Below are 95,395 nucleotides of genomic sequence, written 5' to 3' on the forward strand. Positions count from 1 at the left end.
CCAGCCCTTCAGCGGCGTCCTAGAGCAGCCTGCGTTCACTTGAACGCGGATAAGCTGCTCTAGCTGCATGAAGTAGATCAAATTATCCGCGCTCAATTGATTCCAGTTGAGCGCAGTTTGATCTAGCCCTCAGACTTCTCCGCACCGGGGCCGCGCTCCAGGTAGCGGATCGCCATGTCGCGCAGGGTGACGATGCCGACCATGGTGCCCTTCTCGGTCACCAGGGCGCGGCTCAGGCGGAAACGGGTCAGGATGCGGATCGCGTACTTCACGTCCATCTCGACGTCGACGGTCATCACCGGCTTGGACATAACCTCGTAGACGCTGACCCGGTCCAGCGAGCGGTCCGGGCCGATGACCTGGCCGGCGATGTCGTGCACGGTGACCATGCCGTACTCGTCGCCGTCGTGGCGCCGGTCGATCACCAGCGAGCTGACGTCGTGCTCGCGCATGAGCTCGACCGCCTGGCGCGCCGTGGCCAGCCCCTCGATCGCCCGCGGCGCGGGGGTCATGACCTCCCGCACCCGGATGTAGTCCTGCGCCGTCCCGTTGGTCATATCTCGTCCTCGATCTCTCGCTGGATGGTCTCGATCTGGGAGCCCAGGCCGACCGCGTCTTCGATGTCGATCTGCACGGCCACGCCCGAGCCCGGCTCCCTCTCGAAGTCCCCGCGGTCCGCGATGCTTTCCAGTATATGCCGGCTCAGGTGGGCCTCGACCAGCAGCAGGATGACGTCGCGCTGGCCTTCCAGGGTCAGCCCCAGGAAGGTCTTGGGCGGGTCGAGCCCTTCGCCGCGGGCGCTGCCGATGACGGTACAGCCCGTGGCGCCGCCCTTGCGCGCCGCGTCGATGATGTCCGAGGTCTTCTCGTCGGTGACCATCACGACGATCAGCTTGAACTTCATTCTTCCCTCCTCGCTTCACTGGGGGGGTCCGTCGTCGTCTCCGGCCGGTCGGGCGGCAGGCGGCGGCTTTCCCGCCAGGCGCTGATCTGGGCGTAGCCCATCAGAGTCATCATCGGAAAGAGGCTGGCCAGGGCGATCAGGCCGAAGCCATCGAGCAGCGGGCTGCGCCCCGGCACCGTCGCGGCCAGGCCCAGCCCCAGGGCCGTGACCAGCGGCACGGTCACGGTCGAGGTCGTGACGCCGCCGGAGTCGTAGGCCAGCGGCACGATCATCTGCGGCGTGAACATGGTCTGGATCACCACGATGACGTAGCCCGCCATCATGTAGAGGTAGAGCGGCGTGCCGGTGACGATGCGGAAGGCGCCGACGGCGACGCTGGCCGCGACCCCGACGGCCACGGCGATCCTCAGGCCCCATTCGCCGATGCTGCCGCCGGAGACCTCCTTGGCCTTCCGGGCGACGGCGATCAGCGAGGGCTCGGCGATGGTGGTGGCGAAGCCGATCGCCGCGGCGAAGAGGTAGACCCAGTAATAGTCGGTCCAGTCCAGGACGTCGTCCGGCCCGTCGCTGAGAAAGGCCGGGTCGGTCAACTGCTGGGCCATGGTCCGGCCGAGCGGAAACAGCGCCTTCTCGAGTCCGACCAGGAACAGGGCCAGGCCGATCACCACGTAGACGAAGCCCAGCGCGACGCGCTTCAGATGGGGTATCGGCTGGCGCAGCACCAGAAGCTGGAAGACCAGCATGATGGTGACGATCGGCAGCACGTCGAGCAGCGTCCCGAAGAGCGCGCTCGCGAGGCCTGCGATCCAGCCGCCCGCCATGGCTCTAGACCACCATGCCGAAGATCAGCACGAAGATGATCGGAGTCAGGCTGGCGAAGGCAATCAGGCCGAAACCGTCGATCAGCGGGTTGCGGCCGCGGATCACCGTGGCCAGCCCGATGCCGAGGGCGGTGACCAGGGGAACCGTGATGGTCGAGGTGGTGACGCCGCCGGAGTCGTAGGCGATGCCGACGATCTCCTCCGGGGCGAAGCCGGTCAGGATCACGACCATCAGATAGCCGGAGATGATCAGCCAGTGGATCGGCCAGCCCTTGAGGATGCGCCAGACCCCGATCACCAGGGCGGTGCCGACCGAGACCGCGACGGTGTAGCGCAGCGCGACGGCGAAGCGTGCCTGCGTATCGGCGTCGTCAGCCGTGGCCCCGGCGGCGGCCATCACCCGCGCCGCCTCCTCGCTGACCGCGATCAAGGCCGGCTCGGCCACGGTGGTGCCGAAGCCGAGGCCGAAGGCGAAGGCCAGCAGCCAGAAGACGCTGCCCTTGCGGGCAAAGGCGCCGGCGAGCGCCTCGCCGAAGGGAAACAGCGCCAGGTCGAGGCCGCGGATGAAGAGCCCCAGGCCGAGCATGACCAGGAGCAGACCGACCAGCGTGTCGACCAGGTTGGGGAAGGGCTGGCGCAGGACCACGACCTGGAAAAAGGCGACGACCAGAACGATGGGCGCGAGGTCCCGGCTGGTCCCGGTGACCAGGCTCACGAGGGAGCGGAGCCCTGCGACCACCGTCACCGGCGCCTGCCCGCGCCGCGGGGCCCGATCCCCGAATGGCCGTCGTCGTCGCCTGTTCGCATCGAGATCCCCCCGCGGAGTCACGCTTCCCTTGGCGCGGCACTACCATAACCACAACGCTTAGGGACTCAATCGATAACCGCAATCCGGCGGCCGCTCCGCGGTCGGCCGGCGGGAATGGCGGGTGGCGGCACCGGAAAAGGCCGCGATTGCCTGCTTGGAGTCTTGCCGCTTGCGTGCTGCGGCGCTCTGACCGATTGTTGTGGTTGCGACGGAGATGGTCAGGGGCAGTCAGCGGTGGCTGTAGCGTTCTTCTGGGGCGGGCTGAGGCTTTGCCTGGGCAGTGTTTGCGGTGAAGTCCGAAGGTGGCAGTGCCCGGCCCTCGGAGTGGCGCTGGCTGCGCTGCTGTCCGCTTGCGGCATGACGCAGCAGGCCGAGCGGGCGGGGACCGAACGGCTGTACCGCACCGTCTACCAGGACATTGCCCAGGTCTACCTTGAGAAGATCGAGCTGCAGGACCTGGCGCTGGTCGGGCTTAGCACTCTGAAAAGCCACGACCCTGACCTTGAGGTCCGGCAGCAAGGCGAAGAGATCCTGGTTTCCGTCCCCGGCGCCAGTGCCGTCCGCTTCCAAGCGCCGGCGCGCGAGGACGCGGAAGCCTGGGGCAAGCTGATGAGCGAAGCCCTCGAAACCGGCCGGCAGGGATCCAAGAAGCTGCAGGCCGTCGCCTGGGCCGATATCAACGACGCGGTCCTGGAAAGCATGTTCGAAGAGCTGGACCGCTGGTCCTACTACCGCGGGCCGGAAGAGCTCCTGGAATGGCACGGCAAGAAGCCCGGCTTCAATGCCTCCATCGGGGTCGCCCTGAGGACGACTCATGACGGCGCGCGCATCATCGGCGTCACCGAAGAGGGGCCCGCGGAGGCCGCCGCGCTCAAAGATGGCGACCACATCTGGCGCATCGACGGGACGCCGGTCGCCGGTCTGGAACGCCGCGCCATCTACGACATGCTGCGCGGCCATCCGGGCACGCAGGTCAGGCTGATGGTCACGCGCTGGGGCCGGACGGACCTGGAGACGGTCACGATCACCCGCGCCATCGTCGAGCCGCGGCCCGTGCGATACCGCCTGTACGGCGAAATCGCCTATCTGCGCCTCATGAGCTTCGGCTCGGCGACGCTGGGCGCCTTGGAGGAGAAGCTCCGACAGGCCGAGCGCGATCTCGGGCAGCCGCTCAAGGGCGCCATTCTCGACCTGCGCAACAGCCCGGGCGGGCTGTTGGATATCGCGGTGCTGGTCGCCGACCTCTTCATAACCGAAGGGCTTCTGGTCTCCGTCGACGGGCGGCACCCCGACAGCCTGCAGTACTTTCCGGCGACCCCCAACGACCTGCTGGAGGGCCGGCCTCTGGTGGTCCTGATCAACGGCATGACCTCGGGCGGAGCGTCGATTGTCGCCGCTGCGCTCCAGGACGCCGGTCGCGCGGTCGTCCTCGGCAGCGCGTCCAACGGCCACGGCACGATCCAGACCGTCCTGCGTTTGCCGAACGGCGGTCAGATCGCTTTGACCTGGGCGCTGTACTACGCCTCGTCCGGTTATGCGATCGCCGGTCGAGGCGTCTTGCCGGATCTCTGCACCGCCGGTCATGGCGTCAACAGTGACGCGGTCCTCGGTCGCCTGCGCCGGGGTGACCTGCCGATCGACAAGTGGACGCAGCGCCGCTCCATAGACTACCGGGATGAGAAGGCGGTGACGGCCTTTCGCGCCGTCTGCCCGCCCAGCTACGACGTGCCCGACGTGGACCTCGACCTGGCCAAGCGCCTGCTGAAGGATCCGATGCTTTACCGTCTGGCCCTGGGCCTGTCGCAAACCGCCGGGCGGCGCAGCCGGTAGCGCCAGGCCGAACGCGTCGCGTCGCGGTGCTTGCCTGGCGCTATGCCTCGACCGCTTGACTCTCGAGGTGGGCGACCAGGTCGCCGGGCAGGGACAGTCGCGTGGCCAGGGCGTCCAGATAGGCCTGCTCGGCCGGATGGTCGGGGTCGATGGCCAGACGCGAGGCCAGGTAGAGCTCGGCCGCCTGTTCCGGACCCTCGGCCAGGCCGGCGATGTCCTGCAGGCTGGGCGGGCTGCTGAGCACGTCGAAGACGAAGGCCTTGTCCTCGGCGTCCAGGGGCAAGCGGCCGACGTGATCGAAGATCGTCCGTTGCTCGTCGGGCCCGATATGGCCGTCGGCGTTGGCGGCGGCGATCATCGCCATGACGAGGGCCAGCTCGAAGGGCTTGCCGTCCTTGGCCGGCGCCGCGGCCGGCAGGAACTTGGAGTCTGCCGGCGGCAGCTCCGCGGGTAGCGAGGGAGCCGGAGGTCCGGCCTGCGGTGCCTGCTTGCCCGCCTGCCAGTTCTGATAGGCGCGGTAGCCCAGGGCGCCGAGTGCCGCGGCGCCGCCATAGCCGACCAGGCCGCCGGCCAGCTTGCCAGCCTTCTTGCGCGCCTTCTTGTTGCCGATCAGCACCCCCAGCAGACCGCCCGCAGCCAACCCGCCGGCGACCCCGCCCAGGCCGCTGGAAGCGATCTTGCCCTTTGCGGCCTGCGCCGCTCCCGCGGCCTTCTGGCCCGCGTCGGGGCCGAGGAACTGTTCCAAAAGACGCTGTGGATCCATGCTCTACCTCCGTCAAACCACGAGGGTTACATGGGAGCGGGTCGGCCGGCCGGCAATACGATCCGGCACTGCGAACAACGGCGCCGGGCCGCGCCGACCTTGCCGTCTGCCCGACCCATCGGCCCGGAGCGCAAGGGAAGCCTTGAGATTTGGGGCGAGGCCGGTCAGGCGGCCGCGAAACCGAGGCGTCGCTGATAGATAAATCCAATCAAAACGGCGACTTGGCCCAGTCAAATCGCAGAACCCGGGACGGGAATCCTCGGCGCCGTTCCGGACCACGGCCAGAGCTCTGCGGGCAAAAAGGCCAGGGTCATGCGGGTCCTCGACCTCGCCCTGCGCAGATACAGGGCGCCTTTCGAGAGCACGCCGCGGCCTGGTGTGATGGTTTCGAAGTCCGACACCTTGAATGTGCCGGACTTTGGCAATCGGTCAGCCGACGTTGCCCTTGCCGATCGTCGTGCGGCGGCAGCGGATCTTGACGTATTCCCCGGGGCGGAGGTCGCGGCCGAGGGCGGTCTGGGCGAAGTAGGCCTGCGACTGCAGGGCGCAGGCGATCTCGTTTCGGGCCTCCGGGCCCTGGACGACCTCCAGCGCGTTGTTCGCATGGCAATCGCGCGGCGCCATGCCGGCGGCGCAGACGAGGATCAAGACCTTGAACATGAAGCGGCTCCTTGGCCGTGGTGAATTGCACCTTGGCTCGGATGTCCCGACGCTAGAGCGAGGAAATTAACGAATTCCGAATCTTTTAGCGTATGTCGAAGGTAATATATTTGCTCCCTGGCCGGGCAGCGACCGCACCGACTGCGGGTTCCGGCATGCCCGGCCCGAGACGGCGATCGGCATTGTCTCTCTTCCGTTCGCTGGCTAGGGTCGAACGAGAGCTTCCGGCTCGCCCTACCCGTGTGGCGGGCGGGCCGGAAAGGCCGCAAGCAGGGGAGGATCCATCATGCTCAGCCGTTTGGGCTTCGCCGTCGCCATGGTTCTGGTCGCCACCAGCGCCCGGGCGGACGGCAGGCTTTTCATCGTCGGCGGCAACGCCCAGAGCGACATTCTTTTCGACCGCTTCGTCGAGATCTCCGGCGGCAGCGACGCGAAGATCTGCATCTTCGGGACCAACAGCAGCGATCCCCAGGACTCACGCGACTTCTACGCCGGGCTCTTCGAGGACCGCGGGGCCCAGACCTTCCCGGTCGAGGTCACGATGCAGAACTCGGCCTGGAACACGGTGCCCTTCGAGGACGACTTCTTCACCTTCGATGATCCGGCGCAAGAAGTCCGCGAGACCGAAGAGCGGCTGACCGAGGATCCGGCCACCGTCGCCCTGGTCAAGGGCTGCAACGCGGTCTGGTTCGGCGGCGGCAATCAGAACCGCGGGACCTTCGCCCTCTTGAATCAGGACGGCTCGGACACCCCGGTCATGGCCGCAATCCGCAGGATCGTCGCCGGGGGCGGCGCCTTCGGCGGCACCTCGGCCGGTGCCGCGGTGCAGAGCGACCCCATGATCGTGAACGGCACCAGCATCGACAGCCTGAGCCTGCCGCCCGGGCCGCTGCGGGTCGGCACCTCGAACGGCTTTGGCCTGCTGCCGCCCGGCTTTCTGGCAGACCAGCACTTCCTCGTCTGGGGCCGCCTGGGTCGCCTGCTGGTCGCCATGGCCGACAACGGGATCCCGCAGGCCGTCGGCGTGAACGAGGACACCGCGGTCGAGGTCGACCTCGACAGCGGCATCTGGGAGGTCGTCGGCACCAGCCAGGCGCTGATCGTCGAGCTGGAGGATCCCGACGATCCCAAGGCGGCGATCGTTCACTTGCTCGGTCACGGCGACCGCTACGACACGAAGACCCGGCAGGTCACCTTCAACCGGGCGCTCAGCGACATCACCGACGATCCCTTTCTGCCGCAGGCGCCGATCTTCAAGCTCGGCGTCTTCAACGCCGACGTCATCCCCGAGATCATCACCCTGGCGGTCGACACCATCGGCGAGACCTCGGGCGTCGGCATCGACTTCCTCGGCAGCGACGATCCGAGCTACAGTGTCTACGGCGTGCAGCTGCGCTTCGCCCAGACCGAGACGACCGCGGCCTATCTCTGCTTCCGGAGCTGTCGCGGCGACAACCCGAACCGCAGCGGCAGCCTGGCCCGCTACAGCGTGAGCAACATGCGTGCGACCGTCGAGACCCTGGCCATCGCGGTGACCGAGGTCGACAAGCCGGAGACGGCGAGGGGCCGGATCCGCGCGATCAAGGACCTGATCAAGGCGGCGCTCGGTCTGCCGAAGCCCTGAGGGGGTTCGCGGGTCCGGGGTCCCTCACGGAGATCGGCGGCGCGACGGGCGGGTCGGAACCGGGCCTGAACCGGGGGACCGCGATATGATGAGAACTGCTTTTGCCGCAGCCGTGGTGGCCGTGGCCTTGCTCGGCTGCGCGACAGGCGCGGAGGAAACGCCTTCTTCGGAGCCCGACGGCGCGGCGACCTCGGTTGACGGCTTTTGCGAGTTCGGAGACTGCAGGCGGAGCCTGAGGGTGCGCCTCAAGCAAGCCGGGCAGGGCTACTTCGACCGAACCTATTGGAACCTGCCACCCGCGGTGCAACCGACCTTCATCAGCATCTATGCCGGAGAAACCCTCTACATCGAGGCGCAAGAGGGCGCGGAGCGGCCGGAGAAGCTCCGCCACGTCAAGGAGAAGCGGCATCCGGAACGAACAATCGAGATCGAGCTCACGCAGGAACCGGAAATCAGCGACGGGCTGGGCATGATTCTGGAGGTGCGCAATCCGTTTTCCCGGCCACTTCGCTACAACCTGAGCATCATGCCCTTGGATCGGGAAGAGATGTACCGGACCACCAGCTGTCCCTTGACCCCGGGCGGCTTCGGCATGGAGATCTGGCCGTTTCCGATCTTCGTGATCGCGATCGCGAACATGCGCTTCCTCGGTCCGGAGGGGCCGTTTCGCTGCGAATATTAGAGCCGGACTCTCCGGTCGAATCGAAGCGCGTCTGCGCGGGCTCTTCGCTTCCGGCGTCAGGTGAGGCTTCGCTCGGCACCGGTTTTGCGATCGGCGGCCGGCGGCCGGGCCAGTTTCGCGGTCTCCGGTGCGTTGCCGTAGCGGCGGTAGCGGAAGTCGGGCGGCGCCTCGGCGGTCTCCGCCGCCGCCAGCTCGGCCATGACGCCATGGTGCGGCGAGAGCTCGCAGGCCGGGTCTGTCTGGGCCGCGTCGCCGGTGATCGCGAAGGCCTGGCAACGGCAGCCGCCCCAGTCGACCTCGCGCCGCTCGCAAGACCGGCAGGGCTCCGGCATCCAGTCGACGCCGCGAAACCTCTGGAAGGCTTCCGAAGACTCCCAGATCTCGCGCAGGCTCTTGTCCCGCAGGTTGTCGAAGCTCAGCCCGGTGATGGTCTCGGCGGCGTGGCAGGGCAGCACCTGGCCCGAGGGCGTGATGTTGAAGAAGCGCTGGCCCCAGCCGCCCATGCAGGCCTTGGGACGGCGGGCGTAGTAGTCGGGGACGACGTAGTCGATCGCCAGGCCCGGATAGGTCTTGCCCGCTTCTTCGATGACGGCGAGGGACTCTGCGAGCTGCGCGGCGCTCGGCAGCAGGGCGGCGCGGTTCTCGTAGGCCCAGCCGTAGTATTGAACGTGGGCGATCTCGATCCGGTGGGCGTCGAGCGCCATGGCCAGCTCGAACATCTGCGGCAGGTGCTGCAGGTTTTGCCGATGCACCACCATGTTGAGGGTCAGCGGCAGGCCGGTCGCGCGGACCCAGCGCGCGGCTGCCAGCTTCTTCTTGTGGCCGCCGGCGTAGCCGCCGATGCGGTCGGCGTTGCCGGCCTCGCTGTCCTGAAAGCTGATCTGGACGTGGTCGAGGCCTGCGTCGGCCAGCGCTTCGACCCGCTCCTCGGTCAGGAGGACCGCCGAGGTGATCAGGTTGCTGTAGAGGCCGTTGCGCGCCGCGGTCTCGACCAGGGCCTCGAGGTCCTTGCGCACCGTCGGCTCGCCGCCGGAGAAATGGATCTGCAGGGCGCCGAGCCCGGCGATTTCCTCGAGCGCCCGCTGCCAGGTCTCGGTGTCGAGCTCGCCGGCCGCGCGTTCCAGCTCAAGCGGGTTGGAACAATAGGGGCATTGCAGCGGGCAGCGATGGGTCAGCTCGGCGAGGACGGCGATCGGCGGCTCGGGCTGGCTCATCCGGCCATGATTCCCTTGTCGGCCAGATCCTGCAGCAGGGCGGTCACGTCGCGCTCGATGACGTCGCGTTCTGCCTGGAACGTCGCGGCCAGGTCGTCGACGATCGCCTCGACCGTCGCCGCGCCGTCGCAGCGCTTGAGGATCTCGAGGGCGATCGGATCGGGATTAAAGATCCGCTCCGGCCCGAGCAGGACCCAGATGTCCCGCGCCTCATCGAAGCGCAGCTTGACCCCGCGCGGGAGGCTGGGCACCGAGGCGGCGGTGATGACGACACGCTCTTTCATGGCCGGGCGTCTCGGCGGCCGCGCCGCGGTGCCGAGCCTCTACTTGAGAGATCCTTGGGCAGAGACGGAAACGGCCCCGCCTGTGCGGGGCCGCTTACCAGAAATCGTCTGCGGTCTGTGCCTCGCCGGAACCTAAAGCTCGGCGCGGACGTAAGAATTGATCTCAAGACCGCAGGAAATCTCAACAACCTTCGGAGTCGTCCACAGCATCTGCTCTACCTCCCTCGGACAAGCCTCGGTTTATGCGACCACAGTTTGAACGCTGCCGGACCGGCCTTCGTCGCTCGACCGATCCTTGTTGGCTTGGCGGGGCGATGCGGCAAGCAGCCGCCCCAACGACCCTTCCGTGGCTCTTGACTCTATAGTGCATCGGGGAAACGCAGGCAAGCAGTTTGTAATCATTCTAATGATCGCCGCCACCTGATGCGACCTTGGGGATGGCGCCGCGGCTTTCTATTCCTGGCAGTCGATCCTAAAAAAGGACCGCCTGGTTCGGCGCAGCAAACGAGGCGACACCTCTTGCGCGACCAGCCAGCGATACTGGATCTCGTAGGCTTCGGCTTCCCGCTTCATCCAGGTTTCGCAGGTCCCGTCCTCGGTGAAGGTGCCCTCTTCCTGCTGCAGGTAGTGCACCAGCTCGTGAACCAGGATGCTTCTCTCCCAGGTGTCGTTCTGCGGGTCGAGACGATCGTCGAGATAGACGACCCGGCCCGGCGGAAACCAGCCCCGAATCTCGCAGGGCCGGTCGCAGGCCTGCGACTCGAGGTAGCTCTGCGATACGAAAACGACCTCGGGCGGACGCTCGGGCAGGGGCAGGCCGGCGATCGCGTTGATCGCCGTCAGAAGCTGGAGGACCAGGGCTTCGACGCTTGTCGTCATTGGGCGTCTCGACAATGATCGATTTCCCAAACACTCTAAGCACGGGGCTTGGCTTCGCGCAACGGCCGCTCAACGGCCCGTGGCCCTGGCCGATCGGGCGCCGGGCGGTGGGACTGTGCTAAGGTCGACGTGGGGAAGAGCCGCAGGGAGGACACCGGATGAGGCTGAAGAGCGTTCTTGCAAGTCTGTGCGCAGGTCTCGGAGCGATCGCCGCGCTGGTTCTGGTCGCCGCGCCGGCCGGCGCCAACGACTATCCGACGGCGGCACGCGCCGACTACGTCTTCGGCTGCATGGCCAGCAACGGCCAGACGCAGGAGATGCTGAATCGCTGCTCCTGCAGCATCGACGTCATCGCCTCGCTCCTGCCCTACGACCGCTACGTCGAGGCAGAGACCGTTGTGCGCATGCGCCAGGTCGGCGGCGAGAAGACGGTGATGTTCCGGGATTCGGCGATCGCCAAGGAAACCCTGGCCGAACTGAAGCGAGCGCAGGCCGAGGCGGAGATCCGCTGCTTCTGATGCCGGCTTAGGAGTCGCCGGCCGTGCCGATGGGCCAGCTTCGGGTGAAGACGGCGCCGTCGGTATCGCGCACCTCGACCGACAGCTCCTCCGACCCCTGTCTCGGCAGGAAGCTGAAGTGGATGCTCGGATCCTCGCTCAGGGAGATCGCGCCTTCCACCGTCATCAGGGTCTGCCCGGCGTAGGAGACCTTGATGTCCTGGACGAAGTGCGCCGGGATGTAGTGGCGGGTCAGCTGGTTCATCTGAAAGCCGGTGTAGTTGGGATGGCTGACCAGCAGCTGAACCTCCTGGGGCTGCTCGGGTTCTCCGGGCCGGCTCTGCTTCAGTTTCATCTTGCCGATCCTGGCCTCGGCCGCCGCCATGTCCTTCAACGCCGGCGCCGAGCAGCCGCCGGCCGCCTTGACGAACTTCTCGACCATGTGCAGGGCGCCGTCGCTGGTTTCCGCGATCACCCGCACGTTGGTGTACTCGTTGACCCGGATCCGGGTCGAGATCGTCGCCGTGCCCATCTCCGGGGTCAGGTTGAAGACCGCCGCGACCGGCGCCGGGTTCTTGTCGACGATCAGGGTCAGGGTCTTGATGTAGCGCTCGGCAGTCTGCGGGATCTCGGCGGCGATGGTGACCGGGACGATGGCCGCGTCGTAGGCCCTGTAGGGCGCCTCCAGGCCGACCACGCCGGCGCCCCCGGCGATCGGCCGCTCGCCGAAGAGAGTCTCGCGCAGGTCGGGCCAGGGATCGTCCTCTTCGCCGGCGGCCAGGGCCGGGGCGGCGGAGAGGGCGAGCGCGATAGCGGCGGCAGGGGCGAAACCGCGGGCCCAAACGGCGCTGCGGCGAGCTGGCGGCATGGCGTCTGACCTCTCGCTTCGGGTCGGGATACCCAGTTTTGTCAAGAAAGCTTAACAGAGCTCTTAGCCGGAGGCGAGCCGCTCACTCCCACTCCAGCTCGGTGAAGACGGTCACGATATTGCGAGGATGGTTGTCCTCGAAGAGCAGCCAGCCTCGGCGATCCTCGCGCCCGACCTGCTCGACCGCCTCCTCGATCCTGCCGCCCCTGGCGATGATCGCCCGGGTCTCGGTCAGCAGGCTCTCCAGATAGCGCTGCTGGGCCTCGAGGGCGGCGGGCCAGGGGGCCGAGGGGGGACCGTGGCCCGGCACGACCCGTTCGGCCTCGACCTGGCGCAGGGTTGCCAGCACGCCCAGCCAGCCCTTGAGGCTGCCGTCGACCACCGGCAGCCGCTCCATGAACACCAGGTCGCCGGCCCAGAGCGTCCCGGTCGCCTCGTCGAGGACCGTGAGGTCGTTATCCGTGTGCGCGGTCGGATGGGCGGTCAGCCGCAGCCGCCGGGCGCCGAGGTCGATGGTCAGCGACTCGACGACCGTTTCGTCGGGCGGCAGGATCCGGGTGCCGGCGGCCAGCTCGCCCAGCACCCGCTCCAGGTGCTGCAGGTAGAAGGGACCGCGGGCGGCCATGGCAGCGGGCAGCTTGGCGTGGCCCAAAACCTTGGGCCGCTCGGACTCGAAGGCGGCGGTGCCCAGCATGTGGTCCGGATGCCCGTGGGTGATGATGACGTAGGCGATGGGCAGCGCCGTCACCTCGCGGATCGCCTCGAGTAAGGCCTGGCCCTGGGCGGCGCTGCCGCCGCTGTCGATCACCGCGACCGCCATCCGGCCGACGACGAAGCCGATGTTTGCATAGCCGCCGAGGTTGCCGCGCGTCGCCTCCTCGTGTGCGCCCTTGTGGACGAAGACGCCCGGCGCCACCTCGGTCACCGGCAGCGGGTCGGCCGCCGCGGGGGCTGCGCCGGCGATCAGCGCCGCGACCAGAAGGCCGAGGCGACCGCAACGCCTAGTCGAAGCGGGCGGCGCGCAGGTTCTTGGCCGTGTCCAGGTCAATGATCTGGTCCCGTCCCGTGATTCCGGTGAAAAGCGCGCCGTTGATATCGGCCTTGCGCAGGTTGGCGCCGCTGAGGTCGGCGCCGGAGAAGTCGGCGCCGGCGGCCTCCGCCCGCATGAGGTTGGCGCCGCTCAGGTCGGCGTCGGTGAAGTCGGCGAACTCCAGGTAGCCACGGGCCAGGTCGGCGCCCTTGAGGTTGGCGCCCTTGAGCCTGGCCTTCTTGAGGGAGACCCGCATCAGGCCCATGGGCTGGTTCTTCATGTCGGCGGCCATCTTCGCGCCCTCGAGCCGGGCGCCCTCGAGGTTCGCGTAGTCGAGGTTGCAGATCAGCGCGGCCCCCGATAGGTCCGCCTTCTGCAGGTTGCTCTCCGCCAGCACCGCCGAAAAGGCACTGACCTCGCTGAGATCGGCGCCGGCGAGATCGGCGCCGCGCAGGATCGCGAGATCGAGGATCGCGCCCTTGAGCTTGGCGCCGGTCAGCTTTGCGCCTTTCAGCACCGCGCCCTGCAGGTTTGCGCCGGACAGGTCGGCGCCTGAGAGGTCGACGCCTGAAAGGTCAGCCTGCTTGAAGTCGAAGCCCGAAAGCTCGAGGCCGCTGAGGTCGCGCTCGGTCAGGTCCGCGGGTTCGGTCCCGGTGCTGGTTGCGACCAGCCGGGTCAATTCCTCGCGTGAGACGTCCGCGGCAAAGACTCCGGCGGCCGCAGCGGACAAGAGCAGCGCTGCGATTGCGGTCGAGATCAAAAGGCCGCCGCCGGCCGCCCAGCCGCGCGCGCCCGTCTCGCATATCTTGTCGTCTCGGTTTCTGCGCATCTTTCCCTCCCGCTGATCTGTTTTTGTCTCTTTGGCGCCAGACCCTTGGCGCCTTTGTCCGCGGCTCGAGACCCGGTGCCGCAGAAGCCCGGCGCCGTCTCGAGGCGGCCTTCGCGCAATCTTGCCCGCAAGCTTGCAACGGCGCCATCCCTCTGCGCTAGTGTTTAGACTTGCTCTAATTTTCTGCCTCCACTAGCATTAACCAAAACCACAAGACCAGCGGTCCTGAAGAAACCGCAGTTTGGGAGAGGCCGAAGACCAGACAGAACCCCAGGATCACAAGGCGAAAAGGTGCCGGTGGGGAGCGTCTCCCGTCTTCACCTTTTGAACTGAAACCGGTTCCGCATCGGGCCATCAGCAACGCTTGGCGCCGGACGAGAAGACCGGAGGCGAACCTGATAGAGACTTCCGCGGCTTGGGGAGCGATCAGGACGACGAAACGAAGGGTGACCAATTGGGAGGTTATACCATGAAGAAGGTCCTTAGCAGCGCGTGTCTCGCCGCGATGGCGGCTGCGCTCCTGCCGCAGGCCGCGACGGCGAACGACGAACTGCTGGTGATGCAGGACAATCCGGCGTGGTACGTGATGCCCACGCTGGACTACGCGAACACGCGCTACAGCAAGCTCTCTCAGATCAACGCGGACAACGTCGGCGACCTTCAGGTGGCCTGGACCTTCTCGACCGGCGTGCTGCGCGGTCACGAAGGGGCGCCCCTGGTGATCGGCAACACCATGTACGTCCACACGCCCTTCCCGAACAACGTCTATGCGCTCGACCTCAGCGCCGACGGCCGCGTCAAGTGGAAGTACGAGCCGAAGCAGGATCCGGACACGATTCCGGTGATGTGCTGCGATACGGTCAACCGCGGCGTCGCCTATGGCGACGGCAAGATCATCCTGCACCAGGCCGACACCAAGGTGGTGGCCCTGGACGCCAACACCGGCGAGGTGGTCTGGACCGCGACCAACGGCGATCCCAAGGTGGGCGAGACCGGCACCAGCGCGCCGATGGTGGTCAAGGACAAGGTCATCATCGGCATCTCGGGCGGCGAGTTCGGCGTGCGCGGCAGCGTCACGGCCTACAACCTTGCCGACGGCAAGCAGGCCTGGCGGGCCTATTCCATGGGGCCGGACTCCGACACCCTGATGGATCCCGAAAAGACGACCCACCTGGGCAAGCCGGTCGGCAAGGACTCCGGCATCGCCACCTGGGAAGGCGACCAGTGGAAGATCGGCGGCGGCACCACTTGGGGCTGGTACGCCTATGATCCGGAAGCCGACCTGATCTACTACGGCACCGGCAACCCAAGCACCTGGAACCCGTCCCAGCGTCCGGGCGACAATGCCTGGTCCATGACCATCATGGCCCGCGATCCGGACGACGGCATGGCCAAGTGGCTCTACCAGATGACCCCGCACGACGAGTGGGACTATGACGGCGTCAACGAGATGATCCTGGCCGATATCCCGGTCAAGGGTGAAACTCGCAAGACCCTGGTCCACTTCGACCGTAACGGCTTTGCCTACACCATGGACCGCATCACGGGCGAGTTGCTGGTGGCCGAGAAGTACGATCCGGCGGTCAACTGGGCGACCCACGTCGACATGAAGACCGGCCGGCCGCAGGTGGTCTCGAAGTACTCGACCTCGCAGAACGGCGAGGACGTGAATACCACCGGTATCTGTCCGGCGGCGCTCGGCACGAAGGACCAGCAGCCGGCGGCCTTCTCGCCGAAGACCGGCCTGTTCTACGTGCCGACCAACCACGTCTGCATGGACTACGAGCCCTTCCGGGTCTCCTACACTGCGGGCCAGCCCTACGTCGGCGCGACGCTCAGCATGTATCCGGCGCCGGGCGGCGACCATCTCGGCAACTTCATCGCCTGGGATGCGGACAAGGGCGAGATCGTCTGGTCGAACCCCGAGCCCTTCTCTGTGTGGAGCGGCGCGCTCGCCACGGCCGGCGATGTCGTCTTCTACGGCACCCTGGAAGGCTACCTGAAGGCGGTCGATGCCAACACGGGTCGGGAGCTCTATCGCTTCAAGACCCCCTCGGGCATCATCGGCAACGTCATGACCTACGTGCACGGCGGCAAGCAGTACGTCGCCGTGCTGTCGGGCATCGGCGGCTGGGCCGGCATCGGCCTCGCGGCGGGCCTGACCGAGGACACGGCGGGCCTGGGTGCGGTCGGCGCCTACAAGGCGCTGAGCAACTACACCCAGCTCGGCGGCCAGCTGACGGTCTTCACGCTGCCGAACTGACGACAGGCCGAAGGCTTGGAATGGCCCGGCATTTCGCGAGGCGGGATGCCGGGCCAGCTTTCCGCGGACCACGGAACTCCAGGCCCGGCCCGGGACCACTCCTTCGATCGGCTGGCTCGAACCCGGGACCCCGGTCGTCGGACTCTGAAAGGCGGGTGATAGGAAAGATGGATCTGTCGATGCGCCGCTTCGCAAAGCGCGTGACCCTGACGCTTTCGGCCGTCCTTGTGGCGGCCCTGGGGCTGGTCCTGCCATCGGGCGATGGCGGCTGGGCCCAGGACGACGAGAAGCCCTACCGGATCAATGACGGTGTGGTGGACTGGTACACCTTCAGCGGCTTCCGCCGCTACCACGCCGAATGCCACGTCTGCCACGGGCCCGACGGTCTCGGCAGCTCCTTTGCGCCGGCTCTGGCCGAGACCATGAAGACCATGAGCTACGAGGACTACCTGGAGGTCGTGGTCAACGGCCGCGAGAACGTCGGCACCACGGCGCAGAACAAGATGCCTGGCTTCGGCGAGAACCTGAACGTCATGTGCTTCATCGACGACATCTACGCCTATCTCATGGCCCGGGCCGACGGCGCGCTCGGGCGCGGCCGCCCGAAGAAGGAGGCCAAGCCCGAAGAGGCCAGGGAACGGGACAACGACTGTTTGAGCTGACCGTTGCTGTGGTCTCGCTGGGGCGTCGGACGACAAGGAGAGAAGCGATGACAAGTCGCCTGCTGAGGGCCGTTCTTCTGGGCCTCCTGCTGATCCCCGAAGGCGTGGCTCCCGCTGCCGCCCAGACCTCGGAGGCGGTGGACCGCTCGGCGCTCAGGGTTTGTGCCGACCCGGGCAACCTCCCGTTCTCCAACCAAGCCGGCGAGGGCTTCGAGAACAAGATCGCCGAACTGGTCGCCGAGGAGCTCTCGGTCCCGGTCGAGTACACCTGGTTCCCGCAGTCCACCGGCTTCGTGCGCAATACCCTCAAGGCGCGGCGCTGCGACGTCGTCATCGGGATCTCGCTCGGCTTCGAGCTGCTCCAGAACACGAACCCCTACTACCGCTCGGCCTATGTGATGCTGTTCCGGGACGACGGCGGCCCGCAGGTCGCCTCGCTTTCCGACCCGATGTTGAAGTCGGCGCGGATCGGCCTGGTTGCCGGCACGCCGCCGGCGACCATGGTTGCTCTGAACGGTCTGATGCGCCAGGTGCGTCCCTATCATCTGCAGGCCGATACCCGCTTCGACCATCCCGGCCGCAAGCTGGTCGAGGACCTCGCCAAGGGCGAGATCGACGTCGGCCTGCTCTGGGGGCCGATCGCCGGCTACTACGCCAAGCGGCAGGACGTGCCGCTCAAGATCGTGCCCCTGCTCACCGACGGCGGGCCGGTGCGCATGGACTACCGCATCACCATGGGCCTGCGCTTCAACGAGCCGGAGTGGAAGCGGCAACTGAACGACATCATCAAGCGCCGCAGGGCCGACATCGACGCCATCCTGAACGACTACGGCGTGCCCCTGCTCGACGAGCAGGGCAAGCTGATCGCGCAGTGAGGCAGAGCCTGCGCCGCCTCGCGCCTGGAGTCCTCCTGCTCGGTGCGGTCGTCTTTCTGTCCTCGCTTGCGGCGGAGGCCCAATCCGACGCCCCGGTCCCGGAGCCCGATGGCTACCGGATGGACAAGTTCCGTGCGCCGGTGCCGGCGACCCTGAAGGGTGCCACGGTGGTCTCCACCAAGGAGGTCGAGGCCCTGGCCGGCACGGCGATCCTGATCGACGTCCTGCCGCGGCCGCCCAAGCCCGAGGGCTTGAAGGAAGGGGCCATCTGGCGCCCGCGCCCGCGCAGCAACATTCCCGGCAGCGTCTGGCTGCCGAACACCGGCTTCGGCGTCCTGCCGATCAGCGTCGAAGCCTATTTCCGCGACAACCTGGGGCGGCTCACCGGGGGCGATGCGGCGCGCAAGCTGGTCTTCTACTGCCAGGCCGATTGCTGGATGTCCTGGAACGCCGCCAAGCGCGCGCTGACCTACGGCTATACCCAGGTCTATTGGTATCCCGAGGGAACCGATGGCTGGGGCGCCGCCGGATTGCCCGTGGCGCCGAGCGAGCCGGAACCCGGCGCCTATTGAGGCCTGGACCCATGAACGCCTCGCGTTAGCCCGATTGCGACCGGGCTGATGAATGCGAGGAAGTCGGCGGCCAGCTGGTCGTTGCTCGTCCCAAGGTCCGCTGCCGGAAGCGATGCGGCAGCGGCGCTTCGCGCACCAAGAAGGGACAGAACGACCGCTGGAGGCATTTCGCTAGGTGGCAACGCGCCAAATGTGATTGCCTTTTCAAGAGGTGTGGGGCATCAGTGCCATCTCTCCTGAAGGCAAGAGTGACGATGATCAAGACACGCTGAATCTCAAGGGCCGGTCGGCCCACTCTCTCTCAAAGAGACCGAGGCATGGCGCGCTGCGACCTTGCAGCCGCGGATCAGGAGATTTGGTGATGTCCGCGTTCAACAGAATGCCTTTCGTTCTGCGCGACTTCGAGAAGAACCGGAACGACTATTCGGGCGTGGCTCAGGTGGTGACCGCCGTCTGGCCTGACGAGTCCACGACTGCAGACGAGCTTGAGCTCGCGGACAACGACCGCCGACCGGGCCGGATATCTGGCCGGGTCGTTGCAGAGATCGACGGTCGGATCATCGGCTTTGGTGTCTACGGGCAGCCGGAGGCTTCGCTAAGGCCCGGAGAATTCTATCTCAATGTCCTGGTGCTGGACGAACACCGGCGCCAGGGTGTCGGCGAGGCAATCTACAGCCGTATCATCGGTAGGTTATCTCGACATCGGCTTGCGGTCCTGATGGCAGATACCCGCGAGAGTCAGAGCGACGCGCCCGGCTTTCTTGAAAGGCGCGGTTTCGAGGTCGTTCAGCGCCGACCGGTGCTGCGACTCGATGTCGAGTCCTTCGATAGGGCGCGTCGTCTGTCCGCCAGAGTGCAGCGTGAAGTACAGAACATCACGGTTTGCGCGCTGAGCGAGCTTATGAAGGAAGTGCCGGATTGGAAGCGCAGATGTTGGGACCTGGATTGGCAAATTCTGCAGGATATCCCATCTCTCGAAGCGCCCGCGCGCCCGACGCTTGAGAGCTATTCGCGGTGCTATGAGGATTCGGCCTTCGCACCGCAGTCCTGGTTCATCGCTCTTCAAGGCGATGAATGGGTCGGGATGAGCATCCTTCAAACCGATTCTTCGACGCCCGGTACCTTTCACACCGAGGTGACGGGTGTCCGGCGCGGCTTTCGGCGCAGGGGCATAGCAACCGCATTGAAGCTGCGCGGAATCGAATACGTCCGGGCCCTGGGCGGCCGGGTCATCGAAACAGACAACGAAGAGAGCAGCCCGATGCTCAGACTGAACCTGACTCTCGGTTTCGTGCCTGGGCCGGCAATTCTCGAGTTTCGAAAGCCCTTCTGATGTCCGGGCATGCCACAGCATTGGTTGTGAGGGCCCATGATCTCGCGGGCCAGGGCGAAGATCCGCTGTTCCAGAAGGATGGGCTGCTCGCAGATGTAGGTCAGGGATCGCTCGCGGTCCTCGTAGATCCGGATATCCCAGAGGCGCTGCCGCTCGAGCTCCTGCCGCTTCGCCGTCTCGCCGGCCGGCAGCGCCTTAAGCTCGCCCGCCAGGCGGCCGATCTTCTCGGCCAGCGCCCTTTGCTTTCGGCTATAGCGGCCGATGCCCGGGGGCACCGACGGCTGGGGCGCCGCAGGCCTGCCGCTGGAGCCGAGCGAGCCGGAACCGGGCGCGGAGTAGGCTCGGTACTGCGCCACCCAATGCGGCTTGCTCATTCGCGTGCGGGGCGTTCGCCCTGGGCGGGGTCCGGGGCAGGGAATGTGAGACGGGCGCGGTCAAATCGAAGCATGGATCAAGAAGCCAGAGTTGGCGAGGAAGACGGCCATCGTCGCAAGCATCGACAGTGGTCGGGTCGCCGCAAGGGGGCGCAGCGTCAGCGTGGCGTAGTGGGCTGTACGGGCAATCAGGAGGGTTGCGCCAACGGCATGCATGAAGGCCGCCGGAGCAGCGTTCAACTCGGCAAGTCCCATGAGAAGCAGTGCGAAGGGCACATACTCGAGAAAGTTCGCGTGTCCGCGAACCCGCCGCAAGAGCGTTTCGTCACCGCCGTCCAAGAAGGGAGTCGCTGTCTTGATTCGTCGGAGTCCGACGACAATCGTGATGGGGATCAGAAAAAGCCCGAACACCGCTGCATAGACGCTGGTGATTGGCAATGTCGTGATCATTGACAGACCTTTCCAAGAGTACTGGGCAGACGTTCCGGCTCATCACGCTTCCTCGAGATCTTTCACCGCAGTCGGACGCATTCAGCCACGAGTGGTGGAACCAAGCTGAACGGCGAGTGGCGGTGTTCGAAAGTCCGGCCGGCATCTGCGGGAATGCCGTAGCCCCTTCCCCTGGTGTTACTCCAGATGCCCCATGATTTCGCGGGCCAGGGCGAAGACCCGCTGTTCCAGAAGGACGGGCTGCTCGCAGATGTAGGTCAGGGAGCGCTCGCGGTCCTCGTAGATCCGGATATCCCAGAGGCGCTGCTGCTCGAGCTCCTGCCGCTTCGCCGTCTCGCCGGCCGGCAGCGCCTTGAGCTCGCCCGCCAGGCGGCCGATCTTCTCGGCCAGGGCCTGCTGCCTGCGGGTATAGCGGCCGATGCCCGAGATGATCGAGGCCCGCTCCTTGTTGACGATGTCCAGGGTCGCGGCGAAAAGCAGGGTCAGCCTCTCGTTCCTGTCGGTTCCGAGGCCAGCGGCGAAGTCGGCGACCGCGGCCTTCGCCGCCTCGATGTCGGTGCGCCGGGCGGCGAGGGTTCCGGCCAGCTGGCTCACCTCCGCGTCGCCCTTCCAGTCTCCCGCGAACTCCTCGACCGGCGGGCCGGCCCAGACCATGCCGGCGGAGATCTCCGGCACCTTGCGCTGCACACAGGGCCAGTCCGGCTCTCCCGAGCCGGCGGCGCGCGCGGGGCCGGCCAGGATCAGCAGGCTCGCGGCCAGCAGGGCCGGGCGATGCCAGCGGCGTCTTGCGCTATTGCCTCGGACCATCGCGGCACCTCCCTCGATCAGGCCGGCGCTCCGCGGCGCCGCGCCATCATGCCTCGCCCCGGATCATAGCCGTAGATGGCCAGGCCCATGAATAGGAAGGTGCAGCCGGCGACCACGGCCAGGGACAGCAGGTTCACCTGGCCGTAGAGCGCGAAGCGGATCAGCTCGACCGCGTGGGTGAAGGGGTTGGCGGCGCAGATCTGATAGAGCAGCAGGCTCGATTCCCGCATCCGCCACAACGGGTAAAGCGCCGAGGAGGCGAAGAACATCGGGAAGATCACGAAGTTCATGATCCCGGCGAAGTTCTCCAGCTGCTTGATGAAGGATGACAGCAACATGCCCAGGGCGCCGAGCATCAGTCCGGAGAGGATCAACGCCGGGAGCACGGTCAGGTAGCCGAAGAGCGGCGCGTCGATACCCCAGAGCCGGGCGATCAGAACGAAGACGTAGACCTGCGCCAGCGACACGCAGGTCCCGGCCAGCAGCTTGCAGCTCAAGAGGTACCAGCGGGGCAGGGGGCTGATCAGCAGGGTGCGCATATTGCCCATCTCGCGGTCGTAGACCATGGAGAGCGAGGACTGCATGCCGTTGAAGAGCTGAATCATCGCGATCAGCCCGGGGGTGATGTAGACCTCGTAGAGCACGTAGGTCTCGTAGGGCGGCGCGATGGAGAGCCCGAGCACCGCCCGGAAGCCGGCAGCGAAGATGAACAGCCAGACCAAGGGGCGCACCAGGGCGGCGACGAAGCGCTCCCGCTGGTGCAGGAAGCGCAGCGCTTCCCGCCAGACGATCCCCTTCATGCAGCGCAGGTACTGGGCCGCCGTCACGCTTCGCGCTCCTCGCCGCCGGCCCCGGTCAGCGCCGTGAAGGCGGCCTTGAGATCCGCGGCACCGCTTCGGCGGACCACGGCCTCGGCGCGGTCGTTGGCCAGGACCACGCCCTGATGCAGCAGGACCACCCGGTCGTCCTCGGCGACCTCGTCGATCAGGTGGGTCGCCCAGAGGATGCCCAAGTTCTGCTCGCGGACCAGGCCGCGGACGTGGTCGAGCAGGCTCTGTCGGCTGCCGATGTCGAGCCCGACGGTGGGCTCGTCGAGCAATAGCAGCTTCGGCTCGTGCAGCAGGGCCCGGGCGATCTCGACCCGGCGCAGCTGGCCGCCGGAGAGCTGCCGGACCTTGTCGCCGGCCCGCTCGGCGAGGTCGAGCCGGGCCAGCTCCGCGGCGCCGCGCGCCCGCGCCCGGGCCTTGGGCAGGCCGTGCAGGGCGGCGTGATAGGCGAGGTTCTGGGTGACGCTGAGGTCCAGGTCCAGCGTGCGTTGCTGGAAGACCACGCCGATCCGCGCCAGGGCCTCCGAAGGCCGCCGCCGAACGTCGTGGCCGAAGACCCGGATCGCGCCGCTGCGGTTGTCGTAGAGCCGGGTGATCAGCGAGAACAGCGTCGTCTTGCCGGCGCCGTTCTGGCCGAGCAGCACCGCGAACTCACCGGCCGCCACCGCGAAGCTGACGTCGTCGAGGGCGCGGCGCTTGCCGAAGCTGTGGCTGACCCCCTCGACCGCCAGGGCCGGCACGACCGCGGCGCCGTCCGGTGTCGTTCCGGCGATCGCTTCGGCCGTGCTCACGTTGAGCGGTCTCCCCGGTGTCTCAAGAAAAAGGGGTCAGAGTCATTTCTCGCCTCGGTCTATTCCGCTTCCGTGGCAATGAGCCCACAGCAAAAAAAGTCTCTGACCCCTTTTTCCGCCCCTCTGTCAGGAGCTATTTGACGTTGAACACCGCCTGTTGGGACTCGGCGGTGGTGCCAGGGATTCGTAGGATGAAGGTCCCGGGCCGGATCGTCACGAAGGAGATTTCCGCTGTTCCTTCGTCATCGAATTCGAGGCTGTCGACTCCGAGCGGTCGCACCTCGATGTCGTTGATCACGATCTCGTCGACCCAGACGTTGCGGAAGAAATCCGCGCCGGAGATCGCAAGTTCCGCGGAACCGTCGGCCTCGATTTCGATCTCGTAGTATTTGCCCGCTTCCAGCTGATAGGGGCCCTTGGTCAGGGGCTGACCGGACGACAGCTTGATGGGGTCGAGCTTCTGCGCGCCGCCGGTCAGGAGCCCGGCCTGAGCCGCGGCGTCCTTGCCGGCCAGCGGCGACAGGACCAGGGCCAGGACCAGGGCGAAAAACACATTCCTTGTAAGCATGATGCCTCCTTCTCGTCTTCTTGTGCTTCGGTTCAAGAATTGTCCGTGAGGGGTCTTGGGCGGGACGCGCGATCAATCCTTGACCACCACGCCCCAGGGGAAGCGGCCGACGGTGATCGACTTGATGACCTTGCGTTTCTCGACGTCGATCACCGAGATGTCGTTGGACACGCCGTTGGTCGAGAAGATCCGCTTCTCCTCGCCGTCGAAGGCGAGCTGCCAGACCCGCTGGCCGACCAGCAGGTAGTCCTCGACCTCGAAGCTCTCGGCGTTGACCACCGCGACCCGGTTGGCCGGGCCTAGCGCGACGAAGGCCAGCTTGCCGTCGCTGGTGACCCGGGCGCCGACCGGCTGGATCGCCTCCGGACGCACGCCGGGAATCTCGAAGCTGACCTTGTGGACGATCTCCTTGGTCTGGGTGTCGATGACGCTGACCGTGCCGCCGATCTCGGAGGTCACCCAGACGTGCTTGTTGTTCTTGGTGAACTCGGCGAAGCGGGGACGGCTGTCGACCAGGACGTTGTCGGTGATCTCGTAGGTCGAGGTGTCGATGAAGTGGGCCATGTTGGTGGTCTCGGAGGTGTTGACCATTACCTTGCCGTCGGGGCTGATGCCCATGCCCTCGGGCTCGACGCCGACCGGGATCTCGGCCAGGACGTTGCCCTTCTCGACGTCGACCACGGTCACAAGGTTGTCGTCCTCGTTGGCCACGAAGAGCGGGTTGCCGCTGGGGTGCAGGATGAAGAGCTCCGGATCGGGGCCGCTCGGCAAGGTGCGCACGACCTTCAGGGTCTCCAGGTCCAGGACCTCGACGTGGTTGTCGTCACTGGCGCAGATGTAGAGGTACTTCTGGTCCTTGCTGAGCGCGATGCCGCGCGGCCGCTGGCCGACCTCGACCGTATCCGTGACCTCGAGAGTCTTGCCGTCGATCACGGTGATCGAGTTGCCCTTCTCGTTGGACACGTAGATGGTCTGCGCCGCGCCCGGCAGCGCCCAGAGCAGGACAAGTCCCGCGATTGCCCAGTGGTACTTCACGTCCTTCGCCTCCCTCTGTAGCCGCGTCTTTCCGCGCGTCTCCTAGTCGTCATTGCAGCTTGCAGCCGGATTCCGGCTCGTCGTAGCCCAGGGTGTCCAGCGGCGTGCGCTGGTGCAGGAATTCCTTCTGCGGCGAGACCGAGACCAGGCTGCGCGGCGCCGCCAGCAGGACCGGCTGGCGCAGTTGCTGGTTCCAGCGCCGGAAGGTCAGCGGCGTGCCCTTGAAGGCGGCCAGCTTGAACTTGTCGCCGAGCAGGTGGTCACGGATCGTTCCCGGCGCGGCCGCGTTGGTACGGGTCACCGCCTCGCCGATGGCCCGCATCGCCGCCCAGTTGGCGTAGTCGCGGACGGTCATGTCGCGACCGGCAATTTTGCGCAGGCGGCGCTGGATCTGGGTGCCGCCCCACTGCTCGTGGCTGCGGTGCCAAGCGGTCGGGATCAGGCCCTGGGTGCCGGCCACCGGCCGCGCGTCCCAGGTCCGGTAGGGCAGGTACTCGCCGAAGGCGTCGCCCTCGTCGGCCACGACCACGACGTCGTGGTCCGGGGCGCCCTGGGACAGGACCGGGATCTGCTTCTGGATCTGGGCGTGGCCGCTGTCGGTGCGGGCCGAGGGCGCGTCCTCCTCGACTAGCCGTTCCTCGACGACCTTGGCGTTGAACTTCTTCGCCGAGCGCTGCAGCGCTGCGAAGAAGGCACGGTCGCCGTCGGTCTTGCCGTAGAGCACCAGCCACTTGTTCCATTTCTTCCAGATCAGGTACTGGGCCAGGGCGTCGGTGCGCATCGAGCGGCTGGGTATGATGTGGAAGACGTTGGCGCGGCAGCCCTCGTTGCGCAGGGCGTCGTCGGGCGACCGGACGTTGAAGATCAGGGCCTCGGCCGCCTCGGGCAGCGCCGCGACGGATGCCAGGTCCGCGGCCCGCAGGTCGGCCAGGAACAGCCGCGCGCCCGTCGCCGCCTGGCTGCGGAAGGCCTCGGCCGGATCGCCGTCCTCGGGGACCACGACCTCGATCAGCCGGTAGTCGTGCTTGAGGAAGCGGCCGGTGGTCTGGTTGTCCTGCAGCCCGAGCCGGGCGCCCCAGACCCCGTCGTCCTCGAGAATCGGATCGAGCAGGGACAGTGGCAGCTTCTGCTTCTCCTGCTTGGTCAGATAGACGACCGCGACGTCCAGGCCGGCCGCCAACGCCGCAGCGGGCCCCAGCACCAGGGCGCAAACGACGACCACGGTGGCCGGCATGGCCGGCCAACTGCGCCGACACCCGGGCCCCCGGCCGCCGGCCAGAAGCCTCTTCAACTGTCGCGTCGTTTGCCGCCAGAACTGCCTGTTGCCACCCGCCGCGCGGGGGTACCTCCCCAAAGTGCCCGGCATTTCCTCCCCATATGCCTGCTTTTTGAACAGATTTAATGTATCCTAAGGCCAAGAAGAAAAGCAAACGGCCACTAGGGGAGGAGAGATGAGCAAGCCCCTCGCGCCGCGGGTCCTGCGGTGCCTGTCCGCCTTGGCGCTCGGCCTGGCGCTCCTGCCGGGTCCCGCCGCGCCGGCCGTGGGGGCCGAAGCGCTACCCCTGGCGGTCTTCGACTTCGAGCTGATCGACACCAGCCTTGAGGGCGAGACCCGCGGCCCGCGCGCCGACGAGCAGGCCCGCCTCGGGATGATCAGCGCGCAACTGCGCCGGATGCTGGCGGACAGCGGCCGCTACCGGATCCTCGACCTGACGCCGGTCGAGGCCGAGATTGCCGCGGTTGGCTACCTGCACGGCTGCAACGGCTGCGACACCAAGATCGCCGGCGGGCTGGGCGCCGAGCGGGCTGTGACCGGTACAGTTCAGAAGGTCAGCAACCTGATCCTCAACATCAACCTCTATGAGCGCGAGGTCGCTTCCGGCAAACTGCTTCGCGCGATGAGCGTCGACATCCGCGGCAACACCGACAAGTCCTGGTCGCGCGGCGTCTCCTACTTGGTTCGCAACCGTTTCCTGAAGGGAGCCAAATGATGCTGCGCCTCGGCATCCGATCCTGCCGGGCGATCCGCCTGGCCCTTGTGGCAGCCGCCTTGGCGATCGCCCTGGCGCCGGCCGTGGCGTCGGCGGGCCAGCTCAAGGTCGCCGTCATCAAGTTCGGCACCGTCAGCTGGGAAATGGACGTGATCCGCCACCACGGCCTGGCCGCCGACCAGAAGCTCGAGCTCGAGGTCCTCACGCTGGCCAACACCAACGCCTCCAAGGTCGCCCTCCAGGCCGGCGAGGCCGACGTGATCGTCACCGACTGGATCTGGGTCTCGCGCCAGCGCGCCGAGGGCGCCGACTACACCTTCGTGCCCTACTCGACGGCCCTGGGCTCGCTGATGGTCCCAGGGGACTCGCCGATTCAGGAGCTTGCCGACCTCAAGGGCCGCCGCCTGGGCATCGCCGGCGGTCCGCTCGACAAGAGCTGGCTGCTGCTGCGCGGCTACGGGTTGGAGAAGCTGGGCGCGGACCTCGACGGTGAGGTCGAGAAGGTCTTTGCCGCCGCGCCCCTGCTCAACGAACAGATTCAGGCCGGGCGCCTCGACGCGGTGATCAACTACTGGCCCTTCGCGGCCCGGCTCCAGGCCCGCGGCTACCGACCGCTGCTCGGGGTCAACGAGATGGCCGAGAGCTTCGGCCTGGCCTCGCGGGTGCCCCTGCTCGGCTACGTCTTCCGCGAAAGCCAGGGCGAGACCCAGCGGGACGACATCATGGCTTTCCTCAACGCCACCCGGGAGGCGAAGCGCATCATGAGCCTCTCCGACGCCGAATGGGAGCGGTTGCGGCCCCTGATGCGGGCCAAGGACGATGCCACTTTCATCGCCCTGCGTGCCGGCTTCCGCCACGGAATCCCCTTCCACTGGCGGGCCCAGCAGAGGGAGGAGGCCGCCAAGCTCTTCGCGATCCTCGCCCAATACGGCGGCGAGAAGCTGGTCGGCCCCTCGGGCGAGCTGGCGCCGGGAACCTTCTGGCCGCACGTTACCTATTGACGTTTCATGCTCGCCCGCGCCGGCTTCGGCCTCTATGGCCTTTCCTTGCTGGCCCTGGTCCTGCTCTGGCAGCTGGCGGCGGGGCTGGCCGAGAGCCGCGTCCTGCCGCCGCCGCTGGCGGTCCTGGCCGTGCTGGGCGAGGGCCTGGCGAGCGGCGAGCTGCTCTATCACCTCGCGGTCACCCTGGCCCGGGTCGCGGCGAGCTTCCTGCTCGCCATGGCCATCGGCGTGGCGCTCGGCATCGCCCTGGGCCGCTCGCGGCTCCTGGACCGGATCTTCGACGGCTGGCTGATCCTGTTCCTGAACCTGCCGGCGCTGGTCACCATCATCCTCTGCTACGTCTGGTTCGGGCTGGTCGAGGCGGCGGCGATCGCAGCGGTGGCGATCAACAAGATTCCCAACGTCGTGGTGACCGTGCGCGAGGGCGCCCGGGCGCTCGATCCGAGCTACCTCGAGATGGCGCGCAGCTTCCGGCTGGGCCGGGGTCGGGTCCTGCGCTACGTGATCCTGCCGCAACTCGTGCCCTTTGTGGTGGCGGCGGCGCGCTCGGGGCTGGCGCTGATCTGGAAGATCGTCCTGGTGGTCGAGCTGCTCGGGCGCAGCAACGGGGTCGGCTTTCAGCTCTCGGTCTTCTTCCAGCTCTTCGACGTTGCCGCCATCCTGGCCTACACCCTGGCCTTCGTGGCGGTGGTCCAGGTGATCGAGCTCGCCGGTCTGCAACCCCTGGAGCGCCGTGTGAACCGATGGCGCCGCTAGGCAGGCTCGAAATCGAAATCGCCGAGAAGCGCTACCCTGCCTGCGACGACTCCGGGCCCCGGCGGGTGCTGGAGAACCTGCGGCTGGAGGTGCCGCGGGGCCAGTTTCTCTGCCTGCTCGGTCCCTCGGGCTGCGGCAAGACGACCCTGCTCAACCTCGTCGCCGGCCTCGACCGGGACTTCGAGGGCCGGATCGGCTGGTCCGAAGCGGCGGCGCCCCGGATCGGCTACGTCTTCCAGGAGCCCCGGCTGCTGCCCTGGCTGACGGTGATACAGAACATCGAGCTGGTCCGGGCCGAGGTTGGCGAAGGGGACCCGGCCTTTGTCGAACACCTTCTGGAGGTTGCGGGGCTGACCGAGTTCCGCGACGCCTACCCGCAGCGCCTGTCGCTTGGCCTGGCGCGCCGCGTCGCCCTGGTCCGGGCCTTCGCGGTCAAGCCCGACCTGCTGCTGATGGACGAGCCCTTCGTCTCCCTGGACCGGCCCACGGCGGAGCGGCTGCGCCGCCTGCTAGTCCAGATCTGGGGGGAGCGGCCGACCACGGTGCTCTTCGTCACCCACAGCCTCGGCGAAGCCCTGCAGCTGGCCGACCGGGTGGTCCGGCTTTCGCCGTCGCCGGCTTCGGTCGTCGCCGATCTGCAGGTCCCGCTGGCGCGCGAGGCGCGCGGCGACCGGGCGGCGATGACGCGGCTGCGCGAAGAGCTCCTCCGCGAGCAGCCCCTGCTCGCCGGCGAAGCCGAGTGACGGCCCGTGGACCGGGGAAAGCAAGCGGGCCGGCCCTCGGATTTCGCGATCCGGTCCGGCGTCAGGCTCTCTTGAAGAGCCGGCCGAGCGCCAGGAAGGGCAGCAGGAGGAGGTACCAGAACTTCTTCAGGAGAACCAGGGCGCCAGCGAGGATTCCGGCTCCCCAGGCCTTCTTGTTGCCGGTCATCATGCCGACCGCCAGCGCGCCCAGGCCGACCGCGGCCACCGCGTCGCCGGCCCGGAAGTCGGCGTAGCGCGCGCCCTCCTGATAGTCGTAGCTGGTCAAGGCCGGCCCGAGGGCCATCTTGGCGTTTTGGAACTGCTCGGGATCGCCGGTCCAGGTCAGCCGCGAATAGCCGTGGCGCCCCAGCTTCAGGGCGATTGCGTTGATCGCTTCGATTCCCTCGCTGTCGCGCAGCCGGGTCGCCCAGTAGACGGTGTTGTTGCGCGCGTTGTAGTGAGGCTCCTCCGCCCAGCCCAGGACCTCAAGGGTCGGATAGCCGTTCTCCGCGCGGATCGGGTTGGAGTCCCGGGTGCCGTCGATGATCTCCTGCAGCAGGGAGTCCGGCGCGACGTCCTTCCAGTCCTCGTCCTCGAGGAAGCCGATCTCATGGTACTCGATATCGATAAAGCTGCCGGCGGCCGGGCCGCCGGTCGACTCGATCAGGGCGACGACGTCGGGCCAGCCGTCGATCCCCTGGGTCAGCTCCAGGAACCTGCGCGCTTGCGCCCCGACGACGATCCGCTCGTTCGGGCCGAGGTCATAGCTGCTCTTCGAGCCGGGAATCTCGTAGACCAGCCGCTGGCTTTGCCAGTGCAGGTCCTCGACCGGATCCGACTGCGCCGTGGCCGGCGAGGCCGCGGCGGCGGCGAGGAAAAGGATCAGGGCAGGGCGCTGGAACATGTCGACCTCCAAGGATGAGCCTCAGAAGGCGCCCTCGGGGTTAACTTTCGGTTGTTGACCCGAAATTCTTTTTCCCGCTGATTTGTCTCAAATGCGGGCAACCGGTCTCGCGCCGGAAGCACCGGTCCTGGGGTGGCCGGGGCCGCCGATCCGCGCCGTCACGCACCGCGGCCCGGGCGGCGGAAGTCGGGCCGCCCGGGCCGCAGCTTGGTCATCTTGGCAATCGATCAGGAAAGGGGTGCTGGCGCCTGAAAGACACCGGCGAAGTAAGCCGCGACGACCGCGATCACCAGCAATGCGGTCGCGCCCGCCGTCCAGATCAGCACCTTCTTGTTTTCTTGGGTCATCATCCTACCTCCGGTCACTGTTTCCGGTGATTCAGGAATGAAGACCGACATTATCTCCCGTTGCATAATGGATAGAGATTTGCAATTTTCGAATGTCTTTGCGCCGAGATATGACGCCGACGCATAGCTCTTGGCGGGCTTCGCGGCGGGTTCAGTCCCCGGCGTAGGCCGTCTCGGCGGCGAAATACTCCGGAAACCCGGCGACCGCCTGCAGTTCGGCGAAGCTCGCCAGGCGCTCGGGCCGCGCCCCGGCCGTCATGGCGTCCAGCGCCTCGGTCATGGCCTGCAGGGCGGCGAGCTGCAAGGTGAGGGGATAGGCCGCCAGCTTGTAGCCGATCGCCTCCAGCTCGGCCGGCGGCAGCAGCGGCGTGTCGCCCTGCTCGACCAGGTTGGCCATCTTGGGGCCCTCGACCTCGGCGCAGTAGCGGCGCATCTCCGTTTCGCTCTGCGGCGCCTCAAGGAAGGTGATGTCGGCGCCCAGCGCCCGGAAGGCCTGGGCCCGGGCGAGGGCTTCCTCGAAGCCCTCGGTGGCGCGGGCGTCGGTGCGCGCCATGACCAGGATCTCCGCGCCCTCGTCTCGGGCATCCAGGGCGGCGCGCAGGCGGATCAGGGCCTCCTCGCGCGGCACCGTCTGCTTGCCCCGGGTGTGGCCGCAGCGCTTGGGCGCGACCTGGTCCTCGATCATGATGCAGGCGAAGCCGGCCCTGGCGTAGCCCTGGACGGTGCGCTTGACGTTGAGCGGGTTGCCGTAGCCGGTGTCGCCATCGCCGATCACCGGGATCCCGACCGTATCGCAGATGTTGCGGCCCTGGTCGGCCATCTCGGCGTAGGAGATCAGGCCGGTGTCGGGCAGGCCGAGACGCGCGACCGAGACCGCGAAGCCGCTCATGAAGGTGACGGGAAAGCCGGCGCGCTCGATAAGCTTGGCCGAGAGCGCGTCGAAGCAGCAGGGCATGACCTGCAGCCCGGGCTGCGCCAGGAGGTCGCGGAGCTGCTGGACCCGGTTCATGGGAGCCTCCTCAAAGCTTGAAGGGGATGTAGAGGGCGATGTCCGGCAGCAGGAAGATGCAGAGGACGGCCACCAGCATCAAGGCCAGGAACGGCCAGACCCCGGCCGCGACCTCGCCCATGGAGGCGCGGCCGACGGCCTGGATGACGTAGAGGTTGAGGCCGACCGGCGGGGTGATCAGGGCGCATTCGACCATGATCACGAAGAAGATCCCGAACCAGATCGGGTCGATCCCGAGGGCGCCGAGCGAGGGCGCCAGCACCGGCACCATGATCAACATCATCGAGAGCGCCTCGAGGAACAGCCCCATCAGCACCAGCACGGCGGCCACCACCAGGACGAAGAGCCAGGCCTCGTTGAAGTTCTGCGTGATCGCCAGGGAGATGTCCTGGGGGATGCGGTAGAGGGTGATCGCCTTGCCGAAGACCTTGGCGCCGGCGACGATCAGGAGGATCGTCACCGTGGTCTTCATGGCCTCCAGGGTCGCCTCCTTCAACATGGTCCAGGTCAGGGTGCGCAGGATCACGCCGGTGATGACCAGGGCGGCGGCGAAGCCGACGGCGGCGGCCTCGGTCGGGGTGAAGGCGCCGGCGTAGATGCCCCAGATGATCAGAGCGGCCAGGCCGAAGGTCGGCAGGGCGCGGACCGCCGTGGTCCGGCGCTCGGCCCAGCCGGCCTTGGGCTGCGGCTCATAGCTGGCGCTGAAGCGCGCGTAGAGCATCGAGAAGCCGATGAAGAGCGCGATCAGCAGCAGGCCGGGCCCGATCCCGGCGAGGAAGAGCGCGATCACCGATTCCTCGGTGATGAAGCCGAAGACGATCATCGGGATCGAGGGCGGGATCAGGATCCCCAGGGTGCCGCCGGCGGCCAGCAGGCCGAGGACGAAGGGCCGCGGATAGCCGCGCCGGATCATCTCGGGGATCGCCACGGTGCCGATGGTCGCCGCGGTCGCGACCGAGGAGCCGGAGATCGCGGCGAAGATGCCGCAGGACACCACCGTGGCGACCGCCAGGCCGCCGGGCCAATGGCCGACCCAGGCCTGGACCGCGGCGAAGAGGTCGCGCCCGACCCCGCCCTTCAGCAGCACGTTGGACATCAGCAGGAAGAGCGGCACCGCCAGCAGGATGAAGTTGTCGAGGGTGCTGAGCAGGCCCTGCGGCACCATGAGCGGCGAGAAGCCGCCCAGTTCCAGCATCAGGTAGCCCAGGCCGCCCAGGGCGAAGGCGACCGGGATCCCGACCAGCAGCAGGACGAAGAGGGCGAGCAGGACCAGGGCGGCGGTCATGGCCTCAGGCCTCGCCCGAACCCTCGGTCTCGGCCGGGGCGCCGTGGCGCAGCACGCGCTGGAGCTCGGCCAGGCACTGCAGCAGGAGCACCAGGAAGCCGAGGGGGATCACCACCTCGCTCCACCAGTTCGGGATGTTGAGCATGGTGCCGGTCGAGCGGCCGCGCTCGAAGGAATCGTAGGCGATGAACCAGCCGTGCCAGGCGGCGACCGCCGAGAAGCCGGCGATGAAGACCAGGGTGAAGGCCTCGCAGGCCTGGCGGCCGCGGTTGCCCAGGCGGGCGGTCAGCAGGGTGATCCGGATGTGCGCGCGTTGGCGCAGCAGGGTCGCCATGGCGATGAAGCTGCCCCAGAGCAGCAGGAGCTGCGAGAGCTCGGCGGCCCAGATCGTCGGCGCGTTGAAGAGATAGCGGGCCAGCACCTCGTAGGTGATCATGGCGCCGGTCAGGAAGAACAGCCAGGCGGCGAGGTGGCCGAGGAAGTCGGCCGCGCGGTCAATGAGACGCAGCAAGCCCTTGGTCCCTTGGGCGTGGCGGGGCTGGCCGCTCGGCCAGCCCCGCAGGTATCTGAGGGTCCTCAGTTGGTGCCGCGCAGTTCTTCGGCCGCCTTCAGGAGCTGCTCGCCCAGGGCGCCGGCCGAGGCCTTGTACTGCTGGACCACCGGGTCTGCGCCCTTGCGCCAGGCGGCGACCTCGGCGGCCGAGAGCTCGACCACCGTCATGCCTTCTTTCCTGGCCGCTTCGTAGGCCTCCGCCTCGATCCGGGCGATGTCGTCGCGTACCGCGACGTCGGACTTTTCGGCGGCGGCAGTGATGATGTCCTTGTGGTTCTGGGGCAGGCCGGTCCAGAAGGCTTCGTTGACCAGGACGACGAATTCGATGTCGGCGTGGTTGGTCACGGTGATGGTGTCCATGACCTCCCAGAGCTTGCGCGACCTGACCCCGGAGACGCCGGTCATGCCGACGTCGACCGTGCCGCGCTGGTAGGCGAGGTACTGCTCGGAGCCGGAGATCAAGGTAGGCGCCGCGCCGACGGCCTCCATGAAGGTGCCCAGGGTCTTGCCGAAGACCCGGACCTTCTTGTTCTTGATCTCGTCCGGGGTGCGCACCGGCGCGCCCTTGGACAGCATGATCGCGCCGCCATAGGCCTGCCACCAAAGCACCCGGCTGCCGGTGCCAAGGATGGCCTCGTCGATCGGCCCGCGGATCGGGCTGCCCTTGACGGTCGCCGCGCGGACCAAGGATTCGGAGTTGAACATGAAGGGCAGGTAGAAGATGTCGACCGCCGGGATGTCGCCGACGAAGCGGGTCAGCGAGGCCACGCCCATTTCGATGGCCCCGGAGCCGACCGCCTGCGGGACCTCCTTGTCCTTGTAAAGCTGAGCGGAGTCGTAGATCTGCACCTCGATCTCGCCGCCCGAGGCCTTCTCCGCCTCCTCTTTGAACAGCAGCAGGTTTTGGCCCAGGTGGCTCTTCAAGGGCAGCTGCAGCGAGATGCGCAGCGTTGTCTCGGCGGCCTCCGGGCTGCCGCTCGCCAGGAGTGCCGCGGTGACACCCAGGCAGGCGATGGTCTTGCGAATCATGTCTTTGCCTCCCCTCGCATGGTCCGTTTCTTGGTTTCTGGCCTGTGGCGGCAATAATCTAGCACCCTTGGCGGGCAAAGCGATTGCGAATACAGACCATGAAGTACCGTGTCGATAGGATGATATCCTGAATTCTAGGGAGTCTCTCGGATGGATGACCTAGACTTCGGGATTCTCTGCGTGCTTCAGGACAGGCCGGAAGCGTCGATGGGGGATCTCGGCGAAAGGGTCGGGCTCAGCCACAGGCTTTGCCGGCGCCGGGTGAAGCGCCGAGCCGAGCCGGATAGGCCGGCACAGGTCCGCACGGACGGGATACGCGCGGTCGGCGCAGCCGGCGACGGGTCTTGTGAGGGGAAAGCGTGATCCGGGGCTATTTTCTGCCCGGGCAGGGCCGTGGGGCGCCCTTGCGGGCGCCCGCAGCTGCGTCTCAGGCAGCGAGACTGGAATCGTTCCAGGCGGCGGTCTGCTTGCAGTCCTTGCAAACCCGTTCACCGGCCCAAGCGCTGGTGAAGTCCTTGCGGCACATCAGACACTTGCGGCTCTTGGCAACGTATTCCTTATCCGGCTCTGGCTTCTTGTTCTTGCTTGAGTCACTCATTTCGATCGCTTCTGGTCTAGATATCAATCAGCCCCGATTGCTGCTTAGACATAGGGTCGCCCCCTTGGGAGACAACCCTTCGTAATGCAATGCAGCAATGTTGTGTTTGTATCTCGAGGTTACGGCGGAGTTAATACCAGAAATTGGATCGATTCCAAAGGCTTTTCTGATCCCCGGGAAAATTTTTTGCAACTAGGTTACAGCCCCATGACGCAACCGCTTGAGGTTCGGCGGCCCGCAATCCGCCAGATATTGTAACGCTGTGAAGTCGGTAAGCCGACGGACACCCGGGATTCCACAAGCACCGCGCAAGATATGCTGCGCTGCAACATCGCGGCCCTTTCGTAACAAGTCGGAGCCAAGTGCTTGAAACTCTGCGGGTCGTTAGCAACACGTTAATCATCGGCATTCTATGATCTGGCCAGCTCTCGCGGGCGCTGCCTGACGGTCTAGGCCATCGGTTCCTGTGCGGCGAGACCTCGTTCATCGGTGAGGCGGGGCGTCGGATTCCGGCGTCCGATTCAAAGGAATTCGGAATGGGTCTGTTCAACAGGTTTCAGGGCCTCCTTTCGCAAGACATGGCGATCGACCTGGGCACGGCGAACACGCTGGTCTACGTCAAGGGCAAGGGGATCGTGCTGAACGAGCCCTCGATGGTCGCGATCGTGGAAGGCAAGGGCCGCAAGCAGGTCCTCGCGGTCGGCGACGACGCCAAGCTGATGCTCGGCCGCACCCCCGGCGGCATGCAGGCCATCCGGCCGCTCCGCGACGGGGTCATCGCCGATTTCGAGGTCGCGGAGGAGATGATCAAGCACTTCATCCGCAAGGTTCAGCACAATCGCAGCTTCGCCAGCCCCCAGATCATCGTCTGCGTGCCCTCCTCGGCGACCGCGGTGGAGCGCCGGGCGATCCAGGAATCGGCCGAGGCCGCCGGGGCCCGCCGGGTCTTTCTCATCGAGGAGCCCATGGCCGCGGCGATCGGTGCCAATCTGCCGGTGACCGAGCCGACCGGCTCCATCGTCGTCGACATCGGCGGCGGCACCACCGAGGTCGCGGTCTTGTCCATGGGCGGCATCGTCTATGCCAACTCCGTGCGGGTGGGCGGCGACAAGATGGACGAAGCGATCATCTCCTACATCCGGCGCAACCATAACCTGCTGGTCGGCGAATCCTCGGCCGAGCGGATCAAGAAGGAAATCGGCAGCGCCTGCGTGCCGATGAATGGCGACGGCGAGACCATGGAGATCAAGGGCCGCGACACGGTGACCGGCGTGCCCAAGGGCCTGACCCTGAGCCAGCGGCAGATCGCCGAGGCCCTGGCCGAGCCGGTCAGCGCCATCGTCGAGGCGGTCAAGACGGCGCTGGAGCACACCGCGCCGGAGCTGGCGGCCGATATCGTCGACAAGGGCATCGTCATGACCGGCGGTGGCGCCAATCTGAGGAACCTCAATACCGTGCTCCGCAACGCGACCGGTCTCCCGGTAACGATCGCAGACGACCCCCTGAACTGCGTGGCCCTGGGATCGGGCCGCTGCCTGGAGGAGATGGGGGCCATGCACAACGTGCTGATGTCGTTCTGAACCCAGTCGGCAGACGACCCCCAGGGCGAGGGCGGTCCGCGGGGCCGCCCTTTCGTGTCGCGCGCTTCCGGAATCCGCCGAAGGCCGGCCTCTGCGCCGCTCTGCGGTCAGGGTCACGGAAAACGCACAGCCCCAGCCTAGACATTCGTTAACCATAACCCCTTATGTTGCGGCGCAGCACGTTTGAGCGCCGGACTCCCGGCCCGATCGAAGATTGCGGAGAGGGTTCCACGCATGGCAGCAAAGAGCACCGCTCGACGGCAGCCCGCTAAACCTGACGCGAAGCCCAAGACCGCGCGCAAGGGCCGCGCCGAAACCCCGCCTGCCCGCAGGCCGCGGGTCGAGGCCGCCCGCCGCCCGGGCGTGGTCAAGCCGATCAACCTCGCCCTGCAGGGCGGCGGGGCGCACGGCGCCTTCACTTGGGGCGTGCTGGACCGGCTGCTGGAAGACGGCCGAACCTTCTTCGATGGGGTGAGCGGGACCAGCGCCGGTGCCTTCAATGCCGTGGCCCTCGCGGCCGGCCTGCAGACGGGCGGCGCGGAGGGCGCCCGGGAGAAGCTCGAGGCCCTGTGGCGGGCGGCCTCCGATGCCGCTCGGCTCTTGCCGCTGCGCGGCTCGCGCTCGAGCCATTTCGCATTCGACCTCATGACCCGCGTTATCTCGCCCTACCAGTTCAATCCCATGGATCTCAATCCGCTTCGGGGGCTCCTGGAGGACGCGGTCGACTTCGCCGCCCTGCGCCGGGCCGCGACCGTCAAGCTCTTCGTCGCCGCGACCGAGGTCGCCAGCGGCCGGGCGCGGATCTTCGAGACCCGGGAGATCTCGGTCGACGTTGTCCTGGCCTCAGCCTGCCTGCCGCAGCTGCACCACGCGGTGAAGATCGGCCGGCACCACTACTGGGACGGCGGCTTTTCGGCCAATCCGGCGATCCTGCCGGTGATCGAAGCCTGCGAGACACCGGATACCCTGATCGTCCAGCTCAACCCGGACAGCGACGCCGAGCTGCCGACCCGGGCCGGCGAGATCACCGCGCGGATGATGCGCATGACCTTCAACCAGCCCTTCCGCCGCGAGATCGAGACCATAGAGCTCTGCCGCCGGGTGGCGCGCGAGGGCATTGCGATCGGCGGCCGCCTGCGCCGCCGGGTCAAGCGGCATCGCTTCCACCTCATCGAGGCGGCGCCCTACACCAAGGACCTGGAGGAGCACAGCCGCCTGACCCCGGATTGGGACCTGCTGTGCCACCTGCGCGACTGCGGCCGCCGTGCCGCCGAGGCCTGGCTGAAGAAGCAGCACCGCCAGGTCGGCTACAACGCGACCGTCGACCTGGCCCAGAAGTTCCTTTAGGCCGGCAGGCGGCTCAGGCGCCCAGCCGTGCCTCGGCGTAGCCCTTGATGGCGGCGGCCAGGGTATCGAGGTCGGCGCGCAGGCGGCCAAAGCCCGGACCCCGGGCGAAGCTGACCTCGTCCATGTAGAGCCGACGGTTGATCTCGATCTGCAGACTGTGGCGGCCCTTGGACGGCTCGGCGTAGCGCTGGACCAGCTCGACCCCCTTGTAGGGGTCGTTCAGCTTGACCCGATAGCCGAGAGCCGTCAGCTCAGCGGCGACGAAGCGGGTGAAGGCCGGGTCGCAGGAGCTGCCGTCCCGGTCGCCAAGGACGAAGTCGGCGCGAGCCGCCGGGCCGTCGGGGGTGGTCTCGTCGCCCATGGCCGGCATGGAATGGCAGTTGAGGTGCCAGACCTGCCCGAAGCGGCCGTGCGCCGCGTCCAGGAGCTCCTGCAGGGCGGCGTGATAGGGTTGCCAGCAGGTCTCGATCCGGCGCTGCACCTCGGCGACGGTCAGCTTGCGGTCGTAGATCTCGCCCAGGCCGCGCAGCCGGCGCCAGATCAGGCCGACGCCGCGCTCGGTCTTGTCGCCCGGCCACGTGGTGCCGGGCCAGGGTCCGTCGATCATGTCGCGGTCCAGGTCCTCCAGCGCCCGATTGGGATCGATGTAGCTGCGCGGGAAGAGCGCGTGCAGCAGGGGCGCGCCCAACCGCACCACGCCGGCAAAGAGTGCTTCGACGTGGCTGTCCTCGGCCTGGCGCAGGATCTGGCGGTCGATCCGGTGGTCGAAGTCCGGCGGATAGTCGCGGCCGCTGTGCGGGCTGTCGAAGACCAACGGGGTGTCGATCTCGGCGGGGCGCTCGACCCGGATCATGACGAGATCCCGGGGGCGGGCGTCGGTGCTGCCATGCCGGGCCCAGCTGCCGGCATTGGCTTGGTGACGTCCCTGCCGCTCTGGCCCCTGTGCATGGCGCTCCGCCGTCACCCGAAAAACGGATCCCCGCCATCCCGGTTCGATGGTGGCGGGCCCCCGGTCCAGGGTCATGTTAGCCAGGCTTTGACAGGGCTCTCAAGCGGGGCGGGCGCCGCGCTCGCACTCGTTGTGGGCTAGGCTTGGGGCTGCTCCGAGAAGCTGTCGACCGAGAGCTCGGCGGCAGGATCCTTGACCACGAGCTCGGCGACCACCTCGCAGGTCTCGGCGAAGGCGGCCATATCGGCCTGCCCGTCGTCTTGCTGCGGACCGACGGCCCGGAAGAAGCGAGCGCATTCGCGCAGCAGCTGGGCGGCGAGTTCTGCGTGCGTTGCCATGGCGCCACTGTCGACGGTTAAGGTAAAGAAAGCGTCAAGGCCGCGGGGATCGAGAGGGCCGGGCTTGCAACGGGCATTTCGGCTGTCCTGGCGAAATCAAACTGCGCTCAATCGGGATCGACCGAACGCAGACAACTCGACCCACTTCATAGATACGGAGCCGCCTGTGTTCGATAGAACGCAGGCGGCTCCTGGGTCCGCCGCTCAGCTTGGTCCCGGCTTCGCGGCTCGCGAACCGGATCAGACGATGCGCGAGCCGCGAGCGGCGGGGTTAGAGCCTTGCGTACAAGCCGACGACTGCGTCCAGCTCGGACATGAGCGTCGTGTCGAGGCTGGCGAGGTCGGCGATATCCTCCGGATCGATGTTGCGCGACGCCAGGGCGGTTTGCAGGATCGGTTTCAGCTCTCGCCAGAGACTGTTGACCGACTTGAGCTGGGCCAGGATCTGCTGGTTCGGCGGCGGCATGAGGCGCTGCTCGTAGTCGCCGACCATTAGCCCCTGCAGGGTGGCCTCAAAGAGCTGCATGGAACGGGAAAGCTCCCGCCTTTGTTTCTGGGGGCTCTCGTTGTAGGCGATCAGCAGGAAGTCCTTGGACATCTTCTCGATTAGCATGCGCTGACGGTCGGCCTGATCGATGGCGATCTCCAGCATCGTGAAGACGCCGCCGCGTTTCGCGGCATTCTTGTAGGCCGACACCGTATCCGTCATGGCGGCGAGCAGCGGCAGGCTGATGTCCGACACGAGGCCGACCGAATCGCCGGCGGCCTCGGCAGAACTCGTGGCCTCCTGTAGCGCCTCGTGGAACAACGGCCACAGTTGCTCCACACGGGCGAGGCTTGCGAGAACCTCGGCATCTTCCGTGCCCTGAAGCGCAAGCTCCGGGTCGCCGTAGCGCAATCCCTTGAGAATCCGGTCAAATTTCTTGGAGTTGTAGCGCAGGTTTCTCTGGTTTTCGCGCTGGTTGTGCCCCAGGGCAAGAAGCAGCAGTTCCTTGCTCATGCGCTGGGTGATCATCCGCTGCCGGCCGGCGACATTGATCGTATGCTTGTAGTCGAACTTCTCTTGCGCAAAGGCCGGTTCCACAAGCGGGATCTTGGGGACCGCGCTTAGCAGCTCCGCCGACGACAGGGCGGCGGCGAGCGCGACGGAAACTAATAGGGGTTTCTTGTTCATGGCTCTTTTATACCTTTGTCTTGCGGTTTTGGGGCCTACCCCGGGGGACGGTGGGCATTGACTGCCGGCTCACTCCACCGAGGGCCTGCCTAGAGGCCCTTGGCGACGGCGCGAATGGCGGCGACCACCTTGGCGACGCTCTCTTTCGTCTCGCCGCGGGTGACCAGGAACAAGGGCTGCTTGATCGCTCTATCGGTCTCGATGATACGGACCGAGTCGTTCGCTTGATGGCGCGCGACGATCCCGAGCCCGCCGGGCGAGCGCTTCACCCTGCGCACGACGACGGCGGTGGTGATCGCGTCGTTCGCGTTCACCAGTTCGGTGCCGTCCTTCTTGAGCTCTTTTTCGACCATCGTGCGAACGCCGCCGCCCGAGCTTTCGGCAAAGATCTCTATGGCAAGGTCCGCGCCGCCAACCTGCTTCCAGTTCGTGATCTTGCCGGCCATGATGTCGACAAGCTGCTGGAAGCTGAGTTTCTTGACGGGGTTCTTCTTGCTGACCACGAAGGCAACCTGGGCGTTGCCGAGCTCGTGCACCGTGAACTGGCTTCCATCGATCCTGCCGTTGCCCTTCTTCTCAAGCTTCTTGATCACGGCTTCCAAAGGGGCCGAAATCATGGCGATTTCGGCGGAACCTGAAACCAGGGCCAAGAGGCCCCGGCCACTGCCGACGGCGGAGATCCGGAGAAGCTGGCCTGACTGCTGCTCGATTGCCTCGGCATTCGGGTCGACCACGGCGCTGGATACGGTCGTCGATCCGGAGATGCTGACTTCGGCGGCCAGCGCTGGGGTGGTGGAGCCGGCGAGCAGCCCCGCCATAGCCAAGCCAAAGGCGATGACCTTTCTCAACATGTTGTTCCCCATTTCAGTGTGACTATTTCACCGGACCGAAGATCCGGTTGTATTAATGGCAATTATACTATGGATTTATTAAGTTGTTCTTAATTCCTGTAAATTTCGGTTCATGATCGTTGAGATCTGTGCCCAAAGTCTTCATCTTTCCGATGAGAAACAAGCCGGGTTTAAGGGCGCTGCTACTGGACCGAGATCGGCGGTCGGCTTTCCCGTTTCCTGGCTCGAGCGCGCGCTTTCGCCGCAGGCGGCTGCAGGCTACTGGCTGCGGCCTTCTGAGCTGCCTTGGTGACAATTTGGATCAAGAAGGCCGCCCACGGCGCCGAAATAGGCACCAGAGGGCGGCCAGGACAGTCCATCGACGCAGAGGGGGGTCCATCACCTTTGAGCCGGTGGACTCATCGCTCGAGGGTAGTGTCCGGATGGCTTTTCTTATTTTGGCTGAGGCTCTGCCGCAGCCCCTTATCTCTATACTGGGATAAGCAATTTGTCAACAAAACTCATCAAATTGTAAATATAACCCCAGGCCGAATATTGATTTTGTTAACCATAATTCATGGCGAGTTCCTTGGATTCCTGCGGGTTTTCGGGCTAGGAGGTGCGCCCGGCCGCTCAGGACTGTGACGGCAGGCGCTTTTTGGGGTCGAAGAACGGCAGTTCGACCACCTCGGCGGCTCGCCGTCCCAGCGGGGTCGACACCTCGACGGCGCTGCCCGGATTAATGGCCTCGGCTGCCAGCATCGCCAGGGCGATGTTCTTGCCGAGGCGCGGGGAGTGGGCCGCCGAGGTCACCTTGCCGATCCCCCGTTCCCCTGCGGCGACCGCCCAGGGCTCCTCGCTCGTCGGCAGCCGCGGGCCCTCGATCTCCAGACCGACGAGGCGGCGCGCGACGCCGTTCTGCGCGATCTCGGCCAGTGCCGCCTTGCCCATGAAATCCGCCTCCTGGTCCAGGTCGACCAGGCGGCCCAGGCCGAGCTCGTAGGGGTTCGTGTCGAGATCCATGTCGGCGCCGTAGGACAGCAATCCGCCCTCGATGCGGCGAATCGTCGAAGGGGCGCCGGGTCCGATGCCGTAGGGCTGGCCGGCTTCCATGATCGTCTCCCAGAGGCGGTCGCCGTGGCGGCCGTCGCGCAGAAAGACCTCGTAGCCGCGCTCGGCGCTCCAGCCGGTGCGGGAGACCACCAGGGGGATGCCGTCGAGCTCGGTCTCGCGGAACCAGAAGTAGCGGAGCTCCTCGATCCAGCCGCCGAAGAGGTCGCGCATCACCTCGAGCGACCTCGGGCCCTGGACCTGCAGCGGCGAGACGTCGGGCTCGCGCACCTCGACATCGTAGCCCAGAGCGTGCGCCAGGGCCCGGGCCCAGAGCAGGACGTCGCTGTCGGCCAGGGACAGCCAGAAGCGGTCCTCGGCCAGGCGCAGCAGCACGGGGTCGTTGACGATGCCGCCCCGCTCCGTGGTCAGCAGCACGTACTTGCACTGGCCGACGGCGCAGGTCGAGAGGTTGCGCGGGGTCAGGAACTGGGTGAAGCGGGCGGCGTCGGGCCCGGTGATCTCCACCTGCCGTTCGACCCCGACGTCCCAGAGGGTCACCGCCTCGATCAGGCGCCGGTAGTCCGCCTCCGGGCTCTCGTAGTAGACCGGCAGGTACATGTGGTTGTAGATGGTGAAGGCCTTGCAGCCTTGGCGACGGGTCGCGTCGTAGAAGGGCGATTTGCGGATCCGCGGCCCGATCGCGATGGCCGCCGCCGTCTCCTCTGCCATGGCCTCGACCTCCCAGCGGTTTGGCGCAGGTTGGCCGATGGCGGGGACGGCGTCCGGCGGATTTGCGTCACGAAATGCTATCCGCGCGTCCGCGAGGTGTAGAAGATGTGCTTGCCGATCTTGGGGCCCTCGACCTTGTTCTTGCGCCAGGCCGGCGAAACGTAGTCGGCGTGGTACCAGAGGGCGCCCCGGGTCGGGTCTTCGGTGGCCCGCCACAGGACCCGCCGGGCGTGGAAGAGGCTGTCCTCCCAGGCCGCGAGCTCGGTCGGGTCGTCCGAGCGGCCGTCGCACCACCAGGTGAACTGGCAGCGCCAGCGGCGCTTGTAGCCGCCTTGCTGGACCACGCCGCAGATGCTGTCGGGGAAGCGGGCGTCCTCGACCCGGTTCAGGACCACGTGGCCGACCGCGAGCTTGCCTTCGCCCGGCTCGCCGCGGGCCTCGTGATAGATGTTGAGGGCCAGGCAGGAGAGCTCCTGCTCGACGCGCACCGGGTTCGGCACCGGCAGGGAGGAGCGCAGGACCATCACCCAGCCGCCGCTGTAGACCAGGGTGATGAAGAGCGCCAGGACCATGGGCGAGCGCAGCCGGAGATCGGGCAGGGTGACCGGCCGGCGGGCGCGGACCCGCGGCAAACGCCGCCTCGCCAGCCAAGCCTGAAAGCCGTAGGTCCAGCCGAATGCCATGACCGCTGTTCCTCGATTCACCGGCCCCGACGGGCCGGGAGGGCAGGATAGGCGCCAGAGGCTAACAATAACTGTCTATGAACGTGGCGCATTTACGTGGCCAGAACATGGCAGCGCCACGCCCGTTCAAGTTGTTCGCCAATCCTGAGATTTCAAGTGAAGAGCAGGCTGCAGATGACCACTGCGGCGATGATTCCGGCAAAATCGGCCGTCAGGCCGGTCGCCAGGGCGTGGCGCACCCGGCGGATCTGGACCGCGCCGAAATACACGGCGAGGACGTAGAAGGTGGTCTCGGTCGAACCCTGAAGCGTGGAGACCAGGTAGCCGGTGTAGGTGTCTGGGCCGGTCGCCGGGTCGTTCATGATCCCGACCATGACGCCGTAGGCGCCGCTGCCGGACAGCGGCCTGAGGATCGCCATCGGCAGCGCCTCCGGCGGCATGCCGAACAGGGTGGTGACCGCCCCCAGCGGGCGGATCAGCAGGTCGAGCGCGCCGCTGGCCCGGAACATGGCGACCGCGACCAGGATCGCCACCAGGTAGGGGATGATCCGCAGGGCGACCTGGAAGCCGTCCTTGGCGCCCTCGACGAGGACCTCGTAGACCGGCACCCCGCGCAGCACGCCGAAGGTCAGCAGCCCGACCACGATGCCGGGCACCATCCAGGGCGCGATCTCGCGGCCGAAAATGATGGTGACCGGAACCAGGGCCAGGACGCAGGCCAGAACCAGGAAGGACACCCAGGCCGGGTAGGCGCCGCCGTCCTCGGAAGGCGCCGCGGCCTCGGGCTGGCCGTCCTCTGCCGCCGCCGGCGGATCTCCCCCGGCTGCCGCGTCCGGCGCGGGCGGCAGGGCGGAGAAGCGCTGATAGGTCTTGGCGGCGAGGATCGCCACCGTGGTCGAGCAGATGGTCGCCACCAAAGTGGTCGGGATGATCCCCGCCGGATCGTTCGAACCGAGCGAGGCGCGCAAGGCGACCACCCCGGTCGGCAGCAGGGTCACGCTGGAGGTGTTGATCGCCAGGAAGAGGGCCATGGAGTTGCTCGCCGTGCCCTTGTGGGGGTTGAGCTTGTCCAGCTCCTGCATGGCGCGGATGCCGAAGGGCGTCGCGGCGTTGCCCAGGCCCAGGACGTTGGCCGAAATGTTCAGGATCATCGCGCCCATGGCCGGGTGGTCGCCGGGCACCTCCGGAAACAGCCGGGTCATCAGCGGGCGCACGACCTTGGCGATGATCACCAGCAGGCCGCCGGCCTCGGCCACCTTCATCAGGCCGAGGAAGAGCGCCATCACCCCGACCAAGCCGATCGCCAGGGTCACCGAATCCTTGGCGGCGGCGATCATGGCCTCGGAGAGCGCGGCCATGGGCGTCGGATCGACCCCTGTATAGATCACCTGGCGGAAGGCCGCGACCGCGAAGGCGATGATGACGATGGCGAAGAAGACGGCGTTCAAGACGGCGCTACCGCGGAGTTCCCGGGAGGTCTGGACCTGGGCACCGGCTCCGCGCGCGGGCCGCGCGAATCGGCGGGTGAAGCGTCTATGGTGGCGGCTCCCGGCGGCGGAGAAAATACTCTTGCCGATCCCGGAACGCGTCCGCGCACCAAGTTCGCAGCGGATCCTCCGCTGTGAATGTGGAAAAACCACGGCAAACTTGCGCTGCCACTCAGGAAGGCCAAGTCTTGAGCAGGATCACCGGCCGGAGCCCCCGGCCACGGCGGGGAGATGGGAGGAAGGGGAGCTGCAGAAAAGCCTCCAGGCCGTCATCCTGGCGTTCTCGCTCACTGCCCCACCGCCCATTTTGGCGGCACCGGCCGACCTGGCCGGCTGGGATGCGGCGCGCTGGGGCATGACCACGGCCGAGATCGAGGCCGCCTTCGGGGCAAGGCTCACCACCTTGCCGGGGCGCTGGATCTACGGCGGCGCCTACGCCGAACGGGCGGTCCTGGAGACCCGAGTCGGCGGTCTCGCCTTCACCGCCTACTTCCAGATGAACGCGGAGAGCGGCCGCCTGCAGCAGGTGCTGCTGGAGCGGCGACAGCAGGACGCCGCCAATCCGGCCGTCCTTCAGGCCCTGAGGAAGGCCCTGGAGGCGCGCTTCGGCCCCGCCTCCCAGGCCTGCCTGCTGTCCGAGCGGAACCCCACCGGCCTCGAGCTGGTCTGGCGCTTTCCGACCACCACGCTCCACGCCACCTTCCTGGACTTCTTCTCGACCTCGGTCCTCTACGTGAATCCCAACGTCGACCGCGACCCGCTGCGGCCCGCCTTCAGGGATCGGGCCGTCAGGCGCCGGACCCTGCCGCGCCGCGCCACCCTGCGTTTTCACCCCAGCGAGCGCGACGATCTGCTGTCCAGGCGGGCCCGCTGCTTTCCGGACTTCGAGTCGCTGGAGGCGATAGTGACGCGGGAGTTCCTCGAAAGGACGGAGCCGCAGCCGTGAGCCAGATCCGATCCGTCGCCGCGCTGACCGAGCTTGGGCGCGAGCAGCTGTCCGAGCACTTTTTCATGCGCGACATGCTCTATAGCGAGGTCGCCAACTTCCACGGCCTGCAGAACCTCCCCGAGGACCCGGAACTGGCCGTCGCCGCGGGCCGGCGGCTCTGCGAGGCGGTGCTGGAGCCGCTGCACCGCGCCTTCGGCGGGGTCGCCGTGCGCAGCGCCTACCGCTCGCCGGCGGTCAACGACTTCTGCCACCGCCGGCGCGCGCCCGGCAAGACCGATTACTTCTGCTCGGACAACGAGTTCAACCGGGCCCGGCACATCTGGGACCGGCGCGACGCCGCAGGTTACCTAGGCGCGACCGCCAGCATCGTGATCCCCTGGTACCTGCCGCGCTTCGAGCAAAGCGGCGATTTCCAGCCGCTCGCCTGGTGGATCAGGGACAAGCTGCCGGGCTATGCCGAGGCCAGCTTCTATCCCTGGCTCTGCGCCTTCAACATCCGCTGGTACGAGGGGCCAAGCGAGCGGGCCATCGCCTTCCACGACGGCACGCGGAGCGGCCTGTTGACCAAGGCCGGCATGGCGAACTTCGAGGGCGACCACGGCGCCCTCTATCCCGGATTTCCCGCCGCGTCCTGAAGCCCGCGGCCGGGCGTGCGGAGTCAGGTCTCCCGCTCGTCCTTGGGCTTGTCGTCGTCGTCCGCCCGGACGGGGGCCTTGTTCTCGGCGGTCGTCTTATAGGCCGCCATGGCGCCCAGGACGACGCCAGCGAGGGTCCAGGCCATGACCTGTCCCAGTCCCGGAGCTGCTTTCATAGGCAAAGGTCCAATCCGCAGCGCGGCCGCTTCGCAGGGCCGCGAGAGTTACGGCAAGGTTAAGCGCGCCGCTGGGGCAAAGGTCTGTCCTGGCTGTGAGCAAGCTGGGTCCCGGTCGGCGGCTGCCGGCGCGTCTCTTGCTAGAGATCGACCCCGCGCCGGTCGATGGCCCGCCGCCAGATCGAGGCGATATCGGCATGGAAGACCAGGGCCGGGTCGGCCTCGACGTCCCACCAGGACCCGCGCGCGATCTCGGATTCGAGCTGGCCCGGCGCCCAGCCGGCATAGCCCAGGACGAAGCGGAAGTCCTTGGGGCCGCTGCCCTCCAGGATGCGGCGCAGCATCTCGGGATCCCCGGAGACGGCGAAGCCGCCGGGCAGCCTTTGGGAGCTCTCAAGCACGGCATCGTCGCTGTGCAGGAGGAAGCCGCGCCCGGGCTCGACCGGCCCGCCGTAGTGCGCGGCGATCTCGGCATCGGCCGCGTCGATCTCGACGCCCATCTCGTCCAGCAGCACCTGCAGCGGGACCTGGCCCAGGCGGCGATTGATGACCAGGCCCATGGCGCCGCGGCGATCGTGCCGCAGCATGAAGACCACCGTACGGTCGAAGTTGGGATCGCGCAGATCTTCGCGCGCGATCAGGAGCCGGCCCGCCAGGAAGGTTTCCGTTTCGCCTTCCGTGCCTTCGGTCCCCGCGGGATCGGCAGGTCCTGCGGAGGCGATCAGCAACACTGCCAGCAGGCCGAAGGCGTAAAGCCGAGGGCGCAAGCTCGTGAAGATGGTCGAGTTTCGTGTCACCACAGCCTCGCCGTCGGAGCCGTCCGGATTTCCCGGTATGGCCAGGATCGCCAGCTATGCTATCAGAGAACGCGCTCGCCGCGTGGCGCGAATTGCGTCCCACGGCGGACTGCGACTGCGGCAATCCGGGAGCCTGTCCGACAATGCCCCTTGGGGAGACTTTCAAGCGGCCGGTTCGCGGACGCTTTGGATTGCTCTGCGCCGGCCTGGCGTGGATCGGCCTGGCGGGATGCTCCGAGCCTTTCCCGACCGGATCTCCGGCCGCGGTTGATTCCGAGAGCGGGGAGCCGCTGGGCAACCTGATCTCCCTGTGCTACGGCACCGAGATGAACGACGAGGAAGAGATCAAGGCGAGGGCCCAGGAGCTCTGCAAGGGCCGTCTGGTCTTCGTCGGGCAGACCATGTTCTTCAACGATTGTCCGCTGTTGCAGAACACCCGCGTGACCTATCAGTGCCGGCCGCTCCCGCCTGGCGGGGCCGGCGGTCGGCGCAGCGTCCCGCCGTCCTGACCGGGTGTCGCGATGACTCCCAAGCTGCGCCGCTTCTTCGCCGCCTTGCCGCTCGCCCTCTGGGCGGCCCCGGCCCCGGCCTTCGAGGCCTTCGTCTCCGTCGACGACTATATGGCGGCCTCCCGGGAGGCGCGCCGGTCCTTTCTGACAGGGGTCTACGACAGCTTCGGCACGCTTCATGACGCCGGGCTGTTCTCCAGCGAAACCCTGTCGGAGACGGTCGCACGGATCTTGGATTGCACCTCGCCCATGAAGATCGAGGAAATCGAGACGCTCTTCACCGCGCGGTTGGAGCAGGACCGCGGCGACTGGGATTCGGCTGCGGCCTCGCGCTTCATCTTTGCCTTCGACGACTACTGCAAGTAGCCGGTCCGGGTCCATTCCGCGCGCACCTCGCCGTCCGCCTCTCGGGGCAGCCGGCCTTTACGCTCCGCATCGAAGGCGGCCGGGTCGGCGAGGCGGCCGAAGGCCCAGACCGCCATCGCCCGGACCAAGGGCGACGGGTCGTCGAGCAGCCCGCGGGCCGCGGCCGCGAGCTCCCGCGCGCCGCTGTTGCCGATCGCGATCAGGACGTTGCGGAGAAAGCGGTCGCGCCCGGTCCGCTTGATCGGGCTGCCGGCGAAGACCTTGCGGAAGCCGGCGTCGTCCAGCGCGGCCAGGTCGGCGAGCCGGGGCGCGGTCAACTCGGCGCGGGGCAGGAAGGCGGCCTCTGCGCTGCGCCGGGCGAACTTGTTCCAGGGGCAGACCGCCAGGCAGTCGTCGCAGCCGTAGATCCGGTTGCCCAGAGGGACACGGAATTCCTCAGGGATGTGGCCCTTGTGCTCGATGGTCAGGTAGGAGATGCAGCGCCGGGCGTCCAGACGGTAGGGCGCCGGGAAGGCGTCGGTCGGGCAGGCGTCCAGGCAGCGCCGGCAGGAGCCGCAATGGTCGGCCTCGGCCGAGTCTGGGGGCAGTTCGAGTGTCGTGAAGACCTCTCCGAGAAACAGCCAGGAGCCGAAGTCGCGGGACACCAGGTTGCTGTGCTTGCCCTGCCAGCCGACGCCGGCGTTTTCGGCCAGCGGCTTCTCCATCACCGGCGCGGTGTCGACGAAGACCTTGAGCTCGCAGCCCAGGGTCTCGGCCATCCAGCGGCCCAGGGCCTTGAGCCGGCGCTTGAGCAGGTCGTGGTAGTCGCGGCCCCGGGCGTAGACTGAGATGTTGCCGCGCTCTGGCGCGGCCAGCAGGGCGAGCGGGTCACCCGGGGGCGCGTAGTTCGCCGCCAGCACGATCACGCTGCGGGCCTCCGGCCAGAGGATTCGCGGATCGCCACGCCGCGCGGCCGTGTCCGCGAGCCAGCCCATGTCGCCGTGGCAGCCCGCCGCCAGGAAGCCGGCCAGGCCGTCCCGCGCAGCCTCCGAGAGGGCCGCGGGGGCGAAGCCGACCGCATCGAAGCCGAGCGCCAGGGCCTGGTCGCGGATCGCGGCCTTGGGGTCCGGCGGGCTCTTCTCGGTCATGGCGTCCCGCGTCTCCGGTGTCGGCGGCTCGGACTACAGCGGCGGCAGGTCGCCGGCGGCCTGCGCCGCCTCGAACTCGGCGGCGAAGGCCTCCAGGCGGCCCTCGGCGATGGCGGCCCGCAGCCCGGCCATCAGCTCCTGATAATAGGTCAGATTGTGCAGGGTCAGAAGGATCGGCCCCAGCATCTCGCCGGAGCGGATCAGGTGGTGCAAGTAGGCGCGGCTGTACTGGCGCAGCTCCCGGTTCGGGCTCTCCGGGTCCAGGGGCCGCGGGTCGTCTTTGTGCCGGGCGTTGCGCAGGTTGACCACGCCACGCCGGGTGAAGGCCTGGCCGGTCCGGCCGCTGCGGGTCGGCAGGACGCAGTCGAACATGTCGATGCCGCGCTGCACGGCGCGGACGATGTCGTCGGGCTTGCCGACTCCCATCAGGTAGCGCGGCCGGTCCTCGGGTAGGGCCGGGACGGTCTCCTCCAGGACCCTCAGCATGGTCGCCTGGCCTTCGCCGACCGCCAGGCCGCCGACCGCGTAGCCCTGGAAGCCGATCTCGATCAGACCGGCGGCCGATTCCCGGCGCAGCTCCGGATAGACGCTGCCCTGGACGATGCCGAATAGGCCGCGTCCGGGATGGCCGGGAAAGGCCTCCTTGCAGCGCGCCGCCCAGCGCAGCGAGAGGCGCATGGACTCCGCCGCCTCGGCCTCGCCGACCGGGAAGGGCGTGCATTCGTCCAGGACCATGGTGACGTCGACTCCCAGCAGGTCCTGGATCTCCACCGCCCGCTCCGGGGTCAGCTCGTGCGGCTGTCCGTCGACATGGGAGCGAAAGGTGACTCCGTCTTCGGTGATCTTGCGCAGCTCGGCCAGGGACATGACCTGGAAGCCGCCGGAATCGGTCAGGATCGGCCGCGGCCAATTCATGAACTTGTGCAGGCCGCCAAGGCGGGCGATGCGCTCGGCCCCGGGCCGCAGCATCAGGTGATAGGTGTTGGCCAGGACGATCTCGGCACCCGTCGCAGCGACCTCGCCGGGGCGCAGGCCCTTGACCGTGGCCGCGGTGCCGACCGGCATGAAGGCCGGTGTCTCGACAGTGCCGTGGGCGCAGGTCAGGCGGCCGCGCCGGGCCGCGCCGTCCCGGGCCTGGACCGCGTAGCCGAAGGGCGTCTCGGTCATGCCTCCTCCTGGCGGGTCAGCAGGCAGGCGTCGCCGTAGGAGAAGAAGCGGTAGCCTTCGGCCACGGCATGGGCGTAGGCCCGCTTCATGCGCGCGAGCCCGGCGAAGGCGGCGACCAGCATGAAGAGGGTCGAGCGGGGCAGGTGGAAGTTGGTCAAGAGCAGGTCCACAGCCTTGAAGCGGTAGCCGGGCAGGATGAAGAGATCCGTCTCGCCTGAAAAGGCCGGGATGCGGCCGTCCTCCTCCGCCGCGGCCTCCAGGACCCGCAGCGCCGTGGTGCCGGCCGCGACGATGCGGCCGCCCGCGGCCCTGGCTGCGTTGATCGCCTCGGCGGCCTCGGGAGTGATCTCGGCGACCTCGCTGTGCATGCGGTGGTCGCGGGGGTCCTCGGCCTTGACCGGCAGGAAGGTCCCGGCCCCGACGTGCAGGGTAACGGCGACCCGGCGCAGACCGCGCGCCTCCAGAGCCGCCAGCAAGGGTGGGGTGAAGTGCAGGCCGGCGGTCGGCGCCGCGACCGCGCCCTCCCGGGCCGCGAAGACGGTCTGGTAGTCTTCGCGGTCGCGGGCATCCGGGCCGGCCTCACGGTGGATGTAGGGCGGCAGCGGGGCAGCGCCATGGCGGGCGAGGGCCGCCATCAGCTCGGCGTCGGCTCGGTCGAAGGCCAGGGTGACCTCGCCGCCTTCGCCCTTGGCCGCGACCTCGGCGGTAAAGGCCTCCGCCTGCGCCGGCGCGAAGTCGATGCGGTCGCCGGGGCGCAGGCGCTTGGCCGGCCGGGCGAAAGCCCGCCAACGATCGGGCCCCTCGCGCTTGTGCAGGGTCACCTCGATCCGGGCCTCGCCGCGGCGGCCGGTCAGGCGGGCCGGGATCACCTTGGTGTCGTTGACCACCAGCAGGTCGCCAGGCGCCAGGAAGCCCGGCAGCTCGGCGATCCGGCTGTCGGTCAGGCCGTCCCGAACGACCAGGAGCCGCGCGGCCTCCCGCGGCTCGGCGGGGCGTTGCGCGATCAGTTCCTTGGGCAGGTCGAAGTCGAAGTCGTCGGTGCGCATGGCGGCGTCCCTGTCGCCGGAACAGCGGCCGGAGTCAAGCCGCGCGGTCTTTGAACGGCCAAGCGGCGTCGCTCGCAAGCGGACGCGCGGCGGGCGAGCGGGCGCAGGATGAGACTCGGAGGATCGCATCATGAGCCCGAACATCGTCTTCATCATGGCCGACCAGCTCGCCGCGCCGGCCTTGCCAGCCTACGGCCACAGGACCGTCAAGGCGCCCCACATCCAGGGCCTGGCGGAACGGGGCGTGGTCTTCGACGCCGCCTACTGCAACAGCCCGCTCTGCGCGCCTTCGCGCTTCTCGATGCTCTCGGGCCGTCTGCCTTCGGAGATTGGCGCCTTCGACAACGCGGCCGAGTTCCCGGCGACGGTGCCGACCTTCGCCCACATGCTCCGGCTCGGCGGCTACCGCACCGTCCTGTCCGGCAAGATGCACTTCGTCGGGCCGGACCAGCTGCACGGCTTCGAGGAGCGGCTGACCACCGACATCTATCCCGCCGACTTCGGCTGGACCGTCGACTGGGAGCAACCGGAGCGGCGGCTGGACTTCTACCACACCATGCTGAGCGTCGTGGAGGCCGAGGCCTGCCGGCGCAGCCAGCAGATCGATTTCGACGAGGAGGTCGCCTACCAGGCCGAGCGCAAGATCTTCGACCTGGCGCGCGACGGGGACGAGCGGCCCTTTTTCCTGCTGGTCTCCTTCACCCATCCCCACGATCCCTACACCATCGGCCAGGAGCACTGGGACCTCTACCGGCCCGAGGATATCGACCTCCCGTCGGTTCCCGCCCTGGCCCCGGAAGACATGGACCCGCACAGCCGCCGGCTCTATGAGGCCCTCGGCATGGCGGACTACGCCCTGACCGAGGAGCGGATCTTGAAGGCGCGGCGGGCCTACTACGGCGCGATCTCCTACGTCGACGCAAAAGTCGGCCGCCTTCTGGAGACCCTGGAGGCCGCGGGCCTGGCCGAGGACTGCGTCGTCGTCTTCACCGCCGACCACGGCGACATGCTCGGCGAGCGCGGTCTTTGGTACAAGATGTGCTTCTACGAATGGGCGGCGCGGGTCCCCCTGATCCTCGCAGCGCCGGAGCGCTTCGCCCCGCGGCGCGTCGCTCGCCCGGTCTCCCTGATCGATCTCTTTCCGACCTTCAGGGACCTTGGCGGCCTGGACGACCTCGAGCTGCCCGAAGACCTCCCCGGAAACAGCCTGCTGCCACTGCTCGACGGCGGCGCGGGCGGGCCGGCGGCGGTCCATGGCGAGTACCTGGGCGAGGCGGCGGCCGGGCCGCTGGTGATGATCCGGCGGGGCCGGCACAAGTACGTCGTCGGCACCGAAAGCCCGCCCCAGCTCTTCGACCTCGCCGAGGACCCGCAGGAGCTGAGCAACCTCGCCGGGCAGGCGGCCCTCGCCGAGGTCGAGGGCGCCCTCGCGGAGGAGGCGGCGCGGCGCTGGGATCTCGAGGCCCTGCGCGCCGAGGTGATCGCCAACCAGCGCCGGCGCCGCTTCGTGCAGCAGGCAAACCTGATTGGTAAGCACACGCCCTGGGATTTTCAGCCGATCTTCGACGCCAGCGAGAGCTACGCCCGCAACACCCGCGCGATTCTCGGCGAGCTGGAAAACCGGGCCCGCCTGCCCTACCGCGAGACGCCGGCGCCCGACGGGCCGGGGGCTGCCGCTCGCGAATCGTAGCGCAGTCCCAGGCTGAGGCGCGCTTCGGTGACCGCGCCCAGGAAATGGAAGGGGCGGGGCCGGTCCGGAAGGTAGCCCGGCGCGCGCATCAGCAGCAGGTGGCCCGGCGGGGCCGGGACCTCGCGGGCGCCGCTGCCCGCGCGATCGGCGCAGACGAAGAAGGGCGCCGCACCGCAGAGCGTGACCAAGGCGACCAGGCCCCGGTAGCCGAGGTGGTCGCGGTGCGGCGTGATTCCGAAGGAGCCCCGGCGATAGCGCTGGACGATCAGATCGTTGAGCCGGAAGCCCGCTGGATCGTCGAGGCAGGGTGCCGACGACAGGGCCTCGCGGAGCCGGGCCTCGAGCCCCGCGGCCAGGGCGCGAAACACGCTGTCCGGCGGAAAGCTCAGCGCGACGTCGAAGTCCTGCCGCACCGCCGCCTCGCCGCTGCCGACCACCGCCTGGCCGGGGCGGAAGGCGATGTCTTCGGCCGCGGCGCAGAGCCTCGCGCAGTCGGCCGGACCGAGCAGCGGCAGCGAGGCCGCGTCCTCTTCGCCCAGGCGCCGGATCGCCCTGGCCAGGTCGTCCGGCGCCGCCCGAAAGTCGAAGGCCGTCGCCGGGGGGCCGCCCGGCGGCTTCGCGTGCTGCGGATCCCGAGCGGTGCCGGTCACCGGCTTTCCTCCGGCAGCCGCCTGCCGCGGCGCCAGTCCCAGGGGGTGACGAAGCGGCCGCGCCAGAGGCCGTGGTTCTTCGCTTCGGCCTCGCGCTCGAAGGGCAGATAGCGGTCCGAAACTGCGCGGTCGGCCAGGGCCCAGCCGGTGTAGACCATGCCTTCCGAAAGGTCGTAGCCGGCGGCCTGGCAGCGCGCCACCTCCGGGCCCTCGGCCGGCAGCGGCGCGCAGGTCACCGGGATGCCGGCGGTCAGGTCGAGCAGGGCGCTGCGCGCGACCTCGCCGCAGTCGTAGAGCTTCTTCAGCAGGCAGTGCTGGCCGGGCTCGGGGGCGTCGATGGCGTAGAGCCGGAAACGGCGGCCTTCGACCTCGATCAGGTCGCCGGCCAAGACCTCCGGCCGGCCGGTGACCGCTTCCGGGTCCGGCTTCGCGTTCCCGGCGAGGGCCGGGGCGGCGGCCAGAGCCAGGAGCAGGCAAGTCCAGCGGCGCATGGCGGATCCTTTCCCGAGCCGAGTATGGGGCCTGGCCGCCGGGACGCTCAAGCGCGCGCCTTCCTGCTTGACCCCCGATGGCTGGCTTGGGCAGAACGGGGCGTCCCGAGGGAGGATGCTGCCGATGTCAAAAGTGCCCCGCGAGGCCGAGCGTATCGCCGTGATCGGCCTGGGCTACGTCGGCCTGCCGGTCGCGGTGGCCTTCGCCCGCGGTTTCACGGTCGTCGGCTACGACGTCGACGCCGCCCGGGTCGCGGCCCTCGGCCAGGGCGAGGACTGGACCGGCGAGGTCGCCGCGGCCGACCTCGGGGCCCTGACGTCGCTCACGCTGACGGACGATCCTTCAGCCCTCGCGGGCGCGACGGCCTTCATCGTCGCCGTGCCGACCCCGGTCGACGACGACCGGCGGCCGGACCTCGGCGCCCTGCTGCAGGCCTGTGACGACATCGGGCCGGTCCTCTCGCCCGGCAGCCTGGTGGTGATCGAATCGACGGTCTATCCGGGGGTGACCGAGGAGATCTGCGGCCCCCGTCTGGAGGCCGCCTCGGGCCTACGCGCCGGTCGCGACTTCACGCTGGGCTATTCGCCCGAGCGGATCAATCCCGGCGACCGGGAGCGCCGGCTCGAGACCGTCACCAAGGTGGTATCCGGCCAGGACGCGGCAACGCTGGACCGGGTCGCGGCGCTCTACGGCGCGGTGGTCGAGGCCGGCATCCACCGCGCGCCTTCGATCAAGGTGGCCGAGGCCGCCAAGGTGATCGAGAACACCCAGCGCGATCTCAACATCGCGCTGATGAACGAACTGGCGATCATCTTCCACCGCCTCGGCATCCCGACCCGCGACGTGCTCGCGGCCGCCAGAACCAAGTGGAACTTCCTGCCCTTCACGCCCGGCCTGGTCGGCGGCCACTGCATCGGCGTGGACCCCTACTACCTGACCGCCAAGGCCGAGGCCGTCGGCTACCATCCGGAGGTGGTCCTGGCCGGCCGGCGCATCAACGACGGCATGGGCCGCTTCATCGCCCAGGAGCTGCTGCGCCGCCTGGCCCAACGCCCGGGCTCGCTGAGCGACATGCGGGTCGCGATCCTGGGGCTCACCTTCAAGCCGGACGTCCCGGACCTGCGCAACAGCAAGGTGCCCGACATCGTCGCCGAGCTGGCGAGCTTCGGCGTTGCCGCCGCCGTGCAGGATCCCCTGGCGGCGGCGGAGCTCGCCAGGCAGATCTACAGCATCGACCTCCGACCCTGGGAGGCTTTGGCCGGGCTCGACGCCCTGGTCCTGGCGGTGCCGCACCGCGCCTATCTCGAGCGGCCCCCGGCCGAGCTGCTGGCCCCGCTCAAGCCGGACGGCATCGTCCTGGACGTGAAGAGCGCCCTGAACCCTGCGGAAATCCCCGAGGGCCTGTCCTACTGGAGCCTTTGACGGCGCTCCGCGTCAGGACCCGCCGAACCTGGGCAGGCGCTTCTCGCGGAAGGCGGCGACGCCCTCGCGGAAGTCGGCGCTGCCGGCCGCCTCGGCCTGGAGCGCGCGTTCGACGTCGAGCTGCGCGGAGAGGCCGTGGCTGGCACCGGAGTCCAAGGCTTCGCGGATCATCCTGTAGGCCCGGGTCGGGCCCTGGGCCAGGCGGGCGGCCAGGGCCTGGACTTCGTCGGCGAAGCTCTCGTCCGGCACCGCCTTGTAGATCAGGCCCCAGGCGACCGCCTCCTCGGCCGAGAGCGGCTCGGCGAGCAGCATCAGGGCGCGGGTGCGGGCCTCGCCGATCAGCCGGGGCAGGAGCCAGGTGCCGCCGCAGTCGGGGACCAGGCCGATGCGGGTGAAGGCTTCGACGAAGCTGGCCGACTGGGCCGCGACCACGAGGTCGCAGTGCAGGGCGATGTTGGCGCCGGCTCCGGCCGCGATGCCGTTGACCGCGGCGACCGTCGGGACCCGAAGGGCCCGCAGCGCGTCGATCATCGGGTGGTAGAAGGAGTCCAGGGATTCGGCGACGGTCTCGGCCGGGTTGCTGGTCTGGACCACGGCCTCGGTCAGGTCCTGGCCGGAGCAGAAGCCCCGTCCGGCACCGGTCAGAACCAGAACCCGGATCGTCTCGTCCTCGTCAATCTGGCCCAGGGCCACCCGGATCTCGCGCAGCATCGGCCGGGTGATGGGGTTGAGGCGCTCGGGGTCGTTGAGGGTGATGGTCGCGACGCCCTCGCGGGCCTCGAAGCGGATCATCTGGAACTCCATGGCGGGACCTTCCGGTTGGGCTGACCTTGGCAGGGAGCTTATCGCAGCTTTGGCCCCCAGGGCGCAAACCCGGGCGCAGAGGCGCGATCCCTTTGCCGTCCCGGACCGGCTGAACTAGGATCGCGGCGCCTTGCAAGGTGCCAGGGGACGAGCGCGGAGGAGCCGGAATCATGAGCGACGCCTTTCTCGACGCCAAGGGCCTCAAATGCCCGATCCCGGTGCTGCGGGCGCGTCGGGCGATGAAGCCCCTGGCCGCCGGGGATATCCTCGAGGTAGAAGCCACCGATCCAACCTCGGTCCAGGATTTCAAGGCCTTCTGCGAGACTACCGGCGACGAGCTCCTGGAAAGCCGCGAGGACGGCGGTGTCTATTTCTTCAGGATCCGGAAGTCTGGCTAGATCAAACTGCGCTCAATTGGACTCAATTGAGCGCAGATACTTTGATCTATTCCATATAGATAGACCAGCCTGCGTTCGAATGAACGCAGGCTGGTCTAGGACCCGTCGACGAGGCGGTCGCTGCCCCCGAAGCGACGTGCGGGCTGAAATCGAAGACAGTGGAACCGCATTCGCAGGCGGCCCTCGCCGCCTGCTGGCTCCCGGGCTCACGCCGCGTCCCTGTAGCCGACGCGGGCGGCCGGATCGGTGAAGCCGGCGGCCTCGATGTCGGCGAGGACGATGCCCAGGAGATCCTTGCGATCTAGCGTCTTGAGCGAGTCCGCCAGGATCAGGAAGAAGAGGTCGCGCTGGGCGTCGCTGCCGCCCATCTGCCAGAGCAGGCGGCGGCTGGGTAGCAGCAGCTCGACGACGCGCTGGTGCGCGCCCTTGCGGTGGGCGATGGCGGCCTCGGCGGCAGGGATCACCGCCGCCCGGTAGCGCGGCCCGAAGGTGCCCTCATCCTCGGCGGCGAAGACGCGCATGGAGGCGAGCAGGGTCTCGGCCTCGGCAAAACGGCCCGTGGCCGCCAGGATGATCGCGAAGTGGGCGCTGGTGAAGGGGCTGGTGTGGTCCTCCAGCCGGGCCAGGGTCAGCTCGGCCAGCTCATCCCAGCGGTTGCCGACATCGACGCTGCGTAGTTCGAGGCGCAGCAGCAACGAGGCGCCGTTCTGCAGGTCGATGTAGAGGTCGGGCAGGGCCTGGAGCAGCGGATGCTCGCGGTTGCGCACCCAGGCGTCGTAGATCTCCAGCACGGCGTCGTGCTCGCCGCGCTCCAGGTGGAAGAGGCAGCGGTGCCACCAGAGGTGGAGGCACATTTGGTTGGCCTCGGCCCAGTTGTCCTTAAGCCCCTCAAGCCAGGCGATGCCCTCCTCGTGGCGCCCTTGCATGATCATGACGTGGGCCACCGCGTGGGTGCCCCAGACGTCGGTCGGATCGAGCTCGACCGCCCGGCGGCCGAGGCGCTCGGCCGCCTCGTAGCGGTGAGTCTCCTCGAGGTCGAAGGCCCGGCAGGAGAGATAGTCGCCGTAGCCGGGCACCTCGGGGCTCCAGGCCTTCTCGACCCGGCCGGAGATGTCCGCCGACCAGGCCATTTCGCCGATCCAGAAGAGCTCCATCTGGGCCAGGCGCTGGGCGAAGAGGTCGGTCGGATGGCTCGCCAGGATGGTCTCGTAGTGGCTGACGGATTCTACGATCTCGCCGCGGTAGGCGGCGTCCAGGGCTGCCACATAGAGCCCCTCGCGCGGCGTCATGCCAGCCTCCTTCGCCCGGGCGGCAGCCAAGGAGTCGCCTATCATCGGGCGGTAGGCGATGTTGCGCGCGGCGTGCAGCACCAAGCCGTTGACCGCCTGGGCCAGGCCGAAGCCGGAATCGGCCTCCAGGGCGGCCTTGATCTCCGGCATGAGGGCCGACTTCCAGTGCAGGAAGTTGTAGATCGCGGTGTCGAGCGCCGTGGCGGCCGCCGGGCTCTCGGTGGTCATGGCGTGGCCGCGCTGGTCCTGGTGCATCTCTCCCCTCCGTATCGCTGCCGAGACGCTGTGTCTTAGCGGATCGAGGCGGGCCGGAGAAGGTCGGCGTTGTATCAACGCCCCTTGGTATTACTCGCCGGGCGCCGGCTGCGGCGGGCTCTCCTTGGTCAGCTCGCCCTCGGCACGGGTGCGGCGGCTCTCCAGGGGACCGACCAGCAGGGACAGCATCGGCGGCACGATCAGCAGGGTGAGCACGGCGGAGAGCGCCAGGCCGCCGACCACCACCGAGCCCAGACCGCGGTAGAGCTCCGAGCCGGCGCCGGGGAAGAGCACCAGGGGCAGCATGCCGAAGACCGAAGTCAGGGTCGACATGAAGATCGGCCGGATGCGGTCGCGGGTCGCCTCCAGGATGCCGTCCTGGGGCGCCAGGCCGCCCTGGCGGATGTGGAACAGGGTCTGGTGGACAAGCAGGATGGCGTTGTTGACCACAATGCCGATCAGGATGACGAAGCCCAGCAGGGTCAGCATGTCCAGCGGCTGGAAGTGCTGGAGGTTGAGGTAGGCCAGGCCGGCGACGCCGCCGGCGGCGGCCAGCGGCACCGAGAGCAGAATGATCAGCGGATAGACGAAGCTCTCGAAGAGCACCGCCATGACCAGGTAGACGATGGCCAGGGCGAGCAGCAACTGGATGAGCATGGCGTCCCAGGTCTGGGTCAGCTTGTCGGCGGTGCCCGAGAGCTGCATCTTGATGGCCGGCGGGAGGCCCTCCGCTTTGAGGGGTTGGATGACCTGGGCGTCGAGGATTTCCATGGCCGATTCCAGCGCCATGCCGGGCGCCGGGCGGATTTCCAGGGTCACGGTGCGGAAGCGCTCGACATGGCGGATCTCGGTCGGCCCGGCGGTGAACAGCACTTCGGAGAGCGACCGCACGGGGATGATCTGGCCGTCCGAGGTGACGACCGGCAGGTCGCCGATGCCCTGGGTCTCGGTGACGTGCTCGTCGGGTCCCTTGATCATGAGGTCGAGTCGGTCATTGCCGTAGGTCACCTCGGCGACCCGCAGACCGTCGTTGAAGGTGTCGATGGTGTTGGCCAGCTCCCGGGCCGTGACGCCGTTGTCGGCCAGGCGGATCCGGTCCGGCACGACCCGCACCTCGGGCGCGCCCAGCTCGAGCCCTGGACGGGGCCGCAGCTGGTTGCCCTCCTCCAGGGGCAGGGCCTGGACCAGCTTGCCGACGGCGCGGCCGGCCACCTGGAGGATCTGCTCGAGCTGCGGGCCCGAGATGTCCAGATCGATGCGACGGCCGCTGCCGAGGCCGCGGCCGAAGATCGAGGGCTGGTTGATGAATCCGAAGGTGCCGGGTTCGCTAAACACCGGGCCTTCCAGAACCGGGATCAGCTCGGCGGCGCGCTCCTGCTCGACCGCAACCGCGCCGAGGAAGGTGCTGGCACGGGTCGCGACGAAGAAGAAGCGGTCCATCTTGGGCGGCCCGCCGGGCTCGCTCTCCGGCCCCGTGACGTCGGCCCAGAGCGGCCGGATCTCGCCTTCGATCTCCTGGGCGATTTCGGTCATGGTGTCCAGGTTGTAGCCGGGCGGCGGGATCATGACGCCGAACACCAGGTTGCGGTTGCCCTCGGGCAGGTACTCGAGCTTGGGCAGGAAGCGCCAGGCCCCGGCGATCGCGACGCTGGACACGCTGGCGACCACCAGCACGCAGAGCGCGCGGTTCCGCACGACCTGCCGGGAGATGCCCATGACCAGGGCGACGAAGGCGCTCGCGAAGCCGTCGATGCCGGGCAGATGCAAGCGCTTGATCTTGGCATCGTCCCGGCGCCCGCCGAGGAGAAAGCGGGAGAGCGCTGGAATGACCGTGACCGAGACCAGCAGGGACAGCATCACCGCGACCGAGATCGCGACCGCGATGTCGCGGAACAGCTGGCCGACCTCGAGCTGCATGATCAGAATCGGAATGAAGACCATGACCGTGGTCAGGGCCGAGACCAGGACCGCGCCCCAGACCTGCTTGGCGCCCTGATAGGCGGCCTCGGCGATCGGCAGGCCGCGCTCGCGCAGGCGGTAGATGTTCTCCAGCACCACGATGGCGGCGTCGACCACCATGCCGACGGCGAAGGCCAGGCCGGCCAGGGAGATCACGTTGATCGAGCGGCCGAGGGCGGCCATCGCGACGAAGGCGCCGATCACCGAGACCGGGATCGCGATCGAGATCACCAGGGTGGCGCGCAGGGAGCGGAGAAACAGCAGCAGCAGAACCGCCGCCAGGGAGCCGCCGATCCAGATGTTCTGGCGCACCAGCTCGATGGCCGAGTTGATGTAGACGGTCTCCTTGTAGACCTGCTTGAGGGTCAGGCCGGCGTCGGGCACCACCTGGGCGTTGAGCTCCTCCACCGCAACGGCGACCCCCTCCATGATCTCGATGACATTGGCGCCGGTCTCGCGCAGGGCGTTGAAGGCGATGGCCGGCTCGCCGAGGAAGCGGATGTTCGAGGTCGGCTCCCGGAAGCCGAAGCTGACCTCGGCGATGTCGCCGACGGTGACCCGGGCGAGGCGGCCGCCGACCCGCGCGCCCTCGGCCCTGGCGTCGTCCGAGCGCACGACCACGTCGCGTATGGTCCCGACCGCGTTCAGCTCGCCCTCGACCCGGATCACGTAGCGCCGCTTGCCCTCGTCGACGTCGCCGGCCGAGACCGAGGTGTTGGCGCTGCGCAGCGCCTGGATGACGTCGGTCACGGTCAGCCGGTAGCGCGCCAGGAGCTGCGGCAGGACGGTGACCTGGATCTCGCGCTCGCTGCCGCCGAAGACGTTGACCCGGCTGACCCCCGGCACCCGCTCGATCCGGTCCTTGATCACGTCCTCGACGAAGTCGCCGAACTCGTGGATCGGCTGCTCGTTGCCCGGCGCCCGCCGAACGATGAACCAGGCGATCGCGTTGTCCTCGCTGCCGGCGGTGTCCAGGGTCGGCTCGTTGGCCTCGTCCGGATAGCCGTCGACCCGGTCCAGGCGGTTGGAGACCAGCAGCAGGGCGCGGTCCATGTTGGAGCCGACCGCGAACTCGAGGGTGATCCGGCTGCGCCCCTGTTCCGCCCTGGAGGTCAGCGAGACCAGGTTCTCGAGCCCGGCCATCTCCTCTTCCTGGCGGTTAACGATCTCGCGCTCGACCTCGGCCGGGGCGGCGCCGGGCCAGGTCGTGGTCACGGTGATCACCGGGCGGTTGACGTCGGGGGCCAGCTGGATCGGGATCTGCTCCAGCGCGACCATGCCGAACATCACGGTCATCAGGACCGCCGCGATGACCGCGATCGGCCGATGGATGGAGGTGCGGATCAGGTCCATCGCGGCCGCCTAGGAGCCTTGGTCGACGCGGACCTTCTGGCCGTCCCTGAGGCGTTCGTTGCCGCGGACCACAACGACGTCGCCCTGGTTCAAGCCGCCGACGATCTCGAAGCGGCTGCCGACCGGCTCGCCAAGGGTCACCGGCCGGATGCTGACTGCGCCGTTGCTGACCACGTGGACCAGGCTGGCCGGGCCGCGTTTGGTAATCGCATCCTTGTGCACGGTCAGCACCCTCCGCGGCTGGCCCATCGGGATCAGCAGGGTGACGCTCTGGTTGGCGGCCAGCGGCTTCCGGGTCTCGCCGAAGGCCGGAATGAAGCGGACCGCGCGGGTGCGGGTGAGGGGGTTCTCGTCGGGCACGATGGCGCGGACCCGGGCCTTGTGCTGCGTCCCGTCGTCGAGCTCGACGTCGATCTCGACCCCGGGTACCAGGCCCGCCAGCCTCTGGAAGGGCACGTCGGCCTCGAGTTCGAGCTCCTGATCGGCAACGATCCGGACAGCGTCGTCCCCGACCTGGACGTAGGCCCCGGCCTCGATCATGCGCTCGGTGATGACGCCGCCGTAGGGCGCCCGGATCTCGGCGTATCTGAGGTTGATCTCGGCGAGCTCCAGGTCGGCGCGGGCGGTCACGCTGGCGCTCTCGGCTTCGGCAACCTGAGCCGCTGCGATGGCCACGGCCTGCTTCGCGTCCTCGTAGCGGGCCTGGCTGAAGGCCGCGGATTTCTTCAGGCCCTCCAGCCGCTTGAGCTCCTGTCGGGAGAGCACGAGCTCGGCTTCCTTGGTCTTTTGCTGGGCAAAGGCCACGGCCAGCCGGCCGGCGGCCTGGTCGCGCCGCGCCTTCAGGGATTCAGGCTCAAGGACGGCGATGACCTGGCCCTGCTCGACCCGGTCGCCGACCTCGACCAGAACCCTGTCCACCGCCGCGTCGATGCGGGCCGCCACCGCGCCGGACTGGCGCGGCACCAGGCGTCCGATGACCTCGACCGTCTGGGTCATCGGCTCCTCCTGCACGCTGTCGACGCGGACCAGCTGCGCCTGCTCCTGGCCAGCCGCCGGGGTCAGGGCCAGCAGCGGCAGAAGCAGGGCGACGATACCGGCGGGCCAAGGGAGCCGGGTCCGCCGGGCCTCGGGTCTCTGTTTCAGGTCGTCCTCCATCCCGGGCTCGGCCGAGTGGCGAGCGATGGGCATTGCCGATCACATGTGGCGAGTCGTCTAGACCCTGTCAATCCGGCCTCCTGACAGGGCCGACGCCCCGCCCAGCCTTGTGCCGCCCGGTCCGAAATTTATAGCAATGGCCCTAGCCAGGGTCTAATACTGCCGGGAAGTCCGTCCGGGGGCACAGTCTTGGCTACCTTTCTCTACTCGCACCAGGCCTGCTTCAACCACGACCCGGGGCAGGTCCATCCCGAGCGCCCGGCGCGCCTCAAGGCGGTTCTGACCGCCCTGGAAGAGGCCGAGTTCGACGCGCTGGAGCGGCGCGAGGCGCCGCTGGCGAGTCGCGAGCAGATCGCGCGGGTCCACAGCGCGGCTTACTACGACCGGATCATGGCCGCCATTCCGGAACAGGGCCACCGTGGCCTGGACGGCGATACCATCCTCTCGCCCGGCTCCGGGGAGGCGGCGCTGCGGGCGGCCGGGGCGGTCTGCGCCGCCGTCGACGCGGTCATGGCCGGCGAGGCCCGCAACGCCTTCTGCGCGGTCCGGCCACCGGGTCACCACGCCGAGCCGGCGCAAGCCATGGGCTTTTGCCTGTTCAACAGCGTGGCGGTCGGGGCCCTTCAGGCGCGCGAGGTGCATCGTGCCCATCGGATCGCGGTGGTCGATTTCGATGTCCACCACGGCAACGGCACCCAGGCCATGTTTTGGGACGATCCGGACCTTCTCTTCGCCTCCACCCACCAGATGCCGCTCTATCCCGGCACTGGAAGCCCCATGGAGACCGGCAGCGCGAACAACATCCTGAACCTACCCTTGCTCCCCATGGCCGGCACGGCCGAATTCCGCGCCGCGATGAGCCAGACCCTGCTGCCGCGATTGGCCAAGTTCGAGCCGGATTTGGTCCTGATTTCCGCCGGCTTCGACGCCCATGAAGACGATCCCCTGGCGGCCCTGCGGTTCCACGAGGAGGATTTTGGCTGGGCGACGACGGAAATCGCCAGGGTCGCCGATTCGGCCTGCGGGGGCCGAGTCGTCTCGACCCTCGAGGGGGGCTATGACCTCGAGGCGCTAGCTGTGTCCGCAGCAGCACACGTCCGCGCTCTTTTACACGGATAGGGGCTTGACGGCTTGTTCGGCCGCCTTTGGCTGCCTAAACTCGCCGACTTTACACCGGATCCAGGAACGTGGCCGACAGGATTCCCCCCGACATAGCGAAATTGAGCTTTGAAGATGCCCTGGCCGAGCTCAAAGGGATAGTCGAGCGCTTGGAAAAGGGTGAAGGCCGCTTGGAGGCTGCGATCCAGTCCTACGAGCGGGGGGCGGCGCTGAAAATGCATTGCGAAGCCAAGCTCAGTGAAGCGAAGCAGAAGATTGAAAAGATAGGTCATGGTTCAAACGGCAGCATCGGTACAGAAGATCTCGACGTCGAATGACACCGTTCTGAATGACCGCTTGAAGACAGAGTTGGCGCGCACCGCGGAAGCGGTCTCGCTGCGCCTGAATCATCTGCTTCCCGTCGTCCCAGGACCCGAAGGTACGGTCATCGAGGCCATGCGCTACGCCTCCTTGAACGGCGGCAAGCGCCTTCGGCCCTTTTTGACGATCGCCAGCGCCGGGCTCTTCGACGTTCCGGAGCCGCAAGCCCTGAACGCAGCCGCGGCGGTCGAGATGATCCACTGCTACAGCCTGGTCCACGACGACCTTCCGGCCATGGACGATAGCGACCTGCGCCGCGGACGGCCGACGGCGCACAAGGCCTTCGACGAGGCCGTGGCGATCCTCGCCGGCGACGGGCTCCTGACGGAGGCCTTCGCGGTCCTGGGCGACCCGGCGACCCATCCCGACCCGGTGGTGCGCGTCGCCCTGGTCTCGGGCCTGGCCGCGGCCTCCGGCGCCGCAGGCATGGTCGGCGGTCAGATGATCGACATGTCGCCCCAGCGCGCCGATCTGGATCTGGACGGCATCAAGCGCCTGCAGGCGCTCAAGACCGGCGCCCTGATCTGCTTTGCCTGCGAGGCGGGTGCGATCCTCGGGCGGGCGAATCAGGACGAACAGGCCGCGGTCAGGGCCTATGCCCAGGACCTGGGCCTGGCCTTCCAGATCGTCGACGATCTCTTGGACGCGGAGAGCTCGCCCGAGGTGCTGGGCAAGCCGACGGGCCAGGACGAGGCCCTTGGGAAGGCGACCTTTGTCGCCCTCCTGGGCATGGAAGGCGCCCGCCAAGAAGCCGACCGTCTGGCGACGCGGGCGGCCTCCCGGCTTGATATTTTCGGCGAAAAGGCAGAACTTCTCTGCGCAACGGCGCGCTTCGTCGTGACTCGACGATCCTAAGAAGCCAGGTTTCCCCCCGGATGCGACAGCAAGACGAGGTGAGTGAAGTGGGTAAAGTCAGCAAAACCCCGTTGCTTGATGCCATCGAATATCCCTCGGATATCCGAAAGCTGAAAGAGGGCCAGCTCCGGCAGCTGGCCGACGAGTTGCGGACGGAGATGATCGACGCGGTCTCCGTGACCGGCGGTCACCTCGGCGCCGGCCTGGGCGTGGTCGAGTTGACCACCGCGATCCACTACGTCTTCAACACGCCGGACGACAAGCTGATCTTCGACGTCGGTCATCAGTGCTATCCGCACAAGATCCTGACCGGGCGGCGCGACCGGATCCGCACCCTGCGGCAGGACGGCGGCCTCTCCGGCTTTACCTCGCGCCGGGAGAGCGAATTCGATCCCTTCGGCGCCGCGCACAGCTCGACCTCGATCTCGGCGGGCCTCGGCTATGCCGTCGGGCGGGATCTGCAGGGCCGCGACAACCACGTCATCGCGGTCATCGGCGACGGCGCGATGAGCGCCGGCATGGCCTACGAGGCGATGAACAACGCCGGCGCCATGCACAGCAAGCTCATCGTCATCCTCAACGACAATGACATGTCGATTGCGCCGCCGGTCGGCGCCATGAGCGCCTATCTCTCGCGCCTGATCTCCTCCAAGCCCTATCGCTCGATGCGGCATCTGGCCCGTGATCTCGCCAAGGCTTTCCCGAAGCCGCTCGAGACCGCGGCGAAGCGGGCCGAGGAGTATGCCCGCGGCATGCTGACCGGGGGCACTATGTTCGAGGAAATGGGCTTCTTCTACGTCGGCCCGATCGACGGCCACAACCTGGACCACCTGCTTCCGGTCCTGAAGAACTGCCGCGAGACCGACCAGGACGGCCCGATCCTGATCCACGCCGTGACCCAGAAGGGCAAGGGCTACGCGCCGGCCGAGAAGGCTGCGGACAAGTACCACGGCGTCGCCAAATTCGATGTCATCACCGGCAAGCAGGCCAAGCCGACGCCCAAGGCGCCGCAGTACACGGCGGTCTTCGCCGAGGCCCTGATCAAGGAGGCCGAGGCCGACGACAAGATCGTCGCCGTGACCGCCGCCATGCCCTCGGGCACCGGCATCAACAAGTTCTCGGATCGCTTCCCCAACCGAAGCTTCGATGTCGGCATCGCCGAGCAGCACGCGGTGACCTTCTGCGCCGGGCTCGCCTGCGAGGGCTTCAAGCCCTTCGCAACGATCTATTCCACCTTCCTGCAGCGGGCCTACGACCAGGTCGTCCACGACGTCGCGATCCAGAGCCTTCCGGTGCGCTTCGCCATCGACCGCGCCGGCATGGTCGGGGCCGACGGGGTCACCCACCAGGGCTCCTACGACATCACCTACCTGGGCTGCCTGCCCGGCTTCGTGGTCATGGCGCCGGCCGACGAGGTCGAGCTCTTCAACGCGGTCGCCACCGCGGCGCAGATCGACGACCGGCCCTCGGCCTTCCGCTATCCGCGCGGCGAGGCGACGGGTCTGGAGCTGCCCGAGCGCGGCACCGCATTCGAGATCGGCCAGGGCCGGATCCTGCGCGAGGGCACGAAGGTCGCGATCCTGTCCCTCGGCACGCGCCTCGGCGAGGCGATGAAGGCGGCCGACACCCTGGCGGCGCGCGGCCTGTCGACCACGGTCGCCGATGCCCGATTCGCCAAGCCGATCGACGAGAAGCTGATCCGCCGCCTGGCCTCGGAGCACGAGGTTCTGGTGACGGTGGAAGAGGGCGCCGTCGGCGGCTTCGCGACCCAGGTCATGCACTTCCTGGCCCGCGAGGGGCTCTTGGAGTCCGGGATCAAGCTGCGGCCGCTCTGCCTGCCGGACTTCTTTATCGATCACGGCAAGCCGGACAACCAATACGCCCTGGCCGGCCTCGACTCCGAGAGCATCGTCAACACGGCGCTGCAGGCCTTGGGCTACAACGAAGCGGCGGCGGCCAGCACGAAGCTCGCCTGATCTCGGTCGTTCCGGGTTGAAGGACTGGCCGGCGCCGGGCGCCGGCCGGTTTTTTTTTGACCTTGGCGCCGCCAAGCCGAGGCCGCAGGACCGGGAGGAGGATGGTCAGGAAGAAGGAGCGAGCCGACGTCCTGCTGCAGGCCCGAGGTCTCGCCGAAAGCCGGGCGCGGGCCCAGGCCCTGATCCTGGCCGGGCAGGTCTTCAGCGGCGAGCGGCGCATCGAGAAGGCCGGCGCCGAATTGGCGCCCGACGCGCCGCTCACGGTCCGCGGGCCGGCGCATCCCTGGGTCTCGCGCGGCGGCCTGAAGCTCGAGAAGGGCCTGGATCACTTCGGGATCGACCCAAAAGGCCGGATCTGCCTGGACATCGGCGCCGCCACCGGCGGCTTCACCGACGTTCTCCTCGCGCGCGGCGCGGCCAGGGTCTATGCCGTGGACGTGGGGCAGGGCCAGCTCGCCTGGAAGCTGCGCCAGGACCCGCGCGTCGTGGTCCTGGAGCGGACCAATGCCCGCCGCCTCGGCGCCACGCAGGTGCCGGAGCCGCCGGGCCTGATCGTCTGCGACGCCAGCTTCATCGGCCTCGAGACCCTGCTGCCGGCGCCCCTGGCGCTGGCCGCGCCGGGCGCCGAGCTGATCGCGCTGATCAAGCCGCAGTTCGAGATCGGCAAGGGCCGGGTCGGCAAGAAGGGCGTGGTCCGCGACCCTGCGCTTCACGCCGAGGTCTGCGCGCGCATCGAGGCCTGGCTTTCGCGCCTGCCCGGCTGGTCGGTCCTGGGGCTGACCGACAGCCCGATCCTGGGCCCGGAGGGCAACAGGGAGTTCCTGATCGCAGCCCGGAAAGACGAAGTGTGATCAGTCGGCGAGGCGGAGGTCCGGGGCGCTGAGGGCGCGGTTTCGGGGGTCCTCGCCGAGGTCCTCGGCGGCGCGCAGCAGCGGGTCGATCAAGCGCACGACCCGGGCCGTCCAGTCCAGGACTGTAGCGGCGCCCGAGCTCCGCAGGCCGTCGCCGAGGGTGTCCTGGACGAGATCTCCGAAGAAGGAATCCCGGGGCGGCGGGAGGACCCGCAGATTGACCTTTTCCTCGGCAGCGATGCCGGCGGCCTCTTTGGCCAGGGCGACGGCCCGGTAGAAGCCGCCCAGCTCGTCGACCAAGCCGAGGCGCTGCGCGTCGGCGCCGGTCCAGACCTGTCCCTTGGCCGCCGCGCGGGTCTCTTCGGCAGAGAGCCCACGCGCCGCCGCGACCTTGGCGCGGAAATCCTCGTAGATCCGGTCCAGGGAGGTCTGCAGACGCTGCCACTGGGCCTCGGTGAAGTCCTGGTTCTGGCTCCAGATGCCGGCGTTCTCGCCGGCCTGGACCTGATCCCAGCCCAGGCCGATCTCCTCCCAAAGCCCTGAGAACACGAACTTGCCCGCGACCACGCCGATCGAGCCGGTGACGGTGCCCGGATGCGCGACGATCTTGTCTGCCGCCATGGCCACGAAATAGCCGCCCGAGGCTGCCAAGTTGCCCATGGAGACGATGATCGGCTTGCCCGCCTCTCGGGCGCGGCGCACCTCGCGGTGGACGGTGTCCGAGGCGACGTAGGAGCCGCCGGGGCTGTCGACGCGCAACAGGATGGCTTCGACGTCTTCGTCCTCGATCGCCTCGGAGATCGCCTGGGCGACGGTGTCGGACCCGAAGACCACGGAGCCGAAGACCGGATCGTTCTCGGAGGACGTCAGGGAGATCGGCCCCAGGCCGTAGATCACGGCGATCTGCGGCCCCTCCTGGACGTCTTCGCGGGTCGCCGCGGCATAGGCGCGCAGGCCGAAGAGCTCCATCTCCTCGCTCGTGCGCCCGACCAGTTCGTCCTGCAGCTCGTCCCAATAGGCCAGGCGGTCCAGAAGGCCCGCCTCGCGGCCCTCTTCCGCGGACAACGGCGCCCTGTCGATCAGGCCGCGAACCGCGTCCGCTTCGAGCTTCCGCTCCTCGGCGACGGCGGCGACGATCTGCTCCATCCAGGAGTCGACCATCTGCTGCAGGTTGTGGCGCTGCGGTTCCGGCAGGCGGCTGTCCGTGAAGGTGTTCATGGCGCCCTTGTATTCCTCGCGCTGTGCGAGGCGGGGCTCGATCCCCAGCTTGTCGAGGGTGCCGCGCAGGAAGGGCGCCTCCAGCCTCAGCCCCATGGCGCCCAGATCGCCGGAGGGCTGCAGCCAGATCTCGTCCATGGCGCTGGCGATGTAGTAGCTGATGGTGCTGTTGCCAAACTCGCCGAAGCTCTCGGCAAAGCCGAAGGCGAAGCGGCCTGTCGCACGGAAGTCCTGAATGGCCTCACGCAGCTCCTGGGCGTTCGCCATGCCGGTCTGCAGCGGGCCGAAGCGCACCACTAGACCCTTGATCCGCTCGTCCCGGCTCGCCTTCCTGAGCGCGGCGACGGTGTCGCGCAGCACGATCCTGTCGCCCAGCGAGGAGCGGGAGAACAGGCTCTCCGGCCGGTTCTCGATGACCGGTCCGGACAGGTCGATGGTCAGAACCGCCTCGGCCGGCACCTCCGCGATCTCCTCCTGCCAGGGCAGGCCCAAGCCCAGGAACAGGGCGAGGATCAAGGGCAGCGTGATCAGGAAGCCGATCGTCGCGAAGAGGCCGACCAGGCACTTCAGAAGGAACAGGATGACGCGCATGTGCTTCTGGAAAGGCCGGTTGCTCGTTGGTTCTTTGGGCTTTCGCTCGGACCTTCAGCGGGCTTGGTGATAGCTCGTCCCGGCCAGGTTGTCGAGATCGAACTCGCCGCCGCTCAGCCGCCGCACTGCGCCCGATGGCGCAGCAGATGATCGGCGAGAACCAAAGCCATCATGGCCTCGCCGACGGGGACCGCACGGATGCCGACACAGGGATCGTGCCGGCCCTTGGTCACGATCTCGGTGTCCTGGCCATGGATGTCGACGGTCTTGCGCGGCGTCAGGATCGATGACGTGGGCTTGACTGCGAAGCGCACGACCACGTCCTGGCCGCTCGAGATCCCGCCGAGAACGCCGCCGGCCCGATTGGACAGGAAGCGTAGGCCGTCGTTGCCGGCGCGCATCTCGTCAGCGTTCTCTTCGCCGCTGAGGCTCGCGGCGGCGAAGCCGGCGCCGATCTCGACGCCCTTGACCGCATTGATGCTCATCATCGCCTTTGCGAGGTCGGCGTCGAGCTTGTCGTAGACCGGCTCTCCCAGACCGGGTGGCACCCCCTCGGCGACGATCTCGATGACCGCCCCGGCCGAGGATCCCGCCTTGCGCACGCCGTCCAGGTAGTCGGCCCAGCCGGCCGCGGCCTGGGCATCGGGACACCAGAAGGGGTTCCGCTCGACCTGGGCCCAGTCCCAGCGCGCGCGGTCGATCGCCTGCGGCCCCATCTGCACCAGGGCGCCGCGGATCGTGATCTCGTCCCCCAGGACCTTGCGGGCGACCGCGCCGGCGGCGACCCGGAGCGCGGTTTCCCGGGCGCTGGCGCGGCCGCCGCCGCGGTAGTCGCGGATACCGTACTTGGCCCAGTAGGTGTAGTCGGCGTGCCCGGGGCGGAACTTGTCCTTGATCTCGGAATAGTCCTTGCTGCGCTGGTCCTCGTTCTCGATCGCCAGGGCGATCGGCGTGCCCGTGGTGACGCCCTCGAAAACGCCGGAGAGGATCCGGACCCGGTCCGGCTCCTTGCGCTGGGTGGTGTACTTCGACTGGCCCGGGCGCCGGCTGTCGAGCCAGACCTGGATGTCGGGCTCTTCCAAGGGCATCCGCGGCGGCACGCCGTCGACCACGCAGCCGATGGCGGGCCCGTGGCTTTCCCCCCAGGTGGTGAAACGGAAGGCCTGGCCGAAGGCGTTGCCGGGCATGGCGTGCCTGGCTCCTAGTCCTGCGGCCGGAAGCCCTCGAGCAGCTCGGCCAGTTGGGGGGCCGCGTCGACCGCCATCATGCCGACCACGTTGTAGCCGGAATCGACATGATGGACCTCGCCCGTCACCCCGGCGGAGAGATCGCTCAGAAGGTAGAGGCCGGCGCCGCCGACCTGTCCGATGTCGACGTTGCGGCGCAGCGGCGAGTTGTATTCGTTCCACTTCAGGATGTAGCGGAAGTCGCCGATGCCCGAGGCCGCCAGGGTCTTGATCGGCCCGGCCGAGATGGCGTTGACCCGGATCCCGGCATCGCCCAGGTCCGCGGCCAGGTAGCGCACGCTGGCCTCCAGCGCCGCCTTGGCGACGCCCATGACGTTGTAGTGCGGCATGACCCGCTCGGCGCCGTAGTAGGTCAGGGTCAGCAAGCTGCCGCCCTCCTTCATCAGGGGCACGGCGCGCTGGGCCACGGCGGTAAAGGAGTAGCAGGAGATATCCAGGCTGCGCACGAAGTTGTCGCGGCTGGTGTTGAGGTACTTGCCCTTCAGCTCGTCCTTGTCCGAATAGGCGATGGCGTGGACCAGGAAGTCGAGACCGCCCCAGCTTTCCGCGAGCGCCGCAAAGGCCTGGTCGATGCTGGAGTCGTCGGCGACGTCGCAGGGCAGGACCAGGTTGGAGCCGAGGGAATCCGCCAGCGGGCGCACGCGGCGCTCCAGCGCCTCACCCTGGTAGGTGAAGGCCAGCTCGGCACCCTGAGCGGCCAGCGCGGCTGCGATGCCCCAGGCGATCGAGCGATCGTTCGCCACGCCCATGACGAGACCACGCTTACCGGCCATGAGCGACTGGGAATCCGTCATGAAATCCTCTTGATCGAGAGTGGGGCGTCCCGCCCCCGAACGGTCGGCCGCATCCTACACAAATGCCGGAAAGCGTCAAACCGGGCGCGATCCGGGCTTTCGGCCCGGCTCTGGGCGGATTCGGCTGAGTCCTCTATCATGAGGCCGATGACCGATCGACCGACATCGCGGCGGCAGCGGCGGATCTTTGCCTGGATCAAGCTGCACCTGCAGCCGCGGCGGGCCTTGCGTTTCGCGATCTACACCGGGCGCCGCTTCCTCGCCGACGATTGTCTGCGCTCGGCTGCCAGCCTCAGCTATGCCACGCTGCTGGCCCTGGTGCCCCTGATGGCGATCGGCCTCGCGATCCTAAGCGGGTTTCCCGTGTTCAAGGCGCTCGAGGGTCAGATTCAGGACCTGATCCTGGGCAGCTTCCTGCCCGAAACCAGTGCCGCGGTCAGCGACCACCTTGCCGGGTTCGTCGAGAACACCCGGCAGATGACCGGGCCCGGGGTGCTGGCCCTGGCGGTCACGGCGCTGCTTCTGCTGGTCAACATCAATACGGCGCTGAACGCGATCTGGCGAGTCACCGAGCCGCGCTCGCTGGGCCTTCAGATCCTGGTCTACTGGACGATGCTGACCCTGGGCCCGCTGCTTCTCGGTGCGTCGCTGTCGCTCAGCGGCTACGCCTTCGCCATGGTGGAGTGGGCTGGCATCGAGGACTATCCCAATGCGATCGTCGCCTTCTCGGGCCTGATCTCGGTGTTCCTGGCGGCGCTGGGCTTCAGCGCCTTCTATCTCGTCGTGCCGACGCGTTCGGTGCGGCTCCACCATGCTCTGGCCGGCGGCGTGCTGGCGGCGGTCGTGCTGGAGGCCCTGAAGTACGGCTTCGGGATCTACTTGAGGCTCTTCCCGACCTACGAGGCCATCTACGGGGCCTTGTCGGCGATCCCGATCTTCCTGGTCTGGATGTACCTCGCCTGGGCCGTGGTGCTGCTCGGGGCCGAGGTCACGGCGGCCCTGCCGGAATGGCGGGCGGCCGTAAGCCGCGGGCGCCGCGAGCTGCAAGCCGGGGAGCGGCTGGCGCTCGCCCTGACCATTCTACAGCGCCTGCGGGCCGCGCAATTGGAGGGGCGGCGGCTGCGCAGCCGGGAGCTGGCCAAAGGCCTGCCCGTGACGCCGGCCGAGCTAGACGACAGCCTCTGGCGGCTCCGCGAGCACGGCCTCGCCGTTCGCGCCGTGAGCGGCGGCTGGCTGCTGGCCCGCGACCTCTCGACCGTGACGCTCGGGGCGCTGGGTGGTCTGTTGGGTCTGCGGCTCGAACTCAACGAGAACTGGCCAAGCACTGCCGCGATCGTCGTCGCTGGCTTAGCGGAGGCCGGCCGCGCCAGCCTGGACAGCTCCTTGGAAGACGTGCTTGCAGAGACCCCGCCCGTAGCCGAAGCCACCCTGGACTTGGCAGTCGGCGAAGGCGACTGAGTCTCAGCCGCCGGTTTCGGCCCAATCGTAGATCGTGTCGGCGACGTCGTCCTCGTCGCCCCAAACCGGAGATGCCGAGGGCGAATAAGCGATCACGGCCCCCGACAGCGGTCTGTAGGGGATCGGAGCGGCGGGCTTGGGCCCGACCAGGATGTGCGACGTCTGGTAGGCGGTGAGGGAAAGGTCAACCGCGCCGATTCGCGGACGCAGCCAGTTCCTGAAGGCGCGATGGTTCCGATCCGCCTTCTCGAGATTGTGGCGGAAGCCCTCGCCGCCGTGCTTCCGGTTCATCGCTTTCAGTGCCTTCCAGGACTCCGTGACCGGATGCTGCGGCGTCACCATGCAGCCCCGCTGCGGCGACTGATCGAACACGACCACGGCCTTGCGCAGACCCTCCGGTACGTGTGCCAGGGCCTGGGCCTCGTGGCCGATCACCGAGATGCCGTCGAGGCGCGCGTCCTCGGCAAGGTGGAGGGACCAGACGATTTCGTCATAGGCCGTCAGTACGAGGTAGACCGGCCGTTCGGTCTCGGTGACAAGGACGTCGATCTGGTCGGCCGCAGAACTCTTCACCATGCGGTCCAGAGGCGGGCGCTCGCCGGTGCTCTTGATGTAGGAGGCGACGCCGGCAACGTCCTTGCCGCTGATGAAGTGGAGCGGAAGCTCGTTGTTGCCGCCGTAGACCTCGACCAGCACCACCTTCGCGCCTTCGGACGGCGCGGGCAGCGCGCAGCCAGCGGCCGAGGCGGCCTCGAACTGCGCCGGGGCGGTACCGACCCTGGGGCCGGCGTAGTCCTGTACCAGTTCCTGAACCCAATAGCTGAGTTCGCGATCCTCGGTCGTCACCGCGTAGCGCTTGTAGACCGCGCCGTAGTAGCCGTTGTAGACGGCGGCCTTTACCGATCCCTGCGGTCTGACCGATTCGTCCTCGCAGCCGGCCAGGGAAACCGCGAGCCCCAGCAGCAGGATTTGGATTGATTTCCGCATGTTCGTCCAGATTGTCCATTAGGTGAAATTCTCGCCTAATAGACGAAACGGCCGTTAAGAATGCGTTTCCGGATCGGGGCTTGGCGTCCCGGCAGCGGCGGCCGCGCCTTGGGCTGGGCGGGTGTCTAGTCGAAGCCGGCTTTCTTGCGCGGGTCGAAGGCGTTGAAGCCCGCCCAGCGCTTGACGAAGTCCCGGAGTTGGTCGTCCTGCCGCTCGGGCAGCACGATCTTCAAGGTGAGGTACTGGTCGCCGGTCTTGCCTTCGGCCCGGATGCCCTTGCCCTTCAGGCGCAGGACGCTGCCGGTGTTGGAGCCCTCGGGGATCTTCATGGTCACCTTGCCGCTCAGGGTCGGGACGGTGACCTCGGCGCCCAGGACCGCCTCTTGAAGGCCGACCGGCAGGTCGAGGTGAATGTCCAGGCCCTCGCGCCGGAAGACGGCATGGGGCGCAACCGCGACCTCGATCAGGGCGTCACCCGCCTGCCCGCTGCCCCTGCCGGCCTGGCCTTGGCCCTTCAGGCGCAGGGTCTGGCCGCTCTCGGTTCCCGCGGGGATCTTGATCTCGATGGTCTTGCCGCCGCCCAGGCGGACACGTTTCTTGGCGCCCAGCGCCGCTTCCTCGAAGCTGACCTCGACGGAGAAGTGGTTGTCGTCACCGCGCTCGCTGGCCCGGCGCCGGCCGCCGCGCATCCGGCCGCCGCCGAAGAACTCGCTGAAGATGTCGTCGACCGAAATCTCCTCGCCGAAATCAAAGGGCGCGCCCCTCTGCCGGCCTCCGGCGCTGCGGTAGGTCCGGTGGAATCCGCCGGCGGCGCGTTCCTGGCCGCTGGCATCGATCTCGCCCCGGTCGAAACGGGCCCGGGTCGCCGGGTCGGAGAGCAGCGCGTAGGCCTGGCTGACCTCCTTGAAGCGTTGCTCGATCGCTTGGTCCTCCGGGTTGAGGTCCGGATGCAGCTTCTTGGCCAGCTTGCGGTAGGCGCTCTTGATCTCTTCGGCGCTCGCCTTCCGATCGACTCCAAGTACTTGGTAGGGGTCCTTCATTCCGCCTTCATGGTCCCGAAAAGGTAAGGGGCGCCGCCTCGGGGCGCCCCTGCTCCGCGGCAAGAAACCTTATGCCGGATTACTGCCTGACTTCCCAGGAGCCATCCGGCTTACGGCAGGCGATCCCATAGGCTTCCTCAGTCTTACCGCCTATGGTTACCGTCTGCTGAAATTCCCGGCAATACTCTCCCGTCGAGGCGGTGCCGTCCCGGGTCGGGGTCACCGCACCGGAATTGCCGCTATCCGGGTTGTTCCAGGTGATGGTCTCGCCGATCGGGGCGCGGGTCGCGGTCTGCACCGCCCGGTCGTTCTTGATCTGGTCGACCTCGTCCATGCTGCGGCCGATCTCGCTGCCGATCAGGCCGCCGAGGAAGACGCCGGCGCCGGTCGCGATCAGCCGGCCCGTGCCGGAGCCGATCTGCGAGCCGATCAGCCCGCCGACGGCGGCACCGCCCACGGTCCCGACGGTCTGCTTGGGCCCCCTGCCGGCGCAGGCTGCGACCGTCAGGGCGATGGCAATAACTGCAACAAGGGTCTTGAGCTTCATGTTCTCCCCCGGCTCATTGTTGAAAACGCCTGAAAGACTTGGGTTTCAGTTGATGCTACGCAGCCGGGGTCTGTTTCATCCCTGCTGCGCAGTCGTGCGCCGCCAAGGGAGAGGGGCTCTGGGCCCGTCCCGCAAATCTATATGGTGCCTCTGGCCCGCCCCGGCTACCCTGGCGCCGGAGGAAGATGGAGCATGAGCGGCCTGCCGGAGAACGCCGACCCCTTCGAGACCTTCGCCGCCTGGTACGAGGAGGCGAAGGCCAGCGAACCCAACGATCCCAACGCCATGGCCCTGGCGACCGTGGCCCCGGACGGGATGCCTTCGCTGCGGATGGTCCTGCTCAAGGGCTTCGACGCCGAGGGCTTCGTCTTCTACACCAACCTCGGCAGCCGCAAGGGCCGGCAGCTGGAGACGACGGCCAAGGCCGCGCTCTGCCTGCACTGGAAGTCCCTGCGCCGGCAGGTCCGGGTCGAGGGCCGGGTGAAGCCGGTCAGCGACGCGGAAGCCGACGCCTACTTCGAGTCACGACCTCGGGACAGCCAGATCGGCGCCTGGGCCAGTCGCCAGTCCGAGCCCCTGGAAGGGCGCTTCGTCCTTGAGCGGCGGATCGCCAAATACGCCGCCAAGTTCGGCATCGGCAAAGTGCCGCGGCCGCCCTTCTGGAGCGGCTTCCGGGTCCTGCCCGAGCGGATCGAGTTCTGGCGGGACGGGGCGTTTCGGCTGCACGACCGGCTCGTGTACCATCGCGGCTCAGACGGCTGGACCACCGAGCGCCTCTTTCCGTGAGACGGGGTGCCGAAGGGTACCGGAAGCGACGCCATGATCTCTGAGCCGCAGGCTGCCGAGGCAAAGGTCCAGGATAACGCCCGCTTGATGCGGCTGGCGACCTATGCCTCCGTCAGCACCGCGGTCTGCCTCATCGTGCTCAAGCTGGGCGCCTGGGTGCTGACCGATTCGATCAGCCTTCTGTCGACCCTGATCGATTCGATCCTCGATGCCGTGGCCTCCCTGGTCTCCCTGCTTGCAGTGCGGCACGCGCTGACCCCGGCCGACCGGGAGCACCGCTTCGGCCACGGCAAGGCGGAGCCGCTGGCGGCGCTCGGCCAGGCCGCCTTCATCACCGGATCGGCGGTCTTCCTGCTGATCGAGGCGCTGCACCTGCTCTTCGATCCGCGGCCGATCCAGAACCCGGGCATCGGTATCGCGGTCATGCTGATCTCGATCGGGGCCACCGCCGTGCTGGTGCTGTTCCAGCGCTACGTGATCCGGCGCACCAACTCGGTGGTGGTCCGGGCCGATTCGCTCCACTACCTGGGCGATCTCCTGGTCAACGCCGCGGTCATCGTGGCCCTGCTCGGGGTCACGCAGCTCGGCTGGACGATCCTCGACCCGGTCTTCGCGATCGGCATCGCCGCCTACATCCTCAAGACCGCCTGGTCGATCGCCAGCGAGTCCCTGCACATGCTGATGGACCGCGAGCTGCCCGACGACGACCGGGCCCGCATCGGCCGGATCGTCCGCGCCCATCCCGAGGTGGTGGACATGCACGACCTGCGCACGCGCCTGGCCGGGCCGCAGACCTTTATCCAGCTCCACCTGGAACTGAACGGAGATCTGAGCCTCTGGGACGCCCATACCATCTCGGACCAGGTCGAGGCCGAGCTGAAGGCGGCCTTTCCGGGTGCGGAAGTGATCATTCACGAGGATCCTCATGGTATCGTCGAGCCCCAGGCGCAGTTCGGCGGCCATTGAGCGCCGGACCGCCGGCAGGGACGGAAGGAAAGCATGACCGACGACCGCAAGACGGTGATCCTGACCGGCGCCAGCCGCGGCATCGGCCATGCCACGGTCAAGCGCTTCAGCGAGGAAGGCTGGCGCATCATCACCTGCTCGCGGGAGGCCGTGCCCGAGGACTGCCGCCGCGACCCCAACTGGTCGGAGCACATCACCGCCGACCTCGCCGAGCGCGGCGAGCTCCAGACCTTCGTCGAGCGGGCCAACGTGCTGCTCGGCGAGGGACCGCTGCACGCCCTGGTCAACAATGCGGCGGTATCGCCCAAGACCCCCTTCAAGGAGCGTCTGGGCTGCCTCAACGGCGACCTCGACGGCTGGCGCCAGGTCTTCGAGCTCAACTTCTTCGCGCCGCTGGCCCTGTCGCGGGGCTTCGCGATCCCACTGCGCCGCGGCAAGGGCGCGATCGTCAACATCACGTCGATCGCCGGCCATGCCCGGCATCCCTTCGCCGGCTCGGCCTATTCCACCTCCAAGGCGGCGCTGTCTGCCTTGACCCGCGAGATGGCGGTGGAGTTCGCCGAGATCGGCGTGCGGGTCAACGCGGTGGCGCCGGGCGAGATCGAGACCGCCATGATCGGCGAGGAATACGAGGCCCTGATCCCGCGCATTCCGATGCAGCGCATGGGCACGCCGGAGGAGGTCGCGGCCGCGGTCTATCGGCTCTGCACCGAGGATTTCGGCTACGTCACCGGGACCGAGGTCTTCGTCACCGGCGGCCAGCATCTGTTCTGAGGGCGGCGCGGCGTGGCCCTGACCTACAAGGTCGAGGTGTGAGGGAAGGGGGAGGTTCGCCGGCGCCTAAGCGAGCCTGGTGAGGAGCGCCTGAAACCAGGCGAGGCGGGCCTCGGCGGCGGAGATTTCGTGGTCGAGCCAGGCGACCAGATGGCCCCGGCCTTTTGCATGGTGCTGACGCAAGTCCGAAAGGCGGGCGATCTCCCGCTCCGCCATCTCCATCATCACCTCGATCTGGATTCTCTGATCCTCGGCCGGCAGCAGATGCATGAAGCGCATCTTGAGGGCGATGATCAGCTTGTTGATGTCGTTGACCGGGGCCCGGACGTTGGAGGTCATCAGAGTCGCCAGCTCGGCGCGGCCGTCCTCGGTGATGCGCAGCAGGGCGTCGTCGGCGTCGCCCTCGACGGCCTCGACCAGGCCTTCGACCTTGAGCAGCTCGAGCGGCGCGGCCACCAGGTCCAGCGAAGGACCGGCGATCCGCGAGGTAAAGTGCCGGACCTCGGCCGCGAGTGCGGCGTAGTGCGCGTCCGCCTCGGCGAGGATGCCGAGGGCGGTCAGGCGGACCGCTTCGGAGGGGACCAGGGTGTTGTCGCGGTACATCGCTTCGGCTTCGTGGCGGCGACGACGGGATGACCTTGAAAACCTAGTCCCGCGGGTGTGAAATGTCCAGGAAATTTATGCAATTGCGACGCATTCTCAGATTTGGGGCGATTCCCGAAAGTTGACCGCCCGAGGAATCCGGGCAGTTTCAGGCGTGCGGAGTCAGGCGGCGCGCTGCAGCCCCAGGTCGCGCCAGATCTCGCCCAGCGCCCGGACCAGGTGGTCGATGTGGGCGTCGCTATGCAGGGGCGAAGGGGTCAGGCGCAGCCGTTCGGTGCCGCGCGGCACCGTGGGGTAGTTGATCGGCTGCACGTAGATCCCGTAGCGCTCGAGCAGGGTGTCGGTGACCTGGCGGCAGAGCACCGGATCGCCGACCAGCACCGGCACGATGTGGGTCGAGCTCGGCATGACCGGCAGGCCGGCCTCCTTCAGGCGGCGCTTCAGGGTGGCGGCACGCTCCTGGTGTCGCGCGCGCTCCGCGCCGCTCTTCTTGAGGTGGCGGATGCTGGCCAGGGCGCCGGCGGCGACGTGGGGCGGCAGGGCGGTGGTGAAGATGAAGGCCGAGGCGTAGCTGCGCACGAAATCGACCAGCGCCGCCGAGCCCGCGATGTAGCCGCCCAGGCATCCGAAGGCCTTGGCCAGGGTGCCCTCGATCACCGTCACCCGGTCCATGACCTTGTCGCGGTCGGCGATGCCGCCGCCGCCCTTGCCGTAGAGTCCGACAGCGTGGACCTCGTCCAGGTAGGTCATGGCGCCGTAGCGGTCCGCCAGGTCGCAGAAGGTCGCGATGGGGGCGACGTCGCCGTCCATAGAGTAGACCGATTCGAAGGCGATCAGCTTGGGCCGCTCCGGGTCGAGCTCCTTGAGCTGGCGCTCCAGGTCGGCCGGGTCGTTGTGCTTGAAGATCCGCTTCTCGACCCGGCTGTGTCGAATACCCTCAATCATCGAGGCATGGTTCATCTCGTCGGAGAGCACGATGCAGCCCGGCAGCTTGGCGGCGATGGTCGAGAGCGCCGCCAGGTTGGAGACGTAGCCGGAGGTGAAGAGCAGAGCGGACTCCTTGCCGTGCAGCCCGGCCAGCTCCTCTTCAAGCAGGACGTGGTAATGGTTGGTCCCGGCGATGTTGCGGGTGCCACCGGCGCCCGCGCCGCAGGACTCCAGGGCCTCGCGCATGGCTCCGAGGACCTTGGGGTGCTGTCCCATGCCGAGGTAGTCGTTTGAGCACCAGACCGTCACCTCGCTGCGCTCGGGGCCGTCGTGGCGGGTGGCCCGCGGGAAGTCGCCGGCGTGGCGCAGAAGATCCGCGAAGATCCGGTAGCGGCCCTCCTGCTTCACCTGATCGACGGACTCGGCGAAAAATGTCTCGTAGTCCATAACCTTCCAATCTCCCTATGCCACCCGCTCGGCTCCAAGCTGTCCTGCTCGGTTGCCGTAGCGCCGGGGTCTCCCGTCCTGTTCACGCCACCGACGCGAGACCCTCCGAAGTGACGTGCGCCCAGGTCGCCTCGAGGGCCCGCGTGAAGCGGTCGAACATCTCGTCGAGCTCCACCTCGGTGATGATCAGCGGCGGGCAGAAAGCGACCCGGTCCATCAGAGCCCGGACGATCAGGCCCTCGTCCTGGGCGTTCTTGGCGCAGAGCGCGCCGACGCTGCCCAGCGGCTCGAAAGGTGCCCGGCTGTCCTTGTCGGCGACCAGCTCGACCGCGCCGAGCAGCCCGACACCCACGGCCTCGCCGACCAGGGGATGCCCGCCAAGGCGCTTCAGGCGCGCCTCGAAGCGCGGCGCCATCGCCCGGACGTGTCCGACGATGTCCCGTTCCTCGTAGATTTTCAGGGTCTCCAGGGCCACGGCCGCGCTGACCGGATGGCCGCCGTAGGTGAAGCCATGGCCGAAGGTGCCGATCTTCCCGGAGTTCTCGGCCACCGCCTGGTAGACCTTCTCGGAGATCATCACCGCAGAGATCGGCAGATAGGCCGAGGACAGGGCCTTGGCGACCACCAGGATGTCCGGCTCGATGCCGTAGGTCTCGCTGCCGAACATATTGCCGGTGCGCCCAAAGCCGCAGATCACCTCGTCGGCGACCAGCCAGATGTCGTGCGTCTTGAGGACCGCCTGGATCTTCTCCCAGTAGGTCTTGGGCGGCAGAATCACGCCGCCGGCCCCCATGACCGGCTCGCCGATGAAGGCGGCGATGGTCTCGGGGCCCTCGGCCTGGATCATCGCCTCCAGGTCCTCGGCCATCCGGGTGGCGAAGTCCTCCTCGCTTTCGCCCGCCTCCGCGTAGCGATAGTGGTGCGGACAGGAGGTGTGCAGAATGTTCTGGATCGGCAGGTCGAAGTCACGGTGGTTGTAGGGCAGCCCGGTCATGCTGGCCGAAGCGACGGTGACGCCGTGGTAGCCCTTGATCCGGCTGATGATCTTCTTGCGATCCGGCCGGCCCAGGGCGTTGTTCGCGTACCAGACCAGCTTGACCACGGAATCATTGGCCTCGGAGCCGGAGTTGGCGAAGAACACCTTAGACATCGGCACCGGCGCCATGCCAATCAGCTTTTCCGCAAGGTCGATCGGCGGCACGCCGGTCTTGTGGGCGAAGGTGTGGTAGTAGGGCAGGCTCTCGAACTGCCGGACCGCCGCCTCGACCAGCCGCGGCTCGTTGAAGCCGAGCGAGGTGCACCAGAGCCCGGCCATGCCCTCGATGTAGGACTTGCCCTGTTCGTCGAAGACGCGGATGCCCTCGCCGCGCTCGATGATCAGCGGCCCCTCCGCCTCGTGCTTGCGGGCGTTGGTATAGGGGTGCAGCTGGTAGGCGACGTCGCGCGCGGCCGTCGAGTTCGGGCGCTCGCTCATGGGCAGCTCCTAGTCTCTAAAAGCGAGGTTTCACCTGCCAGGGACCCTACTACCACCCCGGACCCTCGCCAAGAAATGATCGAAGTCAAGTCCAACCCGGCCGTGTTGCAAGTTCCCTGTGTTTTCCTGCGGGCAGGCCGGAAGTCTTATGAAAATCATGAATTTACCGGGTGCGATCAGCGGCCGACGGCGCGCGGGTCGAGGGCGTCCTGCAGCCCGTCCCCCAGAAAGTTGAAGGCGATGACGGTGACGAAGATCAGCAGGCCCGGCCAGACCGCGAGCATAGGCGCGTCCCAGATCAGCTCCTGGGCGCCGGTCAACATGTTGCCCCAGGAGGGGATCGGCGGCTGAATCCCGAGGCCGAGGAAGCTGAGCACCGATTCCAGCAGGATGATGTTGCCGATCGAAAGGGTGGTCGCGACGATCACCGGCGAGATCACGTTGGGCAGGATGTGGACCAGCATGATCCGCAGGGGCCGGGCGCCGATCGCCCGGGCGGCGCGCACGAACTCCCGCTCGCGCAGGGACAGGGTGCTGCCGCGGACCAGGCGGGCGACCGTGGTCCAGCCGACCAGGGAGATCAGAATGATGATCCTGTAGAGGCTGACCTCCTCCGAGGTCGCCAGAGTCTCGGGCAGGCCGAGCTTGGTCAGGTCGACCGCCGCCAGGACGATCAGCAGGGGCAGCAGGGGCAGGGCGATGACCCCATCGGTCAGGCGCATCAGGACCGCGTCCAGGATCCCGCCGAAGTAGCCGGCCAGCAGGCCGATCACAGTGCCGATCACCGCGGCCAGGACCGCCGTCACCAGGCCGGCCAGGAGGGAGACCTGGCCGCCGTAGAGCAGGCGCAGCAACAGGTCGCGGCCGAGCTCGTCGGTGCCCAGGAGGTGTTCCGGCGAGGGCGGCTGCTTCTGCTTGAATAGGTCGACCGTCTCGGCGTCCAGGCCCAGCACCTGCTCGGCCAGGGGCGCGGCGAAGGTCGCCGCGATCAGCAGGGCCAGCAGGACCAGGCTGAAGACCGCCAAATGGTGCTCCAGGAAGCGGCGCCAGAGCAGCCGCCCGTAGGATAGCGCCGGCCCGGCCGCGAAGGCGGCCTCGGCGGCGAGGCGGGGGCCGGGCTCGGGCGCGACGCTCATAGGTAGGAGATCCTCGGGTCGAGCCAGGCATAGACCAGGTCGGCCAGGATGTTGGCCAGCAGGGTGGTCAGGGTGGCGAAGAGCAGTCCGACCAGGGCCAGGTTGTAGTCGTTGGTCTGGATCGCGTCGAAGATGGTCTTGCCCATGCCCAGCCAGCCGAACATGGTCTCGGTGATCAGGGCGCCGGAGAACAGGGCGCCGAAGTTGAGCGCCAGGATCGTGGTCACCGGGATCATGGCGTTGCGCAGGGCGTGGCCGGTGATCACCCCGGCCCGGCTGACCCCCTTGGCCCGGGCGGTGCGGATGTAGTCCTGGCGCAGCGCCTCGATGGTCGCGGCGCGCACGAAGCGGATGATGCCGCCGACCGTGACCAGGGCCAGGGCGGCGACCGGCAGGACCGCGTGGCGCAGGCGGTCGAGCGGGTCGTCGAGGTCGCCCATGCCGCCCGCCGGCAGCCATCTCAGCACCACGGCGAAGAGGATGATCATCAGGATCGCCAGCCAGAAGGGCGGGACCGAGATCCCGGCGAAGGCGAAGAGGTTGATCGAATGGTCGACGAGGCCGCGCGGCCGGCTGGCGGCGATCAGCCCGGCCGGCAGGGCGATGGCCAGGGCGAGCAGGAAGCTGAGACCCATCAGCACCCCGGTGTTGGCGAGCCGCGGCAGCAGGATGTCGAGCACCGGCGCCGCGAACTGCCGCGAATAGCCGAGGTCGCCGTCGGCGGCCTTTTCGAGCCAGGCCAGGTAGCGCTCGTGGATCGGCCGGTCGAGACCGTGCAGGGCGCGCAGCCGCTCGGCGTCGGCGCTGGTCAGGTTGGGGTCGGCCTGGATCATCAGGTCGATCGGATCGCCGGGCATCAGGCCGATCAGGCCGTAGATGACGAAGGACATCACAAGCAGGACGACGGCGGACTCGAGAAGGCGCTGGCCGATGTAAGAGATCATCGGAAACCCCGCGGCGTCAGCGTGCGCCGCGCCGCCACTCCTCGACCCAGAGCGTGGTCGTGTATTGATGGCCGGTCGGCCGCACGCCCTCCAGCCACTTGGGCAGGACATAGGTGTTGGCCCGCCAGTAGAGCGGCAGGACCGGCAGGTCCTCGGCGTAGATCTGCTGGATGCGGGCCCAGAGTTCCTTGCGCCTGTCGAAGTCCAGCTCGCGCTCGGTCCGGTCGATCAGGTCGTCCATCTCGGGGTTGCTGTAGGCGGTGTAGTTCTGGCCCGACCAGCCGTTGGCCTCGGTCGGGATCTCCTCGCTGTGCAGGGTCGAGCGCGGCACGTTCTCCGGGCTCGAGCTCCAGGCGAACATGGCCAGGGCCTTGTGCTTGCGCTGATCCAGGGTCTCGCCGAAGTAGACCCGCGCCGGCTCGTTGCGGATCCGCACGTCGATGCCGACCTGCTTCCACTGGTTCTGAAGCACCTGCTGGACCAGCTCCCGGGTCCGGTTGCCGGCGGTGGTCATGAACTCGAGGGTCAGAGGCTCGCCGGCGGCGTTGTGCCGGACCCCGTCCTGGAGCTCCTTCCAGCCCGCCTCGTCGAGCAGTGCCCTGGCCTGCGCCGGGTCGTGGGCGTAGCGCGGGATGTCGTCGCTGTAGACCTTGTCCAGGGGCGAGACCGAGGTGTCGGCCGGCGGCTGCTTGCCGCCGAAGAGCCGCTCGTTGAGCGCCTGGCGGTCGATGGCATGCAGCAGGGCGCGCCGCACCCGGACGTCCTGCAGCACCGGGTTCTCGAGCTGCAGGTCGATGTGCTCGTAGACCAGGCCCGGCTTGTAGATCACCTGGTAGTCGTCGCCATGGCGTTTCTCGAAAGCCAGGGCCTGGTCGATGGTCAGCCCGAGCTCGCCGGCGATCATGTCGATCGCGCCCGACAGCAGGTTGGCCTCCAGTGCGGGGGTGTTCTCGATTGCCCGGACCGTGATCCGGTCGAAGGCCGGCGCCTCGCCCCACCAGGTCGGATTGGGCTCAAGCGCGACGTGGGAGCCCTTCACGATCTCGACGATGCGGTAGGGCCCGAAGGCGAGCCCCGGGTTGGTCGGGTCGCTGTCGTAGGCCGTGCGGTTGCGGTACTCGGCCGGGGCGGCCTCGAAGATCGGCCGCTCGATGTGCGCCGGCACCAATCGGAAGTCGTTGATCGCGTTGTACTCGAAGGTCACGCGGTCGATGTGGAGGGTGAAGGTCTTGTCGTCGATGACGTCGACCGCGAGGATCCGCCGGTAGAGTTCGCTATTGGTGACGCCGCTCTCCAGGTTGCGGCCGATCTCCCAGGTGAAGACCACGTCCTTGGTCGTGACCGGCGTGCCGTCGCCCCAGGTCGCCTCGGGCTGCAGGGTATAGGTGAGCGCGATTCCCTCGCCGCCGTCGGCCAGCGGCTCCTTCTTCGCCAGGCCGTTCTCGATGGTCGGCAGCTCGGTGCAGAGCATGCAGATCAGCTGCCATTCCTGGTCGTAGACCGTGATCGGCCGGGCGGTCATCGCCAGGACGTAGGTCTTGGCCAGCATGGAATCGATGTTGGGGTGCAAGGTCGAGGGGAACTGGGTGAGGCCGATCTTGAGCTCGCCGCCGCCGCCGGCCTTGGCCGCCGGCGCGCCTGCGAGGGCGGTGGCGACGACGAGCAGCGCGCCCAGGAACGCGGACCCGGGGAACTTCGATCTGGCCAAGGTTTCGACCTCCTTCTGCGAGAGGATTGTGGGGACGCTAACCGCCGCTTGCCAGCTCCTCCGAGGTCTTGCCGCCGTGGGCGGCGGACCAGCCCTCGGGGTCCTCCAGGAAGGCCCGCACCTCGGCCACGCCTTTGGCGTCCAGATAGCCGCTGTCCTCGACCAGGGCGAGCGCGTCCCACCAGGTGCAGAGGCCGCGCAGGGTCACGCCCAGGTCGGCCAGCAGACCCGTGCTCTGGGGAAAGATCCCATAGTGGAAGATCACGAAGGTCTCGCTGATCTCGGCGCCGGCAGTCCGCAGAGCCTCGATGAAGTTGACCTTGGAGCCGCCGTCGGTTGCCAGGTCCTCGACCAGCAGGACCTTCGCACCCTCGTGGAAGGTCCCCTCGATCTGGGCGTTGCGCCCGAAGCCCTTGGGCTTCTTGCGGACGTAGATCATCGGCAGCCCCAGGCGCTCGGCGATCCAGGCGGCGAAGGGGATGCCGGCGGTCTCGCCCCCGGCGATCACCTCCGGCGGATCGGCCGCGGTGGCCTCGCGGATCAACTCGACGGCCATGTCCATCAGGCGGGCGCGGGCCTTGGGGAAGGAGATGATCCGCCGGCAGTCGACGTAGACCGGGCTGGCACGGCCCGAGGTGAAGACGAAGGGCTGGTCAGGTCGGAACAGGATGGCCTCGATGTCGAGCAGGGTCTGCGCGGCGGCGCGCGCCGTCTCGGGGCTCCCGGCCATGGCTTTTTCTTGGTCCTTCGAGATCTCTTCCTGCGCTCTTGTTTATCGGTATTCTCGGCCTTGGGCAACGCGGCAGGCGCCCGGGCGGCGGCGGGCCGGCGCTTTACAAGGCGGTTCGGGCCTGCCAAGTAGCCCGCCGTGAGCTTCTCAAGCGCGATCGGAACCATGGCCAAGGCCTTCGACCTCACGCTCTACCTGGTGATCGGCCCCGACGACGTCCCCGGGCGCGAAGTCGAGGCCGTGACCGCCGCGGCGGTGGCCGGCGGCGTGACCCTGGTCCAGCTGCGCGACAAGACCGCGCCCGACGCCGAGCTGGCGGCCCTGGCCCGGCGCCTCCAGGCCGTCCTGGCCCCCCGAGGGCTGCCGCTGATCGTCAACGACCGGATCGAGGTGGCCCGGGAGGTCGGCGCCGCCGGCGTCCATCTGGGGGTCGACGACCGTCCGGCCGCCGAGGCGCGCGCGGCCCTGGGTCCCGAGGCGATCGTCGGGGTCTCCGCCGGGACCTTCGAAGAGGCCGATCTGGTCGATCCGGCGGTGGTGGACTACGTTGGAAGCGGTGCCGTCTACGCCACGGCGACCAAGGCCGATGCCGGCGCGGCCATCGGCCTCGAGGGCCTCGACGCGCTGCGCGGCCGGCTAGCGCTGCCCATGGTGGCGATCGGTGGCATCGGCCTTGCGACCGCCGAAGCGGTCGCCGCGACCGGGGTCGAAGGCATCGCCGTGGTCTCGGCGATCTGCGGGGCCGCTGATCCGGAGGCGGCGGCCCGGGACCTGCGCGCGGCCGTTGAGCGGGGCCGCCGGGGCGGGCGCCGGGAGGAGGGGTCGGCTTAACCCTTCCTCCACGTCCGGCGGCGCAGGATGGGAGAGTAGCGCTGCAGACAGAGTCAGCTCCCATGGCGCGGCGTATCGCGCTTCCCCGTCGAACCACGCCCGGCCGGGTCTTCTTCGGCCTCCTCGTCGCCTGCGCCCTGCCCGGGGCCTTCCTCGGACTGGTCGGGGCCGCCGAGTCCGGACTGCTGCTCAGGCCCCACGAGGCCCTGCCCGGGATCGCGGCCTTCGCCTTGGTGTTCCTCTACTTTGCCCTGCCGGCCGCGGTCTGCCTGGGGCTGCCGCTGCTCTGGCTGCTGCGCCGCCTGGCCCGGGAGAGCTGGTGGGCCTTCGTCCTGGGCGGCGCCCTGACCGCGGTGCTCTGGGCCGCCCTGGTCCAGGCCCCGGCCGGGGGCACGGCGGCGAAGGACGCCGAGGCCGCGACCTGGCGCTTCCTGCTCGCCGTCGCCCTGCCCGGCGGCCTGGCCGGACTTGGCTTCTGGCTGACTGCCTACCTGCCGGGCGGCCGCCGGCCCCGCCGTGCGCGCCGTCAGACCAGCCTCGAGAGCGAGCCCCCGGCGCTCTAGTTGCCCAAAGTCCTCGCGATCTCGATTTCGAAGGCGCTGCCAGAGCCCACCAAGATCTGCAGGATGAGAACCCGCGCCTCGTTTGCGCCGGGCGGGCGGCCGCGCGGCATCCGCAGAATCAGGTCTTTGACGACGTGTTTCTCACCCGGCGCTAGGCCTACGGCGTAATCCACGCGAGGACCGCTTGCGGCCTGATGGCCGAAGGGCTCGCCCGTCGTCTTGTCGAGGTAGGCGGCGGAGAGGCGGAAGCCGGCGATTTCGAGGGTCTGGGGATAGTTGCGATTGGGCTCGAGGGCGACCGCTTCGATCTCCAGGACTTCGACATCTGCGCGCACGTCGAGCCGGCAATGGCCTCGGGCCCAGAGGCCCCAGTCGCTGCCGTAGCTGTTGATGTAAACCGGCTCTGCCGCCTCAGCCATGGAACCGGCGTGGTTTGTGGCGAGTCCCAGGATCAGCAGGAAGGCCGTAATCGCGGTTGTCGTTTTCACCTGGCGGGCCTCCCTCATTTCCGGCGGGCGCGATCAGCGGGCTGCAGTGACGGCCTTGCGACCTCGCCATGCCGCTTTGGAGCTCCCGGCCGCGGTCAGCAGGGCGCCTGCAAAGTAGATCAGGAGGCCGGTCAAAGTCGCGCGGGCGAAGTCCACGCGGCCCTCGACCATCTGGAAGCCGAACACGAGCACCGGCCCGAGCGAGGTCATGGCGCCGATGGTCAGCGCCGAGACGAGCGAAACCGCCTTTTGCATGGCGTAGATCGGCAAGGCCATGACGAGCAGTCCGAAGACGACTGCCAAGGCGACATCTTCGACCGGCACTGGGCCCTTGGCGTCGAGGCCGAGCGCGGTGCCGCCGACCGACAGCAAGATGTAGAGCGGAAAACGCAAACCGATCTGCGCCATGGGGCCGACCCCGCGGCGGTCAAGACGACCCGCATAGAGCAGCAACAGCGAGATCAGAGAACCGGACGCGATTGAGAGGGCTATGCCGGCAAGCGCGACGGAGGGACTGCCGCGCACGAAGCCGGACCAGCCCGCAAGGGTGCTGAAGATCAGAACAGCAAGCCCGAGCGCGATGATGACGAGCCCGGCCACCTCGAGCCGATTCCGCACCGAAGTGGCTCCAGGCATGCCGAGCCGAGCCGCGACGAGCGTGGTGAGCGGCACCGAACCGGAAAAGACGGCGAAGGCAACGGCAGGTTCGACGAGTTGGACCGCGAGGAGGTAGGCGATCCATCCGCCGGCGGCACAGATGTTGGCGAAGGCCAGAGCCGTCGGATCGGCAAGCGCCAGGGCGATTTCCTCTGGCCTTCGCAGCAAGGTCAGCCCGATCGCTCCGGCGGCGCAGATGCCAAACACCAGCGAGCCGATCAGGAAGGAATCCATTCGCTGCAACACGCCGCCGAAGTACACGGCCTGCACCGCTTCCAGGGTTACGAAGGCAAGGCACCACAGCAAGCCTTGGACACCGGCGTTCATCCCGGGGGCTCAGATGGACTTGCCGGCTGTGATCGGCCGGCGGGCGGGCGCAAGTCGCCGCATGGCGAGGACGCCTGCCCCGGCAATCAGGATCATTCCAGAGACCGTTGCGACATCGGGACTCTCGGAGAAAAACAGGAAACCCCAGAAGGCCGCGAAGACCAGATAGGCGTAGTCGAAAGGCGCGATGATCGTCGGTGGGCCGGACTGGTAGGCCTTCGCGACGCCCGCGCTGACCGCGACGATGAGCAGGGCCATGAGCGTCATCAGCGCCCACTCTTGCGCCCCCATCGGCACCCAGTGCCCGAGCAGGAAGGGGTCGGCCGAGGCTTCTCCCGGACTCGGCCCCCAGAAGGCAAGCGCGCCGGTCGCGACGATTCCGGCCAGCAAGAAGGAAGCGTTCAAGACCAGGGAAAGCACCAGCGGCGCCGCACCGATGCACTTGCTGCGGGTGATGATCATGGCGAGGGCGTAGAGCACCGCCGAAAGGATGGGCAAGAGCATCGCAGGGGAGAAGGCGCTGGTGCCGGGCCTTAGCATCACCAAGACACCGACGAAACCGAGCACAAGGGACATGCCTCGCCAGAGCCCGACCGGCTCCCGGAGCAGAAGCGCGGAAAACAGCGCGATGAACAGCGGCCCGGTGTAGAGGGCGGCGGCGGCGACGGACAGGTTCAAGGCCGGCAGGGCCGCGTAGAAGGCAATCCACATCGATACCAGCAGGCCGCTGCGCAGGACCATCCAAGGCAGGGCTTTCTGTCCGATCACCCAAGGCCGACGGCAAAGGAGCAAGGGAATGATCGAAATCGGGACCGCCAAGATCGAGCGCGCCACGAAGATCTGCCACAGCGTCAACTCGGTGCTGACGTGCTTGACCAAGGCATCGCCGAGGGACATCAGCAACACCGATGCCAAGATCATGATGATCCCGAGAATTGTGTTTTCCCGATGTTGCCCGGTCGATTGTTCCATAGGTCCAGGCCGAAGCGGTTTGCCAAAATGATTTTGGGTAAAGTATTAGGCCGTGTTAAAGTCGATTTTCAAATGAGTTATGGATCAAAATACATTACTTGAGCTTATGAATAAGCTGGGCAAGAACCTGCCTCCCCTGGCCAGCCTCCTTCCCTTCGAGGCTGCTGCGCGGCTTGAGAGCTTCACGCGGGCCGCCGAGGAGTTGCACCTGACCCAGGCCGCCGTCAGCCGCCAGATCCGGGCCCTGGAGGAGGACCTGGGAGTCCGTCTCTTCGAGCGCCGCCATCGGGCCGTGTTCCTTACCGAAGCGGGCCGCGATCTCGGACGCAGCGTTACGGCGGGACTGGAGAGCATTGCCGCCCGAGCGACCGACCTGCGCAGCCTGCCGCGAAGCGGCGAGGTGGTCCTCTTCGCAGAGCTTTGCTATGCGTTCTACTGGGTGATGCCCCGCCTTTCCGACTTTCACCAACGCCAACCTCGGATCGATGTCCGGGTCACGGCGTCGACCATGCCTGTCGCCCAGTCGCATGAGGACTTCGACGTGGCACTGCAGACCTCCGGTCGGGCCAGCGGCACCCACGTCCGGGCCTTCACCGCCTCGGACGAGGTCTTCCCGGTGTGCAGCCCGAGCTATCTGGCGGGACGAAGAGCGCCGCTGTCTCTGGCCGATCTGCCGGACCACGCCTTGCTGCACCACAAGGTCGAGCCGCAGGATTGGCTGGAATGGGACGACTGGCTCGAGCGACTGGGCTTGACCCAGCGCGTCGGCCACAGAGGGGCGGTCTTCGACAGCTATCCGGTCTTGATCCAGGCTGCCGTGGAAGGTCACGGTATCGGCTTGGGATGGCGGCAAGCGGTGGAGAGGCTTCTGCAATCCGGCAGTCTGATTCGGCCTTTCGAGGAAAGCGTCGTGCTTGGGGAAGGCCTGTCGGTCTATCGGCGCGAAAGGGCCCGATCCCGCCCCGAGGCCGACGCCCTGCTGTCATGGCTCAGGGCCGAGCTGGTCTGAAGAGGTGCATCGGGTTCTATCCCCGGAGCCTTCGTCCCGGATCGGCTCGGCAAGGCGAGGCGTCCGACCGCGAGGCGTCGCCAGTCCCCGGCAAGGCCACCCGCTCTGCGGCAGGATTCCACGCTGCGCATACCGCTGGACCGGGTCTGCATCCGCTGGCTGTTAGAGGTACATCTCCTCGATGTCGACGGTGGATTCCCGGCCCAGGCGGTCGAAGTGCGCGGCCAGCCAGTCCTCGGTCCGGGCGCGCCCGATCTCGAAGAGGTGCTCGAGGAAGGCCCGGTCGGCGTTGAGCTTGCTCGAGACGCCGAGCTCGGCCATCACGTCCTCGGCGTGGATCACGTGCAGCAGCAGGCGCTTGAGGCGGCCGCCGTGGTCGAAGCCGTCGTCGATCAGGCGGGTGACGAAGTTGATCGCCCGCATCTCCCGCATCAGGCTGGCATTGAAGGTCAGGACGTTCAGACGGTCCATGATCTCCTGGGCGCTGGTCGGCACGCTGTCGCTGTTGATCGGGTTCAGCTGGACCAGCAGGATGTCGCGGCAGTCGGCGTGGTAGATCAGCGGGTAGATCGCCGGATTGCCCATGTAGCCGCCGTCCCAATAGGCCTCCTCGCCGATCTCCACCGCGTGATGCAGGAAAGGCAGGCAGGTCGAGGCGACGACCGCCTCCAGCTCCATCTCCGAGAGGTCGAAGACCTTGATCCGGCCGCGCTTGACGTTGGTCGCCGAGACGAAGAGCTTGACCGCCCGGCAGCCGCGCAGGACCTCGAAGTCGACCATCTCGCCCAGGATGGCGCGCAGCGGGTTCAGGTCGAAGACGTTGTACTGATAGGGCGAGAAGACCCGAGACATCATGTCCATCGCCCAGTAGCCGGGCGAGAAGTCCATGCGTCCGGGCCCCATCAGCCGGTCGAGGGCGCTGGGCTGAAGCGGCGATAGGGCGGCGATCTGCGAGACCCGCTCCCAGAAACGGCGCAGCATCTGCCGCGCCTCCGCACGGCCGCCGACGGTCAGGCCGTAAGCCATGACGGTGCCGTTGACGGCCCCGGCGCTGGTCCCCGTGATCGCCTCGATCTCGACCCGGTCGTCCTCCAGCAGGCGGTCCAGGACCCCCCAAGTGAAGGCACCGTGGGCGCCACCGCCCTGGAGGGCCAGGTTGATCCGCCGGACCTCGGCGCCGTGCGGCCAGGGATCTCCGCAGGGTCCGGATCGCGAGGTGTTGCGGGCGTTCTGCTCGGACATTGTCATTCCATTAAGACTCGACTAACAGCCCCATAGGTAAATTCTTTGCTATCATTACGAAACACGACTGTGGCGGTGCCGCGGGGCGAGGCGGCGCCTCCTGTGCTAAGCTAAGGCGTTCGAGGGTTAACAAGCCGCCAAAAGGCGCAAGCGGTCAAACGGTAGGGAATCGCTTCGTGAACGAGGTCCCACGCACAGCCGGCCTCACCCGGTTTCTGGGCCGTCCGGCGCAGCCCCTTCGGGTGCTGTCGATCGACGGCGGCGGGATTCGTGGCATCATTCCGGCCCTGGTCCTGGCCGACATCGAGCGGCGGGTCGGCAAGCCGGTGTCGGAGATCTTCGACCTCATCGTAGGAACCTCGATCGGCGGCCTGATCGGCCTGGCCCTGGTGACCCCCGACGCTGAGGGCAAGCCCAGGTTCTCGGCCCGCACCCTCTCCCGTCTGATCGAGAAGAACGCCGATCGGGTCTTCGAGCGCTCGCTCTGGCACAAGGTGACCGCAGTCGGAAATCTGGCCAACAGCAAGTACCCGGAAGAGGGCTTCAACCGGGTGCTGGCCGAGATGTTCGGCGAGACCAAGCTCTCGGAGGCCCTGACCAGCGTCATGGTGACCTCCTACGAGATCGAGCGGCGCATTCCTTTCTTCTTCCGCAGCCGCAACGCCCGGCTTCGGGAAGGCTACGACTTCCCCATGGCGCAGGTGGTGCGGGCGACGACGGCGGCACCGACCTACTTCGAGCCGGCCCACGTGCCCTCCGAGGACGGACACGACTACTTCGCCCTGGTCGACGGCGCGGTCTTCGCCTACAACCCGGCGCTCTGCGCCCTGATCGAGGCCCAGGAGATCGCGGAAGGCAACCGTGAGATCTTCATGGTCTCCCTCGGTGCCGGCGAGCTGACCCGGCGCCTGCCTTACGAGGAATGCCGCAACTGGGGCGCGGCGACCTGGGCCCAGCCGCTGTTCTCCCTGATGTGCGACGGCGTCGCCCATTCGGTCGACTACCAGATCCGGCATATCCTCCAGCAAGGAACCAACGGCCGACCCAACTATTTCCGTTTTCAGGTCCGGCTCGACGTCGGCAACGACGACATGGACGACATCAGCCGCTCCAACGTCCGGGTGCTGAAGCTGCTGGCCGAGGACATGATCCTCAAGAACCGCCGGACCCTGAAGGAGCTCTCGGGCTACCTCCTCGAGTGGAGCCGGGCCGCCTAGGTCGGGACGGGGTCGAGCCGAGGCCGTCCGAGACGGGTTTCGGTGCCGGCCCGAGGAGCTGGAGGTTGCTGCGCTGTCCGCAGCACGGCGTTTTTCCGTGAATCCCTACATCTGATGCGCGATCCGGATAGCCAAGCGGCCTCGTAATTGGCGAAACTTTCCCGAACGGTCCGCGCTATCCAAGTCGAAGAGGACTCATCCGGGCGGCGGGGTTAGGAGCGGCATTGGACTCTTCGGGGCTTCGGATCGTGTGGCTTTGGGCCAGGGCGGGTAGCGTTCGATGGGTTCACGGGGGAGTCCCAAGCGGTCGTCGTTTCGGCGGGCACCGGGTTGCCTGGACGCCAGGAGCGGCAAGGTCGGGCGGGCCGGGTCGCGGTCGACGTCCATAGACCAGGCTCAGCTCGCGAAGGTGGGCGACACCTCCGACGCACAAATCGTGCGGATCGATCTCTGCGCCGCGCTGACCGACCGGCAGGCCGCCCTTGAGCTGCCGAGGGATGCCGTCGAGGCCGAGGGGTTCTACCTTCTCGCCATCGACCTCGGTGGTCGAACCGAACCCGCCGCCGAGGGGCGGTCCGAGACCGCGGCTCCGGCAGCCGATCGTCTCGTTGATGGCGAGGGATCGGAGGCCGAGGGGCGTTGGATCTCTCTCAGGGTGAAACGCCGAGCGCTCGAATCCCGTCTCCAGGCCCTGACCCAGGTTCCGATCGTGGCGCCGCTCGTCTTCGAGCCGAACCTCATGCAGTCTTCGAAAGGCCGCACCCTGGTCGATGACCGGGTTCGGCGTCTCTTAAAACGCCTCAAAGTCGGCGGCGGCCTGGAGATCGTCGCAGGCCTGGAGGAAGCCCTGATGACATCCCTGCTCACTTGCTGCCGGCACAACTACAGCCTGCGCTTCGACGATCATGCTGCGGCGAGACTGCCGCGGCACGTCAAGTTGGTGGAAGACTACATCGTGAAGAACGCGGAGAAGCCGATCTCGATGAAGGACTTGGAGGGAGTCGCCGGGATCAGCGCCAGGTCGATACACCACGCCTTTCGGCGGTTCCGTGGTTATTCGCCCAAGGCCTTGCTGCAGGCGGTCCGCCTGGATCGAGCGCACCGGACCTTGCTGTCCGCAGACCCGCGCGAGCGTGTCATGACAATCGCCACGAGCTGCGGCTTCGCCCATCTCGGCCGCTTCAGCGCCGTCTACAAGAAGCGCTTCGGCGAGCTGCCGTCACAGACGCTCGGCCGCAAGTAGACCTGCCCGCTCGACTGGCCGAGAGGCACCGGGCGGCCTAGACTGCACCCGCAGCGCAGCGGGGAAGCCATGACCGATTCGGTATTGCTTCGGCGCGAGGGCGATGTCGCGACCATCGTCCTTAACCGGCCGGACAAGCGTAACGCCCTGACCTTGGAAATGTGGGAGCGCCTGGGCGCGCTGCTCGCCGAGCTCGATGCCGACGACGGCCTGCGCTGCCTGATCCTGCGCGGCGCCGGCGAGGCCGCCTTCGCCGCCGGGGCCGACATCGCCGAGTTCCCGGCGCTCCGGGCCTCGGCCGCCCAGGCCAAGGCCTATGCCGAGCGCATGGAGCCGGCCCTGCACGGCCTGAAGCATTGCCGGCACCCGAGCGTCGCCATGATCCTGGGGGCCTGCAGCGGCGGCGGCCTGGAACTGGCCGCGCTCTGCGACAT

At 67.9% G+C, this 95,395-nt stretch carries 97 protein-coding genes; 37 read left to right on the forward strand and 60 right to left on the reverse strand.

What is annotated here, in order from left to right:
• Positions 1-122: 122 nt before the first annotated feature.
• Genes QNJ30_05985 through QNJ30_06000 form a run of 4 tightly spaced genes read right to left on the reverse strand, consistent with a single transcriptional unit; the run spans position 123 to position 2,470 of the window.
• Positions 123-557, reverse strand: a complete 435-nt coding sequence (locus QNJ30_05985) for a CBS domain-containing protein (GenBank protein MDJ0942991.1) — start codon at positions 555-557, stop codon at positions 123-125.
• Positions 554-904, reverse strand: coding sequence for a hypothetical protein (locus QNJ30_05990; GenBank protein MDJ0942992.1), 351 nt, complete (start codon positions 902-904; stop codon positions 554-556). The genes QNJ30_05985 and QNJ30_05990 overlap by 4 nt, the downstream gene beginning before the upstream one ends.
• Complete coding sequence (locus tag QNJ30_05995) at positions 901-1,725, reverse strand: DUF1538 domain-containing protein (GenBank protein MDJ0942993.1); 825 nt, start codon at positions 1,723-1,725, stop codon at positions 901-903. The genes QNJ30_05990 and QNJ30_05995 overlap by 4 nt, the downstream gene beginning before the upstream one ends.
• 4 nt (positions 1,726-1,729) lie before the next feature.
• Entirely contained in the window at positions 1,730-2,470 is a 741-nt protein-coding gene (locus QNJ30_06000; GenBank protein ID MDJ0942994.1) for a DUF1538 domain-containing protein, read from the reverse strand.
• Between the two features lie 177 nt (positions 2,471-2,647).
• Between QNJ30_06000 and QNJ30_06005 the strand changes: the two genes are divergently transcribed.
• Positions 2,648-4,363 carry a S41 family peptidase gene (locus tag QNJ30_06005; protein ID MDJ0942995.1) on the forward strand — a complete coding sequence of 572 codons (1,716 nt, stop codon included), beginning with the start codon at positions 2,648-2,650 and terminating at the stop codon, positions 4,361-4,363.
• A 40-nt stretch (positions 4,364-4,403) separates the two neighbouring features.
• On the opposite strand, the gene QNJ30_06010 is transcribed toward QNJ30_06005, so the two are convergent.
• Both QNJ30_06010 and QNJ30_06015 read right to left on the reverse strand, forming a co-directional pair.
• Positions 4,404-5,126, reverse strand: coding sequence for a tellurite resistance TerB family protein (locus QNJ30_06010; GenBank protein ID MDJ0942996.1), 723 nt, complete (start codon positions 5,124-5,126; stop codon positions 4,404-4,406).
• A 429-nt stretch (positions 5,127-5,555) separates the two neighbouring features.
• The gene (locus tag QNJ30_06015; protein ID MDJ0942997.1) at positions 5,556-5,786 is read right to left on the reverse strand and encodes a hypothetical protein; all 231 of its coding nucleotides are present in this window, start codon (positions 5,784-5,786) and stop codon (positions 5,556-5,558) included.
• A 286-nt stretch (positions 5,787-6,072) separates the two neighbouring features.
• Here QNJ30_06015 and QNJ30_06020 point away from each other — a divergent pair, with 286 nt between their 5' ends.
• A complete protein-coding gene (locus QNJ30_06020) occupies positions 6,073-7,410 on the forward strand; it encodes a cyanophycinase (protein MDJ0942998.1) in 1,338 nt (445 codons plus the stop codon).
• Between the two features lie 121 nt (positions 7,411-7,531).
• Positions 7,532-8,092 carry a hypothetical protein gene (locus QNJ30_06025; GenBank protein ID MDJ0942999.1) on the forward strand — a complete coding sequence of 187 codons (561 nt, stop codon included), beginning with the start codon at positions 7,532-7,534 and terminating at the stop codon, positions 8,090-8,092.
• A gap of 56 nt (positions 8,093-8,148) precedes the next feature.
• On the opposite strand, the gene pqqE is transcribed toward QNJ30_06025, so the two are convergent.
• The 3 genes from pqqE to QNJ30_06040 all read right to left on the reverse strand — a co-directional run bounded on the left by pqqE (position 8,149) and on the right by QNJ30_06040 (position 10,469).
• Positions 8,149-9,306 (reverse strand): pyrroloquinoline quinone biosynthesis protein PqqE, encoded by a 1,158-nt coding sequence (gene pqqE / locus QNJ30_06030; protein MDJ0943000.1) that lies wholly within the window; start codon positions 9,304-9,306, stop codon positions 8,149-8,151.
• On the reverse strand, positions 9,303-9,590 hold the full coding sequence (gene pqqD / locus QNJ30_06035) for a pyrroloquinoline quinone biosynthesis peptide chaperone PqqD (GenBank protein MDJ0943001.1): 288 nt from the start codon (positions 9,588-9,590) through the stop codon (positions 9,303-9,305). Before pqqD ends, pqqE begins: the two co-directional genes overlap by 4 nt.
• Before the next feature lie 453 nt (positions 9,591-10,043).
• Positions 10,044-10,469, reverse strand: a complete 426-nt coding sequence (locus tag QNJ30_06040; GenBank protein MDJ0943002.1) for a hypothetical protein — start codon at positions 10,467-10,469, stop codon at positions 10,044-10,046.
• 158 nt (positions 10,470-10,627) lie between these two features.
• On the opposite strand from QNJ30_06040, the gene QNJ30_06045 reads away from it, so the two are divergent.
• Complete coding sequence (locus tag QNJ30_06045) at positions 10,628-10,987, forward strand: hypothetical protein (protein ID MDJ0943003.1); 360 nt, start codon at positions 10,628-10,630, stop codon at positions 10,985-10,987.
• Positions 10,988-10,994: 7 nt separating this feature from the next.
• Here QNJ30_06045 and QNJ30_06050 read toward each other — a convergent pair whose 3' ends face one another.
• The 3 genes from QNJ30_06050 to QNJ30_06060 form a co-directional block, all read right to left on the reverse strand.
• Positions 10,995-11,834: a quinoprotein dehydrogenase-associated SoxYZ-like carrier gene (locus QNJ30_06050; protein ID MDJ0943004.1), complete on the reverse strand. Its 840-nt coding sequence runs from the start codon at positions 11,832-11,834 to the stop codon at positions 10,995-10,997.
• Positions 11,835-11,916: 82 nt separating this feature from the next.
• The gene (locus QNJ30_06055) at positions 11,917-12,882 is read right to left on the reverse strand and encodes a quinoprotein relay system zinc metallohydrolase 2 (protein ID MDJ0943005.1); all 966 of its coding nucleotides are present in this window, start codon (positions 12,880-12,882) and stop codon (positions 11,917-11,919) included.
• Positions 12,836-13,693 carry a pentapeptide repeat-containing protein gene (locus tag QNJ30_06060; GenBank protein MDJ0943006.1) on the reverse strand — a complete coding sequence of 286 codons (858 nt, stop codon included), beginning with the start codon at positions 13,691-13,693 and terminating at the stop codon, positions 12,836-12,838. The genes QNJ30_06055 and QNJ30_06060 overlap by 47 nt, the downstream gene beginning before the upstream one ends.
• A 469-nt stretch (positions 13,694-14,162) precedes the next feature.
• Between QNJ30_06060 and QNJ30_06065 the strand changes: the two genes are divergently transcribed.
• The 5 genes from QNJ30_06065 to QNJ30_06085 all read left to right on the forward strand — a co-directional run bounded on the left by QNJ30_06065 (position 14,163) and on the right by QNJ30_06085 (position 19,398).
• The gene (locus tag QNJ30_06065; protein MDJ0943007.1) at positions 14,163-15,956 is read left to right on the forward strand and encodes a methanol/ethanol family PQQ-dependent dehydrogenase; all 1,794 of its coding nucleotides are present in this window, start codon (positions 14,163-14,165) and stop codon (positions 15,954-15,956) included.
• A 167-nt stretch (positions 15,957-16,123) separates the two neighbouring features.
• Positions 16,124-16,618, forward strand: a complete 495-nt coding sequence (locus QNJ30_06070; GenBank protein ID MDJ0943008.1) for a c-type cytochrome, methanol metabolism-related — start codon at positions 16,124-16,126, stop codon at positions 16,616-16,618.
• Positions 16,619-16,665: 47 nt separating this feature from the next.
• Positions 16,666-17,493, forward strand: a complete 828-nt coding sequence (locus QNJ30_06075) for a substrate-binding domain-containing protein (protein ID MDJ0943009.1) — start codon at positions 16,666-16,668, stop codon at positions 17,491-17,493.
• Positions 17,490-18,065 carry a PQQ-dependent catabolism-associated CXXCW motif protein gene (locus QNJ30_06080; GenBank protein ID MDJ0943010.1) on the forward strand — a complete coding sequence of 192 codons (576 nt, stop codon included), beginning with the start codon at positions 17,490-17,492 and terminating at the stop codon, positions 18,063-18,065. The genes QNJ30_06075 and QNJ30_06080 overlap by 4 nt, the downstream gene beginning before the upstream one ends.
• Positions 18,066-18,426: 361 nt before the next feature.
• The gene (locus QNJ30_06085; protein MDJ0943011.1) at positions 18,427-19,398 is read left to right on the forward strand and encodes a GNAT family N-acetyltransferase; all 972 of its coding nucleotides are present in this window, start codon (positions 18,427-18,429) and stop codon (positions 19,396-19,398) included.
• Positions 19,399-19,832: 434 nt separating this feature from the next.
• On the opposite strand, the gene QNJ30_06090 is transcribed toward QNJ30_06085, so the two are convergent.
• From QNJ30_06090 to QNJ30_06120, 7 genes are all read right to left on the reverse strand, one after another.
• Positions 19,833-20,222: an MAPEG family protein gene (locus QNJ30_06090; protein MDJ0943012.1), complete on the reverse strand. Its 390-nt coding sequence runs from the start codon at positions 20,220-20,222 to the stop codon at positions 19,833-19,835.
• Positions 20,223-20,399: 177 nt separating this feature from the next.
• Positions 20,400-21,029 (reverse strand): hypothetical protein, encoded by a 630-nt coding sequence (locus QNJ30_06095; GenBank protein ID MDJ0943013.1) that lies wholly within the window; start codon positions 21,027-21,029, stop codon positions 20,400-20,402.
• Positions 21,030-21,046: 17 nt separating this feature from the next.
• Positions 21,047-21,856, reverse strand: a complete 810-nt coding sequence (locus QNJ30_06100; GenBank protein ID MDJ0943014.1) for an ABC transporter permease — start codon at positions 21,854-21,856, stop codon at positions 21,047-21,049.
• Positions 21,853-22,647, reverse strand: coding sequence for an ATP-binding cassette domain-containing protein (locus tag QNJ30_06105; protein ID MDJ0943015.1), 795 nt, complete (start codon positions 22,645-22,647; stop codon positions 21,853-21,855). The genes QNJ30_06100 and QNJ30_06105 overlap by 4 nt, the downstream gene beginning before the upstream one ends.
• Positions 22,648-22,780: 133 nt before the next feature.
• On the reverse strand, positions 22,781-23,215 hold the full coding sequence (locus QNJ30_06110) for a hypothetical protein (protein MDJ0943016.1): 435 nt from the start codon (positions 23,213-23,215) through the stop codon (positions 22,781-22,783).
• A 72-nt stretch (positions 23,216-23,287) separates the two neighbouring features.
• Positions 23,288-24,250, reverse strand: a complete 963-nt coding sequence (locus tag QNJ30_06115; GenBank protein ID MDJ0943017.1) for a YVTN family beta-propeller repeat protein — start codon at positions 24,248-24,250, stop codon at positions 23,288-23,290.
• 49 nt (positions 24,251-24,299) lie between these two features.
• Positions 24,300-25,484, reverse strand: coding sequence for an ABC transporter substrate-binding protein (locus QNJ30_06120; GenBank protein MDJ0943018.1), 1,185 nt, complete (start codon positions 25,482-25,484; stop codon positions 24,300-24,302).
• Between the two features lie 217 nt (positions 25,485-25,701).
• On the opposite strand from QNJ30_06120, the gene QNJ30_06125 reads away from it, so the two are divergent.
• Genes QNJ30_06125 through QNJ30_06140 form a run of 4 tightly spaced genes read left to right on the forward strand, consistent with a single transcriptional unit; the run spans position 25,702 to position 28,741 of the window.
• Positions 25,702-26,241: a DUF3280 domain-containing protein gene (locus tag QNJ30_06125; GenBank protein MDJ0943019.1), complete on the forward strand. Its 540-nt coding sequence runs from the start codon at positions 25,702-25,704 to the stop codon at positions 26,239-26,241.
• Positions 26,238-27,242: a transporter substrate-binding domain-containing protein gene (locus tag QNJ30_06130; GenBank protein MDJ0943020.1), complete on the forward strand. Its 1,005-nt coding sequence runs from the start codon at positions 26,238-26,240 to the stop codon at positions 27,240-27,242. The genes QNJ30_06125 and QNJ30_06130 overlap by 4 nt, the downstream gene beginning before the upstream one ends.
• Before the next feature lie 6 nt (positions 27,243-27,248).
• On the forward strand, positions 27,249-27,998 hold the full coding sequence (locus QNJ30_06135) for an ABC transporter permease subunit (GenBank protein ID MDJ0943021.1): 750 nt from the start codon (positions 27,249-27,251) through the stop codon (positions 27,996-27,998).
• Positions 27,986-28,741 carry an ATP-binding cassette domain-containing protein gene (locus tag QNJ30_06140; protein MDJ0943022.1) on the forward strand — a complete coding sequence of 252 codons (756 nt, stop codon included), beginning with the start codon at positions 27,986-27,988 and terminating at the stop codon, positions 28,739-28,741. Before QNJ30_06135 ends, QNJ30_06140 begins: the two co-directional genes overlap by 13 nt.
• 61 nt (positions 28,742-28,802) lie before the next feature.
• Here the strand turns inward: QNJ30_06140 and QNJ30_06145 are convergent, their stop codons facing one another.
• The 6 genes from QNJ30_06145 to dctP all read right to left on the reverse strand — a co-directional run bounded on the left by QNJ30_06145 (position 28,803) and on the right by dctP (position 33,867).
• Positions 28,803-29,645 (reverse strand): DUF2167 domain-containing protein, encoded by an 843-nt coding sequence (locus tag QNJ30_06145; protein MDJ0943023.1) that lies wholly within the window; start codon positions 29,643-29,645, stop codon positions 28,803-28,805.
• 227 nt (positions 29,646-29,872) lie between these two features.
• Positions 29,873-30,043 (reverse strand): hypothetical protein, encoded by a 171-nt coding sequence (locus tag QNJ30_06150; GenBank protein ID MDJ0943024.1) that lies wholly within the window; start codon positions 30,041-30,043, stop codon positions 29,873-29,875.
• 100 nt (positions 30,044-30,143) lie between these two features.
• Complete coding sequence (locus tag QNJ30_06155; protein ID MDJ0943025.1) at positions 30,144-31,001, reverse strand: isocitrate lyase/PEP mutase family protein; 858 nt, start codon at positions 30,999-31,001, stop codon at positions 30,144-30,146.
• Between the two features lie 10 nt (positions 31,002-31,011).
• Positions 31,012-32,286 (reverse strand): TRAP transporter large permease, encoded by a 1,275-nt coding sequence (locus tag QNJ30_06160; GenBank protein MDJ0943026.1) that lies wholly within the window; start codon positions 32,284-32,286, stop codon positions 31,012-31,014.
• A 4-nt stretch (positions 32,287-32,290) separates the two neighbouring features.
• A complete protein-coding gene (locus tag QNJ30_06165; GenBank protein MDJ0943027.1) occupies positions 32,291-32,797 on the reverse strand; it encodes a TRAP transporter small permease in 507 nt (168 codons plus the stop codon).
• 65 nt (positions 32,798-32,862) lie between these two features.
• Positions 32,863-33,867 carry a TRAP transporter substrate-binding protein DctP gene (gene dctP, locus QNJ30_06170; protein MDJ0943028.1) on the reverse strand — a complete coding sequence of 335 codons (1,005 nt, stop codon included), beginning with the start codon at positions 33,865-33,867 and terminating at the stop codon, positions 32,863-32,865.
• A 1,140-nt stretch (positions 33,868-35,007) separates the two neighbouring features.
• Between dctP and QNJ30_06175 the strand changes: the two genes are divergently transcribed.
• Positions 35,008-36,045: a rod shape-determining protein gene (locus QNJ30_06175; protein MDJ0943029.1), complete on the forward strand. Its 1,038-nt coding sequence runs from the start codon at positions 35,008-35,010 to the stop codon at positions 36,043-36,045.
• 234 nt (positions 36,046-36,279) lie between these two features.
• Positions 36,280-37,392, forward strand: a complete 1,113-nt coding sequence (locus tag QNJ30_06180; protein ID MDJ0943030.1) for a patatin-like phospholipase family protein — start codon at positions 36,280-36,282, stop codon at positions 37,390-37,392.
• A gap of 13 nt (positions 37,393-37,405) precedes the next feature.
• Here QNJ30_06180 and QNJ30_06185 read toward each other — a convergent pair whose 3' ends face one another.
• The 7 genes from QNJ30_06185 to QNJ30_06215 all read right to left on the reverse strand — a co-directional run bounded on the left by QNJ30_06185 (position 37,406) and on the right by QNJ30_06215 (position 44,596).
• A complete protein-coding gene (locus QNJ30_06185; GenBank protein MDJ0943031.1) occupies positions 37,406-38,245 on the reverse strand; it encodes an N-formylglutamate amidohydrolase in 840 nt (279 codons plus the stop codon).
• A gap of 233 nt (positions 38,246-38,478) precedes the next feature.
• Positions 38,479-38,679, reverse strand: a complete 201-nt coding sequence (locus tag QNJ30_06190; GenBank protein ID MDJ0943032.1) for a hypothetical protein — start codon at positions 38,677-38,679, stop codon at positions 38,479-38,481.
• Between the two features lie 271 nt (positions 38,680-38,950).
• Positions 38,951-39,853 (reverse strand): type IV pili methyl-accepting chemotaxis transducer N-terminal domain-containing protein, encoded by a 903-nt coding sequence (locus tag QNJ30_06195; GenBank protein MDJ0943033.1) that lies wholly within the window; start codon positions 39,851-39,853, stop codon positions 38,951-38,953.
• 89 nt (positions 39,854-39,942) lie between these two features.
• Positions 39,943-40,704: a substrate-binding domain-containing protein gene (locus QNJ30_06200; GenBank protein MDJ0943034.1), complete on the reverse strand. Its 762-nt coding sequence runs from the start codon at positions 40,702-40,704 to the stop codon at positions 39,943-39,945.
• A gap of 612 nt (positions 40,705-41,316) precedes the next feature.
• A complete protein-coding gene (locus QNJ30_06205; GenBank protein MDJ0943035.1) occupies positions 41,317-42,465 on the reverse strand; it encodes a dimethylsulfoniopropionate demethylase in 1,149 nt (382 codons plus the stop codon).
• A 77-nt stretch (positions 42,466-42,542) separates the two neighbouring features.
• A complete protein-coding gene (locus QNJ30_06210; GenBank protein MDJ0943036.1) occupies positions 42,543-43,148 on the reverse strand; it encodes a cell wall hydrolase in 606 nt (201 codons plus the stop codon).
• 152 nt (positions 43,149-43,300) lie between these two features.
• Positions 43,301-44,596, reverse strand: coding sequence for a nucleoside recognition domain-containing protein (locus tag QNJ30_06215; protein ID MDJ0943037.1), 1,296 nt, complete (start codon positions 44,594-44,596; stop codon positions 43,301-43,303).
• Positions 44,597-44,942: 346 nt separating this feature from the next.
• On the opposite strand from QNJ30_06215, the gene QNJ30_06220 reads away from it, so the two are divergent.
• Entirely contained in the window at positions 44,943-45,581 is a 639-nt protein-coding gene (locus QNJ30_06220) for a hypothetical protein (GenBank protein MDJ0943038.1), read from the forward strand.
• Positions 45,578-46,219, forward strand: a complete 642-nt coding sequence (locus QNJ30_06225) for a hypothetical protein (GenBank protein MDJ0943039.1) — start codon at positions 45,578-45,580, stop codon at positions 46,217-46,219. The genes QNJ30_06220 and QNJ30_06225 overlap by 4 nt, the downstream gene beginning before the upstream one ends.
• Positions 46,220-46,242: 23 nt before the next feature.
• Here the strand turns inward: QNJ30_06225 and QNJ30_06230 are convergent, their stop codons facing one another.
• Positions 46,243-46,395, reverse strand: a complete 153-nt coding sequence (locus QNJ30_06230; protein ID MDJ0943040.1) for a hypothetical protein — start codon at positions 46,393-46,395, stop codon at positions 46,243-46,245.
• Between the two features lie 140 nt (positions 46,396-46,535).
• Entirely contained in the window at positions 46,536-47,192 is a 657-nt protein-coding gene (locus tag QNJ30_06235; GenBank protein ID MDJ0943041.1) for a YqgE/AlgH family protein, read from the reverse strand.
• 143 nt (positions 47,193-47,335) lie between these two features.
• On the opposite strand from QNJ30_06235, the gene QNJ30_06240 reads away from it, so the two are divergent.
• The gene (locus QNJ30_06240) at positions 47,336-47,701 is read left to right on the forward strand and encodes a hypothetical protein (GenBank protein MDJ0943042.1); all 366 of its coding nucleotides are present in this window, start codon (positions 47,336-47,338) and stop codon (positions 47,699-47,701) included.
• A gap of 12 nt (positions 47,702-47,713) precedes the next feature.
• A complete protein-coding gene (locus QNJ30_06245; protein ID MDJ0943043.1) occupies positions 47,714-48,067 on the forward strand; it encodes a hypothetical protein in 354 nt (117 codons plus the stop codon).
• On the opposite strand, the gene queG is transcribed toward QNJ30_06245, so the two are convergent.
• Genes queG through queA form a run of 3 tightly spaced genes read right to left on the reverse strand, consistent with a single transcriptional unit; the run spans position 48,055 to position 51,407 of the window.
• Positions 48,055-49,194 carry a tRNA epoxyqueuosine(34) reductase QueG gene (gene queG, locus QNJ30_06250; GenBank protein MDJ0943044.1) on the reverse strand — a complete coding sequence of 380 codons (1,140 nt, stop codon included), beginning with the start codon at positions 49,192-49,194 and terminating at the stop codon, positions 48,055-48,057. The genes QNJ30_06245 and queG overlap by 13 nt on opposite strands.
• Before the next feature lie 33 nt (positions 49,195-49,227).
• Positions 49,228-50,361 carry a tRNA guanosine(34) transglycosylase Tgt gene (gene tgt, locus QNJ30_06255; protein ID MDJ0943045.1) on the reverse strand — a complete coding sequence of 378 codons (1,134 nt, stop codon included), beginning with the start codon at positions 50,359-50,361 and terminating at the stop codon, positions 49,228-49,230.
• Complete coding sequence (gene queA / locus QNJ30_06260) at positions 50,358-51,407, reverse strand: tRNA preQ1(34) S-adenosylmethionine ribosyltransferase-isomerase QueA (protein MDJ0943046.1); 1,050 nt, start codon at positions 51,405-51,407, stop codon at positions 50,358-50,360. Before queA ends, tgt begins: the two co-directional genes overlap by 4 nt.
• 130 nt (positions 51,408-51,537) lie before the next feature.
• On the opposite strand from queA, the gene betC reads away from it, so the two are divergent.
• Positions 51,538-53,097: a choline-sulfatase gene (gene betC, locus QNJ30_06265; protein ID MDJ0943047.1), complete on the forward strand. Its 1,560-nt coding sequence runs from the start codon at positions 51,538-51,540 to the stop codon at positions 53,095-53,097.
• Here the strand turns inward: betC and QNJ30_06270 are convergent.
• A complete protein-coding gene (locus QNJ30_06270) occupies positions 53,043-53,747 on the reverse strand; it encodes a hypothetical protein (GenBank protein ID MDJ0943048.1) in 705 nt (234 codons plus the stop codon). The genes betC and QNJ30_06270 overlap by 55 nt on opposite strands.
• Entirely contained in the window at positions 53,744-54,238 is a 495-nt protein-coding gene (locus QNJ30_06275) for a thermonuclease family protein (protein ID MDJ0943049.1), read from the reverse strand. The genes QNJ30_06270 and QNJ30_06275 overlap by 4 nt, the downstream gene beginning before the upstream one ends.
• Before the next feature lie 124 nt (positions 54,239-54,362).
• Between QNJ30_06275 and QNJ30_06280 the strand changes: the two genes are divergently transcribed.
• Entirely contained in the window at positions 54,363-55,661 is a 1,299-nt protein-coding gene (locus QNJ30_06280; GenBank protein ID MDJ0943050.1) for a nucleotide sugar dehydrogenase, read from the forward strand.
• 12 nt (positions 55,662-55,673) lie between these two features.
• Here QNJ30_06280 and paaG read toward each other — a convergent pair whose 3' ends face one another.
• Positions 55,674-56,465 (reverse strand): 2-(1,2-epoxy-1,2-dihydrophenyl)acetyl-CoA isomerase PaaG, encoded by a 792-nt coding sequence (gene paaG / locus QNJ30_06285; GenBank protein ID MDJ0943051.1) that lies wholly within the window; start codon positions 56,463-56,465, stop codon positions 55,674-55,676.
• 170 nt (positions 56,466-56,635) lie between these two features.
• Here paaG and QNJ30_06290 point away from each other — a divergent pair, with 170 nt between their 5' ends.
• Positions 56,636-56,863, forward strand: a complete 228-nt coding sequence (locus tag QNJ30_06290; GenBank protein ID MDJ0943052.1) for a sulfurtransferase TusA family protein — start codon at positions 56,636-56,638, stop codon at positions 56,861-56,863.
• A 206-nt stretch (positions 56,864-57,069) separates the two neighbouring features.
• On the opposite strand, the gene QNJ30_06295 is transcribed toward QNJ30_06290, so the two are convergent.
• The 3 genes from QNJ30_06295 to QNJ30_06305 all read right to left on the reverse strand — a co-directional run bounded on the left by QNJ30_06295 (position 57,070) and on the right by QNJ30_06305 (position 62,907).
• Complete coding sequence (locus QNJ30_06295) at positions 57,070-58,407, reverse strand: hypothetical protein (protein MDJ0943053.1); 1,338 nt, start codon at positions 58,405-58,407, stop codon at positions 57,070-57,072.
• A gap of 90 nt (positions 58,408-58,497) precedes the next feature.
• Positions 58,498-61,719, reverse strand: coding sequence for an efflux RND transporter permease subunit (locus tag QNJ30_06300; GenBank protein ID MDJ0943054.1), 3,222 nt, complete (start codon positions 61,717-61,719; stop codon positions 58,498-58,500).
• Between the two features lie 9 nt (positions 61,720-61,728).
• Positions 61,729-62,907, reverse strand: coding sequence for an efflux RND transporter periplasmic adaptor subunit (locus QNJ30_06305; protein MDJ0943055.1), 1,179 nt, complete (start codon positions 62,905-62,907; stop codon positions 61,729-61,731).
• A 156-nt stretch (positions 62,908-63,063) separates the two neighbouring features.
• Here QNJ30_06305 and QNJ30_06310 point away from each other — a divergent pair, with 156 nt between their 5' ends.
• From QNJ30_06310 to QNJ30_06330, 5 genes are all read left to right on the forward strand, one after another.
• Positions 63,064-63,993: a histone deacetylase family protein gene (locus tag QNJ30_06310; GenBank protein ID MDJ0943056.1), complete on the forward strand. Its 930-nt coding sequence runs from the start codon at positions 63,064-63,066 to the stop codon at positions 63,991-63,993.
• Positions 63,994-64,061: 68 nt separating this feature from the next.
• Positions 64,062-64,310 carry an exodeoxyribonuclease VII small subunit gene (locus QNJ30_06315; protein ID MDJ0943057.1) on the forward strand — a complete coding sequence of 83 codons (249 nt, stop codon included), beginning with the start codon at positions 64,062-64,064 and terminating at the stop codon, positions 64,308-64,310.
• Between the two features lie 19 nt (positions 64,311-64,329).
• Entirely contained in the window at positions 64,330-65,208 is an 879-nt protein-coding gene (locus tag QNJ30_06320) for a polyprenyl synthetase family protein (protein MDJ0943058.1), read from the forward strand.
• 20 nt (positions 65,209-65,228) lie between these two features.
• Entirely contained in the window at positions 65,229-67,184 is a 1,956-nt protein-coding gene (gene dxs / locus QNJ30_06325; protein ID MDJ0943059.1) for a 1-deoxy-D-xylulose-5-phosphate synthase, read from the forward strand.
• A 101-nt stretch (positions 67,185-67,285) separates the two neighbouring features.
• Positions 67,286-68,035: a TlyA family RNA methyltransferase gene (locus QNJ30_06330; protein MDJ0943060.1), complete on the forward strand. Its 750-nt coding sequence runs from the start codon at positions 67,286-67,288 to the stop codon at positions 68,033-68,035.
• Here QNJ30_06330 and sppA read toward each other — a convergent pair whose 3' ends face one another.
• The 3 genes from sppA to fabI form a co-directional block, all read right to left on the reverse strand.
• Positions 68,036-69,844, reverse strand: a complete 1,809-nt coding sequence (gene sppA / locus QNJ30_06335) for a signal peptide peptidase SppA (GenBank protein ID MDJ0943061.1) — start codon at positions 69,842-69,844, stop codon at positions 68,036-68,038. It abuts the gene before it with no gap.
• 113 nt (positions 69,845-69,957) lie between these two features.
• A complete protein-coding gene (gene aroC, locus QNJ30_06340; protein MDJ0943062.1) occupies positions 69,958-71,031 on the reverse strand; it encodes a chorismate synthase in 1,074 nt (357 codons plus the stop codon).
• A 14-nt stretch (positions 71,032-71,045) separates the two neighbouring features.
• Positions 71,046-71,885 carry an enoyl-ACP reductase FabI gene (gene fabI / locus QNJ30_06345; protein ID MDJ0943063.1) on the reverse strand — a complete coding sequence of 280 codons (840 nt, stop codon included), beginning with the start codon at positions 71,883-71,885 and terminating at the stop codon, positions 71,046-71,048.
• Between the two features lie 147 nt (positions 71,886-72,032).
• Between fabI and QNJ30_06350 the strand changes: the two genes are divergently transcribed.
• Entirely contained in the window at positions 72,033-73,343 is a 1,311-nt protein-coding gene (locus tag QNJ30_06350) for a YihY family inner membrane protein (protein ID MDJ0943064.1), read from the forward strand.
• Positions 73,344-73,346: 3 nt separating this feature from the next.
• Here the strand turns inward: QNJ30_06350 and QNJ30_06355 are convergent, their stop codons facing one another.
• From QNJ30_06355 to QNJ30_06365, 3 genes are all read right to left on the reverse strand, one after another.
• A complete protein-coding gene (locus QNJ30_06355) occupies positions 73,347-74,330 on the reverse strand; it encodes a hypothetical protein (GenBank protein MDJ0943065.1) in 984 nt (327 codons plus the stop codon).
• 125 nt (positions 74,331-74,455) lie between these two features.
• Entirely contained in the window at positions 74,456-75,370 is a 915-nt protein-coding gene (locus QNJ30_06360; protein MDJ0943066.1) for a J domain-containing protein, read from the reverse strand.
• A 79-nt stretch (positions 75,371-75,449) separates the two neighbouring features.
• On the reverse strand, positions 75,450-75,917 hold the full coding sequence (locus tag QNJ30_06365; GenBank protein ID MDJ0943067.1) for an RT0821/Lpp0805 family surface protein: 468 nt from the start codon (positions 75,915-75,917) through the stop codon (positions 75,450-75,452).
• Positions 75,918-76,109: 192 nt separating this feature from the next.
• Here QNJ30_06365 and pdxH point away from each other — a divergent pair, with 192 nt between their 5' ends.
• Genes pdxH through QNJ30_06380 form a run of 3 tightly spaced genes read left to right on the forward strand, consistent with a single transcriptional unit; the run spans position 76,110 to position 78,443 of the window.
• A complete protein-coding gene (pdxH, locus tag QNJ30_06370; GenBank protein ID MDJ0943068.1) occupies positions 76,110-76,703 on the forward strand; it encodes a pyridoxamine 5'-phosphate oxidase in 594 nt (197 codons plus the stop codon).
• Between the two features lie 33 nt (positions 76,704-76,736).
• Positions 76,737-77,669, forward strand: a complete 933-nt coding sequence (locus QNJ30_06375) for a cation diffusion facilitator family transporter (protein ID MDJ0943069.1) — start codon at positions 76,737-76,739, stop codon at positions 77,667-77,669.
• A gap of 33 nt (positions 77,670-77,702) precedes the next feature.
• Positions 77,703-78,443: an SDR family oxidoreductase gene (locus tag QNJ30_06380; protein MDJ0943070.1), complete on the forward strand. Its 741-nt coding sequence runs from the start codon at positions 77,703-77,705 to the stop codon at positions 78,441-78,443.
• Between the two features lie 66 nt (positions 78,444-78,509).
• Here QNJ30_06380 and QNJ30_06385 read toward each other — a convergent pair whose 3' ends face one another.
• The 7 genes from QNJ30_06385 to QNJ30_06415 form a co-directional block, all read right to left on the reverse strand.
• Entirely contained in the window at positions 78,510-79,046 is a 537-nt protein-coding gene (locus QNJ30_06385) for a hypothetical protein (protein ID MDJ0943071.1), read from the reverse strand.
• A gap of 162 nt (positions 79,047-79,208) precedes the next feature.
• Positions 79,209-80,420, reverse strand: a complete 1,212-nt coding sequence (gene hemA, locus QNJ30_06390) for a 5-aminolevulinate synthase (GenBank protein ID MDJ0943072.1) — start codon at positions 80,418-80,420, stop codon at positions 79,209-79,211.
• A gap of 82 nt (positions 80,421-80,502) precedes the next feature.
• Positions 80,503-81,894, reverse strand: coding sequence for an aspartate aminotransferase family protein (locus tag QNJ30_06395; GenBank protein ID MDJ0943073.1), 1,392 nt, complete (start codon positions 81,892-81,894; stop codon positions 80,503-80,505).
• A 176-nt stretch (positions 81,895-82,070) separates the two neighbouring features.
• Positions 82,071-83,030 carry an ABC transporter permease gene (locus QNJ30_06400; GenBank protein ID MDJ0943074.1) on the reverse strand — a complete coding sequence of 320 codons (960 nt, stop codon included), beginning with the start codon at positions 83,028-83,030 and terminating at the stop codon, positions 82,071-82,073.
• Positions 83,027-83,974, reverse strand: coding sequence for an ABC transporter permease (locus tag QNJ30_06405; protein MDJ0943075.1), 948 nt, complete (start codon positions 83,972-83,974; stop codon positions 83,027-83,029). The genes QNJ30_06400 and QNJ30_06405 overlap by 4 nt, the downstream gene beginning before the upstream one ends.
• Positions 83,975-83,990: 16 nt before the next feature.
• The gene (locus tag QNJ30_06410) at positions 83,991-85,682 is read right to left on the reverse strand and encodes a peptide ABC transporter substrate-binding protein (protein ID MDJ0943076.1); all 1,692 of its coding nucleotides are present in this window, start codon (positions 85,680-85,682) and stop codon (positions 83,991-83,993) included.
• Between the two features lie 37 nt (positions 85,683-85,719).
• Positions 85,720-86,412 (reverse strand): orotate phosphoribosyltransferase, encoded by a 693-nt coding sequence (locus tag QNJ30_06415; GenBank protein ID MDJ0943077.1) that lies wholly within the window; start codon positions 86,410-86,412, stop codon positions 85,720-85,722.
• A gap of 138 nt (positions 86,413-86,550) precedes the next feature.
• Here QNJ30_06415 and thiE point away from each other — a divergent pair, with 138 nt between their 5' ends.
• Both thiE and QNJ30_06425 read left to right on the forward strand, forming a co-directional pair.
• Positions 86,551-87,243, forward strand: coding sequence for a thiamine phosphate synthase (gene thiE / locus QNJ30_06420; protein ID MDJ0943078.1), 693 nt, complete (start codon positions 86,551-86,553; stop codon positions 87,241-87,243).
• A gap of 62 nt (positions 87,244-87,305) precedes the next feature.
• Positions 87,306-87,806 (forward strand): hypothetical protein, encoded by a 501-nt coding sequence (locus QNJ30_06425; protein ID MDJ0943079.1) that lies wholly within the window; start codon positions 87,306-87,308, stop codon positions 87,804-87,806.
• Here the strand turns inward: QNJ30_06425 and QNJ30_06430 are convergent.
• Genes QNJ30_06430 through QNJ30_06440 form a run of 3 tightly spaced genes read right to left on the reverse strand, consistent with a single transcriptional unit; the run spans position 87,803 to position 90,199 of the window.
• A complete protein-coding gene (locus QNJ30_06430; GenBank protein ID MDJ0943080.1) occupies positions 87,803-88,294 on the reverse strand; it encodes a hypothetical protein in 492 nt (163 codons plus the stop codon). The genes QNJ30_06425 and QNJ30_06430 overlap by 4 nt on opposite strands.
• Before the next feature lie 33 nt (positions 88,295-88,327).
• Positions 88,328-89,278: a hypothetical protein gene (locus tag QNJ30_06435; protein MDJ0943081.1), complete on the reverse strand. Its 951-nt coding sequence runs from the start codon at positions 89,276-89,278 to the stop codon at positions 88,328-88,330.
• A 9-nt stretch (positions 89,279-89,287) separates the two neighbouring features.
• On the reverse strand, positions 89,288-90,199 hold the full coding sequence (locus tag QNJ30_06440) for a DMT family transporter (protein ID MDJ0943082.1): 912 nt from the start codon (positions 90,197-90,199) through the stop codon (positions 89,288-89,290).
• Positions 90,200-90,356: 157 nt separating this feature from the next.
• On the opposite strand from QNJ30_06440, the gene QNJ30_06445 reads away from it, so the two are divergent.
• The gene (locus tag QNJ30_06445; protein ID MDJ0943083.1) at positions 90,357-91,259 is read left to right on the forward strand and encodes a LysR substrate-binding domain-containing protein; all 903 of its coding nucleotides are present in this window, start codon (positions 90,357-90,359) and stop codon (positions 91,257-91,259) included.
• Between the two features lie 162 nt (positions 91,260-91,421).
• Here QNJ30_06445 and QNJ30_06450 read toward each other — a convergent pair whose 3' ends face one another.
• Positions 91,422-92,501 (reverse strand): patatin-like phospholipase family protein, encoded by a 1,080-nt coding sequence (locus tag QNJ30_06450; GenBank protein MDJ0943084.1) that lies wholly within the window; start codon positions 92,499-92,501, stop codon positions 91,422-91,424.
• Positions 92,502-92,677: 176 nt separating this feature from the next.
• On the opposite strand from QNJ30_06450, the gene QNJ30_06455 reads away from it, so the two are divergent.
• The 3 genes from QNJ30_06455 to QNJ30_06465 form a co-directional block, all read left to right on the forward strand.
• Entirely contained in the window at positions 92,678-93,718 is a 1,041-nt protein-coding gene (locus QNJ30_06455) for a patatin-like phospholipase family protein (protein MDJ0943085.1), read from the forward strand.
• Between the two features lie 409 nt (positions 93,719-94,127).
• On the forward strand, positions 94,128-94,961 hold the full coding sequence (locus tag QNJ30_06460; protein ID MDJ0943086.1) for a helix-turn-helix transcriptional regulator: 834 nt from the start codon (positions 94,128-94,130) through the stop codon (positions 94,959-94,961).
• Positions 94,962-95,030: 69 nt separating this feature from the next.
• Positions 95,031-95,395 (forward strand): enoyl-CoA hydratase/isomerase family protein (locus tag QNJ30_06465; protein ID MDJ0943087.1); only part of this gene is annotated, 365 nt, incomplete at its 3' end.

The organism is Kiloniellales bacterium (assembly GCA_030066685.1).
GTDB lineage: Bacteria > Pseudomonadota > Alphaproteobacteria > Kiloniellales > JAKSBE01 > JAKSBE01.

Bases quoted from the DNA above. Each gene is read 5' to 3' on its own strand.
- QNJ30_05985 (MDJ0942991.1), bottom strand. From the start codon at position 557: ATGACCAACGGGACGGCGCAGGACTACATCCGGGTGCGGGAGGTCATG.
- QNJ30_05990 (MDJ0942992.1), bottom strand. From the start codon at position 904: ATGAAGTTCAAGCTGATCGTCGTGATGGTCACCGACGAGAAGACCTCG.
- QNJ30_05995 (MDJ0942993.1), bottom strand. From the start codon at position 1,725: ATGGCGGGCGGCTGGATCGCAGGCCTCGCGAGCGCGCTCTTCGGGACG.
- QNJ30_06005 (MDJ0942995.1), top strand. From the start codon at position 2,648: ATGGCGGGTGGCGGCACCGGAAAAGGCCGCGATTGCCTGCTTGGAGTC.
- QNJ30_06010 (MDJ0942996.1), bottom strand. From the start codon at position 5,126: ATGGATCCACAGCGTCTTTTGGAACAGTTCCTCGGCCCCGACGCGGGC.
- QNJ30_06015 (MDJ0942997.1), bottom strand. From the start codon at position 5,786: ATGTTCAAGGTCTTGATCCTCGTCTGCGCCGCCGGCATGGCGCCGCGC.
- QNJ30_06020 (MDJ0942998.1), top strand. From the start codon at position 6,073: ATGCTCAGCCGTTTGGGCTTCGCCGTCGCCATGGTTCTGGTCGCCACC.
- pqqE (MDJ0943000.1), bottom strand. From the start codon at position 9,306: ATGAGCCAGCCCGAGCCGCCGATCGCCGTCCTCGCCGAGCTGACCCAT.
- pqqD (MDJ0943001.1), bottom strand. From the start codon at position 9,590: ATGAAAGAGCGTGTCGTCATCACCGCCGCCTCGGTGCCCAGCCTCCCG.
- QNJ30_06040 (MDJ0943002.1), bottom strand. From the start codon at position 10,469: ATGACGACAAGCGTCGAAGCCCTGGTCCTCCAGCTTCTGACGGCGATC.
- QNJ30_06045 (MDJ0943003.1), top strand. From the start codon at position 10,628: ATGAGGCTGAAGAGCGTTCTTGCAAGTCTGTGCGCAGGTCTCGGAGCG.
- QNJ30_06050 (MDJ0943004.1), bottom strand. From the start codon at position 11,834: ATGCCGCCAGCTCGCCGCAGCGCCGTTTGGGCCCGCGGTTTCGCCCCT.
- QNJ30_06060 (MDJ0943006.1), bottom strand. From the start codon at position 13,693: ATGCGCAGAAACCGAGACGACAAGATATGCGAGACGGGCGCGCGCGGC.
- QNJ30_06065 (MDJ0943007.1), top strand. From the start codon at position 14,163: ATGAAGAAGGTCCTTAGCAGCGCGTGTCTCGCCGCGATGGCGGCTGCG.
- QNJ30_06070 (MDJ0943008.1), top strand. From the start codon at position 16,124: ATGGATCTGTCGATGCGCCGCTTCGCAAAGCGCGTGACCCTGACGCTT.
- QNJ30_06075 (MDJ0943009.1), top strand. From the start codon at position 16,666: ATGACAAGTCGCCTGCTGAGGGCCGTTCTTCTGGGCCTCCTGCTGATC.
- QNJ30_06085 (MDJ0943011.1), top strand. From the start codon at position 18,427: ATGTCCGCGTTCAACAGAATGCCTTTCGTTCTGCGCGACTTCGAGAAG.
- QNJ30_06090 (MDJ0943012.1), bottom strand. From the start codon at position 20,222: ATGATCACGACATTGCCAATCACCAGCGTCTATGCAGCGGTGTTCGGG.
- QNJ30_06095 (MDJ0943013.1), bottom strand. From the start codon at position 21,029: ATGGTCCGAGGCAATAGCGCAAGACGCCGCTGGCATCGCCCGGCCCTG.
- QNJ30_06110 (MDJ0943016.1), bottom strand. From the start codon at position 23,215: ATGCTTACAAGGAATGTGTTTTTCGCCCTGGTCCTGGCCCTGGTCCTG.
- QNJ30_06120 (MDJ0943018.1), bottom strand. From the start codon at position 25,484: ATGCCGGCCACCGTGGTCGTCGTTTGCGCCCTGGTGCTGGGGCCCGCT.
- QNJ30_06125 (MDJ0943019.1), top strand. From the start codon at position 25,702: ATGAGCAAGCCCCTCGCGCCGCGGGTCCTGCGGTGCCTGTCCGCCTTG.
- QNJ30_06130 (MDJ0943020.1), top strand. From the start codon at position 26,238: ATGATGCTGCGCCTCGGCATCCGATCCTGCCGGGCGATCCGCCTGGCC.
- QNJ30_06135 (MDJ0943021.1), top strand. From the start codon at position 27,249: ATGCTCGCCCGCGCCGGCTTCGGCCTCTATGGCCTTTCCTTGCTGGCC.
- QNJ30_06140 (MDJ0943022.1), top strand. From the start codon at position 27,986: ATGGCGCCGCTAGGCAGGCTCGAAATCGAAATCGCCGAGAAGCGCTAC.
- QNJ30_06145 (MDJ0943023.1), bottom strand. From the start codon at position 29,645: ATGTTCCAGCGCCCTGCCCTGATCCTTTTCCTCGCCGCCGCCGCGGCC.
- QNJ30_06150 (MDJ0943024.1), bottom strand. From the start codon at position 30,043: ATGTCGGTCTTCATTCCTGAATCACCGGAAACAGTGACCGGAGGTAGG.
- QNJ30_06155 (MDJ0943025.1), bottom strand. From the start codon at position 31,001: ATGAACCGGGTCCAGCAGCTCCGCGACCTCCTGGCGCAGCCCGGGCTG.
- QNJ30_06160 (MDJ0943026.1), bottom strand. From the start codon at position 32,286: ATGACCGCCGCCCTGGTCCTGCTCGCCCTCTTCGTCCTGCTGCTGGTC.
- dctP (MDJ0943028.1), bottom strand. From the start codon at position 33,867: ATGATTCGCAAGACCATCGCCTGCCTGGGTGTCACCGCGGCACTCCTG.
- QNJ30_06180 (MDJ0943030.1), top strand. From the start codon at position 36,280: ATGGCAGCAAAGAGCACCGCTCGACGGCAGCCCGCTAAACCTGACGCG.
- QNJ30_06185 (MDJ0943031.1), bottom strand. From the start codon at position 38,245: ATGATCCGGGTCGAGCGCCCCGCCGAGATCGACACCCCGTTGGTCTTC.
- QNJ30_06190 (MDJ0943032.1), bottom strand. From the start codon at position 38,679: ATGGCAACGCACGCAGAACTCGCCGCCCAGCTGCTGCGCGAATGCGCT.
- QNJ30_06195 (MDJ0943033.1), bottom strand. From the start codon at position 39,853: ATGAACAAGAAACCCCTATTAGTTTCCGTCGCGCTCGCCGCCGCCCTG.
- QNJ30_06200 (MDJ0943034.1), bottom strand. From the start codon at position 40,704: ATGTTGAGAAAGGTCATCGCCTTTGGCTTGGCTATGGCGGGGCTGCTC.
- QNJ30_06205 (MDJ0943035.1), bottom strand. From the start codon at position 42,465: ATGGCAGAGGAGACGGCGGCGGCCATCGCGATCGGGCCGCGGATCCGC.
- QNJ30_06210 (MDJ0943036.1), bottom strand. From the start codon at position 43,148: ATGGCATTCGGCTGGACCTACGGCTTTCAGGCTTGGCTGGCGAGGCGG.
- QNJ30_06230 (MDJ0943040.1), bottom strand. From the start codon at position 46,395: ATGAAAGCAGCTCCGGGACTGGGACAGGTCATGGCCTGGACCCTCGCT.
- QNJ30_06240 (MDJ0943042.1), top strand. From the start codon at position 47,336: ATGCCCCTTGGGGAGACTTTCAAGCGGCCGGTTCGCGGACGCTTTGGA.
- QNJ30_06245 (MDJ0943043.1), top strand. From the start codon at position 47,714: ATGACTCCCAAGCTGCGCCGCTTCTTCGCCGCCTTGCCGCTCGCCCTC.
- queG (MDJ0943044.1), bottom strand. From the start codon at position 49,194: ATGACCGAGAAGAGCCCGCCGGACCCCAAGGCCGCGATCCGCGACCAG.
- tgt (MDJ0943045.1), bottom strand. From the start codon at position 50,361: ATGACCGAGACGCCCTTCGGCTACGCGGTCCAGGCCCGGGACGGCGCG.
- queA (MDJ0943046.1), bottom strand. From the start codon at position 51,407: ATGCGCACCGACGACTTCGACTTCGACCTGCCCAAGGAACTGATCGCG.
- betC (MDJ0943047.1), top strand. From the start codon at position 51,538: ATGAGCCCGAACATCGTCTTCATCATGGCCGACCAGCTCGCCGCGCCG.
- QNJ30_06275 (MDJ0943049.1), bottom strand. From the start codon at position 54,238: ATGCGCCGCTGGACTTGCCTGCTCCTGGCTCTGGCCGCCGCCCCGGCC.
- QNJ30_06280 (MDJ0943050.1), top strand. From the start codon at position 54,363: ATGTCAAAAGTGCCCCGCGAGGCCGAGCGTATCGCCGTGATCGGCCTG.
- paaG (MDJ0943051.1), bottom strand. From the start codon at position 56,465: ATGGAGTTCCAGATGATCCGCTTCGAGGCCCGCGAGGGCGTCGCGACC.
- QNJ30_06290 (MDJ0943052.1), top strand. From the start codon at position 56,636: ATGAGCGACGCCTTTCTCGACGCCAAGGGCCTCAAATGCCCGATCCCG.
- QNJ30_06295 (MDJ0943053.1), bottom strand. From the start codon at position 58,407: ATGCACCAGGACCAGCGCGGCCACGCCATGACCACCGAGAGCCCGGCG.
- QNJ30_06300 (MDJ0943054.1), bottom strand. From the start codon at position 61,719: ATGGACCTGATCCGCACCTCCATCCATCGGCCGATCGCGGTCATCGCG.
- QNJ30_06305 (MDJ0943055.1), bottom strand. From the start codon at position 62,907: ATGCCCATCGCTCGCCACTCGGCCGAGCCCGGGATGGAGGACGACCTG.
- dxs (MDJ0943059.1), top strand. From the start codon at position 65,229: ATGCGACAGCAAGACGAGGTGAGTGAAGTGGGTAAAGTCAGCAAAACC.
- QNJ30_06330 (MDJ0943060.1), top strand. From the start codon at position 67,286: ATGGTCAGGAAGAAGGAGCGAGCCGACGTCCTGCTGCAGGCCCGAGGT.
- sppA (MDJ0943061.1), bottom strand. From the start codon at position 69,844: ATGCGCGTCATCCTGTTCCTTCTGAAGTGCCTGGTCGGCCTCTTCGCG.
- aroC (MDJ0943062.1), bottom strand. From the start codon at position 71,031: ATGCCCGGCAACGCCTTCGGCCAGGCCTTCCGTTTCACCACCTGGGGG.
- fabI (MDJ0943063.1), bottom strand. From the start codon at position 71,885: ATGACGGATTCCCAGTCGCTCATGGCCGGTAAGCGTGGTCTCGTCATG.
- QNJ30_06350 (MDJ0943064.1), top strand. From the start codon at position 72,033: ATGACCGATCGACCGACATCGCGGCGGCAGCGGCGGATCTTTGCCTGG.
- QNJ30_06355 (MDJ0943065.1), bottom strand. From the start codon at position 74,330: ATGCGGAAATCAATCCAAATCCTGCTGCTGGGGCTCGCGGTTTCCCTG.
- QNJ30_06360 (MDJ0943066.1), bottom strand. From the start codon at position 75,370: ATGAAGGACCCCTACCAAGTACTTGGAGTCGATCGGAAGGCGAGCGCC.
- QNJ30_06365 (MDJ0943067.1), bottom strand. From the start codon at position 75,917: ATGAAGCTCAAGACCCTTGTTGCAGTTATTGCCATCGCCCTGACGGTC.
- pdxH (MDJ0943068.1), top strand. From the start codon at position 76,110: ATGAGCGGCCTGCCGGAGAACGCCGACCCCTTCGAGACCTTCGCCGCC.
- QNJ30_06375 (MDJ0943069.1), top strand. From the start codon at position 76,737: ATGATCTCTGAGCCGCAGGCTGCCGAGGCAAAGGTCCAGGATAACGCC.
- QNJ30_06380 (MDJ0943070.1), top strand. From the start codon at position 77,703: ATGACCGACGACCGCAAGACGGTGATCCTGACCGGCGCCAGCCGCGGC.
- QNJ30_06385 (MDJ0943071.1), bottom strand. From the start codon at position 79,046: ATGTACCGCGACAACACCCTGGTCCCCTCCGAAGCGGTCCGCCTGACC.
- hemA (MDJ0943072.1), bottom strand. From the start codon at position 80,420: ATGGACTACGAGACATTTTTCGCCGAGTCCGTCGATCAGGTGAAGCAG.
- QNJ30_06395 (MDJ0943073.1), bottom strand. From the start codon at position 81,894: ATGAGCGAGCGCCCGAACTCGACGGCCGCGCGCGACGTCGCCTACCAG.
- QNJ30_06400 (MDJ0943074.1), bottom strand. From the start codon at position 83,030: ATGAGCGTCGCGCCCGAGCCCGGCCCCCGCCTCGCCGCCGAGGCCGCC.
- QNJ30_06405 (MDJ0943075.1), bottom strand. From the start codon at position 83,974: ATGATCTCTTACATCGGCCAGCGCCTTCTCGAGTCCGCCGTCGTCCTG.
- QNJ30_06415 (MDJ0943077.1), bottom strand. From the start codon at position 86,412: ATGGCCGGGAGCCCCGAGACGGCGCGCGCCGCCGCGCAGACCCTGCTC.
- QNJ30_06425 (MDJ0943079.1), top strand. From the start codon at position 87,306: ATGGCGCGGCGTATCGCGCTTCCCCGTCGAACCACGCCCGGCCGGGTC.
- QNJ30_06435 (MDJ0943081.1), bottom strand. From the start codon at position 89,278: ATGAACGCCGGTGTCCAAGGCTTGCTGTGGTGCCTTGCCTTCGTAACC.
- QNJ30_06440 (MDJ0943082.1), bottom strand. From the start codon at position 90,199: ATGATCTTGGCATCGGTGTTGCTGATGTCCCTCGGCGATGCCTTGGTC.
- QNJ30_06445 (MDJ0943083.1), top strand. From the start codon at position 90,357: ATGAATAAGCTGGGCAAGAACCTGCCTCCCCTGGCCAGCCTCCTTCCC.
- QNJ30_06450 (MDJ0943084.1), bottom strand. From the start codon at position 92,501: ATGTCCGAGCAGAACGCCCGCAACACCTCGCGATCCGGACCCTGCGGA.